Genomic DNA, 115,343 nt, shown 5'->3' with positions numbered 1-115,343 from the left:
GCCCCCCTGATTGATGACGTTCGCACCTTTTTCCACCGCATCGGCCACCAAGCCATTGAGGTAGTCGATTTTGCCCGCTTCCGGCAGCGGCGTCAGGCTCACGCCTGGCTCCCACGGCATGCCTGGCCTGAGTGCGGCCAGCTTGTACTGGAACTTCTCGAGGAAGCTCTTCACTACGTTCTCGTGTACGAACAGAATTTTCAGCGCCGTGCAACGCTGGCCATTGAACGACAGCGCGCCGGTAACGGCTTCGTTCACCGCGTTGTCCAGGTCAACTTCAGGCAGCACAATGCCTGGGTTCTTGGCGTCCAGACCCAGGGCTGCCCGCAGACGGTGCGGGCGAGGGTGAAGCTTTTTCAGGTCACTGGCGGCCTTGTTGGTACCAATGAAGGCAAATATATCGATCTTGCCGCTGGCCATCAGGGCGCTGACGGTTTCACGGCCGCGGCCGTAGATGACGTTGATCACCCCAGCCGGGAAACTGTCGCGGAAGGCTTCGAGCAGCGGGCGAATCAACAGCACGCCAAACTTTGCCGGCTTGAACACCACGGTGTTGCCCATGATCAGAGCCGGAATCAGCGTGGTGAAGGTTTCATTCAGTGGATAGTTATAGGGACCCATGCACAGTGCCACGCCCAGTGGCGCACGACGGATCTGACCAAGGGTGTCCTGTTCCAGCTCAAAGCGGCTGGAGCGGCGATCCAGTTCCTTGAGTGCGTTGATGGTATCGACGATGTAGTCGCAGGTACGGTCGAACTCTTTCTCCGAGTCCTTGAGGTTCTTGCCGATTTCCCACATCAGCAGTTTGACCACCGCCTCGCGTTGCGCGCGCATCTTGCCCAGGAAGGTCTCGACGTGCTGGATTCGCTCGGCCACACGCAAGGTAGGCCAAGTTCCGCGGCCCTTATCGTAGGCGCGAACAGCGGCGTCCAGGGCGGTGAGGGCGGTGTCGGCATCCAGCAGCGGCGCGCTGCCGAGGATCACTTGCTGCTCTTGATCGTCTTGCTTGAGCCACACTGGGCTTCGTACCGTCGCCAAGGGACCGTCCCAGCGTTGCAACTGACCATCGACCAGGTACTCGCGTTGTACCAGCGGCTCACCCAGGCGATAAGCTTCGGGGATCTCATTGGCGGCGGGAAACAGCGAATCGAGCAGACGGTCCATGGGCGCAGCACCTCTTTTTCTGGGATGGGTGAAACGTTTCAGTTCGAGCATAACGCCAGCGCATGAAAAAAAGCCAGCCTTGCTCAATATTGAGCGCAAAGCGCCGATAAAGTATTAATCCGATATGAATAACGGACCTATGAGCACAAGAATCCTAGCCCTTGATGACACCGTGGTCCTGCCAGCCAGCCTGGGGAAAACCCTCAACCGCTTGCTGCCTATCGGCTTTGCGCTGATTGGTATCAGTCTGTCTATAGCGTTAGGTCATTTGGATGTGCAGCGCCAGGAAAGTGAACTGGTGGCCAATGCCGGTGCGCGTCTCTCCGGAGTTCGCGCCGCCCTGGAAGCCCAGCTGCGCTCGGCTTTTGGTGAGACCGAGGGCATTGCGCAACTGATCAGTGCCGATGGAGCGATCAGCCCCGAGCACTTTCGCGACATGGCTCGCCAGGCGATTGCCTCGGTACCGCACATTCGTCATATCTCCGTTGCCCCCAACGATGTAGTTGCCGATGTCTATCCGCTCAAGGGCAACATGAGCATTATTGGCGTCGACTATCGGCGTTTGCCGGATCAGTACCCGATGCTGCAACGTGCCCGTGATCACTACAGTCCAGTGCTGGCCGGCCCGGTGCAGCTGTATCAGGGAGGTCGAGGGCTGATCTACCGGCGCCCGGTGTTTATCAAGGGGCATAAGGGTGTAAAGATTTACTGGGGCAACGTTTCGATCGTGGCCGACATCGATCGCTTGCTCAGTGCTGCAGGGCTGGACCTTGATCCAGGTTTTGAACTGGCCCTGCGTGGAGCCGATGGTCAGGGTTCAGCGGGCGGCATGATCTGGGGCGACCCGTCGCTGTTCGACCAGCACGCGGTGACGGTCAATGTCGATGTGCCAGGTGGCCTCTGGCAATTGGCGGCGAGCCCTTTGGGTGGCTGGCCGTCGATGAGCCTGTTTTCTTCACCTTTATTTCTGTTCGCGTTGACCTGTACGGGACTGTTCAGCGTGTTCGTCGCCCAGCTCAACCGCAGCAACTATCTGATCAACCTGCGCAATCAAGAGCTCAAGCAATCCCAGGCACAACTGGAACGCCTGGCCCACTATGACGCTATTACCGGTTTGCCCAACCGGGTGCTGTTCAACAAGCGCCTGCACGAGACGATCGATCAGGGTGAACGTCTGGCCGTGCTGGTGCTGGATATAGATGGCTTCAAGCAGGTCAATGACAGCCTTGGGCACCCGATGGGGGACCTGTTGTTGCAACAGGCAACTGCACGCTTCGCCCAGATCGTCGATGGTCAGGGCTGTCTTTGTCGTCTGGGAGGAGATGAGTTCGCATTTTTCCTGCTAGACACCGAGCAAGCGTGCGTCGAACGGGTGCAAGCATTGTTGCAAACCCTGCAGCAGCCTTTTGATCTGAACGGTAACGCTGCGCTGGTCACCGGGAGTATCGGCCTGGCCTGGTGTCCGGAGCATGGACAGAGCAGCAACCGTCTGCTACGCCATGCTGACACCGCCATGTACGCAGCCAAGGAGGCCGGTCGTAATGCCTGGCGACTGTATCACCAGGGTATGACCGAACGCCTGCAGGAACGCCTGTGCCTGGAGCGCAACCTGCGCAGAGCCATGAAGAACAATGAGTTCGAGCTTTGGTATCAACCCAAGATCGACCTGTTCAGCGGCCGTATCAAAGGTGCCGAAGCGCTGTTGCGCTGGCGCGATCCAGAGCATGGCCTGGTGTCGCCTGCGCAATTCATTCCGTTGGCCGAGCGCACGGGTCTGATCATTCCGCTGGGTGAGAAGGTGCTGGAGCTTGCCTGCGCGCAGATCGCCGCCTGGCGTGCGGCCGATTGCCTGCCAGGGCCGCTGGCGATCAACGTTGCTGCGCTGCAGATCGAACGCAGCGACTATGTGGCCAGCCTATCGCGCATTCTCAAACGCTACGACTTGCCGCCGACGCTTCTGGAGGTGGAAATCACTGAAAGCCTGTTGATGGAAAGCCAGCAGCAGGCTTGCGATGTTCTGGCCGAACTCCAGGCCATGGGCGTGGCGACAGCGGTTGATGACTTTGGCACCGGCTATTCGTCCCTGGCGTACCTCAAGTCCCTGCCGATCGATCATCTTAAAATCGACCGCGCTTTCATCAAGGACTTGCCCATGGATGATGATGCGGTGGCGATCACCCGAGCGATCATCGACCTGGGCCATGCCCTGGGTTTTCGCATCACCGCAGAGGGCATCGAAACACAAGCCCAATACCAGTTTCTGCGCAATGCCGGCTGTGACCAGGGCCAGGGTTTCCTGATGGCCCGGCCAATGCCGGCAGCGGCACTGCAGACATGGCTTGCAGATCACCCCACCTGGCAACACCAGCCTTGTAGCTGAGTGCTGGCAGGTGGTGTTGGCTACAGAGGCAGTTGCAGCAGGTGTTCAGCGCCAAGCTCAATGGCCAGGCGGCTGTATTGAGGGTCCTGATCCATGCGCTCCAGGCGTGCCCATATCCCCAGGTGAGTGCCCTGCGGATCGGCCATGTGAGCATCCTCCTGCAATATCAGGCGCAGGTCGCGTCGAAAGTCCAGGGGCACGCGCGCCCATAGCGCGCGTTCATCGGCGCTGATGTTGTCCAGCAGATCGTCGTAGTCACCGTCGGTCAGCAACAGGTCGATGCCATGTTGCTGGTAATACGTTCTTATCTGGTCCTCCAACGTGTCACTTAACGCATCGCTTTCCAGGCGCATGGCTGCCGCATGGGCAGGGGGCAGATTGAAACCCTCGGGGAGCGACTCGAACTGATTGTCCTCCAGATCGATAATCATCGGTTGCTCCATCGCCTGCAGGCCTTCCGGCAGTTGGGTAAGGCTGCAGTTGGCGAGGTGAACGGCACGTAGATTCCTCATTTCGTGGAAGCTGGGTGCGTCGAGCAGCGGATTCTCCGAAAGGTCGAGCATGTCCATTGCTTGCAATCTGTCCAGGGCGGCCTGGGCCTGCACGTCCCAGGTGATGCGATTGGCTTCGAGGTCCAGCCAGTTGAGCATCAATGGATTGGCGATGCGTGGAATGGTTGAAAAACGACAGCCGCGCAAGGACAGCGAGCGCAGTCTGGGGAAGCGCTCGAGGAACTCGGCTGGCAGCTCGCTGAGCATGCGATTGCCGCCCAGGTCGATGACTTGTACATGGGTGAATGTATCCGGCAGGGCGAGTTCGGCGATGTCCAGGTTTTCCAGGTCAAGGCAACCCAGTTCGAGCACCGGCATTGACTCGCCATTGAACACCGCGCGGTTGGAGAGACGCCGCCACGCGTTGATGATCGGCCTGATTGCCCGTTGTCGATTAGGTAGGTCGTTGGCCCAACTACGCAGATCGCTGTGCAGTTGGGCCAGGCGGTCCTCGAGTGCCTGCAACTCCACTGAAGCAAAGCGCATTTGGCGTTGCCAGCGAGTCAGTGTCTGTTCGATTTCATGGTCGCTGGCCCCTGGAAACAGCCGCCGGTAGCGCGCTGCAAGGGTACTGCGCAGCCGTGGCGATGGTACGTAGAGCTCTGTCGGGTCCAGTGGCGTGCCACCACGCAAGGCGATATTCCTGGGCCAGCCCTCGGTTGCTTTCCATAATCTGCGGGTCCAACGTGTACGCTGCTGATTGACGGTATTGAGCAGGCGAGCCCGCAGCGCATCGCCGGTGACGTGTTCGAGTGCCATGGCTTGGCGAAGTGATGCGGGCAGGGATCGAACGATTGCAGTGCAAAGGTCGGTAGGTGTTCCGGGGCGAGGCGTGTCGTGGACGAAGGCTTCATAGCCATCGGCGCTTTTGATTAGCACGCGGCGCAGCGGCGCGTCTTCAGCGCCGGCCGTGGCCAGCAGCATGCCGTCGGCACTGCCAGCACGCAGCTCCAGGCGTAGGTCGCTTGTCCAGCCAGGCAAGCGCTGCAAAGCGAGGAGAGCGAGTCGCTCGCTGTCAGCGCTACTCAGGCGTGCACTGTACAAGCCCTCGAGTGCACGCGTCATGGGCAGGTCGGCGGAGGTCTGTTCGGCGGCCCGTTGCAACCATGCCGGAAGTGTTGCTCCGCTTTGCAGAGCCTGCGCTTCGCTGGGCTGCAAAGGTGCAAGCAGCCGTCTAGCTAGCGGCGGACTGATGCGTGGGTACTGTTCGATCAGTCGCGCTTGCGTCGGACTGGCTGTTGAGCCGTGGTACAGCTGCTCGAACAGCGCTTGTGGAGTGCGTTCAGGGTCGACATGTTGTTGCTGCGCCAACTGATCGTCGATGGACAGGCGCGCGAGGGTGTCCGTCAGGAGCACGGGTGGGCGCTCACCTGCCAGGTGTACTTTGCGCAGTTGGCCTGCGTCGACACCCGCGATGCGTGCTGCTTGTTCCAGGCGCTCGTCACTGAGTGCCTGCAATCGCGCATCCAGGCGCCGCACCAGGATTGCCAGTGACCAATGCCGGGGTTGTTCGTGTTCAGCGCGCCACGCGCCCTCGCCGTTATGCTCCAGGCGTGGTTGGTACGCTTTTGCGTCGCTGGGATGAGCGATTCGCCAGCATTGCTGATCGGGATCCAGCACGTGTTCGTAGAGTTGGCCATCCATGCGGATGTAGTGCCTGCCTCGATAGGCATATTGGCCCATAGCGTTCGGCTGGAGAGTTTCCGGCAACTGCTCGGTGCTGCGGTAGGTGGTCAAGTCCGGCTGCCACAAGCGCGGAGTTCCGTCTGCCAGGGTGACCGCATCGAGGCTCTCCATAAGCGGGCTGTTGAACAGTTTCGGCACCCATTTTCCGGCTACATGCAACCCGCCGATCAAGGCCAGGTTCAAGCTCACTGCCTGTAGATGACGCACGGCCAGGTCGCGATCACCCACACACCACGACTGGTAGCCCTCATACACTTCGTCGAGAAGTTGATAGACCATGACCGCCGTCATCAGGCTACCGACTCCGGGCACTACAAAGCCTGCCAGCATCAAGGTATTCATGCCGAGCGCTTCCCATTGCGCAAGGCGTCGCTGGCGTGCCTGTTCGTCGGCATCGGCGGTCGGCACCGCGATCTGACGCGCCTCGGATTTGAGACGGGTGACATGTGCCTGGTAGAGAAAGCCGAACAGTTCTGCGTCGACAGCAATGCGCTCGACATGCAGATCGGCATCTTCCCGCAATGGCCAGGTCTGGTCGTTCCTCGAACGACCGGTTGCGTCGAGGTTCTGTCGCAAGCGACTGAGGAAAAGCGATTGTTGATCGCGTTCGACATAATCGAGAAAACGTTGCCGAAAGTCCGCTTGCAGCAAAGCGTCACGCAAATGGTCATGTAACGCTGCCATGGTCTGGAATTGCTGCAAGGTGTCGTTATGACCGGGCAGGTACAGCAGCAGGCCTAGGTTATCCAGGTCGTAAATCAGTACTTCGTGAACGGTGATGCCAAACATCCGCAGTTGGCTGCAGGCCAGCGTTGCATCCTGATCGAGGAATGCCCGCACGCTATCCAGTGCTGTACCGTTCATGCGGTGACGTAAAAAAGCCAGGTCAGCAGCCAGGCGCAGGCGGTCCCGATAGACCCTGATGGCCTGGGTGACGACGCGATCAGGCGCGTACAGGCTTGTCAGGTGTTCCTGGTACAGACGGCCAAGATCCAGGGAGCGGCAGGTGTCGGCGAATGCTGCTGGCGTCACAGCGAGTGATTCGATGCGGTAGCTTTCGGAGGCTAGTTCGATATCGACCAGTGTTTCGCTATCGCCCAACGTGGTCTTGCCAATGACCAGGATGTTCTCGATGTGGGTATTACCTGCCAGGGCCAAGGCACTTTCGCGGCTGAATGCGACCCCGTCCTCGAAATTGTGCAAGGCCGCTTCAAGCAAGCTTCGGCGTTCGTGTTGGCTGACGTAGGCCTCCCAGGTGAAGAGGTGGCGGATGTGGACCAACTCGGTGGTATCCACAGGCACCTGCAGTTGAAACTGGGTCAGCAGTTGTTGCGCCAGCAGGGGTGTGGCGAACTCGCTGATATTCTTCAACCCTTTGAGCTCGCCGGCCATGGCTTGTTGCGATCGTGCCAGCCGGGCCTGGCTGGCCTGTACAGCTTCGCGCAGATCTGGGGGCGCATTGGCGAACCAGTCTGCCGGGTTGTCTGGCAGGCCTTGTGCTGGCAGAAGTGATTGCTGCAGGGCGTGCCATTGATCGGCAGTGGAGGCCCGACTCCAGCTGGGCAGTTGATTCTGAATAAGAAGGTAGTGAGGGTTTTCCTGCGGTACCGAGGCCATGATTGCTGCTCCTGTTTGTGAGGGACACAGCAGGCCGCAGGGGATGGAGAGAATGGTGGTAAATATTGTTATGCGTCGAACGCGGGGCAAACCCGCTCCCAGGGCATGCAGGGGAATCTGCGGCGGGTGGGAGGGGCTTGCCGACTAATGGGTTATTGAATGGACATGATGTTGACGGTCCTGTTGGGCCCTGCGATCGCTACCACGCGTGCAGTGACTGTCAGGCCCGTGGTGATGTCGTGGGTATTGTGGTTGGTGTTGAGCGCCCAACCGTTTGCGGCACCGGTCACCCAGTTGTTGGTGTGATTGATTACAAAGGTCTGACCGGCTTGGGTCAAATGCAACGCGTGCAGTTGCGTCAGCGCGTGCGGGGTCCAGGCGACATGGGGGAACATGAGGTTCTCGGCCGTCTGGTAATGATTGACTGCTGCAGCGGCTCCAAACGCCAGTACCAAGACGTGTACGTAGGAAGCCGTGACACCTTTTTCGCGGCATCGGGTAATCAACGAGGTTAGCGCCTGGTCAATTTCGGCATCGCCCGAGAAGGCCAGGAAGCCGGCATTGTGCAGACCGTTCTGGCCCGTACTGATACCGTCCAGGAGCAAGTCGAGGTTGCGTGGATTGTTGTTGACCAACAGATCGACCAAGCGAAACTCAATGCTGTCCAGCTCGCCGAAAGCCCATTCCACTTCCTCGGCGCTAAAGCCGCTGCTGTGTAGAGACTGCTTCAACTGATCGCGCAAAGCACCCGGTTTACTGGCTTGAGCCAGGAAATCGTCAAGAGGCGTGCCCAGCGTCTGCAGTAAATCGTGCATGATCGATCGTAAGCTGGAAACGAGGTTCTTGGCCTTCGCCGCAACGTTGGCGCTGGCCTGCGCATCGACGCTGGTCTGGCCCGCTTGCAGCGGCTGACGCAAGGCCATGATGCTTGCTACGCCTTTGCCGATATTGTCGAGCCTGGCGCTGAGGTTACCGGCATCGAGTGTGGTGGCCTGGCTGCCGAACGGCATGAGAATGGCGTGAGCCAGGTGCTCCTGGCTACTGACTGTTGCGTTCATGTCGACTTCCTTGAGTGTGAGTGAAGTATCAACGTGATGCATAAACGCGTGGGCTGGGCTTAATAATCTGTCCAGACGGTCACGGGGTTGAAACCGGTATTGGACACAGTCATAAGTGCCCCGGCGCCCTCAGAAACGTCAATGGTCGTGGGCTGGCCCGCTTCAAGGGATACATCATGGTTGCTCTGGCAACACAGCTCGATGTGCCAACTTATTTTCGAATCGCCCACATCACTGCATTTGGCTGATAGTTGTGTGCGCAAGCCAACCGGACGAGTGGAGTAAACAACAGAGCCGCCGGGATTGAGTGTGGTTTGCTGGGTCATGGCTAATGCTCCTTGCGTGGCAGTTAGAGTGAGGGTGGCGGGGCAGGCTTCATCAGTACGCGGTCGTTGTAAGTGGTAGCGGTATTGGCTGGGACTGAACTCACTAGTTGCTTTTTGATGTCACCGCTTACAGGCACGCGATATAGTTCAATTGCTTCGCAGATCTGCCAGTTCAAATATTGGTAATCCGCCAGGAAGTCAGTTGTAGTCATCACGTCGTGGCGGAACTCGTAGGAACTGGTGTCCTCCTGGCGATACTCCAGGGTGCGGGACAGTTCGGCACTCAGATTGAAGGTCGAAGCACCCAATGGCACAGTGGCCAAGGGGCCTTGCGTGGCCATCACCGGCGGTATCGGTGGCACGTCCCCTCCTGCGAACAGGTCGCCGCCAGACAGATCCAGGCCAAGGTCCATGCTGATTCGCTGGGTGATCGAGCTGGTGTGGCCGACCGAGTGCGAATAGGTGGCACCGACGGTGTTGGTGACCTGCTCCGTGACGTTATTGGCGTAGGTCTTGCGGCTGACGCGGTGCCAGTAGCGGGTCCTCGACACCAGGTAATGGTCGACGTTGGCTTGTTTGTCGGCTTTGGTTTGTTTCCACTTTTCCCAATCGGACGGAGAATTATGATTCATCGTTTGCCAAGGGTAGAGCGGGTCTGTAACCAGGTCGAAATGATCCTTGGTTATCGAATAACTGCCGACAACAAAAGCACCGGAGTTGTCCGGTGGCAGAATATCAGGATCGGTCATCAAAGGAGGGTGCGCCGGGTTGAAGGCGCTGTCATTATCATTCATTGATAGTGATTCCTTTAACGTGCAGTAGAGGACTGAGCGGCTGTAAAAGTCGTTCGTTAGTGTATTTATCAGCGCGCGGCATAACGGCCTGTCTGTGACACGCACTAATAAGCGGAGTAGGGTGGCGCAGGAGAGAGTTAGTCTGCTTCTTAATGGCCTCCTTGGTTTAAATCTGAATGTTTGCCGTTGCCGATAATATGTCAGCAGAATCCTCGGGGTTATAATTTTTTGAAGTTAAAGAACTAGGCGTTACCGCGGATGAAATGCAGGGGTTGTAAATTTGCCAGCGATCAGCGCCAGTGCCACAGCCGTGCCCAGCGTTTTCGCAGCTCAAAGGGATGCTGGCGCGGTGCCAAACCTGCGCTGCGAAATATCTCTGGCAGGCGCCGATGTGGCCTTGCGAAATGCTGACCTTGGATCTTTAATTGTTTCTGAATGTGAGATAACTGTTTCGTTAGTTATTGATTCAATTACGTTTAAGAATAGTTATACGTTTGCAGCAGTATTTTTCGATCTGCCATTGGACAACAACGCACAGGAAGTCGGAAAGGATATGAAAGAGAGAATGGTGGCAGTCGCTCGAAAATTCGTATCTCCTTCAATGCGCTACGCGTTGCGATCGTCGTTGAGCCGGTTCAAAGACATTCTTGGGCGTGCCTGTTTGTGGCGTTGGGAGGTGGCCCGGTTCAAGCTGCAGCAGCAAAGCCCGTACGAAATCCTCTACATCGGCAGGAAGCAGCGCCGAGAGATGGCCAAGCTGTTGATCGGGGGCAAGAATCCAGGCGCTTCTGCGCTGCGGGATGTAGCCCCAGGGGCCGGCGTGTCGAACCATGTGGTAGTGGTCAGCGAGATGCCGACTGCAGGGGCGCTCAATGTTCCCCACTACCTCAGCGCGGTGGTGCCGCTGGGGCGTTCACTTGAAGAAATCACCACGCGTTACGACAGTGAGTTGCGCCGAAGCATCCGCAAGAATCGTCCTCTGTATCGGATCAAGCAGGCTGTGACGGATGCCGAGATCGCCATGGCTGACCAAGAAATGCTTAGACCCTACGCCACGGCAAGACAGGGTATTCATGCTGCGCAGTTTCCTACCGAGGAAGTTTTTCGCATTGCCAAGACAGTTGGCCGGCTGGACCTGATCATGCTCGACGACGAGGTGGTGGCGTGTCACCTTGGCTGCGAGATTACCCGAAATACGAAGCGTTACTGGAGTACCCTGCGGTTCGGCTATCGCGAAGCGATTTTTTCCGATGCGAAAAAACTCAGGGACGTTAATTCGATTACCACTTACATGGCACTTGAGTGGGCCATTGAGCAAGGATTTGATTATTACGACATCGGGCTCTGTCTGGCGCGCCCAGATGATGGGCTGTTGAAATGGAAGAGAAGACGTGGCGGGGATATCGATGCTCTAGGTAACCACGCGTACATGTTTATTCGCTTGCCCAAAACCGGGACCGCCCAGTTTCTCTGGGATACTCCGCTGTTTGCTGTCGAAGGAAACAAGTTGACCCTCCACCTTGGACTGCCAGAGGGAGCAAGTGCTGACGAAGTTGCCAGCCGTTATCACGAGATGGTTTTCGGCGGGCTACACAAGATTTATCTCTATGGTGCGAAAAGTTCTGCCGACGCGTTCCTTGAGACTTTGCGAAGTCGCTACGCCACTCTGCATGCGCCGCCCTTGATGGAAACAGTGCCGGCCAACTGAATCAGTAACCCGCTTAAACAAATTCAGCGTCTGCGTCTGGGAATTGATGCCAGGTTTCCGCTGGTTACCTAGGTCCCGGCGTGTTCATTCTTCGCGGTGGTGATGGAGACTTGGGTTTGTTGCGCGACGAGCTCGAGCTCGCCGAGCAATAGATCAAGTAGAGCGAACACAGGATCTGTTTCCGGGCTAAACACACAATAAATCGATTCTTAAGCTAAAAGATTCGTATTTAACTTCTCACCGATGAAACACTGCAGTCGCTTGGAAGGGCCGGTGAGGCGACCATTCGTCGACGTTAGGGCCGAAGAAGTGAAGTAATTTACGCCGCGATCGAGCTTCGACAGTTAGCCGTCGCCGTTTGCGGGCACTTCGTTCTATCCAGGCGGCTAAGGCAAACCCGCGAGTTTGAGCGTTTGTCTGTAATTGATCGGGTCAGTTTTAATTTGCTGACGGCAATTTGACGCGGCCGGCCGGCTCCCATTGAGATTTATTATGGTGTCGGATCGTTGACGTGATGTCATTGTGCTCATAAGCTCAATTTACAAACAGAGAGTCTTCCTGCCCGCACGCTGTATATCTTTTCTCTGCCGGTTTTTTTGCTGGAGGGGTTATGCGTTCGACATTGTTGATAAAGTCCATTTTTTTGTTGGTGCTCATGAGCGGTGCGGCAGGGGCGGCAGATTCTTATATGAATGATACAAGTGTGGTGCCGGTGGCGACGGCGGGGTGGATTTTTTGTTTCGCAGTGATTGGTTTTATTGCCGTCGCCAATCGACAAAAAATTTAAAACGTGGTGGCTGGCAGATGCTGCAGTTGTTGCGATAAAGCAAGTCGAACGTCTGGAACTGATACGCGGTATTCAATATAGCGGGGACCTCGAATAGCACCTTGTGTATTCCCGGACCATTGCTATATTCCATTGGTCAACCGCCTTCGGGCAGCCTGTGAAGCGCGGTTGTGCAGCGTCGCAGTACCGGACCTCGGAGTAGGTCGACGCTTTCGCGGCAGTTGTGTCGCTGCGAAGAGAGCGAGAGATTCTATGTTGTTCTCATTCAGTGCTCATTGCATGGCCATACGGCCGGAGGGATCCTCATGGTGCGTTTGATGTCTTCCGTACTCTGCGTGCTGGTGGTGTGGTCTGGCCCTGGCATGGCTGTCGAAAGAAGCGCCACTTACTTGCTCAACCCAGGTGATGTGGTGGAGGTTTCCGTCTGGCAGGAAGATAACCTGCGCAGGGAAGTCAGTGTTCTACCCGATGGCAGCATTACGTTCCCCTTGGTCGGTCAAATCCAGGTCGCAGGATTGGACACGGCTGAAGTCGAGAAAAAAGTCGCGAACAAGCTCGAACAATTCCTCCCCGATCCGAATGTCAGCGTGGTTGTCAAAAGCACGACCGGCAACCTTCTCTATGTCCAAGGCAAGGTGATCAAACCTGGCCCGGTGCAGATGGCAGGCCCGACGGCAGTGCTACAGGCCCTGAGTATGTCTGGGGGGCTGGACAAGTTCGCAGATGAAAGCGCCATTAAGGTGATCCGTCTCAAGGGCGATTCGCAACAGGTATTGCCCGTGCACTACAAGGATTTGATTTCCGGCCGTGACATGTCTACCAATATCCAACTCCAGGCCGGCGATACGCTGGTCGTGCCTTAACTTGCCAGGCCTGAAAAGACCTCTAGTGCCTCTACTGCGAACAACCGGCGTTGCTACGGCAATTCTTGTCTTGCCGGTTCCGGGCATGGTCCAAGCCGCAATATGGCAGTCCTCTGCAGTACTGCCGACAACTGTCGAGTACGACAGCAACCCATTACTCTTGACGTCTGAGGAGAAGGGTGTGACGCGTACCTACATCGCACCCACTTACAGTCTTGTCGGTACGTTCGACCAGGATCAGTTGCGCATGGATCTTGGCGTGAACGTATTACGTTCCTCCGACACATCGATAGTCGACAACCGTGAAGACCCCAATGTCAGCCTGGGCTGGCAGCGAGAAACCGAACGTGGTGGGTATGGCCTGGTTGCGCAATACAGTGAGAGCTCGACATTGTCGGGCGCTGTCCAGGACACCGGGGTGGTCACCACCGATGGTACGCAGAAGCTGTATTCGCTGGCGGCGAACTGGAACAGGGCCATTACCGAGCGCAACACGCTGTCCAATGAAACCCGCTACAGCAACGCGCGTTACGATATCAATTCGCTGACCGGTTACGACGAGATTGCCAACGTCGTGACCTGGACTTACGCCTGGAGTGAACGTACCCAACTGTTCACTGACTTCGGTGCCAGGCGCTACGAGCCCGAAGACGACACCAGTGCGTCGGCCTCGAACAGTTATACCCCAAGCGTCGGGGTGAAGTACCAGCTAACCGAACGCCTTGAAAGCACGGTGCACGTGGGTGTCAACAAGGTCTCTGGATCCGATGGCGGTCGCCGAGGGGAAGGGGGGCTTTTACTTCGCTACACGGGGGAGCGATCTGATGCGAGCCTTAACGCTGAACGGACTACGTTCGCCAGTGCAGAAGGGGGGTTCACCGAACAGGATTCGGTGCGCGGGGTGTGGAGCTACGCCATTGATGACCTCAGCCGCGTGGGCCTCGATGCTGCCTGGCAAGACAGCAAGGGACAGACCCCCAATACCCTGCAGACCTATGGCGCCTGGGCCAGTCGCGAGCTTTCACCATTTTGCGATCTGCGCCTATCGTTGATGTACAAGGAACGCCAGCAAGACGACTTGCCAGATGCTACAGGTACGATCATTGGATTGACTCTGACCTATAGATTTCCCGACCTCTGAACTTCGGCAGCGTGGCCACTATGAAATCTGAATACGAGATGTCTCTTAACGATTACATAGCCATTATCAAAGACCGGGCCTTGCTGCTGGGGGTGAGCATTGTGGTCATTCTGGCAGTGACGGTGGCGGTCGCCCTCACGGTTCCTCCCATCTATCAATCGACGGGTACCATCCTGGTGGAATCGCAGCAGATTTCACCGGAACTGGTCTCTGCGAACAACAACAGTTTTGCTGACGAGCGTATCGAAGTCATTCGCCAACGGGTGATGACCCGCGACAACCTGCTGCGGATCATCAACAAGTACGATCTGTATGCCGACAAGGGCCGCCAGTTCAGCGACAACGACAAGATCGACCTGATGCGCAGCTCGATTGTCGTCGCCAGTTTGAGTACCTACATAAAAGGGCGGGGCGAGGCGACTGTCGCCTTCAACGTTTCGTTTGAGCACAAGCGTCCGGAAGTTGCCAAGGAAGTGGCCAGCGAATTGGTCACGCTGTTTCTTGACGAGAACATGAAGCAGCGTACCGAACGTGCCAATGAAACAACCGTGTTCCTGACGCAGGAAGCGAACAAGCTCGGTGCCGAGCTCGCCAGCCTGGAAAACCAGTTGGCCGACTTCAAACAGGCGCATGCCAATGCCTTGCCTGAGCACCAGGCATTGCGCATGAGCATGTTGTCGCGCGCCGAACTGGAGTTCAGGGAAGTGGATCGCGATTACAAGACGGCCCAGGAAGAATTGCGTTACCTGGAGCTGGAATTGTCAGCCGCCAATGCCGGGCTGACCACCAAGGCCGAGAGCGCCCGAGGTGCAGTGGAGCAGCCACAGGATTTGCCTAGTCTCAAGGCCGAGTACGCCAGGCTGCAGAGCAAATATAAGGATGCGCATCCGGATGTGATCGCTGTGAAACGTAAGATCGAAGCGCTACAGGCATCCGGTGGCCGGGGTGCCGCCAATGCCTCGGTAAGCCTGGATGTCGCTCGGGTGCGTACCCGCATCGGTGCTGCCCAGGAGCGTATTGCTTCGCTGGCCGAGCAAAAACGCCAGTTGGTGAAGAAAATGGAAGGCTACGAGGCGGAGATTCTTGAGACGCCACAAGTCGAGCGCGGCCTGGTCACCCTCATGCGCGACCATGACAACGCGCGCAAGAAGTACGAAGAAATTCGTGCCAAGGAAATGGGCGCGAAAATTACTGAAAGTCTCGAGCAGGAGAACAAGGCCGAACGCTTCGTGCTTCTCGAGCCTCCGCTGATGCCGGAGAAACCCATCAAACCGAACCGAAAGAAAATTGCCGCCTTGGGCCTTGTGTTGGCACCGGCGGGTGGCGCTGCATTGGTCATGCTCCTGGAGTTGTTGAACCAGCGTGTTCGCGGTATGGGGGCATTGGAGAGTGTGGTGGGCAGGCGCGTGTTGGTCGCGATTCCCTACATTCCTACTCAGGCGGACACGGCGCGGCGCAAGCAGTTGCTGAAGTGGTTGGTCATCGCCGCGGCTGCGTTGATGGCTATCATGTTATTGATCGTGCATGTGTTCTATATGCCTCTGGATGCACTGCTATTTAAAGCTATGGCTCGGTTTGAATAGGGAAAAGCAGCGATGGATAGGATTACGCCAGCTTTTGGAAAAAATATTCTTCAGGTCGCCCCCGGCTCTGGCGAGGCGCCGCAGGCAGCGCCAGTGGCCGAACAGCCTGAAGCCCTCGGTCAGTTCGATTATGTGCAAACCAAGGTGGTGCCGCTGCGCGCAGATCACCTTGAGCGCAATCGTATTGTGGCGTTCAACAAGAACTCGAACATGAGTTCATCGTTTGACTTGCTGCGAACGCAAGTACTGCAGGCCATGGAGGAGAATGGCTGGCGCACCCTTGCCATTACCTCGCCAACGCCGGAGGCGGGTAAGACGGTATTGGCAATCAACCTGGCGATGAGCATTGCCCACCACACCACCAAGACCGCCTTGCTGGTGGACTTCGACCTACGCCGTCCCCGGGTAGGGGCGAGCCTGGGGCTGCCGATGGAGAAGTCGCTCAATGAGCTGCTTGCTCATGAAGCGTGGCTGGAAGAGGTGATGGTCAATCCGACATTGCCACGCTTTGTGGTGCTGCCGACGCGTGAGCCCATTGCGCATTCCACCGAGATGTTGTCATCGCCCAAGGTGAGCAATCTGATCAGCGAACTGCGTGACCGCTACGAGTCACGTATTTGCATTTTCGATCTGCCCCCGCTGTTGAGCTCCGATGATGCGATCACCATTTTGCCCAAGTTCGACTGTGTGCTGCTGGTGGTTGCCAACGGTGACAACAACAAGAAAGAGATCGAGGACTGCATGTACCATCTGGCGACGGCCAATCTGATTGGTGCGGTCCTGAACAAGGCTGACACTCAGGTTCGTTCCTATTACTGAGGCCTGAGCCGCCTTGGCACTGACACTGTCAGTGCCAAGGGTACTTCTGTTCCCAGGTCCAGGCGTGGCTGACGATTTGCTCAAGCGCCGCGTATTGTGGCTGCCAGCCGAGGATCTCCTTGGCTTTGCTGGCGTCGGCCACCAACCGCGGCGGGTCGCCCGCCCGACGTGGTGCATCGCTGACTGTGATCGTGCGGCCGGTTACGGCACGTGCAGTGTCGATGACTTCCTGCACCGAGAAGCCCAGGCCATTGCCAAGGTTGAACGCCGTGCTGGCACCGCCGGCCAACAGGTAATCCACCGCCAGCGAATGTGCTGATACCAAGTCGGCAACGTGAACATAGTCACGAATGCACGTGCCGTCTGGCGTGCTGTAATCCCGACCAAAGACGGTTATCGCCGCTCGCCGCCCGGCAGCTGCCTGGAGGATGAGAGGGATCAGGTGGGTTTCTGGTTCATGGCATTCGCCAATTTGCGCTTCGGGGTCTGCACCCGCGGCGTTGAAGTAGCGTAGGCAGACCGACTTCAATCCATAGGCATGGTCGAAGTCCTCGAGTATCTGCTCCACCATCCATTTGCTGCGACCATAGGGGTTGATGGATGCCTTGGGGTGCGCCTCGTCGATTGGCACGTATTGTGGGTCGCCATAGACGGCGGCAGTCGAGGAAAACACCAGCTTGCTGATGCCGGCTCGGACCATGGCCTGGAGCAGTGTCAGCGTTGCCGCTACGTTGTTCTGGTAATACTTGCCAGGGTCGGTAACCGATTCACCCACCTGGATGAACGAGGCGAAGTGGAAGACCGCCTCAAATTGATACTCGGCAAACAGTGCATCCAGGGCTCGCACATCGGCGATGTCCAGTTCCACCCATTTGATTCCGGGGCCCGCGTGGGCGACGTCAGCTACCACGACTTCATGGCCTGCCAACAGCAGGTGCTTGACCATGTGCGAACCGATATACCCTGCGCCGCCGACAACTAAAAACTTCATCCAAGCCTCCTGGAATCTGTTGTTGCACAGACGCAGAGAGTGGTATCTGCGTATTCACCGCCGGAAACAAACGCGAGGCATGTCCGCTCGCCAACCTGCTTGAAGAGGCGCCCGTGGTGAAAGTCTCCTCAGACTGTAGAAGGCCAAATGGGCTATTTCAAGAACAGCCAGTTAGACATTTCCTTACCGTCGAATTTGATGCTGTAGCGCCCGTTCTCGTAGGTCGCTGGCAGTTCTTTCAGGGGCGCCTGGGCCTGATAGCTGAACAGCTTCAGGCCGGCAGGAGCCTTGATCGATAACGTGCCCTCCAGGGGTTCGACGTAGAACGGTGTGCGCTCGTTGTCCTTGGGCACCGCACGTGTTCCCAGGGATATCATCAGCTGCCGTGACTGGTTGAACGGCCTGGCATCAAGGCTTTGCACCACGACACTGGCGTACAGCGTTTTTACCCTGACCTGAATATCGGCAAGGTCGACGTGGGTGCCACCGAGCCAACCGGTCGCGGCTTGGGTCAGGGGCGTGTCGATGGTGTAGATGCCCTGCTGCCAATTGCGCTTGAGCTCACCGGTGTCGGTAGTCGCCTCAGTGGCGTTGGCGTCGAGCAGCGACTGCTCAGGATCGCTCAGTACCTTGGCGCCGTCGGCAATTATGCTGGGCTTAAGCCATGGCAACGCCGGGGTTTGCGGCATCGCGATCTGTAGTTTGCCTTTCTCCATGGCGGTGCGCAGGGCAACCGCGTTGCTCGGTGTGATCGACTGATTGAACAGGGTGGCTGGGGTCGGGGCGAAGACATACGTCGTTGTTGCCTCGCGGACATCGGCGCGACGATAGAGCAGGGCCGCGGCAGGCAGAGTGGCGAGCATCGCTGGGTCGTTATAAGCGTGCCAGTTGCCGGCCGACACCCACTCGCGCAACAGCCCTTCTTGGCTGTAGGCATATTGCATCATTGCATCCCAGCCCTGATGACTGGCGGTGCCTGCAACATAGAGTGGCAACGAATGACGGTCAGGGGTGGGAAAGGGCTCGGCGTTCCACTCGGTGACGGTCAAGGGCATGCCCGCCACTTGCCCTGCTGCGAGCCAGTTCACCATGTTGTCGCTGGTCAGCGGGCTTTTCTCCAACTGGCCGATGTCGCCGTAGCTGTGCACATCGATTACATCGCCGGCGGTAAGGGCCGGCAAGGAACTCAGGCCATTGCCTCCCCAGGTGCTGGTGGTGGCGATGGGTACTTGTACCCCTAGCGCGCGCAGGTGGTTGATCATATCGACGTTGAATCGGCGCTCCAGGTCATTGAGAAACAGCTTCGACGGACCATGCTCCCAGGCGCGCCAGGTTCGATCGGCTGGCAAGTTGTGGCGCAGGGCAAATGCCTTGGCTTCATCCATGTACAGGCGGCTGTGCTTGGGTACATTTTTGTCCGGTAGCAAGGCATTGCCGTAGTGGTGGGTGATGTCGTTTTCATTGGTGATCAGTACCGCAGCAATTGCCGGGTCGTCTTTATAGGCTAGCCCGGTATAGGGGTTCACATGGTTCATGTAACTTTCGGTAAAGCGCTTCATTGCCTGGGCAATGGTGACGTTGACATAGGCGTAGCCCTTGAGGTCGGCTCTGCCTCGATCTTCGGGCAGCTCGTCGAAGGCATAGATATTGTCGTTGGCGGTAAGGATGCGCTGCACATGCATGTCCAGCCATACATAGATGCCTTCGTCCTTCAGGCACTTGATCCACCAGTCGATCTTGCGCAAGGATTCGGCGCTTAGCTGCTGGGTGTCGCGCACCACGGTGCCATCGCCAAAAATATTCGGGAATACCCACGGCGAATCATGATGGTGAATCCGCACCAGATTGAAACCCAGCTTCGACAGGCGCTTGGCTTGTCGCTTGATCTCATCGTCTGGCGTCTTGAATATCGCGTACGCCGACATATTGGTACCCCAGAAGCGCGCCGGGGTGTTGTCGGCAAACAGCAACTGTTCGCCAGAAGCCTTGACGAAGCCGCGCTTGCCTGCTGGCTTTTCCGCGGCGTTGAGAAACGACAGATCGACCGGTGAGGTTTGCCAGTCGACCTGGTCCTTGGGCCAGGTGCTGGGGGCGGCGAGGCCGAAACGCTCACTGGCGGTTTGCCCCAGCGAAACATCACCAGACACCTTCAGCACTGCTTTTACCTGCAGGCTGCCGGGGGCGATCGTGTCCTTGTAGAAAAACGCCCGTACTTCGGAAGTATCGCCGCGCTCGAAGTACACCTTGGCCAGCGCTGGTTCGAAACGCATCTCGATATAGGGGCCTTGTCCGTCCTTGCCCCAGGACCAGCCGCGATTATCTCCAAGCAGCACCGGGTCGCCCATTTCCCCGGCGATCAGGGTCGGGTCAAAGAGAAACATCATGCCGCCGCCCTCGACGTTCCTCTGCTTGCTGTGTGCTTGCAGATCGAAGGTCCAGGTCAAGGTCTGCGCGGATGGTTTCTGGATTGCGGCCGTCAGGTCGAAGTCCAGGGCTTTGTTGTTGGCGGTGAGGCTGTAGCGATAGGGCCCGTCTACCTTGAACGAGCCGCTAAGCCCGGTCCACGACCAGTCTGGCCCCCAGAAATTGAATTTGGACTTCATTGCCGGGCCGCCGCCCCGGGTGAGGGTTGGCAAGCCATTCTGTTCGTCTACGGTGACGGTCCAGGCCGCAGCGTGGCTGGCCAGCGGCAGTATTGCCAGGCCAATGAGTACCGCAGCCCGAATGACGGGGCGCAAGGAAAATGAGGTCATCGACATTACCTGGGTTGAAGGCGAACACTGGCACCGGCAATGCCTGCGGTCTGGGTATGTTGGAGCCTGCGCACCATCTGCACGTATGCCACGCCCAGGCCTGCGACGGTCCAGTAGACCACGGGTATCAAGGTGATACTGCTGACGGTAAAAATGATCACCAGGATCCCTGTCAGCGTCGCAAACAGCGCTCGCCCGAGCCGTCGTTGCTCACTGTCGCGGTCGGGAAACAGGCGCATGGCCTTGCGTAGACTCAACAGCACCGCGGCGAAAAACGCCACGAAAAGTCCCAGGCCAACCAGGCCGGTCCGCAGCGCTAGTCCCAGGTAGGTGTTGACGACGTCGATGATGCCGTCGCCCTGGATCATTTCCTGCATTTCAGGCGTGTTGCGAAAGTCGTAGGTGCCGAACAGCGGATTGCGCTGGATGACGATCCACGAGTTGTCGATCAAGCGCTCCCTGTAGGTGATGTTCTCTTTCTCCAGGTTGCCAATGAAGGGCAGCATGTCGACGATCTTTTCCCCTCCCGGCATCACGCTCAGCAGTGGCAGGGCCAGTACACCTGCCAGCGCTAGCAACGTCAGGCGCCTGACTGCGCCCCGGCCGGTGGCGATGAATACGCCGATGATAATTGCCGCGCCGATCCAAGGGCCGCGTGATAGTGGCGCAAACAACCCGGCAGCCAGGAGCAGGGCGCCGAGGCACCGCTGCAGCTTACTCGCGACATAGCGCTGCACGAAGAGGAACAAGCCGATCCCGACGCTGATGACGTAACCCAGCACGATTGCTTGTCCCGTGGTGGCGCTGGCGCGCAACGAACCACCTCGGCTCAAGTAGCTGGACATTTCCCATTGCGTGCCCAGGGCATCGAGCAACGCGTTGTACAGCAGCCAATGACGGGCCGTTTCAGCGACGCCGATCAGTGCCAGCAAGAAAGCTGCGAGCACGAAGGCCAGCATGGCGTCCTTGAAGTCGCTCAGGTCTTTGAGCGCGCGGCTGGCGACGTAATAGGGCAGGAACATATCGATGTACAGGTAAAACGCCTGGCGCAAGGCGTCGGTAAACGTGGTTTCGCGCAGGTTCAGTGCAGTGATCAGCACGAGGCTGGCGGCCAGGAATCGATCGGGCCAGGTGCGACCGAAGGAAAGCGTATCGCTCTGTTTGCTCAAGGCCAGGGCGACCGGCAGCAGTAGGCACAGTGACAGCAGGCGCGCGTGGTTCAAGTCGAACAGGTAGTTGACCGCGCCAAATGCGGGAACTCTAACCGCCGCCTGGGGCATTAAAAACAGCAGCAGGAAGAACAATGCCATGGGATTGCGTTCGCGACGTCGGGCCAGTGTCAGGACAATCGCCGCCACGCCGGCATACACCCAAAAACTATGGGAAAAAAACGCCAACAGGGTCAGGGCGAACCATAAATTACGGCGCCGCTTGAAGTCGGCAACAGGAATCAGGTCTGACGCTGGCCGGCGCGCGAGGGTAAAGACAACGACTGCCAGAAACAGAATGACGATCAGCGCGCGAAAATGTTCAGGCATTGGCTATGGCACCTATCCCTTGGTGGACGACGGCTAGCATCATGGCTAAATGAAACTATAGTGACTTCTAGCGATTCAGTCAGAGATTGATGTCATGCCGTCGATTGATTTGTCTGCACCCCTGAGCTTTATTTATTGCACGGCGTGGGTCCAGATCTGGAACGGGCTGGAAATGACCGCCGCGTCGGCAATCATCTGCGCATACCAATCGACAAAGATAGATGCCGCGGCACCGACTTTCCAATGATGAGCCGGTGTCAGCCGTCGGCAGTTGTATTGAGCTCGAATAAAAAAATGCTGAAAACTTCAATGGCATAGGTCTTTGAATCATGGGGAAGCTTCAGTTTTGTACGCCGTTGTGGGGTCGCCGGGGCTTTCTGGGCAATTGTGTGCTGCTGGGGGTTGGTGCAGCGGTGTTCGGCGTGCCAACCCAGGCGGCGCGCAAACCTGTTGAAAAAGGCGGGTTCGTGCTGGTCAATGGCTGGGTGTTGCCTTCGCAACTCTTCAGGGACGAGCAAGCATGATCAAGGACTATGAGACGCAAAAGACCCTGCGCGAGGCCTATGATTTTTGCATCGTTGGCGCTGGCCCTGCCGGTATCACCCTGGCGTTGCAACTGGCGGGCGCCGGTTGGAGCGTGGTGCTTATCGAGGGTGGCGGACACGAGTTTTCAACGCGCTCGCAGGACTTCTACCAGTGCACTTCGACCGGGCTTGAGCTGTACCCCGACGGAACGCGATTGCGCTATTTAGGTGGCACCTCCAACCACTGGGCAGGGCGATGCCGTCCTTTCGAACCTTCCGATTTTGTTGTCCCACCGGCGGGTGGGTTGCCGGGCTGGCCGATCCCCTTTGCGCAGATCGACCGCTACCTGCCCGCGGCCATGAGCATCGTCGACCTTCCCCCAGGGGCACAGTTTCGGGCCGAAAATATGGGCTTGAAAGGCGGCGAGTTCGACGCTGATCGCTTCCTGCTCAGCCCACCGACGCGCTTTGCGCAAAAATATGCGCAGGCGCTCAATGAAACCGAAGGGCTGGATGTCTTCATCAACTGCAACTGCGTAGACCTGGAGTTCGACCAGGACTCGGGGCGCCTGGCAGCGGTGCTGGTGTCTGATTACGAACTCAAGCGTGAACGCCTGGCGGCGAGCAACTTTGTCCTGGCAATGGGCGCCATCGAAAACGCCCGACAGTTGCTCAACAGCGAGTCACTGTCGGCTGCGAGTGTGGTGAAGAAAGGAGGGCTGGTGGGCCGGTGCTTCATGGAACACCTGAACATCGACATGGGCACCTTCATCCTGAAAGAGGGACAAGGCACCGAGCCTCGTGAGTACTACACCACCGATGCTTTCATTGCTGAATATCATTCTGGCAAGGGCAATGTCTCCACGACGGTTCTGTCGGAAGTCAGAACCTACGGTCGAACCGCCGAAGTGAAAAGCTTTCTCGAAACGCTCGCCTGTGAAATGGGGGTTGCCAGCAAAATTGAATTCATTGCCAAGTTCAGTTGCCCTGGGGACGGCGTGATCACCACGATGATCGAACAGTTTCCCAATGCCCAGAGCCGTATCTCGCTGCTCGACGAAAGAGACCGATTGGGCGTGGCCAAGGTCAATGTCAATTGGGTGCTGAGCGACGATGACCGACGCACCATCAAGTGTATTGGCGGTGAAATGGCCAAGAAGTTTGCCGAGGTAGGGCTCGGTTTCGTCAAGCTCAACAGCTATGTATACGACACCGCCGAGGCTCTGAAATTGTCACCGCATGCCCACCATATGGGCACCACGCGAATGGCAGCGACGCCGGAATTTGGTGTGGTCGATGAAAACTGCAAGGTCTTTGGCACCGACAATCTGTACGTCGCAGGAAGCAGCATTTTTGCAACCGGTGGCGCTTCCAACCCGACCATGCCGCTGCTGCAATTTGCGCTCAGGCTGGCGGATCACCTGAATGACAAAATGAGGTTGGCGGGCAGTGGGGTTTCTTGAACGAGGGCAAATCAGCTAGGGCTGAAGGCAACAAAGCAGTAGCAAGTAGGTGAGCGCAGTTCGGTCAGTACCAACAAGAACGAGACCGAATTCGTCTCAGGGACGGTCCAAAATCGCTTCATTTGCGAGGGTCGCAGAATGTTCAGATGGGTAAGGAAGGCTTTGACGCATTATGTCATTTCAACCGGGCGAGGAGGCTCAACGTACAAAAAGTTCTGCAAACCGAATGGGCGAGAATGGGGAGAGTTCCTGACGCGATGGGGGAAATTTCACTCAGTCGGCACCAACGTACATATCAATTGTGGCTGCAACGTGACCGACCCGACGCTTGTGCGAATTGGCAGTAACGTCGGCCTCTCGGACTGCACCCTGATCGGCCACGACGGTGTCGTTGCACTGATTGAGGTCTGCTACGGCAAGCAACTCGATTCGGTCGGCTATATTGATATTCATGACAACTGCTTTATCGGGCACGGTGCGATTGTCATGCCACGGGTGACCATCGGGCCTGATTCAATCGTTGCAGCAGGCGCCGTGGTTACCAAGGATGTGCCACCGGGCACGGTCGTTGGCGGCAACCCGGCAAAGGTCATCTGCTCGACCGAGGAACTGATCAGGCGGGTCGAAGAACGCTGCGCTGCCTATCCGTGGATCGATCTGGTGAAGCAACGCCAAGGTGCCTACGACCCAGCGCTTGAACCGACACTGGCGGCTCAGCGCAGGCAGTACTTTTTCGGGGAAGGTAGTAATGGATAAAAAGCCCGTCGATGTGCTGGTGGTCAACTTCAATACCGCGGGGTTGCTGCAGCCCATGTTTGACGCGCTGCGCCAGGCTGATAGCGAACAACTGGCGAGTTATCTGGTAGTGGACAACGCCTCGGTCGACAACTCGCTTGAGTGCCTGGCCAGGGTATGCCCAGAGGCATTGGTGCTCAGCAATGAGAAAAATGTCGGTTTCGGGCGTGCCAACAACCAACTGCTCGAGCATCTGCAGGGCAAATATGCCTTGCTGCTCAACACCGATGCTTTCGTTGCATCCGACACACTGCGCAAAACCGTCGAGTACATGGACGCCCACCCAGAGTGTGGCGTTCTTGGCGTGCGCCTGGAGGGGCGCGAGGGCGACCTGCAGCCCAGTTGTCGCTACTTTCCGACGCCGTTGAACATCTTCGTCTCGCGGACCGGCCTCGGTCGCTTTTTCCCGGGACTGAAGATGGTCGATGAGATGAGCTGGGAGCATGATGCGGTCCGTGAATGCGACTGGCTGCCTGGCTGCTTTTACCTGGTTCGTCGAGAAGTGCTTGAGCAGGTGGGCTTGTTCGATCCTCGCTACTTTCTGTACTTCGAGGAAGTCGACCACTGCAAGCGAGTCAAGGAAGCGGGTTGGAAGGTGGTGTTCTACCCGCATACCACAGTCGTGCACATTGGCGGTGAAAGCTCAAAATCGGTTGCGGAACTTGAGGCTGCCAGTCGCCAGTTGTCGACCTATCAGATCGAAAGCGAGCTTCTGTATTTTCGCAAGCATCACGGCGTGCTCGGACTGGTCTTGCACATGTTCCTGGTAATCCTGGGCGATCTGCTCCTGGCGCTCAAGGCGTTGTTGAAAGGACGTGGTTGGGCGGCCATCAAGTCGTGCTGGCGGCATACTCGTGCCACCTGGTCGCTGCTGTTCGATACCCGGTTCGCGAGCCAACCCACACGGTAGGTGAAGTCATGTTTGAAAATATACGTGCGGACTTGCGTGCACATGGAGGTGACTGGGGGGCTCAGGGATTCTGGGTGCTGTTGGTGTACCGATTTGGACGCTGGCGCTACAGCCTGCGGCCGGCGTTGCTGAGAAAGCTCTGTTCCTTTGTTTACAAGGTGCTGTTCAAACTGGTGCAGATCCTCACCGGGGTAGAGTTGCCGTGCGAAGCGGTCATCGGGCGCAATTTTGTCATCGACCATTTTGGCGGAATCATCATCAGCGGCTATGCCCAATTTGGCGATGACTGCCGGATTCGAAACGGTGTGGTGGTCGGTTTGAAAAATGTAAACGAGCCGACGGCGCCGGTATTTGGAAACAACGTGGATATCGGTGCGGGTGCCAAGGTGCTGGGCAATATACGTATTGGCAACAATGTGGTGATCGGCTCGAACGCGGTAGTGTTGATCGATGTGCCGGATAACTCCCTGGCTGTCGGAGTGCCGGCCACTATAAAAAGTAAAAAGTTCGCAGAAAACATGGAGTACACATGATTCAACCGATGTGTGGCACGCTAAATCGGTTGTTTTGTTGAAGTCCTTAGGTGGGGCGCATGGTGACAGGTATCGGTGTTGTGGTTATCGGTCGCAACGAAGGCCAGCGGCTTGAGCATTGTCTGGCGTCGTTGCGGGGAGGGGCGGACAAAATTGTTTATGTTGACTCCGGTTCGACTGATGGCTCAGTGCAAATGGCGTTGGCGCGTGGGGTGCAGGTGCTGGCGCTGGACCTGAGCGTTCCTTTCACTGCCGCACGCGCTCGCAACGAAGGATTTTCCTGTTTGCAACGGCTGTTGCCAGCGATGCGCCATGTGCAATTTGTCGATGGCGATTGCGAGGTCGATGCCGGCTGGCTGGCCAAGGCCCAGGCATTTCTCGATGCTCACCCCGAGGTAGCGGTGGTGTGTGGACGTCGTCGCGAGCGCTTTCCGCAACGCTCGGTGTATAACTTGCTGTGCGATCTGGAATGGGACACGCCCACCGGCCAGGCCAAGGCTTGCGGCGGTGACGCGCTGATGCGCGCCGATGCCTTCACCGCGGTAGGTGGGTATCGCGGGGACCTGATCGCCGGGGAAGAACCGGAGTTGTGCGTACGCCTGCGCGCAAACGACTGGAAAATCTGGCGGCTGGCCGATGAGATGACGCTGCACGATGCCGCTATGACCCGCTTCAGCCAATGGTGGCGGCGTAGCATGCGCACCGGCTATGCCTTTGCCGAGGGCACGTTCCTGCATGGGGCGGCGCCAGAACTGCATTGGCAGCGCGAATCACGTCGCGCCTGGATCTGGGGCCTTGGTGTACCGCTGGGCATTGTCTTGGCGAGTGTCCTGCTCGGCGGCTGGGGGCTCCTTCTAGGGTTGATCTACCCACTGCAGGCGGTGCGGTTGGCACGCCGTGGTAGTCGATCTGCACGGGAAAACTGGCTGCAGGCGGTGTTCCTGGTGCTTGGAAAGTTTCCCGAGATGCTCGGCCAGCTCAAGTTTCTGTTGAACCGATACGGTAGCGGCAAGGCGGCATTGATTGAGTACAAGTGAGTTCTGTCCCTAACGCGAGCATTTATTCGGGTACCTAATGCGCATTGCATATTTCATCAATCAGTATCCCAAGGTCAGTCACAGCTTCATTCGACGCGAAATCCTGGCGTTGGAACGCCTGGGGGTCGAGGTTCAACGCATTGCCTTGCGTGGTTGGGACGCTGACCTGCAGGATGCAGAAGATATCAATGAGCGAGATAGAACCCGTTACGTCCTCCAAGAAGGGGTCAAAGGGCTGCTAAAGCCGGTAATGCAGGTGCTGCGCAGTCGACCGCAACGATTTTTTTCGACCTTGTGGCTGGCCCTGCGCATGGGCCTGCGAGCCGATCGCGCCTGGCCTTATCATCTGGTCTACCTGGCCGAGGCGTGTCGCCTGCTGCAATGGTTGCAGGCTGATGGCGCGAAACACGTGCATGCGCATTTCGGCACCAACTCCACCGAGGTGGTCATGTTGGCAAACGCACTAGGCGGGCCTGCCTACAGTTTTACCGTGCATGGGCCGGAGGAATTCGACAAACCACAGTTCCTCCATCTGGGCGAAAAGGTTCGACGCGCAGCATTTGTAGCCGCCGTCAGCTCATTTGGGCGTAGCCAGCTGTTTCGCTGGGTAGCGCACGGGCACTGGGGGAAAGTGAAGGTGGTGCACTGCGGTCTTGAGCCCGCGTTTCACCAGATTGCTGCGGTGGCAGCGCCTTCGGTACCGCGTCTGGTGTGCGTAGGCCGCTTGTGCGAGCAGAAGGGCCAGCTTTTTCTACTTGAGGCTGCGCGGGTACTGGCCGCGCAGTCGTTGACATTCGAGATCGTTCTGGCTGGCGATGGGGAAATGCGCGAACAGATCGAAGCGCTGATCGCTGAACATGGTTTGCAGGCGCAGGTGCGCATAACGGGCTGGATCAGTAGCGCTCAGGTCCGCGAAGAAATCCTTGCCGCCCGTGCCTTGGTGTTGCCCAGCTTCGCCGAGGGCTTGCCGGTGGTGATCATGGAGGCCATGGCGTTACGCCGGCCAGTGCTCACGACCTTTGTCGCCGGGATTCCCGAACTGGTTCGCCAGGGCGAGAATGGCTGGCTGTTTCCTGCGGGCGCTGTAGACGAATTGGCTGCTGCGATGGCGGACTGCATTGCGCAACCTGTCGAGGTTTTGCAACGAATGGGTGACGCGGCTTATCAGCGCGTGCTGCAGCGGCATGATATCGATACCGAAGCGGCAAAGTTGCTCAGTTACTTCAAGGCTTATGCATGATTACGTTATTGACTGGGTTAGTCGGCTGGTTCCTGGGGGCATTGGCGGTTCTTGCCTTGTTACCGGTGCTGGTGCTGTTCGCGCAGGTTCTGCTCGCCTGTCTGCCTGGGCGGCCTGCGGTGCAATTGAGCAGTTCACGGCCGCGTGTAGCGGTGCTGGTGCCTGCGCACAACGAGTCGCCAATCATACTCAAGGCACTTGAAAGTATTCACGGTCAGTTGCAGGAAGGCGATCAGTTGCTGGTGGTTGCCGACAATTGCACGGATGACACCGCCGCGCTGGCCCGTTCGGCGGGAGCGCAGGTGGTGGAGCGTCAGGACGCACTGCGTCGGGGCAAGGGGTATGCCTTGGATTTTGGCGTGCGCCATCTGGCCGATACGCCGCCGCAGGTGGTGATCATTGTCGATGCCGATTGTCAGGTCGGCGAAGGGGCCATCGATCTTCTGGCCCGCAGCTGCGCCGGCACCGGCCGGCCCGCTCAGGCGTTGTATCTGACCCGTGCTCCGGCAGGCGCCGGACTTAAGGTGCAGGTTGCCGAGTTCGCCTGGCGGGTAAAGAACCTGGTACGGCCGCGAGGCTCTGCGCGTGTCGGCTTGCCCTGCCAACTGATGGGCGCGGGAATGGCGATTGCCTGGGAGGATCTGGCATTGATCGACTTGGCCAACGGTCACCTGGTAGAGGACATAAAAATGGGCGTGGATTTTTGCCAAAATGGCAAGCCGCCGGTGTTCTGTCCTGCCGCGCAGGTAACCAGTTACTTTCCAAGCAGTGATGAAGGCCTGACCTCCCAACGTACCCGATGGGAACATGGCCATCTGGGTATGCTCCTGGGCGATGCGCCAAGATTGGTCCTGCAGTCCATTGCCCGACGCAATTGGAACCTGCTGGCCATGACCATCGACCTGATGGTGCCGCCACTGGCGTTGTTGGTGCTGACGTTGGTGGCGATCTTCAGCGTCTCGTGGGTGGCATTCGCGCTTTTCGATGTACTGGCTCCGGCGCTGATCGCGTCGGGCGCGATGGTCATGTTGGGTGCTGCGGTTCTATTGGCCTGGAGCCAGTTTTCTCGCGAAGTCATCGCCTTTTCAGTGCTGTTGTATGCGCCGTTCTATGCGGCAAGGAAAATACCGTTGTACCTGGGCTTTCTGATCAAGCGCCAAGTTGAATGGGTGCGCTCAAAGCGAGATGACAGCTAATGACCGAGACCGCGCAGACAAGCTGGAAGAGGATTATCGGTAAACTTCGAGTGGTCAGTGACCCTGGGGACAAGCAAGGTTTGCTTCAGGCCTTGGCCGATCCCGAGGTGCCGACAGTGCTTGGCTTCGTCAATGCCCATGCCATGAACCTGGTAGCAGATCATACCGATTACACCAACGTTCTTTCGGCCGCGGATGTGTTATTACGCGATGGTATCGGTATGGCGATTCTGTTCAGGCGCCTAGGCCTGGACCCTGGCCTGAACATGAACGGCACCGACTTCATTCCAGAATTACTCACCGCGTTCAAAGGCCGACGTGTCGCGTTCTGGGGCACGGAAGAACCATTTTTGAACCAGGCAGTGCAGCGCAGCGAAAGTCAATTCGGCGTGGAGGTTGTATCGGTTCATCATGGCTTTGCCGAGGTGGACACCTACATCTATCTGGCGCGGCACCTGCAGCCGGAATTGATTGTGTTGGGCATGGGCATGCCCCGGCAGGAAGTCGTTGCGGCGCGGTTGACGGCGGTAGGTGTGCCTTGCCTGATCGTGTGTGGAGGCGCGATTCTGGATTTTCTTGGCGGCAAGGTCACCCGGGCACCGCTTTGGCTACGTAAAGTGGGTGGCGAGTGGATATTCCGCTTGTTACGCGAGCCCAAGCGCTTGTTCATGCGCTATGTGGTCGGCAACCCTCTGTTCCTGCTGCGTATGCTTTTTTGCACCAAAGCGGCGATGAAGGATGATCGACGAACGCCCAGGCTTTTCTAGAGCGGCTGGTTATCGACGATGGTGGCAATGGTTGAAAACCCGTGGCAAGGCAGAATCAGCCCACCAGATCAGCAATGTGCTGCTACAGTGATATCAAGCGCTCCCTTATGGCCGAGAAAGATTTGGCGGCGAAATAGCAGCTTCATATTTATTAATTTCCCTTATAAAACCGTACTTGGTTTTTAGTATTTCTTTGGTTGTTGAAAAGCGTTAGGCATCTCACGTCAATGAGGTTTGATAATGGTTTTCGAGCCCAGAAGTAGCCGCTCATTGCTCCAGCGAAGAAGCAGTGTCAGTAACGCCATTCAAGCAGGCCTCGACGGCGTGGCTGTGACCGGAGTGGCCTGGTACCTGATCTACGACCAGATCGGATATATAACCTCTGATTACGTCATCATGCTGCTGTTGTTGATTGGCGCATTGGCCGTCATCTATGACCATTACGCCATTTACCGCAGCAATGTCGGGCTTTCCATCAAAGCGTTCAGGCTGTTCAAGGCGTGGTCGGCAACCTTTTGCTTTCTTGTGGTCATGGCCTTCCTCACCAAGCAAAGTGAGAAGTATTCACGCATGCTGGTGGGTGAGTTATTTGTCATTGGTTATTTCGTACAATTGTTTTTACACTTTGTTGTACGTGAGGTGCAAAAGAAATTTCTCGAACACTCCTACCGGTTGGAAAATGCGCTAATTATTGGCGCTGGTGATTTGGCGAACTTTCTGTACTTGAAAATAAGTAATAATCCCTGGTTCGGTGAGCGCGTTGTCGGCTGTGTACTGGTGGGGGAGGGCGACGACAATGCAAAGATGAGTGCGGAGGGAAAGCAGCGATTATCGGTATTGGGACATATCGATGATCTTGATGACATTGTCGTCCAGCATGCAATTAGAACGGTGTACCTGGTAACGCCTTTAAGTGGCTCGGAGGTTATCAATGACGTCTATCTGAAACTGCTCGACAAATGCATCGCAGTCAATTGGGTGCCCGATATCTTTTCACTGCGCTTGATCAATCATAGCGTGCGTGAAATTTCCGGAATACCGGTGCTGACGTTGTCCGAGACACCGCTGACGGGCACCAGCCTGTTTTTGAAAAACCTCGAAGACAAAGTACTGGCGGCACTCATCCTTCTGATGGCATCGCCTGTACTGTTGGCCATTGCCGCGTGTATCAAACTCGATAGCCCGGGGCCGGTGTTCTTTCGTCAGGAACGCATGGGCTGGACAGGGGAATCCTTCCGTATCTGGAAGTTCAGAAGCATGTTTGTTCATCAGGAAAATGGAGAGGTCAAACAGGCGCAGAAGAATGATTCTCGACTGACCAGGGTTGGGGCGTTTATTCGCCGCACAAGCCTTGACGAGTTGCCCCAGCTGTTCAACGTATTGATGGGTGAAATGTCATTGGTAGGGCCGCGCCCCCACGCGCTGCAGCACGACACCCAGTACTCCCAGGACATCGTTGACTACTTTGCCCGGCACAACATCAAGCCGGGCATGACCGGGCTCGCCCAGGTACGTGGGTTCAGAGGCGAAACCAAGGAAATCGAGCAGATGATCCAGCGGGTCGACTCGGATATCGAGTACATCAACAACTGGTCGTTGTGGTTGGATTTCGTGATTCTGGTACGGACCCTGAACGCCTTTACCGGCAAGCAGGCTTACTAGTGCGTCGATGATTCCTACCGGCCCTCTGCGCGTCCAGGCGTAGGGCCTGGATAAGATCCACAATGGGGTGGACCTTATCGTCACAGTGCAGGGCCATGTCATTCAGGTTGCTCAGGCGCCTTTTCAAACATGGATTTCTGGTACAGGTTGAACGATAGCAAGCGGTTTTTGATTGCGGTGAACTCGTCGCCTATCACCGGATGTGGGACCTTTTCGTGCGGATCGACTTCGATGTTGTATTTGGTGATGGTGTCTGAGCTGTACTCGTAGATGTATTTGTACGGATGCTCGACCAGCGCGGATGACAGCTGGTCGAAGAACGTGGACATGAAGTACGCGCGCTTCTCTTGCGCCCTCAGCAAGCTGACGCCCTGGACATTGATAGCAGCATCGGTCAGGCCAAAAAAGTCGGCAATGGTCGGGGCGATATCCACCTGGTGACTGGTGCTCGAGGTGTTTTTAGGCAGGACATTGCCTTTGGCCCAGAAGATCAACGGTACGGTAACTTCTTCTTCATGCATCGAAGAGTTGTGAATGAATACCCCGTGTTCGCCAAACGACTCGCCGTGGTCACCGACCAGTACGAACAGGGTCGAGTCGAGAATGCCAGCCTGATCGAAGGTCTCCAGCATGTCACCCAGCAGGGTGTCTGTTTTCGCTATGCAGGCTTCGTATTGGCCAATCGCTGCCTCAGGCGCTGGGTCGTTGCTGCAGTTGTACGGGTAGTGCGCTGCCATCGGGAAATAGAGTGCGACAAAACCTTTGCCTTGTTTGTTGATGCCCGCCAGGTGCGAAGCACTGGGAGAGAACAAGTGCTCGTCACTTTCGCCGAAGCTGTTGTTGTTTTGTGCATTGGTTGTGTTCGGAATCATATCAGCGACCGCATGAGCGTTCGGTACACCGATCGATGACAGAAAACCATCCATGTTCTCAAATTGAAGAAACAGTGAGCTGAACGCAACGGACTCCATGTTTTTTCGCTTTTTCAGCTCGTGGATGATGCTCGGTTGATAGAGGTGCATCGCCTCTTTGATCTCAATGTCCGGGTATGCGTGAAGCCCGGTGAAAATCGAGTAGTAGCCCTTGGAGGAGTGAGGCACTGATACGTACGACTTGAACAGCATTCCTTCCTGAGCGAGCTTTTCAAAGGTCGGGTATTGCTCAGCAGTTTTCACGCCCGGACCAAAAATACTGTTCCAGCGAACTGACTCCAGAACGATATATACCAGGTTCTTGAATTCTGGCAGGGGCTGGGTATGCAGTTTTTGCACCGTATTGATTGCGGATAACGGGTACGCGGGCTGTTCGAACCCGGGCAGGGCTTTATGCGGGTTGGCGGTCAGGGATATGCTGCTTCTGAGTGTCGCAACCAACGGGTTGACGAGAATATTCTTGTTCAGATCGTAGCGCACGTCACCGGCATAGATTGACCACAAGAACAGGCTGACCAGAAGCGCTGCAAAAGCAGTCGCGTAGTTACCTTTCTTCGCGGGGGCGACGCTCGAATTCCGCGGCAGCTTATACGTCGCAAGGCCGACGAGACTCCAGGTGCCGAGGTAGGCAAGAAAAACAACGAACAGGATGAATCGGAAGGTATAGCCAAAGCCTGAAGATTGTTTGAAGAATATTTCAGCGCCCGAGAGTAGGTTGCTCGAGTTTTCCAGACTGTATTGTATGAGCTGCAGGTCCAGAGGTTTAAGCCAAAGCTGGCGCACGCGCATGTCCACTAACAGGCCCAGGAGTACGACACCTGTGAAGAAACTGACTGCAAAGAAATAGTATTTGTTTCTTTTTATCAAGGCGACGGCGGCAAGGTAAATGACTGCTGCCAGCAGCACATCTTGCAATAGGAATAAAAAAACACTGGCCGCCCCGGTATCTATCCAGCGATAAGAGAAAAATTCTATCAGGATGATTTTTGGTACAAGTAAAAGCGAAACAGCAAGAAGGAGAGTGATATTTAATAAGTATGGTCTCTTCCACATCGTGTTCAGCCCCTGGATTCTTAGAGTAAGTGCGGCAGTCGAGACGCGAGACGAGCACGCGCCCTCGATCGACAGCGCCTCGACTTAGTCAACTTAAGCATCCACTCTTTGTTTGGGCAAGCACACTCAGGGCTTGAGTGAGCAGGGTAGAGCTCACGACTGGCTACAGCACCTGAGCATGCAGGGCACGGAAGTTTGCGGACTCCTCAACCAGCCAGTCATGTACCGCCCGGGCGCTTGGATGCGCCAGGCCACCGGGCGGATACAGCAGTACGTAGCGCTTGTGATTGGCTACCGGCAGGCCGAACGGTACGATCAATGTGCCGCGCTCCAGTTCGTCATTGAGCAGCGTACGCCGGGCGATGGCCACGCCGATTCCGGCAATGGCGGCTTCAATGGTCAGGTGATTACGGTTGAATGTATGTCCACGGCGCACGTCCAGGCCACTTGCGCCAATGCCCTCCAGGTAAAATTCCCACTCGGCGTACTCCGAACTGCCACGCCAGGCGGTGATGTCGTGAAGCAATGGGTAATGCACCAGATCGTTCGGGCCATGCAGGGGCGGGCGTCCCCGCAGCAGTGCCGGCGAGCACACCGGGAAGATCTGTTCATCGAGCAGCGGCGTTGAATGCATACCGGGGTAGCTGCCGTCATTGAGGTCGATGGCCAGGTCAAAGTCGCCTTCATGCAAGGCCTGGCTACTGTCCTCGGCAACCAGGCGCAATTGAATATCCGGATAGCGTTGTTGCAGGCGCGGCAGGCGTGGGGTCAGCCACTTGGCCAGAAACGATGGGATCGAACGCAGGCGCAAAGTGCCACGGATTTCGCCAGCGTCCAGGCGCACCAGTTCGGCGTCGATGCTGCCATAGGCTTCGCGGACCGTCAGTGCCAGGCGCTGGCCTTCGGCACTTAGCTCAACACCGCGGGCACGACGCAGAAACAAACGAAAGCCCAGGCGCTCTTCCAGTTGACGAATCTGCTGGCTGACCGCCCCTGGGGTGATGTGCAGCTCTTCGGCACAGCGGGTGAATGACAGGTGGCGGGCCGCACAGGAAAACACGTGCAGCCAGACATACACCTGGCCATTCATTTGTCGTCTCATCGTTTAGTTCTGCTAAAGGCTTGCTTAGGAATTTTCGTTGGTCAATGCCATCGAGGCCGGGCAGTATCGCGCAACTTCGCGACACCCTTCAATTTTTTCACACCACCTCAGCATGGCATTCGTCGCTTGAGTGTGCAGGCATTAGTATGGCTATCAGTGTTTTCGATCTTTTCAAAGTGGGTATCGGGCCATCGAGCTCTCATACCGTGGGCCCGATGCGGGCGGCTGCGACCTTTGCACAAACGTTGCGCGAGCAGGGGTTATTGGAGCAAGTCAGTCGTGTAGAGGTGCGTCTGTATGGCTCGCTTTCGGCAACCGGGGTGGGCCATGCCACCGACCGCGCTACTTTGCTTGGCTTGATGGGTGAGTGGCCCGACCAGATCGAACCGCAGCGCATTGAGCCGCTGATCAAGCAGTTGCTCGACACTCAGGTACTGCAACTCGATGGCCGTCACCCGGTTGCCTTCGCGTGTGATCGCGACTTGTTGCTGCTCGATGAGAGCCTGCCGTACCACCCCAACGCCATGACTCTTGAGGCCAGCAACGCTAGTACGTTGTTGCTGCAGCAAACCTATTACTCGGTGGGCGGTGGATTTATTGTCGAAGCGGAGCAGTTGGCTCGCGTTGATGGCAACGTAGATCAGCCGGTGCAACTGCCCTATGACTTCAGCAGCGCCGCACAACTGCTCGCGTTGTGCAAACAGCACAACCTGCGCGTCAGTGAATTGATGATGGCTAACGAACGGGCTTGGCGTGCGGAGGCTGAAGTTCGCAGCGGCCTGCTTCAACTCTGGCGAGTCATGCGCGAGTGCGTCGACAATGGCCTGCGCAACGAGGGCATTCTACCGGGCGGGCTCAAGGTCAAGCGTCGCGCCGCCAAGCTTCACCGTAGCTTGCAGGAGTTGGACCAGCCGAATGTCATCGGTTCGACATTGGGCGCGCTGGAGTGGGTCAACCTGTTTGCCCTGGCGGTCAACGAAGAAAATGCTGCTGGCGGGCGGATGGTGACTGCACCTACCAATGGTGCGGCCGGGATCATTCCGGCGGTGCTGCACTATTACATGAAGTTCAACCCCGATGCGGCTGACAGCGACGTGGTCGACTTCCTGCTCAGTGCTGCTGCCGTGGGGATTCTGTGCAAGAAAAATGCATCGATATCCGGCGCTGAAGTGGGTTGTCAGGGGGAGGTGGGGTCTGCGTGTTCCATGGCGGCGGCAGGGCTTGCCGAGGTGCTGGGGGCCACGCCGATGCAGCTGGAAAACGCGGCTGAAATCGCCCTGGAGCATAATTTGGGGCTGACCTGTGACCCGGTGGGCGGGCTGGTTCAGGTACCGTGTATCGAGCGTAATGCGATTGCTGCGGTCAAGGCGATCAACGCAGTGCAGATGGCGTTGCGCGGTGATGGTGAGCACTTTATTTCCCTCGACCGGGTTATTCGAACCATGCGTGACACAGGGGCGGATATGCATGCCAACTACAAGGAAACCTCGCGTGGTGGCTTGGCTGTGGCTTTTGTCGAGTGCTGAAGTCAGTCAGCGCCGCGATTGGTCAGGGCCTGTTCCAGGTCATGTGTTGACTGACGCGGGCCTTCCCATGCGTACGCTGCGGCGCTAGTGTTAACACTCTCGCGCCAGGCCGTTTTGGCTTGGGCATCGCAAAGGAAACTGCTGCAGATGAGCGATTCGACCGTCCACGCCGAGCTGGGTGAGATTCCCTACACCGTCAACCTGTCCGCTGGTGTCCATCAGTGGTTGGCGGATGAAAATCAGGCGCTTGGTGGCCACGATACTGGCCCCAACCCTCATCAGTTGCTCCTCTCGGCGCTGGGTGCATGCACTGCGATTACACTGTCGATGTATGCCAAGCGCAAGGAGTGGCCGCTGCAGCATGTGCATGTGCAACTGGATATTGTCAAAGAAGAGAAAACCACGCCCATGCGCACCGAAATCAAACGTGTCATTGAATTACACGGTGATCTCGATGCGGCGCAGCGTGAGCGTTTGCTGGGTATTGCCAATGCCTGTCCGGTGCACAAGTTGCTCAGTGGCAGCATTGTCATTGACAGTCAATTGAGTGACTAACGCGCTTCATTCTTGAACTTGACGAAGCTGTGGCGCATGTCGGTGGCCCAGCTATCGAGTACCGGCTTGACGTCTTCCATGGTCAGTTTGGTAGTGTCGTTTTCCAGCTCCCTGCCAGCGCCTTTGCGTACCACTTGGGCGACCACGGTGTTGCTACCACCGTCGAGAAACGCTGCTTCGGTGGCGATTTCCACATCTTGGTCGCGGCCCCCAGCTGCGGTATTGACTGCCGCCGCTACCAGGGCAATCGGGATCACCTCATAAGGCTTGAGCCCTTCGGTATGAGTGGCCACGGCGGTGATCGCCGGACGTACCACCAGGACATTCGGGCCCGCTTTGCTCGCCAGTGGTACCACCGCCCCCAATTCACGCTTGAGTGCCGTGTCGTAGTAGCGGGTGATGTCTTGCAGTGTTTGCGTCGAGATTACCGCCGTAGGCTGTGGTTTGGGATAGAACTGGCTCGGTTCTATGTACACCTGGCTGAAGTGTGCAGTTTTCAGGTTGGGGTCTATCCAGCGCATGACCGGCGCACCGGAGAGGCTTTCGGCCTTTTGCAAGCGACTGTAGTCCTTGAGAAATCCGGAATATTGGCTGGGGTCGACCCTGGAGCTGCTACAACCGGCCAGGGCAATCAGCGCAGCACATAAAAAAGTGGAACGCAGGGTTTGCTTCATCGCTGTGAAACCTCGACAGTTGGTTTGCTGTCAACGCTAGCAGTTAGATATCGATTAGCCACTTAGCTACGACAATTCAGTACTTGAATCCCTCGCTTCAACCCGAAAACACGCATCAGTGAACACTGCCCCAGAAAAGTGCGCCGAAGTGTCTAGCCTGCAGCTTATACGGCTTGTTGCAATCAGCTGGCGGTGACGCGCTTGAGTCGGTAACGTGGTCTCAGGATGACATCACCGCTCATGGAAGAGATTCGCCATTGACCTGAAAGTAAGTGAGTATGGACACCAAGAGACCGTCAACCTTTACCTATCAAGCGGTGTATCGCTACCTCGTCGAGCTGATAGAGGCCAGCGATCCGCAAATCGAGCAGCGATTACCCTCGTTGCGGCAGCTTGCATTGCGACTGAATGTTTCTGTTTCTTCCACTAAATACGCCTATTCCCTGCTCGAGGACGAGGGGAGGATCTACGCCCGGCCCAAGTACGGCTACTTCACTCGGACCATGCCCGGCACCCTCGTTGGGGAAGAGTCGCCTAACCTGCTGGACAATGTCTTCACCAATGCCCGTCAGCCGGGAATGCTTGCCTTGAGCAGTGACGCCCCGGCCATGCTGTTATCGCTGGAAAAGCCGCTGCTGATGATAGAGCGGGAGTTGGCGCGCCAGTACCCGCGCTCCCATGCACCGCTCTATCAACCGTTCGGAGAGCCGGAGCTGCGCAGTGTCCTGGCCGATCGGTACACCTGTTCGACCCAGAGTTACTGGCAGGCTGAACACGTCTATATCGGTTCGGACCTGCGTAGTGTGTTGGACACCGCCCTCTGTGCATTGCAGCTCGAAGGAAGCGTGGCGCTGGTCGAGTCGCCCTGTTCGTGGGCAGTGTTACGTCAATTGCAGGCGGCCAGAATTCGCGTGATCGAAGTAGCGCTGGGGGAAGATGGCCGTTTCGATCTGGCAGCCCTTGAGCAAACCCTGCGCAAGGAGCCAGTGCGCCTTGCCGTCTTTTCTTCGACCATGAGTATCCCACATGGCGGTTTGATGCCAGCGCAGGACAAGCAACAGATCTGCCGTTGGCTGGCGGAGCGAGACATCTGGCTGTTTGAAAATGACAGCTATGGCGAGTTTTGTTTCACCCCCGGCGCAAGCCGCTTTCGCGACTTCGCCGACCCGCAGAGGCTCTTGGTATTTTCCACGATCGACAAGATCGTCGGCTCCGAGGCGCCATTCGGTTACTTGCTCTGCCGAAGGTACGTTCCGCAATTGCATCGCTTGTTTCTGGATCGCGCATTTCGCTTGTCACCGATTCGCCAGAAGGCCATTGCCAAGTTGTACAGTTCGCGACGTATCGACCAACATCTGATCGCTTTGCGGGCGCTGCTGCATGAGCGTATGCGCTGCATGAAGGCGCTGTTGCACGAGCATGTCCAAGAGCAATTTCGCATTGTCGAACCGCATGGGGGTGCGACCTTCTGGCTCGAGGCCGCACGCCCGGTGGACATGCGGCACGTGTTCGATAGCTTGCTGGCGCAGCGCGTGGTCATTGCGCCTGGGGAAATCTTCAGCCTGCAGGGCGCCTGGCGGCATCATCTGCGGTTGAGCTACACCTTGGACTGGTCCAAGGATATTCCCCAGGCACTGCAGCGCCTGGCCCAAGCGACCGATCAGGTGTGTCAGACACCATAGCAATGACGAATTTCCGGGAAGCGGCTGTCGCGTACTTCTTCGGCATACTGATTACACGCATCACGAATGATGGCGCCGACATCGGCGTAGCGTTTGACGAATCGCGGTACAGGATCCGCACTCAGGCCCAACAGGTCTTCGGTTACCAGTACCTGACCATCACAAGCCGGTGACGCTCCGATACCGATAGTGGGCACCTTGCTGTCCAGGGTGATCTGGCGCGCGATGCCTTCGGCGACCCCCTCCAGCAGCAGGCTGAAAGCACCAGCCTCGACGTTGGCGCGGGCATCCTCGGCGATGATCGCCGCGGCTTCGGGCGTCATTCCCTGGGCTTTGAATCCACCCATGGTATTGACGAACTGTGGCATCAACCCGACGTGGGCCATTACCGGAATGCCGCGCTGGACGAGGAATTCGATGGTTCCCGCCAGGGCCTTGTTGGCTTCTAGCTTGACTGCGTCACATCCAGTACGCGAAAGCACTTGGGCACAGTTGCGAAAGGCTTGCTCGCTGGATTCCTGATAACTGCCGAACGGCATATCAGCTATCACACAGGCAAGCTTGGTGCAGTCGACTACCGCCCGGGTATGGGCGATGGTCTCCTCCAACTGCATGCTCAGCGTCGAGGTGCGGCCATAGGCGACCATCGCCGTGGAGTCACCGACCAGGATGAAATCGACGATAGGGTCGATCAGCCTGGCAATCGAGCTGGTATATGCCGTCAACGACACGATTTTTTCCTGGCCTTTCATTGCGACCAGCTGTGGAACCGTCATGCGTTTGCTACGGGTAAGTGTGCTCATCAGTGGTTTCCTGTGATGTGGTTGAGCCCCTCAGGACGGGGACATCCGGGCGTTACAGCCAGTCTTGCTCCCATGTACGCCAGGCGTGATGGTCCTGGTGAATGCAGTCGGCGCTCGGGTGCAGCAGGAACACCGCGCCCGGCGAACTGTTAAGGTCGATGGTCGGGGTTGTCTGACGGCCATCGGCGAAACGAAAACGTGCGCTGTGGAAACTGGCCAGGGTGCTCAGTTGCTCCTGTACGCAGGCCAGGTCGAACGGCGCGGAGCGCCGAGTGATCAGGTTCAACGTGCAGCAATGGTTGAGCAGGCGATATCGGCGGGGCACGGCCGCAAGTGCATGGGGTGTCAAGTACTTGCGGCATGTCAGGCTGACTTGATCATTACCGGTGGCCGCTTGCAGGGCGTCGGGGTTGGCCAGGCCGGAAACACGTGCGCCGGTTTCCAGCAGGCGCGGCCCATTGGCGGTGAGGATGACCTCGGTATGGGCGGGTCCATGAGCAATGGCCAGGGCGTCGAGCACGCCTTCGACGTAATCGATCAACCCATCCAGTTGTTCGGCATCAGCGGGCAGCAAGTGTTCGCGGTCGTAGATCTTGCGCCCGTCGGCACTCAGGGTCTTGGTGCTTTTCCAGGCATCTGTAATCCAGTGCCTACCCTCATGGCTGACAGTGTTGATGATGTACTCGTCACCTTCCAGGTACTCCTGCAGCAACAACGCCTGGTTGGCGCACATCATCAGGTTGGTGGTGCCAAGAATGCAGGCGACTGCGTGTTGCAGCTGCGTCATGTCGTGGCAGATGAACACGTTGTCGGAGCCCGCGCTGTCCAGTGGCTTGACCACCACCGGCTTGCTTGCTCGCGCCAGGAACCACGCGGCGGCTTGTGCGGGGCTATCGGTGCGTAGCTGCTCTGCTACCGGCAGGCCGACACGGGCAACCTGTTCGGCCATCAGTGATTTGTCTCGACGGGCTGCAGAGTGTTCGGGGTCGTTGCCGGGCAACCCCAGTCTTGCCGCCAGATAGTCTGCCAGTTCGACGCCAAACTCACTGCCGGTGAGCACTGCCGCCGGTTGCTGGGCAGCCAATTGCTCGACCAGTGCTTCAATACCGAGCGCCTGGATACTGTAGTGGGCCTGGAAGCATTCCTGCGGGCAGCTTGCCGCGAAGGCGTCGGGCATATCGCTGCGCGAGGTGACGTGCAACAGCGGGCGCTGCGCGGCCAGGATGCGCGCCAACATGGCACCGGTCGAGTACGCGTCGACCAACACCAAAGGCGCCAGGTCGGAGTCAATGCAAGGGTTGGTCATAACGATTTACCGTGTAGTGCAGCATTGCAAACAATTCGTCGGAACGGATGCCTGGCCCGGTCACGGACAAGCCGCTGCTGCGCGGCAGCGGCAAATTGCCGACATTGGCCCAGCGCAGTGCGCCGGCGGCATCGATGCGCGTGGTGGCGCGTCCGAGGTTGTCGGGGTGCAGGCAGTAGGGAATGTCCAGCAGGCCCCTGGTGAAAGCCAGGACCAGGGCAACACCGAGGTCGTTGTGCAAGTTGCGTACTTGCTCCACCAGTTGCCGGGCTTCAAACAAGACTTCCTGGTAATAACCTGCACTGGCCGGGTCGTGCGCCAGAGGTGGTTCTGCAGCCACGCCGGACGCCATGCTCAAGGCGTCGAGGTTGTCCTGCACCGACGGGATTTGCCTGGATTCGGCGACGGTCTTGACGATCAAGCGTTCGCAGCCAGCCATGCTGGCCAGGCGCGCGCTGTCACAGATCAGGCGTCGGGCACCATGGTCGGAAGTCGGGAACACGCCCATGTACGAATACACCACCACGTGCCAGTGAATGCCGTCCAGGTAGTCATCCGCCAGTTCACGCAGTGCCTGCAGGGCGCCCAGGTCTTGCGCCATGCTCGTGCCCTGAGCGTAACTGAGTGACACGCTGCGAATGCCGTGTTGGCGGAAGAACAAGGCCTCAAGCAAGCTCATGGCGATGAGCAGGGAAGGCGGGCACAGTTGCCCGAGCAAACAGCCACCGAAGCTCTCGATATGTCCATGCGCGCTGGCATCGGCCAGCAGTTGGCAGCTCTCGGCCCAGGCCGCCACCGCTTGAACCAGCGGCAGGCGGCTGTAGGGCATGCAATAGGACACCGGCCCGCCTTCGGTTGCGTCAAGCCCCAGTGCTGCCATGCGCTTGAAGATAGTTTGTGGTTGCGCCGTACCGTGGCGAACCTGGATCGGGAAGCGTGGGCCATACAGCCCGCGCAGAAGCGCCTGCACGGCAGGCAACGAATGGCTGACAATCGGAAAACCATTCAAGGCGCTGCCGCTGTTCAAACACTGCGCAGCGCTGTGGTAATCACCGACGCGGGTGTAGCTGTCCAGGGTGATCGTGCCCAGGGTCGGGCATGAGAGCTCGGCTACCGCGCTGAGGCCGGCACGCATCTGCTCAATCTCAGCGAAGCCCATGCGCGGCTGTACGACAAGTTGGCCTTCAGCGCTGGCCTGTTCGATGAAGGTCTGGAAGTAACCGCCAGTTGGCTGGTGCATGAATCAGCGCCCCGAAACCAATTCGACCACTTCTACACCGGTAACCGGATCGATACGGGCGATTCGTCCCTTGTGCGGGTCACCGGCGCGCACCCGAGCGATCAGGCTACAGTCGCTGTCAAAATCGATCAGTCCATGGTTATAGAGACTGTGCAGAGCGCTCAAAGGCAGGCCACTGACTTCGCTCAGCCACACAGCCAAGTCATTTTGTTGGCGGCTTGCAGCGAGTACTTCATGCAGCGCCTGCAGGTCACCCAGACGGTGCGGGTGGCACAAGGTGAGGAACTGCGAGAGGGTACGACCACGGTCGACGAAGGGCGCGAACTGCATACACACCAGCTGGCTTTCATTCAGGCCAAAGGCGTCACTGGCGAATCGGTTAGCCAATGCCCGGCGGGCGTCCTTGCCCTGAGGTGTGGCATAGGGGGCGAGCGCCAGTTGCAGCAGGCGTTCGGGCATTTCCTTCTTGCGCATCAACGCCTGGGCCAGATCCAGGTATTCGTCGATGCCCTGGTGGTACTCTCGGCCGTGGACATACTGCGCCTTGAGCCCACGCAGGTGCGCCATGAGCATGGGGTTGGCACAGTCCGATTCGGTGAAGCTGAAGGCCAGTTCCTCAAAGCGGAAGTCGAGAAACTCGGTGATAAGTTCCCAATGATCATCAACCCGATAGCTGACCAGATCATAGATGCTGATGAACGCCGGATCGGCGCTGGCGCTACCACTGGCGACGCGACGTTCGGCACGCTGCTGGTCGAAGCCCTCGCCGAACAGTTCGTCGAAATAGTGCTGGGCGACGCCGTCGAGCGCCTGTAGCAACCCGCGAAAGCCTTCGCGCCGACAGGCAGCCACGTCCAACCCCAAACGCTCGGCCAGGCGCATGATCCAGGTGAAGTAATGTTTCTGTTCTTTGCGCGAGTCGCCGGTGACCACGGCGTTGACCCCACCTTGCCACCAGGCGGCACGGCCATAGAAGTCAGCCACCGCCAGGTTGCAGCTGTTGCAAAAGGTCGGGCGTCCATCCCCCGCCGTGCGGTGGCCGTTCATCAACACATCGAAGCGGTTGATGTCGCGTACCGCATCGGGAAATGGCAGGTGACGCGCAAACGGACGGATCTGCTGATGGTCGACAACCAGCATTTCCACTCTGGCGTCGTTATACAGGCCCAAGGCCTGGTAGACCCGGTCGATGTTGGCCATGACCGCGTCGGGTACCCCGGCGTGACGCATGTTGGCGATGCGCAGGTGGAAGGTCTGGCCGTGCAATACATTCAGGTGCAGTTGCACCGCGCGAATCAGAGACACTGTATAAGAGCTGTCTTTGCCGCCGCCGTAGGCAACCATCAGCTTGTAGGCGGGCAGGGCAGCAACGCTGCCGGCAGCGGCGATCAGGCGCTCGCCGAGGGTGACTACTGCGGCCCGATCGACCGGACTCAGGTAGCCGTTGAGTGTTTCCAGCATTGGCACATCGAGTGTGCTCGGGCTCAGAGCGATGTTCATAACGGTTCAGCCTGGAATTGAAAGTGTGTGATGACGTGCTGGATGTCGCGCTCGATATCCGTTTCGTTGGCGCCGGTGAAGATAAAACGCCCGCTGTGCAGTGCGTCGTAGCCACCGCCGGCCTCCAGTACCTCGCCAGGCGCGGGTAGCAGTGAGCGCCACAGGCTGGGCACTTCAGGTCCTTGCGCGTTGATCACCCGGCATGGCAACTGCGCAGGTTTTGGAATGATCAACCAGCCGCCGCTGGGGTCCTGTGCATTCGCGACCACCTGGGGTGGCAGGCCGATCAGGCGTTTGAGCCAGTGTTCATAAAGGTTCACACCGAAAATCTCGTTGATCAGGTGCGGCACCTCACTGCCGCCCACCCGGCCGCCGACTTCAAGGAACACCAGTTCGCCATCGTCATTGACGAAGATCTCCAGATGAAAGGCGCTGCTGTGCAGGTCCAGGGCCTGAAGGCAGCGTTGGCTGAACGATTCGATCCGTGTGCGCAAAGGCGAGTCCTGGACGATCACCGAGCCCAGTGGCTGGTTGCTGGCAAAGTCCAGGCAACTGTTGATGTAGCGCGACACCACCTGGAACGGCACACAACCCTGTTCGTCGGTGAAGCCGTCGATGTGATAGACCTGGCCCTGGATGAAGGCTTCGACTTCATAGCGTTGCAGCTCGACACCACTGAGCAGCGCTATGAGCGATGGCTCGTCGGTTGCCTTGCCGACACCAATGCTTGCGGCGCCGTCCACGGGTTTGACGATCACCGGGTAGCCAATTTCTGCCGCGAACGCCAGGGTTTGTTCCAGTGACTGGCAGCGGGTGAACGTCGGCACCGCCAGGCCATGGTCTTGAAGGATTTCCTTCATGCGCGCCTTGTCGCGGTAGACCGCAACCTGCGCAGGGCCGTGGCCAGGAATATTCAAGGTCTGACGAACCCGGGCAGCGATCTCCAGAGTGAACTCGGAAAGGGCAATCAGCAGATCCACTGGGCCGACCTTGGCCACAATCTCGCTCACCGCTGCCAGCAGTTGTTCGTACTGATTGACGTCCTGGACTTGCACCAGGTGCGCAATGTCCTCTCGAGGCGTGAGCACCCCTTCGGCGCCAGGGCCGTCGACCACGTAGCTGATGCGGTGCAGGTGATGATCGAAGAAATGTTCGTATTGGGTCAGCTCGTTGTCCCAGCGTTCACTGTCGACGAAGCGAGGCCAGCGGTTGACGATGACGATATGCATGAAGGTAATCCTTTGAAAGGGAGTGTGGCTGGCCTCAGGTCCAACTTAGCGCAGTGTCTGTCCCGAGCACGAAGGGCGGCCTCGCGCGCTTTTTGAAGGTGTCCAGGTAGCATTCGAAGGCTGCAATCGCATCGGCCTCGATGAACACCTGGTCGAAGCCGGCCGTGAGCAGTTGCTGGCGAACCGCTCGTGTCTGGTCCTGTGAAGTCGTGAGTTTGCCGCCGATAACGCAGGGCAGGTTGGGGTAGCGCCGACGGATCTCTTCGATCAGCGCCAAACCCTGGTAATGGCCATGGCCGTTGACGCTACTGATCACCAGCAACTGCGTGCGCCCTTGAGCCAGTACCTGCAGAATGTCTTCCACCGGCGTGCAGCTCCCCAGGTTCTTCACCGACACGCCGTGCTCGCTCAGCCATAACTGCAGGTAGACCAGGTTCCACATATGGGCGTCGGATTCGACGGTAGCCAGTAGACAGGTGTGTTCTCCGTTCATGCATATGCCTCCATGGCGCAAGGGGAAATATCCAGTGCCGCGCGAACGCGGCGGATCGTCGATTGCAACAACGTGCCGGGCACGTTCAACGGTCAATACACCGAAGCCAACTGCGGTCATGCATGCTGTTGTTCCAGTTGCGCCTCCAGGGCTCGCAGGCGCGGCAATACATGACGGCAAAAACCTCGCATTTCGTCGCGGGTCGGCCAGCCGGAGAAAATGAACTCGCTGACCCCGACTTTCTTGTACTCGATCAGGTATTGGGCAACCTCCTCGTAGCTGCCTACCACACACAGTGCCGGCCCCCCACGGTAGGCCACGGCGCCTGACCAGAGCATCGGCGAAAGCCAGTCATGTTCAGCGCCTTCGGCAAGGCGGAAAGAGGTTTTGACCGCCTCTGAGTCGCAGCGGGCGACAAACTGGCGAACCCATTCGCGGTGTTGGTCGTCGGGGTTCTGCATCATCTGTTCGACGGCAGCCAGCGCCTCTTCGCGGGTTTCCCGGGCGAGGATGTGCATACGAATACCCACCGCGCAACCCGCCTCAAGCACGTTGCCGCTGGCGGCGGCGATGCCTTCCGGGGTGTCGCCATAGCGCAGCCAGCAATCACTGTGCGAGACGGCAATCTGCTGAGCGATGTCTGAAGCACCACTGATGTAGATGCGCGGGCGTTCGTTGTCTTTGAAGGGCAACCCCAGTTGCGCCTGCTCGATGCGGTAGTGGGCACCCTGGTGGCTGAGTGGGCTTTCGCCTTTCCAGAACCGATGAAGAATGTCGAGAAACTCGCGGGTACGCTCGTAGCGACCGTCGTGGGCGACAAAATCGCCATAGAAGGCTTGCTCATCAGGGGAAATTCCGGCCACCAGGTTCAGCGCGATGCGCTTGTCCGACATCCACGATACGGTGTTGACGATCTGGGTGAACAGCGTCGGCGGCAGCAGACCGGGACGGTAGGCAAGGATGAAATTGACGCGGCTGGTCTCGCGCACCAGCGCGCCGATCATCGGTAGTGGGTCAGGCATGTGGTAGCTGATACCCATCAACAATGAGTCGATCCCCAGTTCGTCAGCTTCCTGGGCAAAATCAACGATGCCAGCGAAGTCCAGTGCGCCGGTGTTGTATTTGTCGCTGGCCTTCTGCTGGCCGCTGTCGAGGGGGGAGCACCAGTGAATTTTCAGATCGGGCATGGGCTTTCTCCAGGCGATACCCATCATCTGCCATGCAAGGCCGATGAGGTAAGAGAGAGGGAAGAGAGAATTAGAACAGGAAGTTGCTGGCGACCGTGCGATCGAACAGGGCGACATCGCGTATATGGCGTTTGCCACAGATGAACTTCAGCAGACGCTCGATACCCAGGCCACCACCGGCACTTGGGTAAAGCAGCCCGCGCTTTGCGAACTCCAGGTAATTGGCGAAGGGTGCGAGATCCATCGACAGTTCTTTCATGCGATAGAGGATCTGCTCGTACTCGAATTCGCGCTCGGCACCCGACAAGGCTTCGCCGTAGCTGTCCGGATAGATCAGGTCGTAGTTGTTGTAATGACCACGTTTGCCCGGGGTTTCCCGGTCGTAGAATTCGCGCTTGTAGTTAGTGACGAAGAAAGGCGTGTTGGCCTTGGCCGACATAATTTTCTCGAAGTCATCACCGTGTTCGGCGCGCAACTCATCGGAGCTGTACACCGCAAAGGCCGTTTCAAAGTGCGGCAGTTGGCGCCCTAACTGTGTCAATTGTTCCCCACAGTGCTCGCGAATCTCGGCCAGTGTGTGCTTGACCAGCCCTTCGATCAGGGCCATCGCCTGCTGCATGTTGCCATTGCGTATTTCGAAGTCGAACTGCGAAAACTCCAACAGATGGTTGACCGAGTCCTTTATCTCCGGCTTCTCCAGGCGAATGTTAGGCGCGACGATAAAAATTCGCTCATGGCCCTTGGCGGTCAATGCCAGCTGTTTGTGAAATATCATGCTGGCCGTCAGTTTCAGGCGACGATCCTGATACTGGATTTCGGCTGGATAGACCGCATGGTTCAGCGGATCTGTGATCGGAGACATCAGAATCGGCAGCAACTGTTTAAAGTCGCGATCGAGCAGATACTGCTGCAGCGCCTGCAGCATACGACCTCGAATCACCGCGATCGCCTCTACGTCAGGGTGCGAAAAATCGTCGAATTTACGCTGAACTTCTTCCATGTTGCGCTCAATAGTCGGCAGGTGGGAGCACCCGATTATTGGTGAAAGCAACAAAAACTCAATGTACAGATTTTCCCTAAAAAGCAACCCAGCGGACGCTCTGTATTGCCCCCCGAAGTGATTGCGCAGAGCATTACCTGCTTCCAAGGCTTGTACCGAGAACCGCCATGACTGCCGCTGATGACTTGCGCCGATTTTCCCGCTCCGACTACAAGACGCTGGGTCTGGCTGCGTTGGGTGGCGCCTTGGAAATCTACGATTTCATCATCTTCGTGTTCTTTGCACTGACATTGAGTGAGCTGTTCTTTCCACCGCAGATGCCAGAGTGGCTGCGGTTGTTGCAGAGCTTCGGAATCTTCGTTACTGGGTATTTGGCGCGCCCCTTGGGCGGCATCCTCATGGCGCATTTCGCCGACCGCCTGGGACGCAAGCGAGTGTTCACCTTGAGCATCCTGATGATGGCGTTGCCATGCCTGCTGATCGGGATAATGCCGACTTACGCCCAGATTGGTTACCTGGCGCCGTTGCTGCTGCTTTTGCTCCGGGTTCTGCAGGGGGCTGCCGTGGGCGGCGAGGTGCCCAGCGCCTGGGTATTTGTCGCCGAACATGCGCCACCGGCGCATCGGGGCTATGCCCTTGGGGTGCTGCAGGCCGGGTTGACCTTTGGCTACCTGCTAGGGGCCTTGATGGCCACCTGGTTGGCCCGCGCCTACAGCACCGCAGAAATTCTCGAATTTGCCTGGCGGATTCCTTTCCTGGTGGGTGGCGTGTTCGGCGTTATCGGTGTCTGGCTGCGACGCTGGTTGAGTGAAACACCGGTTTTCGTTGCCCTGCAGCAGCGTCGAGGTGTAGATGATCAATTGCCACTGGGCAGGGTATGGCGTGAGCATCGCGACGCGATTGTGCCGGCCATGTTGCTCACCTGTGTGCTGACCTCGGCTGTGGTCGTGCTGGTGGTGGTAACGCCAACGGTAATGCAGAAGAGCTTCGCTATCAGCGCCAGTCAAACCTTCGCGCTCAGTAGCCTGGGCATTGTGTTTCTCAACATTGGCTGCGTACTGGCGGGGCTGCTTGCCGATCGCATTGGCGCCTGGCGCGCCCTGATGCTTTACAGCGTGTCGCTGCCCATTGGCGTGATTGTGTTGTACAGCGCCCTGATCAACGACAGCCAGCTGATCGCGCTGGCTTATGCCTTGGCCGGCTTGAGCTGCGGCGTGGTCGGTGTGGTGCCATCGCTGATGGTTGGTTTGTTTCCCCCGCGGGTGCGGGTATCGGGCATATCGCTGACCTACAACATTGCCTACGCGCTCTGGGCAAGCACTACGCCGTTGATGCTGATCGCACTCATGCCTATCAGTGCCTGGGCCAGTGTTGGCTACAGCCTGGCCATGGGCGGTGTTGGCATCTGCACCGCCTTTTTCTACGGCTTTGGTCATCGGGCGCAACGACGCGCCGCACTCGCTGCCCGGGGTTGACCCACTGGCTGCCCAAAGGATCTGGAGACGCCATGAACACCCTTCATGAGAATGCTGTCAGCGACCTGCACGATGTGCCTGCTGTAAGACTGCTTGCCCTGTTCGCCAACAAAGCGTTGTCCCCCCTGGAATACCATGAGCATTTGATTGCCCATATCCAGCGCTGGGAGCCTTCCCTACATGCGTTGTACACCTTCGATGCGCAGCAGGTTCATGAGCAGGCAGCAGCCTCCACTCGGCGCTGGAGCCAAGGGCGCCCTCTGGGTATGCTCGATGGTTTGCCGGTTACCATCAAGGAACTGATCAACACGAAGGGCGATTGCAATAACCTTGGTTGCGCGGCCATCGAACCAGTGCCCGAACGTGTTGACGCACCTCCGGCGGCACGCATGCGCGAGGCGGGCGCGATCATTCTCGGCAAGACCACCGTGCCTGACTTCGGTATGTTGTCATCTGGGCTGTCGAGTCTGCATGGGTTGACGCGCAACCCGTGGGACCTGAGCTGCAATCCCGGAGGTTCAAGTGCTGGCGCTGCGGCCGCTGCAGCCGCCGGTTACGGCCCGTTGCACATCGGTACCGACATCGGCGGTTCAATACGACTGCCCGCCGCCTGGTGCGGGTTGGTGGGTTTCAAACCCACCTTGGGGCGCGTTCCTATCGACCCTTACTATACTGGCCGCTGCGCCGGTCCGATGACCCGTACCCTGGACGACTGCGCATTGATGATGCGCTATCTGAGCCGCCCCGATGCACGAGACGCCACCAGCCTGCCGTTCCAGGCCTGCGACTGGTCGTTGGCGACGCAATCGGTGCAAGGCTTGAAAGTCGGCCTGATGCTTGATCCCGGTGTCGGTCTTGAACCCTGTGATCAAGTGCTAGGCGCAGTTCGTGAGGCCGCGCGGTTTTTTGAACGCCATGGCGCGCAGGTGCGAGAGGTGGCACCGGTGATGAACCGGGCGTTGCTGCAAGGGGTCGACAATTTCTGGCGGGCGCGGCAATGGAGCCAGTTGCAGTCACTGGTGCCGCAACGAATGGAGCGGATGTTGCCGTACATTCGCGAATGGGCCGAAAGCGCGCAGACCCTGAATGCGCAGCAGGCTGTCGAAGGTTTTAACCAGACCTTTGAAATTCGCCGTCGCGCCGCTGCATTGTTTGCCGAGTTCGACCTGCTGTTGTCGCCCACCAATCAGGTCAGCGCTTTCCCGGCTTATTGGGCATCGCCAACCAATGATCCGGCGCAGCCGTTCGAGCACATCGCCTTTACCCTGCCATGGAACATGGGCGAGCAACCGGCGCTGTCGATCAATTGCGGATTCACCGCCCTGGGTATGCCTATCGGCCTGCAACTGGTTGGACCACGCTTTGCTGATCATTGGTTGCTGCAAATAGCCAAGACCTATGAAAACTGGCGGGGGCCGATCATCAATTGGCCAGCACCGCCAATGTCGTAAGCCGCAACGCAGGAAGCGATGCCCTCTCTACAGGTTTGTTTGAAATGGATGTTCGTTTATTGCTGCTGGGACTGGCCAGCGGTTGGGCATGGCAAAGTAGCCTGGCACATGGCGTGGAGGCCGGTGGTTTGCTTGCCGACAGTCAACTGGATCTTGATCTGCGCCACTATTACGCCTATCAGCACACCCAGCGCTCGACTTACCTGGGGATTCAGAAACCCGGCCGGTTGCAGCCCACCCGGGTACGTGAAACCTGGGTGCAGAGCGCCATGCTGGGCTGGCGCTCGGGCTATACCGCGGGTGTCGTCGGCTTTGGATTGGACGCCAGCGTGTTTGGCGCGGCGAATCTTGAGCGTGGGCACGGCAAGGTCGCCAACGGCGCTGATCGGGTGCTGGTTGATAGCGCCGGTGATGCGCTATCCACCTGGAGTCGATTGGCTGTGGCCGATGTGAAGGTGCGCCTGCGTGATACAGAGCTCAAGGTGGGCCGGGTGATGACCGAAAACCCGATCCTGCGTTACAAGGACAACCGCGCCCTGCCTTCGAGCTTTCAAGGCGTGGCGCTGTACAGTCAGGAGGTGGAAGGTGTGTCACTGCAGGCGGGCAGCTTCCAGCGCGCAATACCGCGCACCGGTACGGGCAGTGAGCGCCTGACGACCACCTTCGGTAACCGCCAGTACTCGGGCGAGCGCATCAGTTATCTCGGCGGCCAACTGAAACTGGCCCAAGGTGCGCAGATGAGTTTGTACGCTTCGCGCTTCGAAGATATGTGGCAGCAGACCTACCTCGGAGTCGGCCAGCAGGTCGGTGATCGCGCAACCCTGGCTCTGAAAACCGCGTTCAATTACTACCACACCGAGGATCAGGGGGCGCAGCACCTGGGCTATATCGACAACGACGCTTACAGCCTGGCCCTTGGCGTGGCCCACCAGGCGCATAGCTTGACCCTGGCTTGGCAACAGATCTTCGGTGACGAGTACTTCGACTACGTCTGGGAGTCGACGGGCAACTACATGGCCAATTCGCTGTACTCGGATTACAACGGACCGAACGAAAAGTCCTGGCAGGTGCGCTATGACCTGGACTTCGCACCACTCGGGGTACCGGGGCTGAGCATGAGCCTCTGGCATGCCAAGGGCTGGAGCATTGATGGCAGTCACTACCGCGGCGATCGCAAGGGCCGTAATACCGGCTATAACGTGCGCGGGTTGGATAACGCCAGCCATGCCGAGAATGGTTTGATGCTGGCGTATGTAGCGCAATCAGGGTGGCTTGAACGCTCGGTGTTTCGCACCATCGTCTATAACCACCGTGCCGAGGGGGGGCAGGTTGATGGCAGTTATGACGAGGTACGGTTGGTGATCAATGTACCGGTGAAAATATTCTGAGCGCGGGGCAAGCCCGCTTTCACAGTTAATCCGGCAGGTTCAGTCCTTGACCAGCGCGCGCAGTGCAGCCTGGGCTTGCGGGGTGTGCAAACGCTCGATGAACAGCAGGCCTTCGCGGCGCACGCAAGCGTCCAGCTCTTGGCGGTGTGTGTCTTTGAGCAGGCGCTTGCTGATCCGCAATGCCTCTTGCGGCAGGCTTTGCAGGCGTTGGGCCAATTGCACAGCAGCGTTCAGGCACTGCTCGCCATCGTCATGCAGTTCGTTGGCCAACCCCCATTGCAGCGCCTGTTCACCATTGAGTAACTCGTTACACAACAACAACCGCGCAGCACGTGCATGGCCAAGCAGCCGTGGCAGCAACAGGCTGGAACCGAATTCCGGGCATAACCCCAGGGGAACGAATGGCATGCGCAATTTGGCTGTACGGCTGACCAGCACCTGGTCGCAATGCAGTAGCAGGGTAGTGCCGATACCAATGGCAGCGCCCGAAACCGCAGCAATCAACGGCTTTTCCAGCGCCATGACAATGCGCATCAGGCGAAACACCGGGCTGTCCATGTCGCAGGGTGGATTGTCGAGAAAGTCCTTGAGGTCATTGCCGGCGCTGAAGCACTGGGCACCGCCGGTGATGATGATGACGTCTACCCGTGCGTCCCCATCGGCCGCCAATAGCAGGTCGGCCAGTTGGGTATACATGGCACTGTTCATGGCATTAAGCTTGTCTGGCCGATTGAAGGTCAGGGTCAGCAAGCCGTTGTTCAGGTCGTGAATTATCAGGTTGTTCATGGCAAGCCTTTGTTGTTCTTGTCGTTGGATTCAGAAAGTGGGTGGTGTGATCACCCAGATCACTACGGCATCGACTTCACCTGGGTTGCCGTAACGGTGCGGCTCCTGGCTGGAGTAGCTGAAACTGTCGCCTTCGTTGAGCTGGAAGTAACGTTCGCCCACCCAAAGCTCGAAGCTGCCGGACAACAGATAGCCGGCTTCTTCGCCATCGTGGCTGTAGCTTTGTTGGCTGTAGGTGCCAGGCGGGAAGCGTGAGTGGAGCATCTCCAGCTCGCGGTTGGGCTGCGGGGTCAGCAACTGATCAACGATGCCATCTTCGTAATGCACACTCAGGCGGCTGTTCTTGCGCACGACATAGCCGTTGTCCTGCGGGTCGGTGCTGGTCTCGCTGGCAAAAAACCACTGAATGGTCACGCCCAGGCTGCGGGCGATGTTGAACAGCGCCGGAATCGAAGGGTAGGACAAATTGCGTTCTAGCTGGCTGATGTAGCCAGCGGTCAGCTCGCTCTGCCGGGCCAACTCCGCCAGGGTCATGCCCCGGCGTTTACGCAGGCCGCGAATGCGGGTGCCGAGAAACTGCGGGGCACCAGTGCCATCCTGATGGGGGACGGCGCTGGCGTGCGGCATCTTGCTGCTGTTGCTCATGGGGTGCTCCGAACCGCACGCTGCAAAGCCCCGGAGTATAAACAGGCTCAGAGCGTCCAGGCGACCTTCAATCCTTCGTAGATGGCCTCTTCGGCGGTGCGCGGGGCCAGGCAGTCACCGATGCGCTTCACTTCTACCAGGCCTGCAAGCTCATCGACCAAGGTATCGACCGGCTGATGGCCCTGGCACAGCACCAGGGTATCGATGTCCTCGACGATCATCGGCTCGCCGCTGGCGGTGTGTTGCAGGTACACGGTGTTGTCATCGCACCCGTAAAGGCGGGCGTAAGGGGTAATGTTGATGCCAAGTTTATGTAGCTCTCCGGCCATCTGGTCGCGCACGTACAGCGGCAGGCTTTCGCCGCAATGCGTACCGTTGACGGCCAACTGCACCCGATGCCCGGCACGTACCAGGCGTTCGGCAATGCCAGGGCCGATCCAATCGCAGCGCCAGTCCACCACCAACACCGAGCGGCCAAGGCTGACTTCTTCACGCAGCACCTGCCAGGCGTCGACCACCTGCAGCTCCCCACCGCGTTCGAAGGCTGGCCAGTAGGGTTCGGCACCGGTAGCTACGATTACCACATCCGGTTTTTCACGTTCGACCAGGGCACGATCCACGCGAGCGTTGCGTACCACTTCGACGCCGGCCAGTTGCATCTCCCGTTGCAGATTGGTGCTGGCGCCGCCGAATTCGGCGCGTCGCGGCAGCAATTGCGCCAGTTGCACCTGGCCGCCCAATTGCGCACGGGCTTCGTACAGGGTGACTTCATGCCCGCGCGCGGCGGCCACCGCGGCGGCCTTCATACCCGCCGGGCCGCCCCCGGCAACCATTACGCGTTTGCGCACCGGCGCTGCTTGCAGCTCGCCGAATTGCTGTTCCCGCCCGGTTTCCGGGTGCTGAATGCAGGAGATCGGCAGGCCGCGGTGAAAGTGGCCGATACACGCCTGGTTGCAGGCAATGCAGGCGCGAACATCCTCGGCATGACCACTGTCGGTCTTGTTCGGCATCTGCGGATCGCAGATGAGTGCACGGGTCATGCCGCAGACATCGGCCTGGCCACGGGAAAGAATCAGTTCAGCCTCCTGGGGCTGGTTGATACGCCCGGTGACGAACAGCGGAATTGCCAGGCTGGCCTTGAAAGTGCCAGCTTCCCGGGCCAGGTATGCCGCTTCGATGGCCATCGGCGGGACGATATGCACGGCGCCGCCGAGCGAGGCCGAAGTGCCCGCGACGATATGCACATAGTCCAACGCTGCTTGCAGCGCCTGCACCGCGGACAAGGATTCGTCTTCACTAAGGCCTTCGGCATCGCGCTCGTCGGCGCTGATACGCAGGCCGATGATAAAGTCAGGCGCGGTCGCGGCGCGCACTGCAGCAATCACTTCACGGACAAAGCGCAAGCGCTGCTCAAGCCCGCCGTTGTAGCCATCGGTGCGCCGGTTGACCCGCGGGTTGATGAACTGCGCGGGCAGATAGCCGTGGCTGGCGACCACTTCTACGCCATCGAGCCCGGCCTGGTGCAGGCGGCGGGCGGCATCGGCGTAGCCTTGGACGATTTCGTCGATCATCGCCTGGTCCAGGGCGCGCGGCATGACCCGGAAGCGTTCATTGGGCACCGCCGAGGCTGAGTACGCCACCGCCAGCAGGCCATCGCTGGATTCCATGATTTCCCGCCCGGGGTGAAAAATCTGCGATAGCACCACGGTGCCATGGGCATGGCAGGTGTCGGCCAGGCGCCGGTAACCCTCGATGCAGGCGTCGTCGGTGGCCATCAGCACGTGGGAGGTGTAGCGCGCACTGTCGTGCACCCCGGCCACTTGCAGCACGATAAGGCCGACACCGCCTTCAGCGCGGGCCTTGTGGTAGGCAATCAGACGTTCATTGACCAGGTTGTCGGTGGGGATCGAGGTGTCGTGCCCGCTGGACATGATGCGGTTCTTCAGGCGTTTGCCACGGATGTGCAGCGGTTCGAACAGGTGCTTGAAGGTCGACATGGGGTACAGGCTCCAGCGGTTTGTAGTTTTTATTTTTCTATAAAAGTGTACCGTAAGTAAAAAATCAACTTGTTTTTTTACTAGCCATTGACTAGTTTTCGATTCACCCCGAGTCCTGGGGCGTACCTCACCAACAACAAGAAAAAGGACCGCCTCCCACGCGGTACCAGCATGAGGAATCACCGATGACATCGAATCTGCTCAAACTCTCACCCTGGCTGCTTGCCCTTGGTCTTGGCAACGTCCAGGCGGCGCCGGACATGGTCGTGGTCGCTTACGGCGGTGCCGGCCAGAAAGCTCAGGATGCGGCGATCTTCCAGCCATTCAGTGCCCAGGACGGCAGTAAACTGATTCAGAGTGAGTACAACGGTGAAATGGCCCGGATCAAAGTGATGGTCGATACTGGCAACGTCGACTGGGACCTGGTGCAGATCGAGGGTCCGGACCTGATGCGCGGCTGCGAGGAAGGCATGTACGAACATCTCGACTGGGCAAAGATGGGGCATGCCGAACAACTGATTCCAGATGCCGCCCAGGAGTGTGGCTCGGCGGTGCTGGTGTGGAGCGTGGCGATTGCCTACGACCGCAATAAGCTGGCTCAGGCGCCCACCTCATGGGCCGACTTCTGGGATGTCCAGAAAACCCCCGGCAAGCGCGGTCTGCGCAAGCGTGCGGTGTACAACCTGGAATTTGCCCTGATGGCCGACGGGGTCAAGGTCGAGGATGTCTACAAAGTGCTGGCGACCAAGCAAGGTGTCGATCGGGCCTTTGCCAAACTCACTGAGCTCAAGCCCTATATCCAGTGGTGGGAAGCCGGTGCGCAGCCGGCGCAGTGGCTCAGCGCCGGTGACGTGGTAATGACCTCGACCTACAGCGGTCGGGTTGCGGTCGCGGCGCAGCAGGGCAGCCCTATGGCGCTGGTCTGGCCAGGTAGCCTGTATGGCATGGACTACTGGGCGATCATCAAGGGGTCCAAGCATGTCGATCAAGCCAAGCGCTTGATTGCCTTCGCCAACCAGCCTGATACCCAGGTGCGTTATGTGAATGAAATTCCCTATGGGCCGACCAATACGGTAGCAGCCGCGAAGCTGGATTCGATCCTGGCCAATTGGGTACCTACCTCCAAGCAAAACCTTGAGGGGGCCTTGGCGATGAACGTCGAGTTCTGGGTCGACCACGGTGACGAACTGGAAGAACGCTTCAACGCCTGGGCCAGCAAGTAAATGCCGATGGCTGGACACCAGCCGGTGTCCAGCCCTATTGTCTGGCCAGCCCTTTGCCTGAGAACAACAACAATGAATCCGACTGAAACTGAATTGCGCTTGCGCGAAGAACTGGCGGCCTGTTACCGGCTGATCGCGCACTTTCGCATGACCGATTTGATCTTCACCCATATCTCGGTGCGTATTCCCGGCCCCGAGCATCACTTCCTGATCAACCCCTATGGCTTGATGTTCGATGAAATCAGTGCCTCCAACCTGGTCAAGATCGACCTGCAAGGCAATGCCGTAGAGCCCTCGGCTTATCCGGTAAATCCTGCAGGCTTCGTCATCCACAGCGCCATTCATGGTGCCCGGGAAGATGCCCAGTGCGTGTTGCATACGCACACCAAGGCCGGTTGCGCGGTAGCGGCGCTCCAATGCGGGCTGTTGCCGGTCAACCAGATTTCCATGGAGTTCTACGGCAGGGTCGCGTATCACGACTATGAGGGTGTAGCCCTGGACATGGACGAGCAGCAGCGTCTGGTACACGACCTTGGCGACAAATCGGTACTGATGCTGCGCAACCACGGCCTACTGACCGTGGGGGAGAGCGTCAGCCAGGCGTTCCTGCGTATGTACTATCTGGAAAAAGCCTGCGAGATCCAGCTCGCGGCGCAAGCTGCGGGAGAGATCGTGTTGCCGTCGGACGCGGTCTGCGCCCATACCGAGCGCCAGTTCAACGAGCCAGCCCGGGTGCTGAAGCAAGGGGAGTTGAGCGATCCGGATGGCATGCAACTGGCGTGGGCGGCGTTGCTCAGGCTGCTCGATAGAGTGGCACCGGGCTATCGCGACTGAGTGAGAGTTGTTGTACAGTTGTTCAACAGTGTCGAGGGGCTTGCGCCGGAGCGGGCCTGCCTCGCGATCACCCCCATTCCCCACGAGACCCGCCGATGTCCCAGGAAGCCCGTTACAGCCGTATGGTGCCGGAGTTGCGCAAGGCCAACCTGGTCGAAGCAACCTTGGTATGTTTGAAACGCCATGGTTTTCAGGGCGCCTCCATTCGCAAGATCTCGGCCGAGGCGGGCGTGTCGGTGGGGCTGATCAGCCACCACTATTCGGGTAAGGATGAATTGGTAGCGGAAGCCTATATGGCCGTTACCGCCCGGGTCATGGGGCTGATCCGCGAAGCAATGGCCCAAGCCGCACCCAACGCACGCGAGCGCCTGTCGGCGTTCTTTCGCGCATCGTTCTGTGCCGAATTGCTCGACCCGCAACTGCTCGATGCATGGTTGGCATTCTGGGGCGCGGTGAAGACCGCCGAGGCCATCAATCAGGTGCACGATCACTCCTACGGTGAGTACCGCAACGAGCTCGGTCGCTTGCTGGCAGACCTTGCCAGACAGGAAAACTGGCAGGCTTTCAATGCCGATCTGGCTGCTATCAGCCTGAGCGCCTTGCTCGACGGTCTATGGCTGGAGTCCGGGCTCAATCCCGGCACCTTCACGCCCGAACAAGGTGTGCAGATTTGCGAGGCATGGGTCGACGGTCTGCAAGCGGGGGGGCGTAAGCGTTTTACCCTGACCGAGGGCTGTTGATCGATTGTTCAGTAATGGGTACGCTGCTGTCGCGAGTTAAATAACAACGACTATAAAAGAGACAACACGCAATGACGCCTCGGGTACTGATCGTCGACGACGATCCGCTTATTCGCGACTTGCTGCACGCCTACCTGTCTCAGGAAGGCTACGACGTTCACTGCGCCGACACCGCCGAGCAAGCCGACAGTTTTCTCGCCAGCCACAGTGTTGACCTGGTTATGCTCGATATCCGCCTGCCGGGTAAAGATGGCCTGACCTTGACCCGCGAGCTGCGGGTGCGTTCGGAAGTCGGCATCATCCTCATCACCGGACGCAACGACGACATCGACCGCATTGTCGGCCTGGAATGTGGTGCCGATGACTATGTGATCAAGCCGCTGAACCCCCGTGAACTGGTATCACGGGCCAAGAACCTGGTGCGCCGCGTTCGCCATGCCCAGGCTTCGAAACCGCTGGCTGCCAGCAGCCATGCGCTGAAACAGTTCGCCGATTGGGCACTGGACACCGACCGCCGCCGGTTGATCGACCCCCAGGGTGGCGAAACGCTGCTGACCCATGGCGAATTCCAATTGCTCAGCGTGTTCCTGCGCAACAGCGGCCACACCCTGAGCCGCGACCAATTGATGGACCAGATCCGCAACCGTGAATGGGTGCCCAACGACCGCTCCATCGACGTGCTGGTCGGTCGCCTGCGGCGCAAGCTGCATGATGATCCGGCTGAGCCACACCTGATCATTACCATTCACGGCGCCGGCTACCTGTTCACCGCCAGCGTCGCGGCCTGACCAGCATGCTGCGCTGGTGGGGCCTGGTAGTCCTGTTGCTGGCACCGTTGCTGCAGGCTGGCGAACGTATTCGCTATTGCGACTACCCAGTGTATCCACCGATTTCCTGGAGTGACGGCAAGCATGTGCGTGGGCTGGCGCCAACGGTGGTGCGCGAGTTGTTCGGGCGCCTGGGCTACGAGGTCGAGATGGTCGTGCTGGGCAATTGGAAGCGCTGTCTACTCGACGCCGCCGAGGGCCGCGTGGACGTGGTGCTGGCCTACAACAGTGACCAGCGTGATCAGAACATGCGCTTTTCCAGGGTGCCGGTGCTGCGCGAAGAAGTCGCGGTGTTCGTCAACCGTCAGCGGCCGGTGAAATTCGAACGGCTGCAGGACCTGGCGGGCTACCGCGGGGGCTTGTTGTTCGGTGAAAGCTACGGCGCACAGTTCGACCAGTTCGTTGCCAGGCAGCAGAACATCGAATGGGTGTCGTCGAGCCAACAGAATTTCGGCAAATTGATTCGCGGGCGGATCGACTTTGTCATTCAGGAACGTCGCACCGGGCAGTTGTTCATCGAACACCTGCCGGGTGCCGAAAATATTCAGCCGCTGCCAGCCGCCCTGAGCGTGGATTACCTGCGCGTTGCAGTTTCGCGTCACTCACCCTTGAGTCAGCATATGGCACAGATCGATGAGCAATTGCAGCGCATGACCGACGCGGGCGAGATCGAACGCTGGCTGCATCAGAGCGAAGTAACCTACCGTGACATGACCAACTTGCCGGCAGATGCGCGATGATCCGCCTGCAGCCTGATGGCCTGTTGCGTCGGCTCCTGCTGTTTATCCTCTTGTTCAGTTTATGCTTTACCGTCGTGGCCAGTACGGTTCAATTGTATTTTGAGTACCGCCGTGAGATGCGTGACATTGATGCCCGCATGGCGTTGATCCGCGTCGGCTACCTGGCCAGCCTGGAACGTAGCTTGTGGGACCTCAATCAGGAGCAGATCAGTGTGCAATTGCGTGGCCTGGTGGACTTCTCCGACGTGGCCCGGGTGCGTCTGATAAGCAGCGATTTTAACCTGCTCCAAGGCGAGGCCAACCCGCCGGGACCGCTGCGTATTGAGCGATTCCCGCTCGACTTCCAGCCGCCCTCGGGGCCTGTGCGTCACCTGGGTGAGCTTGAAGTCAGCATCGACCTGGGCGCTGTGCATCGACGCTTGTTCGCCACCGGACTCACCAGCCTGTTATGGATGAGTGTGTTTCTGTGCGGCCTGGCGGTGGCCTTGTCGGGGCTGTTCTATCGGTTGGTCACCCGTCACCTGCAGGTCATGGCCGAGTTTGCCCGCCGCGTCGGGGCCGGTGGCTGGCAGGAGCCGTTGCGCCTGGACAAGCGGCGCTCGGCGCGTTTCGATGAAATCGACACCGTAGCGCATGCTCTGGACGACATGCGTCGGGCCATTCTCAGTGATATCGAACGGCGCGAAGTCGATCGTCTGGCGTTGCAGGACAAGCGCGATGAACTGCAGAAAATGGTCGAGCGGCGTACTGCCAGTCTCATGCGCGCCAAAAACGAGGCAGAAGCCGCGAACCTCGCCAAGTCACGCTTTCTGGCGACCATGAGCCACGAACTGCGCACCCCTCTCAATGGCATTCTGGGCATGGCCGAGCTGTTGCGTGGTGCCGAGCTGGAGGGGCAGGACAGCAAACGTCTGGATGCTTTGTACAAGGCCGGCGAAGGGTTGCTCACCATTCTCAACGAAGTGCTGTACTTCGCGCGTCTGGAGGAAGGCGAAAGCCATCCTGAATCTGTCGATTTCTCTCTGCGTCAGCTGTGCGACGAGGTCATGACCTTGCTCGAACCCAGGGCGCTTGCCAACACCAGTACGCTTGGATGTGACATCGATACGAGGCTGGCGGCACGCCAACATGGCGCCGAGCAATTCCTGCGTCAGGTATTGAGTAACCTGCTGGCCAATGCGATCAAGTTCACCGAGCAAGGCCAGGTCAACCTTGAGGTGAGGGTGCTCGGCGAGCAAGACGGCGAGCAACAGCTGCGGGTGAGTGTCACCGACAACGGTATCGGGATTGCCGAGGCCATGCAGGCGAAGATCTTCGACCGCTTTACCCAAGCCAGCGAAGCCGTGGCGCGGCGCTACGGCGGTACCGGCCTGGGTCTGGCGATCAGCAAGCACCTGGTGGAGCAACTGGGCGGTAAGATCGGCTTGCACAGCGTAGAGGGGCAGGGCAGTTGCTTTTGGTTCGAACTTAGCCTTGCCCCCGGACAGCAACAGGCGCTGGCACTGCCAGTGGCGCCTGTAGTTGCTGCCCTGGATGTGCTGGTCGTCGAAGATGTGGCGTTGAACCGAGATGTGGTTCAGGGATTGCTCAAGCGCGATGGCCATCGGGTCTGGCTGGCAGCGGATGCGGAGCAGGGCATGGCATTGTGCCGTCAGCAGCGATTCGATCTGATCCTGCTCGATGTGCATTTACCCGGTATCAGCGGTGTCGAACTGTGTCGCCGGCTACGTGCAACGCCGGGGCTGAACCGTCATTCACGTATACTGGCGCTGACTGCCAGTGTACAACCGGCGTTGGTGCAGGGGTTCCTTGAGGCGGGTATGCAAGGGGTGCTGAGCAAACCACTGAAACTGGAAAATCTGCGCCAGGCACTGGCCGCCGAGGGGCCTCTGCCTGAAGCGGATGTCGAGGACCAGGACCTCGACCAGTCGCTGTTACAGACCCACCGAGAACTGCTCGGGGAACAAAAACTGCAAGGGTTGCTGGCGGTGTTGCAGGGCTTGATAACCCAGCACCAAGGCGTGCTGGCCGAGGCGCTGGCAGCGCAGGACTGCACCGAGGTTGCGCACTTGGCCCATCGCCTGGCGGGCAGTAGCGACTCGCTGGGGTTCTGTGGCCTGGCGCGGATGTTGCGCGCCCTGGAAGAGGCGGCAATGGCACGTGACATAATAGCGCTCGAGCGTTTGCATGAACCGCTACTCGCGCAGATTCAGCGAGCCCTGCAGTTGTTGGAGCAGTTGCTTCGACGCTGATGTACAAAAAACTTACGACTTTTTACATCTTCGATCTTTACGTACAACCGCACCTTACATTGCTTTCCAATAATCGACGCTAACCGCTGCACGCGGTCTTCGAAGCTTATTGGAGATAATAATAATGAACTGCCGTATAGCTGATCCGTCCCCGCGCCACCGTATTTCCCTTTCGCTTTTGCGCCACTGCTGAGGTGCCGACATGAGCGAATCAACCGATCGTAAAGGCATACACCTGACGCGGGCTCTTAAGAGCCGACACATTTTCATGCTGTCGCTGGGCGGTGTGATTGGCACCGGCCTGTTCATGGGCTCGGGGGTGACCATTAACCAGGGCGGGCCTGTGGGGGCGATCCTGGCCTACCTGGTGGCAGGTTTCCTCATGTATCTGGTGATGGTCTGCCTCGGCGAATTATCGGTGCAGATGCCGGTATCTGGCTCATTCCAGGCCCACGCCACCAAATACATCGGTCCGGCCACCGGCTTCATGATCGGCTGGGTCTACTGGATGAGCTGGGCGACCACGGTCGGCCTGGAGTTCACCGCCGCTGGCATGTTGATGGTGCGCTGGTTCCCCGAGGTCCCGATCTGGTACTGGTCGGCATTGTTCGTGGTGGTGCTGTTCGGCCTCAACGCCCTGGCCACGCGCGCCTTTGGTGAGGCGGAGTACTGGTTCTCGGGCATCAAGGTCGCGGCGATCCTGGGCTTCATCATCGTCGGTGTACTGGTGATTTTCGGTGCTATCCCGCTGACCAGTGGTGAGCCGGCACCGATGATGAACAATCTGATTGGTGATTCACTGTTCCCCAACGGCTTATCGGCAGTATTCGCCGTGATGATGACCGTGGTCTATGCCTTCCAGGGGTGCGAGATCATGGGCGTGGCGGCCGGTGAAACCGACCAACCGGAAAAAAGCATTCCACGTGCGGTACGCAACGTGGTGTTTCGCGTGTTGATCTTCTATGTGTTGGCCATTGTGGTGCTCTCGGCCATCGTTCCGTGGCAGCAGGCCGGTCTGATGGAAAGCCCGTTCGTGCAGGTGTTCGACATGGTCGGCATCCCTTACGCGGCTGACTTGATGAACTTCGTGATCCTCACGGCGATTCTCTCGGTGGGCAACTCCGGGTTGTATGCCTCGACGCGTATTCTCTGGGCGATGTCCAAGACGGGCATGGCGCCCAAGAGCTTGTCGCCGCTGAGTAAGCGAGGTGTGCCGTTGCGGGCGTTGAGCATTACCCTGTGCTTTGCCCTGGTGTCGCTGATGACCAGCTTCATCGCGGCCGACACGCTGTTCATGGTGTTGATGGCGGTAAGCGGAATGTCGGGTACCGTGACCTGGATTGTCATTGCCCTGGCGCAATACCGGTTCCGCCGTGCCTTTTTGGCTGAGGGTGGCAAACTGAGCGACCTCAAGTACCGAGCGCCGCTGTACCCGCTGGTACCATTGCTGTGCATCACGTTGTGCAGTTCGCTGTTCGTGTTCCTGGCACTGGATGAGACACAGCGGCCGTCGCTGTACTGGGGTTTTGGCTTCATCGCCGTGTGCTACGCGGCGTATTTCGTCATTAACCGCAAACGGCAGGTGGTGTTGGCGCCTTCGGTATAACGCCGGTATGACGGCGGTGTTCGATCAAACGGGCTCCGCCGTCGCCGTTGTCTTGGGTAACTGTCATCCTTGTTTCTGGTCTTCTGTCAGCCCGTTGAACCAGTCCACATAGGGTGTGTTCTCGATCTTGTAGCGGTTGTAGTCGGGGGCGCCGTCAGTCCACCACACGGGGCCTCGCTCTCCCAGGGCAACCTTGGCGGCCTGCACTTGTTTGCGCGCGTTGGTGAGCAAGGGAGCGTCATGGGTTGCCTTGGCTTGTCTGATCTGGCGGCGGGCGCTCATCAGGCTGTCGACGAGTCGTTGGCGCTGCTCCTGGGACAAGCCGGGGTTGCTGCATCGCCACAACTGTCCCTGGATGACGAGGTAGCGACGGTCGGGAGTGATTGGAAACATCGCAGGATACTCGCAATGGGCTATCTATCATCAGAACGGATTAGCCGATGATTAATTCCATTTCTGATAGCGAACCACCCGTTCGAGCATTGGCGTAACGACCGTGGCAAGGTGATGTTCGAGTAAGGGCAAGTGCTGAACAAGCAGGCCGGTCCACCACGACCGGCCTCTTTAGTCACCTTCAGTTAGCCTGTTCGCCCACTGTGCCGAGCGTGCGCACGCGTGATACGCGCAATGCCACCAGGCTGCCCACCACGATCAAGGCGGCCAGCGAATACAGCGCTGCATCGGTTGAACCGGTTTGGTCCTTGATGAAACCAACCAGGTACGGGCTGAGGAAGCCTGCCATCTGCCCGACCGAGTTGATGATTGCCAGCCCTGCCACCGCAGTGCCGGCACTGAGCAAGGCGGTCGGCATCGGCCAGAACATGGGCAGGCCGGTGAGGGCGCCCATGGTGGCAATGCTCAGGCCGATAATGGCAATCACCGGGTTATGCGCGAAGTTCACCGCAATCAGCAGCCCCAGCGCGCCCATCAACATGGGCACGACCAAGTGCCAGCGTCGCTCGTTGCGCAGGTCTGCCGAACGGCCCACCAGCAGCATGAAGACCCCCGCCAGCAAGTAAGGAATCGCGCTCAGCCAGCCAATCAGCAAGGCGTCGCTGAAACCCAGGCTCTTGATGATCGATGGCAGCCAGAAGTTGATCGCATACACGCCGCTCTGGATGCAGAAGTAGACAAAGCCGAAAGTCCAGATGATCGGGTTGCTGAACACCGACAACAGGCTGTCGCTGGTGGTCACTGGTTTGCTTGCCGCATCGGCGTCAAGGTCGCTTTTGATGAGCTGACGCTCAGCCGGGTTCAGCCACTTGGCGGTGGCGTAACCGTCGCTGAGCAGGAAGATCGCAAGGAAACCAAGCAGTACGGTGGGCAGCCCCTGGATCAGGAACATCCATTGCCAGCCGGCCATGCCATGTTGGCCGGCGGCGAAGTGGTTGAGGATCCAGCCGGAAAACGGACCGCCCAGCAAGCCGGAAACCGGGATCGCCGACATGAACAGAGCCATGATCCGACCACGGCGCGTGGCCGGGAACCAGCGCGAGAGATACAACACGATGCCGGGGAAGAAGCCTGCTTCAGCCGCACCGGTAAACAGGCGCAGGGCATAGAATTCCATCGGTGTAGTTACAAACAGCAGGCAGGTCGATAACGTGCCCCAGACAATCATCATCAACGCAATCCAGCGTCGTGGACCAAAGCGGTTGAGCGCCAGGTTGCTGGGCAGGCCGCATGCCACATAGCCGATGAAGAAGATCCCGGCGCCGAGGCCGTAGATGGTTTCGCTGAACTTCAGAGCATCAAGCATCTGCAACTTGGCAAAACCGACGTTCACCCGGTCCAGGTAGTTGAACAGATAGCAGATGAAGATGAAGGGAATCAGTCGCCAGGTAATGCGCCGGTAAAGGGCATTGCGGGCGACGTCTTGGCCTTGGTCAGGGGCAGAGCTGTATGACATGATTCTCTCTCTGTTTTTATGTTTATCGCCGCAGTCAGCGTCAATGTGGCTGCTGCGACGAGTCTCAGTGAGCGGGCCGTGGCTGTCTTTGTGCTTTTGCACAGCAAATCGACTGACCTGCTGTGCCCCGGACCAACTGTTGCGATAACAAGGATCCTCTCATGTTCGAACTGGACCATGATCTGGCGCAGGATATCGTCGATCGGGCGATGGCCATACTGCCGTGTAACGTCAACGTCATGGACAGTCAGGGCCTGATCCTCGGCAGCGGCGAGCCGGAGCGCATCAACACCCGCCACGAGGGCGCGCAGCTGGTGTTGGCCAATGGTCGCATCGTCGAACTTGATGTCGAGGCCGCCAAATGCCTGAAAGGGGTGCAGCCGGGAATCAATGTCCCCTTGTTGCTCGACGGACGCTTGATGGGGGTGCTGGGGCTTACCGGTGACCCGCAGCACCTGCGAACCTACGCGCAACTGGTGTGCATGACCGCGGAAATGCTCCTGGCTCAGCGCCACCTGCAGGTGGAGCAGCAATGGCGACGACAACGCTGTGACGATCTGCTCGCGTTGTTACTGGGCGGTTCGGGCGATTCGCCGCGTCTGCTCGACGAGGCCCGCCAGTTGGGGCTCAAGCCGCAACTGGCGCGCGTTCCATGCCTGTTCGAACTGGACAACGGGCCTGCAGCCGAAGAGTTGGCCAGCTGGTTGATGAGCCGTTACCCCGACAGTTGGTGTGTGAGCCCGGCGCGTCACTCATTGCTATGGTGCCGCCCGGCCAATGTTGCCATGGACGAGTCGCGGCTGCTGGAACGGTTGCAGCGTCATGGCTGGCAGGTGCAGCGCCTGGCAACAGGTCTGCCCGCCCAAAGCATCGAACAATTGCGCCGCGGCTATCGACGCGTGCGAGACCTGCTGGCCTATGGTCGCGAAGTGGTGCCGGGCGAGCAAACGCTCACGCTGCAGCGTTACCGGCTGCCGGCATTGCTGTGGCGCCATCGCAACGATGATGCCCTGGATGAGCTGCTCGAACCCCTGCAACGCATCCGCGCCAAGGACAACAGTGGTCAGCTACTGGCGACACTGCGCGCCTGGTGCGCCCATGACGGGCAAAGCCAGGCCTGTGCCGACGCCCTGGGAATTCACCGCAACAGTTTGCGTTATCGCCTGGAGCGTATTGCCGAACTCAGCGAGGTCGATCCGCTGCGCCTGGACGGCATGCTGAGTTTGTACTTGGGCTTGCAACTGCTGCCGGTAAACGCCTGATTGGCAAACTGCCCAATGCACATATGCAGCTTTTGTGCATCCGCCAGAAGCCCGCGCACGCGCTAGCTGTCAGCATGCAACGAACTGGAGCAGGAGAACCCCCATGAAAATCGTCATCGCCCCCGACTCGTTCAAGGACAGTCTCAGCGCTGAAGGTGTGGCAGATGCCATCGCCTTGGGTCTGGCCCAGGTCTGGCCTGACGCGCAGTTGCTCAAGCGGCCGATGGCCGATGGTGGTGAAGGCACCATGGAGGCAATTATTGCGGCCTGTAGTGGTGAACTGCGTCGTCAGCACGTACAAGGCCCGCTGGGCGAGACAGTGCAAGCCGGCTGGGGCTGGTTGGCCGACAGCCACACGGCGATTATCGAAATGGCCCAGGCCAGCGGCCTGCAGTTACTCGGCCTTGGACAGCGTGACGCGTGCCGCAGCAGCACCTTTGGCACCGGCCAGTTGATCAGCGCTGCCCTCGATGCCGGTGCGCAGCGGATCATTCTGGCGATCGGCGGCAGCGCCACCAACGACGGTGGCAGCGGCATGCTCAGGGCCTTGGGCGTGCGCCTGTTCGACGCGCAGGATCAGGCGCTGGCCGAGGGTGGCCTGGCGTTGAGCCAACTGGCGCGCCTTGATGCCAGCGCGCTGGACCCGCGCTTGGCCCGGGTGCAGTTGGAGGTTGCTGCCGATGTCGACAACCCGCTGTGCGGCAGCAATGGCGCGTCGGCTATCTTCGGCCCACAGAAAGGTGCCAGTGCCGAACAGGTGCTGTCGCTGGACAAGGCCTTGGGTCACTTTGCCGACCACTGCGCAGCATGGCTCAACGAAGACGTGCGTGACTTTCCAGGCTGCGGCGCCGCCGGCGGCATGGGCTTTGCGGCAAAGGCGTTCCTGCAGGCGACCTTCCGGCCGGGTATCGACGTGGTCGCAGAGTTGGCCGGCCTGGAATCGGCCGTGCAAGGCGCTGATCTGGTGATTACCGGGGAAGGGCGCTTCGATGCGCAAACATTGCGGGGCAAAACACCCTTCGGTGTCGCTCGGGTTGCCAAGCGCCACGGTGTACCGGTGCTGGTCATCGCCGGAACCCTGGGAGAAGGTTACCAGCAATTGTACGGCCACGGCATTGATGCAGCATTCGCTGTAACCAGTGGGCCGATGAGCCTCGAACAGGCGTGTGGTAATGCCGCAGAGTTATTGCGGGATCGTGCTGGCGATGTTGCGCGCTTGTGGTCGTGTGCCCATCAATCAGCGTCTAACCGATGATTGCAGGCTGCTCGAGTGGCTTGTCGAGCACAGCCAGTTCGCCGAAAGAGGCCGAGGCATCGATGTAGCGCAACGCCGACTTGGCGTCTTTCCAGCCGACGTAGCTCATCAATGCCTTGATCTCCCAGCCGTTGCTGGTAGCCCAGGTGGCAAAGCCGCGGCGCAACGAGTGGCTGGTATATGAAGAAGCCGAGATCCCGCTGCGTTCCAGGATGCGCCGCAACAAGGCGATCAGGCTGTTGCTGTTGAGCGCAGCCTCATTCAGGTTGCCCCAGCGATCGAGTTTGCGGAACACCGGGCCGTGCGCGATGCCTGCCACTTCGATCCATTGCAGGTAGGCCTGCACTGGACACAGCACTTTCAGTGCTGGCGCCTGATGGCGAGTGCCGAGTGCCTGGCGGTCAGCTTTGCTTCGTGGCAAGTAAATGTGCATGCCTTTGCCGGCCTGAGCTTGAATATGTTCGACGTGCAGACGAGCCAGTTCATCGCCGCGAAAACCACGCCAGAAGCCGATGAGCAATAACGCCACATCGCGTCGAGCCCGCAACAGCTCGGGCAGGTGGTGACGCTCGCGGGCCTGGCGGGCTTCTTGCTCCAGGAACGCAATGGCTTGCTGCAAGTGCTGGATTTGCAACGGCGCCGCTTGCCGGGGTTCGGCCGGGTGCAGGGTTCGAATACCCTTTAGCACCTGGCGTACCACCGGTGCCTTGGTCGGATCGGGAAAACCCTGGCTGACATGCCACTGCCCAAGCGCCGCCAGGCGCTGTTTGAGGGTACTGATTGCATGGGTGTCAGCGTGGTCGGCCAGGTAGCGGGCAATACTGTCGGCGGTGGCGGGAAGAAAGCCACCCCAGCTTACTTCGAAGTGCTGGACCGCCGCTTGGTAACTGCGTCGGGTGTTGTCGCGGGTGGCCGCCTGAAGATAGCGCTCGATGGTGTTCATTACCCGCCTCGGTGCTCGAGGCTGAAAATGAGAGGCCTCGAGCGCCATGCATTGTAAAACAGTTGCGGGCCAAGCGGTGAGTGCGCGTCAGCGCGGCGCCCACAAGTCGGGCAGACCTGGGTCGCTGACCACGATCAGACGCTTGAGCAACACCTTCAACGCCTGAGCGTCAGCCGGGCCCAATTTAACTGACAAATCCTCCTCGACCAGCTTGGCCAGGGCCAATTGTTGCAGCGATGCTTCGCGGCCGTTGGCGGTAAGCACAAAGCGCTGTTGGCCTGGACCCCCTTCAATGGCTACCAGATTCTGTCGCTCAAGGAAGCGCATGCTTGGCAGTGTCACTTCGTGACCGGTGTAGTTCACGAAGGTGTTGATCTCTTCCAGACTGAGGTTGTCGCGGATGCACAGTACCGAAAGAATGAAAAACGCCTGTTCATCCAATTGTTGGTTGTTCAACAACAGGCGCAAAGCGTTGAGCAACTGATAGTGCGCGCGCCCCAGCAAATAGCCAAGCAGGTCTTCGGTGTAGCTGCACTCGGGCGGCGGTGGGGTAGTAGCCAGGCGCAGTTCGCTGCGCGGTTTGCGCATGGCCAGGGCGTACTGGCCGCTCTGGAACGCCAGCGGCGCACGCTCACTGTGATCGAATGCCAGCACCTCGCCGACAAAAATCACGTGATCGCCGCCTTCGTACTGGAACGCGGTGCGGCACTGAAAGCGCGCGGTGCAGTCCTGTAGCAAGGGGGCTTCGCTGATGCCGCTGTCGAACTGGATTTCGGCGAACTTGTCCTCGCCCTGAGTGGCAAAACGGCCAGACAGCGACTCTTGTTCGGTAGACAGCACGTGCACGTTCCAGTGTTTGCCGGTGCTGAATACCGGCAAACTGCGGGCTTTTTTCGACAAACTCCAGAGCACTAGCGGCGGATTGAGCGATACCGAGTTGAAACTGTTGGCGGTGATTCCCACTGGCGAGCCGTCTTCGGCCTGGGTGGTGATGATAGTGACCCCGGTGGTGAACGTGCCCAGCGCATTGCGGAAGGCTTGAGGGTCGAAACCGATGTTTGGCGTAGCCATGACATGTCCTCATGGGGTGGGATTTCGTGGTGCCAGTATTGGGCGCGGGTCTTGTCTACACATCGTCTTAATGGACTAACGCTTTTTACCGTTGAGGCCAGCCCTGCGCGGCGTTGCATCTAGTCCGCTTTGACGATGAGCACGGTCTGCGCCGGGTCGATGATCCACACTGAATTTCAGCCAATGGCATAACAACAATGACTGCTCAAGTTCAGGCTCCAACTGTCTATGACGTGATTGTGGTCGGCTCAGGCGCTGGGTCGATGGCCTCGGCGGTGTTTCTCGCCGACCAGGGGTTGCGCGTGCTGATCGTGGAAAAGAGCGACAAGTACGGCGGCACTTCGGCGATTTCTGGCGGCGGGATCTGGATTCCCAACAATCATTACTTCGCCCGCAAGGGTGGCAAAGACAGTGCCGAACTGGCCTTGACCTATTTGCAGGCGGCCGCAGGTGATCAGGTGGACGAGGGGCGCTTGCGCGCCTACCTCGACAACGCACCGAAGATGATTGAAACCCTCACCCGTACCAGCCGAGTGCGCTATGCGGTGGCCGACAAATACCCGGATTACTACCCGCACCTTCCAGGTGCCTTGCCAGGTGGCCGCACCCTGGACCCTGAGTTGTTCGACACCAGTGAACTGGGCGAGGAACTGGACCACCTGCGCAAGCCTTCACCCACCACCTTGCTCATGGGGCGCATTGCCTGGACCGCACGCGACGCCCACAAGGCCATGGCCCGTGGTTTTGGTTGGCAATTGCTGATTCTCGGTTTGATGCTGCGCTACAAACTGGACTTCAAATGGCGGCGCAAAAGCAAGTACGACCGTCGCGCGGCGCTGGGCAGTTCGCTGGTCGCTGCGCTGCGGCGCTCGTTGATGGACCGCAATGTGCCGCTGTGGTTGAACACCGATTTCACCGGTTTGCTTAGCGATTGCGAGCGCATTGCTGGCGTCAACGTGATGCGAGACGGGCAGCCGCTTACGCTTCGGGCACGTCTTGGGGTCATCCTCGGCTCCGGTGGCTTCGAACAGAACCAGGCATTGCGCGAACAGTACCTGCCGCAGCCTACGCGCATGGCCTGGAGTGCAACCCCGCCGGGCAACAATACCGGCGCAGCGCTGCAGGCCGGGATCGCCCAGGGCGCGGCAACAGCGCTGATGGACTGGGCGTGGTGGGCGCCAACCATTGCCGTACCGGGTGAGGACAAACCACGTGGCATCTTTGCCGAACGGGCATTCCCCGGTGCCATTGTGGTCAATGGCCACGGCCAGCGTTTCGTCAACGAGGCCGCGCCGTACCTTGAGTTCGTCGACGCTATGTACCGCGACAACCAGGTAACCGGTGGCCACAGTGTGCCAGCCTGGGTGATTTTTGACGGCCACTTTCGCCAGCACTATGCCATGGGCCCGCTGATGCCGGCACAGGTGATGCCCGACAGCCGCTTGCCCAAGGAGTGGCGCAACACCCTGTACTTCAAGGCCGAGACCTTGGCCGAGCTTGCTCGGTCGATCGGTGTAGACGCTGATGGCCTGGAGAATACCGTGGCCAAGGTCAACGACTATGCGCGCAACGGTACAGACCCGGACTTTGGCCGCGGCGGCAATGTCTTCGACCGCTATTACGGCGACAGCAATATCAAACCCAACCCGTGCTTGGCGCCGCTGCGCAAAGGGCCTTTCTACGCCATGCGCATGGATGCGGGTGACATTGGCACCAAGGGTGGCCTGTTGACCAACGCCGACGCCCAGGTGGTACGCGAAGACGGCCAGCCGATCGACGGCTTGTATGCCATTGGCAACTGCTCGGCCTCGGTGATGGGCACCAGCTATCCCGGTGCCGGCGGCACCCTGGGGCCGGCGCTGACCTTCGCCTTTATCGCCGCCAACCACCTCGCCAGCCAACGTTAGGAGCCACCATGCAGCCAATAAACAAGGATTCAACCTGCAGCACCATCCTGGCACCCTTGCGAGTGAGCGACAGCAAGCTGTTGAAGTGGGACGATCTGTGCGATGTGCTGGTGATTGGCTGGGGCGCTTCGGGAGCCTGCGCGGCCCTTGAGGCGCGGGCCAATGGCGCCGACGTGTTGATCGCCGACCGTTTCACCGGTGGTGGCGCCAGCGCTAAAAGCGGTGGCGTTGTCTACGCCGGGGGAGGCACCCGCCAGCAGCAGGCCGCCGGCATCAGCGACAGTCCACAAGCGATGTTCGATTACCTCAAGCACGAAACCTGCGGGGTGGTCAGCGACAGCACGCTGCGCCGATTCTGCGAACAGAGTGTGGCCAACCTGGAATGGCTGCAAAGCCACGGTGCGCCGTTCGGTCACCAGATGCCGCCCGGCGGGAAGACCTCCTATCCTGCAGATGGCTATTTTCTCTATTACTCCGGCAATGAGTTGGTGCCGTCGCATACCGGTACGCTGGCCCCGGCAGCCCGCGGTCATCGTACAGTGGGCAAAGGGCAGTGCGGCGCTGTGCTGTACAGCCATCTGCAGTCAGCCTGCCTGAAAGCGGGTGTCCGTCCGCTGTTGCAATCGGCGGCGCGGCGCCTGGTGCAGGACGGCGAAGGCCGGGTGATCGGTGCCGAGTTGTGGCGCTTGCTGCCGGGTAGCGAGGCGGCCAAGGCCCATACGCGGCTGATGGCACGCGCCGAACGCTGGCAAAACCTCGCACCCGGCTACTGTGACAAGTTACGCCAGCGCGCCACTCGCCTGGAGCGAGAGCACGCCCAGGCATACCGGGTGCGCGCACGGCAGGGCGTGGTGCTCAGTACTGGGGGCTTTATCTTCAACCGAGAGTTGATGCGCGAGCATGCACCCGCCTATCGCCGCAACTTCAAGGTCGGCGCCACCGGTTGCGATGGCAGCGGCCTGCGCCTGGGGCAAAGCGCTGGCGCCGCCAGTGCCGGGCTTGAGCGTGTTTCGGCATGGCGCTTTATCAACCCACCGCATTGTTGGCCCGAAGGCATCGTGGTCAATCGCGATGGTAAGCGCTTCTGCAACGAGGAAGTCTATGGGGCCACGCTTGGCCAGCCGCTGATGGAAGAGCAGGGTGGGCGCGCCTGGTTGGTGCTCGATGCGCGACTGCGGACCAAGGCGATCAGGCAGGCGCTGTTCGGTGGCTATTGGTGGTTCCAGGCTTTACCGGCACTGGCCTTGATGTTGTTCAAGCCGCGCAAGGGCAAGACCCCGGCGCAACTGGCCAAGGCTGCCGGTATGCAGGTCGATGCCTTGAACCAGGCGCTGGCGCGCAACAACAGCGCCGCCCGAGGCGAGTGTGAGGACGAGTTCGGCAAGTCCACCGGCTGTCGCGAGGTGCTCGATCAGGGGCCGTTCTATGCCTGTGATATTTCCGTTGGCAATCCGATTTTCCCCCTCGGGGCGTTGACCCTCGGCGGCTTGAAAGTGGACGAAGACACCGGCGCGGCGCTGGACAGCAACGGTCAGCCGATTGCCGGTCTGTACGCCGCCGGACGCACGGCGCTGGGCATTCCGTCGCACCTGTACATCAGTGGCCTGTCCTTGGCGGACTGCGTGTTTTCCGGGCGCCGGGCCGGTTGCGCCGCCGCTTCAGTGAGGGTTTCAGAGGCGGGCCTGCCCCGCGATACGGCGCAAGCAATTCCAACGAGGACCGGTATATGAGTGGACGAGTACAGGGCAAAGTTGCCTTGGTCACAGGCGGCGCAAACGGTATTGGCCGCGCTTGCGCACGGTTGCTGGCGGCAGAAGGCGCGCAGGTGGTGATCAGCGACATTGATGAACAAGCAGGCCAGGCCCTTGCCGCCGAGATAGGCCCGGCCGCCGCCTTTGTTCGTCACGATGCCAGCAGTGAAAGCGACTGGCAGCAGGTGATGGCCTATTTGCGTGATCGGCATGGGCGCCTGGATATTCTGTTCAATAACGCGGGCATCCTGCGCAGCGGCTCGATTGAAGATACGTTGCTGGATGACTGGCATCGGGTACTGCAGGTGAACAGCGACAGCGTGTTTCTCGGCTGCCGTGAGGGCATTGCGCTGATGAAGGCAACGGGTGGCTCGATCATCAATATGTCATCTATTGCAGCGTTGGGTGGGCGCGGTGATTACCTGGCCTATAGCGCTTCCAAAGGCGCAGTGGCGGCTTTGTCGCGTTCGGTGGCGGTGCATTGTCGCCAGCGCAAGTACCGTATTCGTTGCAATACCTTGCACCCGGACAGTGTACTCACCGCTATGACGCGCGGTAGTTGGCCGGCAGGTTTGGCCCCTGAGCGGATGACTATTGACAGCGATCCGATGCAGCGCATGTGTCTACCAGAGGATGTCGCTGCCAGTGTGTTGTTCCTGGCCAGTGATGAGTCGCGGGCGATCAATGGGGTTGAGTTGCGGGTCGACAGCGGGCAGTTGCTGATGAGTATTTAGGGCCGTGCCTGGTCTCTGTTGTGGCTTGGCGACGCCTTGCTTTGGCAGTCGCCCCATAAGCGAAGGGCGTGGCCCACCAGGACCCTTCGCTGCGCTGTGGGGCTCCTGTGGGGCCTTGTGCTTGACGGGGCGGGTAGCGATCAAGCGCAGATCAAGGTTTTTCCTCGATGGGGGCAGGCTCGCTCAGCGGTTGGGCAACCCAGCTCATGAACAGTTCATACCCCACTGCCAGTAATACTGGACCTATGAATAGGCCGATGATGCCGTTGGTGAGCATACCGCCTAAGGCGCCGATGAGGACTACTGGCATGGGAACCGCTACGCCTCGGCCCAACAGCAGGGGTTTGAGGACGTTGTCGGAGAGGCCGGCGAGGATGGTCCAGATGGCGAAAAGGACGGTACTGACACCGACGCCGTCGTGGGCGAATACGTAGATGACCACCGGCAGGGTGATCAGCAGGGTTGGCAGTTGGGTAATGCCCAGCAGCAGTACCAGCAAGGCCAGTACGCCGGCTGCCGGTACGCCCATGACCACCAGGCCGATGCCCACCAGCAGCATCTGGATAAAGGCAATGCCGACCACGCCTTGGGCGACGGCGCGGATGGTGGCGGTGCACAGGGCTGCCAGTTGTGGGCCACGCTGCGGGCCGGAAATACGCGTGGCGATGGCAACGCCGGTGCGGTGACCGGTTTCGCCCTTGGCCATTATTATTCCGCCAACGATCAGGGCCAGTACGAACACCAGGATGCCCGAGCCGACACCCGCCAGTTGAGTCAGCACCGTCTTGCTCACGCCCTTGAGGTGCGGGGCTACCTGTGACAACGCCCAACTCAGGTCGCCGCTGGCATGCTCCCAGATGCGGTAGAGCGGCGCGCCGATCAGCGGCCAGTCGCGGACGTTCAAGGGCGGTGGCGGTATTTCGATGACCTGGTCTTCGAAGCCCTGGATGCCCAGCCTGACCGACTCGGCCACTGAGGTGCCGAGCAGGCTCAAGGGGCCGATCAGGCACGCCAGGCCGATAATCACCAGAACAGTCGCCGACCAGCCGGGGCGGTTGCCAAGGATGCTGGCCAGACGCTGGTTCAAGGGGTAGAGGGTGATCGCCAGGATTACCGCCCAGAGCATCAGGCTCAGGAATGGCTTGAAGATCTCGAAGCAGAACATCACCAGTACCGCAATCAATCCTGCTCTGATCAGAACATCCAGCAGTTCTCTGCCGTTTCCAAACTGTATCGGGCGTTGCTCAGTCATGGCAGCTTCCTTGTGTAGGCGATGTTAGCGTACGGACGGACAGCGGTTGGCGCCGCCGCTGGCAGCCTGGCTTACCAGTTCGGTGAAGCGTTTGATGTTCTGTTGGTGGGCAACTACCAGGTCTTCGATGCTGGCGCCGGCCGGGGTCTGGATGACGCTGCGACAGTTGAGCGCGCTGGCTTCGCTGCCCCCTGCTGCGCGTAGGCGCCAGCGCGCATCGAACAGCGCGTACTGGCCCGGTACCGAGTCAAAACGCTGCACATCCACGCGCAACCCCAGGCGTGGCTGGTTGCTGCCGGTGAACTGGTTGGTCAGGGCGTTTTGCAACTCGTCGGCAAGGCTTGCGCCCCACCATTCGGTCTCAAGGATTGCCAGGCTGCTGTTGCTTTGGCGCACCACCACTTGTGGTCGGTCGACCTGCGGCGGCACGCTGATGCGCTCTAACTGGATGTCGGCGTTGCTGGCCGATGCTGGTTGTTGCGGGGTCAGGGTGTGGTAGTGAATGGGGTCGCTGCGACAGGCAGACAGCAGCACAATCAGACCCAGCACTGCGAATTTTGTGGCGTTCGCCATGATCGGTGCTCCTGCGTCAGTTGCTGGATGAGGGTTTCAGGTGGTCAGCCGGGGCATCCTTGGGTCTGCCGCGCAGCAAGGACTCGGGGTTGCGCCCCAGGTAATCAGCCAGCTCGCGCATCGAGCGCGACATACGGCCCAGTTCATCGAGGGTCTGGGTCAGTTGTTCGCGCTGCGGCGAGTCGTCGGCCAAGGTCGAGTTGGCCGACTGCAGGGTTTTGCTGACCTCCTGCAAGGTGCCCTGGACCCCTGGCAAGGTGCGCGAGTTGAACTGTGCAAGGCCCTTGCGCAGTTCCACCAGGTTGGCATCGAGGTTGTTGGCGATACGCTCGATGGGCAGGCGGTTGATGCGTTCGACCATGGCCTGGAACTGCTCCTGAAGCTGCTCAAGACTGCCCGGCACCGTAGGGATGGTGATTGGCCGCGCCGTCGGGTCGAACGCCACTTTCGCAGCCTTGGGGTCGAAATCCAGAGCGATATACAACTGCCCAGTGAGCAGGTTGCCGCTGCGCGCCTGGGCGCGCAGGCCGTTCTCGATAAAGGTGCCCAGTACTTGCGCGGCGGCCTTTTCATCGTCAGGGTCATGATGCAGTGCCTTGAGCAGTTTGGTATGCGCTCTGCCCAGGCGCTGCGGATAGATCACGATACCGACGTTGACCGGAAAAGAGCGCTGTTCGACATCAAAGTCCAGGTTCACCGAGACCACGCGGCCAATCTCTACACCGAGGAATTCCACCGGCGCACCCACTCTCAAGCCGCGCAGGGCCTGGTCGAAACGCAGGGCCAAGTATTGCGGTTTACCGTTGGGTGGGGCGAGCGCGGTCTTTTCGTCTTCGAACAGTTCGAACACCTTGTCTTCGGCGGCTACCTGGTCTTCGGGGTTGTACTGCGGGGCACGGAAGGCGATCCCGCCCACCAGCAGCGACGACAGCGACTCGGTACGTACAGCAAAGCCATTGGCGCCGGCTTCGACGTCGATGCCACTGGCATTCCAGAAGCGGGTGTTGTCGGTAATGAATGTGTCGTTGGGGGAGTGGACGAAAACTTCGATATCGACGCCTTTGCCGTCCTTGGACAGTTCATAGGCCACCACCTGGCCTACGGGTATCTTGCGGTAGTACACCGGTGAACCCACCCCCAGCGAGCCCAGGTCGTCGGTATGCAGGGTAAAACGCTTGCCAGGTTCGCCATAGGTAATCGGCGGTGGCATTTCCAGGCCCTTGAATGCCTTGGCGCGGGTGTTGGACTGGCCGAAATCGGCACCAATGAAATCGCCGGAAAACAGCGTATCGATCCCGGAAACCCCGCCGGCACCAATGCGTGGGCGCACCACCCAGAACTTGGAGTCTTCGCGGGTGAAATTGTCAGCCTGCTTGACCAGGCTGACAGTGGCGGTGACGCTTTTCTGATCCTGGCTCAGCTCCACCGTGGTCACATGGCCGATGACCACGTTGCGGTATTTGACCTCGGTCTTGTTGGCGGTCAGCCCTTCGCCGGTCTTAAAGGTAATGTGGATAGTTGGCCCCTGTTGCAGCCAGTTATGCACGACCAGTGAAACGCCGATCAACACGGCAATGATCGGCACGATCCATACCAGCGACACACTGAAGCGTCGGGTCTTTACCGTCGATGGGCCTGGCACTGGCGGCTCCTCAGTGACTGCTGACTTCATCCGTGTGCTCCTCGGGTTGGCGGCTTTCCCAGATCATTCGGGGATCGAAACTCATGGCGGCGAGCATGGTGAATACCACCACCAGGCCGAAAAACAGAATGCCCGGGCGCGGTTCTATGTCGCCCAACGCCTGGAATTTCACCAGCGCTGCAACCAGCGCCACGACGATAACGTCGAGCATTGACCAGTAGCCGATCAACTCGACGAAGCGATAAAGCTTGGAGCGCTCTTTCTGCGCCCAATTGCTGCCGCGTTGCACGGTTATCAGCAGTAAACCGAGGGCGACGAACTTGGTCGCCGGCACGGCGATACTGGCGATAAAGATAATCAGAGCGATGTCCCAGGCACCATGGGACCAGAATTCGATGACCCCACTCATGATGGTGCTGTCATCACCACTGCCGAGCATTTTGGTGTTCATCACCGGTAGCAGGTTGGCGGGTATATAGAATACCAGCGCCGCGATCAGGTACGCCCAGGTACGGGTCAGCGAATTAGGCTTGCGCGCATGCACCGGTGCGCCGCAGCGCTCGCAATTATGCACGGAGCGACCCGTATCACAGGCTTTGCCGCAAGCGTGGCACAGCACCAGCTTCAGCTCGCAGGCGAGCGGCGGGCGGCTCATGGCAGGGTATCCCACAGTTCGCGGATATCACGCCCAGCAATGCGGATCATCAACAGGCTCAGCGCCGCCAGCGCAATCAGGCCGATACCGGGTAGCACATCGAGCAACCCGGCCAGCTTGAACACCGCGACCAAGGCACCCAATAGGCAGACTTCGAGCATGCTCCATGGGCGCAGGGTTTCCAGCCAGCGCATGCACAGGTGGAAGGCCGGCGAGCGTTGCCCGGCCATGGCGAAGCACAGCACCCAGATCAGCAGCAGCAATTGGAACATCGGCGCAATGATGATCGAGATGGCCGCCACCAGGGCAATGAAAGTGATGGGGCCGGTCGCCAGGGCGCGTACCGAATCCCACAACGTCGCACTGTTGGAAAAGCCCTGCAGGCTGATACTCATCACCGGATAGAAGTTGGCCAGCACCCACAGCACCCCGGCGGTGACGCTCAAGGCCAGACGCTGTTGCAAGGTCAGGCCGTTATAGCGCTGCAATACTGCGCCACAACGCAGGCACAAGGCCTTCTGGTGCTTGCTGAGGGGGACCTTGTGATAAACGCAATCGCAATGTTCGCAGATGATCAGGTGATCGGTATCGAGCATGGTGCGCGCTCAGGCTACGGGCGGGGACAAGCTCAATATAGTCGGCGTATGCGCAAGGTCGCGGATTTTTGCGCAATCAGCCACTTTGAGAGTGGGCATTGAGGAAAACGCTGGTGTGGGCGCCATGCCTGTCAATGCGCAAGAGTACAAATGTACTCCAATCGAAAACAACACATACGGTAACGATTGAGGGGGCGGGGTAAATTTCACAAGGCTAAGCTTTTCCTTTGGCCCAGCCATTAGCCAGGAAGCCCGCCATGCCCAGCCGTCGTGATTTTCTAGCCGCCAGCGCCACGCTTGCCGTGGGCCTTAGTTGCCTGGGGCTGTCGGGCCCAGGTTTTGCCAGCAGCCATCTGATGCTTACGCGCAAGGTCCCCGCCAGTGGCGAGGCGCTGGCGGTGATTGGAGCGGGTACCTCCGGCAGTTTCGAAGTCGAGGCGGATTCGGCGCAGTACCAGCAGCTCAAGCAGGTTCTGAAGGTGTTTTTCGACGGCGGTGGCCAGGTTATCGATACCTCGCCCAACTACGGTGGCGCCGATGCAGTGCTGGGCCAGTTGCTTGAGGAAGGTGGCTGGCGCGGCCAAACCTTTCTGGCCACCAAGATCGCCGCAGACAGTCGCGCTGCGGCCGAGGCGCAGTGGGCCGCCACCTTGCGAAACCTGCGCACCGACAAGGTCGATCTGCTGCAGATCCATAACCTGCGCGACTGGCAGCGCCAGTTGCCGTACGCACGCGAACTAAAGGCGCAGGGCCTCACCCGCTATGTGGGAGTAACCCATTACACAGACAGTGGCCTGGAAACACTTGAAGGCATCCTGCGCAATGAACAGCTGGATTTCATTCAGATCCACTATTCGGTCAACTCTCCAGCGGCTGCCCATACTGTCCTGCCGCTGGCACAGGATAAAGGTGTAGCGGTCCTTATCAATCGCGCCTTCGATGACGGCCGGCTGTTTGCCAAGGTCAAGGGCCAGGCGTTGCCGGCCTGGGCGCAGGAGGCGGGCATCGGCAGTTGGGCGCAGCTGTTTCTCAAGTTTGCCATCAGCCACCCGGCGGTGACGGCGGTGATTCCGGCCACCAGTCGTCCAGACCGGCAGTTCGATCAACTCAAGGCCGGCAGTGGCCCCTTACTGAGTGACGTACAGCGCAAGCAACTTATTGAACAGTTCGCCTGACTGCCATGGTCTCGTCGAAAACGGGCCTGTTCAATGTGCGCAAAGGCGAAGGCCCCCTCGTAGTTGCCGGGCTGAGCTTGTTTTTCCTGTTGTTCGTCGGCTATTTCATGCTGCGCCCGGTGCGCGAAACCATGGGTGTGGCGGGGGGCGTGGAGAATCTGCAGTGGTTGTTCACCGGCACCTTTGTACTGACCCTGATCGCATTGCCGCTATTCGGCTGGCTGGCCACGAAAGTACAGCGACGGCGCATCCTGCCCTGGACCTACAGCTTTCTGGCCAGCAACCTGCTGGTATTTGCGGCGCTGTTCGCCCAGCAGCCAGACAACCTGTGGAGTGCGCGGGCGTTCTACATCTGGTTGTCGATGTTCAATCTGTTGAGTATTTCCCTGGCCTGGAGTGTGCTGGCCGATGTCTTGTCCAGTGAGCAGGCCAAGCGCTTGTTCGGCCTGCTGGCCGGCGGCGCCAGCGTTGGCGGGTTGGTCGGGCCGTTACTGGGTACACTGCTGGTCGGGGTCATCGGCCACAGTGGGCTGGTAGTGCTGGCCACTGCCTGCCTGCTGGGGTGCATAGTCGCCGCAGCCTATCTACACCAGTACCGAGATCGCCATCCGCTGCCCGCTGACGCCGAATTGCCGCGCTCCCGGCCGCTTGGCGGCAATCCCTTCGCCGGTGCCAGCGAGGTGTTGCGTTCGCCGTATTTGTTGGCGATCGCGTTGTTTGTGGTGTTGCTGGCGAGCGTCAGCACCTTCCTTTACTTCGAACAGGCACGCCTGGTGGCTGAGCATTTCACCAGCCGAACCGAACAGACACAGGTATTTGGCCTGATCGACAGCGCCGTGCAGTTCTTGTCTATCCTTACCCAGGTGTTTGTTACCGGGCACCTGGCGCGCAAGCTGGGGGTGGGTATTTTGCTGGTCGCAGTACCGCTGGTAATGGTCGTCGGTTTTCTCTGGTTGGCGATGGCGCCGTTGTTTGCGGTGTTTGTGGTGGTGATGGTGGTGCGGCGTGGAGGGGAGTATGCGCTGGTCAGGCCCGGGCGGGAGATGCTCTATACCGTGGTGGCGCCGGAGCACAAGTACAAGGCCAAGAACTTCACCGATACCGTGGTCTATCGGGGTGGTGATGCACTGAGCGGCTGGGTCAAGCGAGGGCTGGACCTGCTCGGCGAGCATCCCGGGTTGGCGATGCTTATCGGCGCAGCAATAGCGTTGATCTGGGCGCTTACCGGTGGGTGGCTTGGGCGTGAGCAGCGTCGGCGCGAAACTGAGCAATAGAAGGGCGTCAATGGCTCGAAAAGGCCTCTTTAAAGTGCGCGACGAAGGCAGCCACCAGTGGCGATGCGTGCTCCCGGTATGCAAGCACCACTTCGCTTTCACAACCCTCGTCGGTGATTTCAATTGCATGCAGGGAAGAGGCGCGAGCGGTTGAGGCGGGGAGTAGTGCAATGCCAAAACCTGCCTGAACCAGCAATGACTGTGTGCGCTTAACCGAATAGACCTGCGCAGGCTTGGGTGAAAATCCGGCTTTGGCGCAAAGCTCGAACGACAGATAGCTGAGCCCACCACGTTGCGGGTGGGGCACTGACACGAAAGACTCGTCACGAAGCTGCGCAAGCGCAATCCTGGATTCGCTCGCCAGGTGATGAGTGGGGCCCACGGCAACCACCACTTGCTCCCTGAACAACGGAAGCAAGGTCAGGTCATCGGGCTGGTGCAGTACCGGCAGACGCAGCAAGCCGATATCCATACGATGGTGCAGCAGATCCTGCAGTTGGATTGCCGACGACTCTACACAAACCTCTACGCTCACCGCCGGAGCCAGGCTCAGGTAGTGGCTGAGCACCTCTTGCAACTTGCCAACCAGTGGCACCGTACTGGCATGACACAAGCGCAGGGTGCCGCTTTGACCCTGGCCAACCGAGCTGGCCAAACGTCCCGCGCTGTCCACATCAATCAGAATAGCTTTGGCTCTGGGTAGAAAAGCCAAACCGGCCTGGGTCAGGTTTGGTTGACGCGCCGTGCGCTCGAACAGCGTTGTACCCAGATGGCTTTCCAGCTCTTTGATCTGTCGGCTCAAGGCCGATTGCGCAACGAACAGTCTTTGCGCCGCGCCACTGAAACTCCCGCTTTCAGCAATTTCGACAAAGTAACGCAGTTGTTTCATTGAAATCATTTGTGTCATGCCGAAATGTGATCGCTTAAGTGTATTTTTCATATTAGTCGGATTTCACCGGCCTCGGCTAGGATGTGCCGCACATGCCACGGAGGCGATGAAATGCTTGAGGTTCTACTCCAACCACCGGTTGCCGGCGCAAGCCTTTTGGTGATGCTACTGACTATTAGCGCGGCCTATGTCATTTTCGGCATCGCCGGGTTTGGTACTGCGCTGGTGGCCGGGCCAGTGCTGTTGCGCTACATGCCTTTATCCCAGGTCATCCCGTTATTGGTGGTGCTCGATCTGCTTGCGTCGTCTGCAAAGTTGCTGCGCGGCCACCGACACGTAGTGGGTGTTGAACTGCTTCGACTGCTGCCGTTCATGGCTATCGGCAGCGTGCTGGGCATTACGGTGTTGCTCAAGACCAATGCCGACGCGTTATTGCTGATGATGGGCTGTTTCGTCAGCGCTTATGCGCTGTACATGTTGATCAGGCCGTTGCGCATGCTCGACTTGTCGGCTGGCTGGGCCATGCCGCTGGGGATTTTTGGTGGATTGTTTGGCTCATTGTTCGGCAGTGGTGGATTCCTCTATGCGATTTACTTGAACGGGCGAATTGTCGCCAAGGAACAGGTCAGCGCCACGCAAAGCACGCTGATCGGTATCAGCACGGTACTGCGCCTGAGTTTGCTGGTAATTGCCGGAGCCTATGCAGATGCTTCGTTGCTGGTGATGGCAATCTACTTGTTCCCTGCCATGGTGGTCGGGCTCTGGGCGGGCGGTCATATCAATCTGAGGATGTCTCGTGAGGCCTTCGTCAGGTTGATCAACATCATCATTCTGGTAAGCGGCGTAACCCTGGTCAGTCGCGCTTTGTTGAGTTGAGTCACCCGACGCCACCAAGGCAATCCGTTGATTCGGCCATTGCCGCTGAATAATTGGAACGTTTGCGCCCTGCAGCTTTTCTACTGAGAACAGGTATTGCAGGGGAGCTGCGCATGATGAAGCAGAGCAAGCAGTCAGCCTTGGCCCAATGGCGGCAGGATCTGCAGTTGGCCTATCAGCAGCTGGAACCCGAGGAGCGCTATGACAAGGCGCTCAAGGCTGCCGATACTTTGCTCGACGCGCAGATGATCGACAGCCGTGAATGGCGGGATCTGGTCAAGGCCGCCAACGCCTATCTGTTCCACTGAAGCGAACCGCGAGGCGTTCGACCATGTCCATAGAACGTTCGATTCCGGAACTTGAAGCCTGGTATGCCCAGTACGACGATGAAAGCTATCGGCGTGAATCCCCTGATTTGTATCACAAGGCCTTGATTCGCACAGCCGAGGCGTTGCGCGATGACGGGGCCATCGACTGGGATGACTGGCTGGCATTGCAGGCATTGGCTGATGGCGCTCAGGTCAACGCCTTGGAAAGGGCAGTAGAGGAAAAACTGGCCGACCCCGATACCTGAAAGCTGTGGGCGATTTAGCGTGCGCCTTCATAGCGAGCGAGTAAGGGTTGGGTGCTACACCCGTGCACGACGATGCTCAGGGCCACCACCGAAAGCGTGAGGTCGATGCAGGCGCTAGAGAGCTCAGGCCCGATGCCCTTGTTTAGACTGTAGAACAGGTAGTAAAGGCTGCCGATTCCACGAATGCCGAACCAGCCCACCAGCAGCCGTTGCTGGCGATCGAGCAAAGTGCCCCAGGGGATTGCCAGCGCACCGGCCGGGCGCAGGAGTACAAACAGCATAAGACCCACCCCCAGTGCGTGCCAGTCCCAATGGGCGGCCAGCACGACCCCGAGCAGGGTCACCACGAAAACCTCCATCGCCCGCTCGACCAGACCGCCAAACGCCAGCATATCGCCCATCATCACCCCGGCCGCCACCTGTTGGTCTTGCAGTTGCGAGGTGTCGCCATGCACCAGCCGTCCGGCCTGGGCCTGCTGAATATCGAGCCCTGGCTGTACCAGGTGCTCAGCCGGTACCGATGTTTGCGCTGCCGAGGTCATTTCGGCACGGCGCAGTCCAAGCCCGGCGGAAAATACGGCGAGAAAACCATAGGCGCTGATGAGCTCGGCCCCGACATACGCCAAGGCGATCAGCGCCAATGCCAGGTAATCATTAGGTGACATCAGCGAGTCTGTATTGCCACTGCGCAAGGCGAGGATCAAACGCCCGACGCCGTGGCCCATGACGTAGCCCAGGGCCAGCCCAGCCAGCACTGCCCAGACCAGCTCCTGCAGGCTCCACAACAGTAACCCGTGGCCGGAGAGTGTGGGGTTGCGGATCAACAGCAAACCGAGCAATACAAATGGGAAGGCCACGCCATCGTTCAGCCCAGCTTCACCTGAAAGCCCGAAGCGCACCGCATCCTGGTCCTGGGCATCGTTGACCTGTACCAGGGAGGCCAACACCGGGTCGGTGGGCGCCAGTATTGCCGCAATCAACAGCGACAGTCCCCATGACCACTGCAACCACAGGTGCAACACCAGGCACAGGCCGGCGATGCTGATCAGCATCAGCGGCCCGGCCAGCCCCAGAACCACCCGCCACATGCGGCGGCTGAAGGCCAGACGCAGTTTGAGACCGCAGACAAACAGCGAAAACAACAGGGCAATTTGCGTCAGGTGTTCCAGCCATGGCGCTGCCTGGACGACGTTCAGTTGCAACACACCCATCCCCGCAGGGCCGATGGCGACACCCAGGATCAGGCACACCGCAGATGTGGTGACCGGCATCCAGCGCAAGTAGGAGGAGGTCAGTGCCAGCACCAGCAGTACCGCACCCAGTACCGCCATCCAGAGTAAAAAACTCATCACGCCACCCCACATGGCCGGGTACAGGTATCTGTCTATTCGAGCCGGTGGGGTGAAAGGGGTTCAACGTATTGGGCAGGTCGGTGTGAAAAAAGCTGAACCTATGCCGATCGACGTGGCTCAGAACTGATAGCGGTAACCGAAGTGTTTCAGGAATCCCTTCAATGAGGAACGTTTCATGATGAATACTTGCTTGCGTACCGGGGCCTTTGCATTGGCCCTCACCTTGGCTGGCGCCGTGCATGCGGCCCAGGATGCCGACGACTTTGTCGAGGATGCCTCGGCCAAAGGCGTTGCCGAAGTCGAAGCTGGCAAACTGGCCCAGGAAAAGGGCACCACCAGTGACGTCAAAGCGTTCGCGAATATGATGGTCAAGGACCACAGCGCCGCCAACGAGAAACTCAGGAAGCTGGCCACCAGCAAGGATATCGAGGTCTCTACCGAGGCTGACCTGATTGACAAGGCCAAGGCCATGATCCTTGAGCTGCGCGGTGCCAAGTCGTTCGATCAGGCGTACGCCAATAACCAGGTCAAGGCGCACGAATCGGCCGTCGAATTGTTCCAGGAATACGCCAAGGACGGTAAGGATGCAGAACTGAAGGCCTTCGCAACCGAGGCCTTGCCAACCTTGCAGGCCCACCTGCAAAAAGCCAAGGCCCTGGCAGCCGCGCATGGCGGTGATGCAGCCAAGCCATAACGTGCTCTGAGAGTGGGTCGTCCGCTGGGCGGCCCGTTTCAGCGCACCCTGCTTGCAGGTACACCGTGATGAATAGCCAAGCTATCTTTTTGAGTGCCCTGATGTTGGTCAGTGGTGCAAGTTTTGGTTCAGCCTGCGAGGTACGCACCCGCTCGCAAAGCGAGGCGATCCCCAGCATTGAATCGCATACCTGTTACCGGTTCACCAAGGTTGCCGATGATGCCATTGATTGGTCGTGCAGCAACGAAAGCAAGGAGATGCTCACCAGTGACAAGCGTCGGGTAGAGCAATGCGCGAACCATTCCGTTGCCACCTGCACCGCGACCCTAACCCAGGAAAGCCTGGCCAATCCCCATGCCACCAGCAAGGCGCCGGGGCACGATAGCCCAGCGATACCGCAGGGGGCGCAGGTGGTGACCTACTACTACGACTCGACCCAGTTAAAGCAGCTGCGCAAGGACTGCGAGAGTGCGGGTGGGCGCTGGCAAGCGCCATGAGCGGCACTTTTCAGAATCTGCGGGCTCTATTCATCCCAAGGCGGTGCTGATTCCCGACGCTGCCAGAGAGTCCGGGCCCGGTGCCGATGGTTGAGAGTTACCCCGATCGATCCACGCCATTATGGCGTCAAGCGCTACTGTTTGCGCTGCTGGCAGGTTGTGCCAGTGGTTGCAGTCAGCAGCAGGGGCGCGATATTGCCGCCCAGTTCAGTCAAGGCTCGCCCCAGGAGTTGTTTCAGACGAGCGTAGACCGCATGGCCACCCTGAGCATGCGTGACAACCTGCAAAGTCTCTATCTGTTGATGAACAAGCTCTATCGGCGTAACCCCAGCCAGTGGCGTCTGTCCGGCTATGTCGATGCCTCCACGGCCGAGCGCCAGATTCGCCAGGCCATCGAGCAGCGTCAGGCGCTGCCGCAATTGGGTGAGCGCCGCGACCTTGCCGCCCTGAGCTATGCCTTGGGTCCTGAGTTCAAGGGCGACCGGGTAGGTGCATTCATTTATGCCATCGGCAGCATGCTGGTGACCGCGCACGGTGGCCGCACCGAATTCTTCATCACTGACACCATCGACCCGCTGTTTGTGAACAACGCCGCGCGCAACATCGAGAAAGCCACCTGGATGCTCAGCCAGCGCCAGGACGCCAACGGCGTGTTATTGCTGTTTTCCAATGAGATATCCGAGGAGGGCAGCAACCTGAGTTTCGCCGTGGAGTTTGGCAAGGTCGTCGCGCGCCTGGACCTTTTAGCGCAAATGTTGGATGAACGGTATCGGAGAATTGGCCTCAACTACGCGCAAAGCTTGCTGTTGATGAACTTTCTGCCAGTGCAGTGACAGGGAACTCCAAGGTCGTAGCGAGCATCCTACTTGTTGTAGGAACCCATAACCGGAGGCACCATCATGCGCCGTTTACTGATCGCTTCTTCGCTCATTCTTTGCTTGCCGCTGGGCAGTGCCCTGGCCGGTGTCGACGCCGGTGATGTAGCCACCTCGGCGGGCGTTTCTGCATCGTTGTATTCGACCTTCAAGGATGACAAACGCATCATCCCGGCGCGTGACGATGCTTCCTCGTTCATTGCCAGTGGCGGCACCATTCGGGGCGTGTACCTGGAGTCGATGATGCAGCGCGTTCGTCAGGAAAACCCCGATTTACGCGCCAGTGACGAGGAAATTGCCCGGGCAATCCTGCTTCAGGATGAACCTGGCGGCGAGCGCTGAACTATTCTTGTATGAGCCGCCGTTCACCCAGGAATCGGAGCTCATCATGTACAGAATATCGCCGCTCGGCCTTTGCTTGGTCGCCTCCCTTGTCAGCCTCCAGGCATCGGCCGAAACCGTTGTTCCCCTCAACGGCCAAAGCTCACAGCAGATCCAGATGGACACCAGTGAATGCCAGAACAGCGCCAATAGTGCCTCGACCTCGGCCCCTGTTACCGGGGGGCGGGTGAAAGGCGCAGCAGTGGGGGCTGCTGCCGGAGCGGTGGGGGCTCAGGTGCGGGGCAACCAGCATGACGAGGTCTACGACCGCGTCGACGATGACGTTAAGCAGGACTACCGGCAAAACCGCGCCAAAGAAACCGCCGCAGCCGGCATGGTGGTCGGTGGCTCGCGGCAACGCCAGGAGCGCCGCGCCCAGCGCAACAGCAGTGAGTCAACCCATGCCTCGGCATACACCAGCTGCCTGCAGGGTAAAGGCTACCAAGTCACACCCTGATTGATACTGGCGCGTTGCGTTACCAGCCTTTTACCCCGTGCATATCGGGCAATTTGTGGGCGATGCCTTTGTGGCAGTCGATACACGTGGCTTCGCCCTTGGCCAGAGAAGTAGAGTGCATGGCGGCGGCACGCTTGCTCTGGCGCGTGAAGTCCATGAACTCGAAGTTGTGGCAGTTGCGGCATTCGCGCGAGTCGTTGGCCTTGAGCCTGGCCCATTCGTGCTCGGCCAGCTCACGGCGCATGGCAACGAATTTGTCACGGGTATCGATGGTGCCGAAGATTTTCCCCCACACTTCCTTGGACGCCTGCATCTTGCGCGCGATTTTATGTGTCCACTCATGGGGCACATGGCAGTCCGGGCAACTGGCGCGAACGCCGGAGCGGTTGCTGTAGTGAATGGTGTCCTTGAGCTCGACAAACACGTTGTCGCGCATTTCATGACATGACACGCAGAATTTTTCGGTGTTGGTCAATTCCAGCGCAGTGTTGAAACCTCCCCAGAAAATGATCCCGGCAATAAAGCCACCCAAGGTCAGGAAACCCAGGCTGAAATACACGCTGGGTCGACAAAGGATACCCCAGTACTCCTTAAGCAGGGCGAACAGTGCTTTCATGGCGCCTCCTTAAGGTTTTTTAGCGGCGTTGGCGTCGTCTTGCAGAATTTTATCTATGTTTTCGAAGCTATTGCCAACCAGCGGCTGTATCTCTTTCTGCGGTACATGGCACTGGTTACAGAAGTAGCGCCGAGGCGACACGGCTGCCAGCGGCTGGCCATCGCGGTCCATGTAATGGGTGATGCTGATCATCGTCGCCTGACTCTTGGCACTGTTGGCGCGGCTGTGGCACGACAGGCACTTGTTGCTGTTCTTATCGATCTGATAGCCGCGAATGCTGTGCGGAATGGTCGGCGGTTGATCCGGGTAGTTGCGCTCGCGCTTGAGGTCCTTGTTTTCATCATTGGCAATCGCTGCTGCCGGCATGCTTTGGGTCAGCGTGCCGCCTGGGCGACGGCCGTCCGGCCCGGGTGCATCGAGCGGGTAGTCGATATCACCAGCGATGGCCACGCCAATCACGGCAAGCAGGCACAACGGCAAGATTCGAAAGGTCATGACGATGCTCCTCAGGCCACGCTGATCAACTCGATTCGTATGGCGCATTTCTTGTAGTCGGTCTGCTTGGAGATCGGATCGGTGGCATCGAGCGTGACCTTGTTGATCAGCTTGTTGGCATCGAAGAACGGCACGAACACCAGCCCTTGTGGCGGCTTGTTGCGCCCGCGGGTTTCGATCCGCGCGCGGATTTCGCCGCGCCGACTGATCAGCTTCACTTCACTGCCGCGTCGTGCATTCAAGGCCTTGGCGTCATCCGGGTGCATGTACACCAAAGCCGCTGGAACGGCCCTGTACAGCTCTTCTACCCGTTGGGTCATGCTGCCGGTATGCCAATGCTCGAGCACACGGCCGGTACTGAGCCAGAACGGGTATTCGGCGTCCGGGACTTCGGCGGGTGGCTCGTAGGGCAGGGCAAATATGATCGCTTTTTTGTCCGGGTAGCCGTAGAACTGCACGCCGCTGCCCGCTTCGACGTAAGGGTCGGTGCCCTCGCGGTAGCGCCAGCGCGTTTCCTTGCCATCCACCACCGGCCAGCGCAGGCCGCGCTCGCGGTGATAAAGGTCGAACGGTGCCAGGTCATGACCATGGCCACGGCCAAACTGTGCGTATTCTTCAAACAGACCCTTTTGCAGGTAAAAGCCGAAGGCCTTGGCTTCATCGTTCTTGTACCCGGCTTCAAGTTGCTCGACGGGGAACTGGTCTACCTGCCCGTTCTTGTACAGCACCTCATACAGGGTCTTGCCTTTGTACGCCGGTGCCTTGGCCAGCAGCTCGGCAGGCCAGACTTCATCGGTGGTGAAGCGTTTGGAGAACTCGACCAGTTGCCACAAGTCGGATTTGGCCTCACCGGGTGCGCTGACCAATTGGTGCCAGAACTGGGTACGGCGCTCGGCATTGCCAAAAGCACCTTCCTTTTCCACCCACATGGCGCTGGGCAGAATGAGGTCGGCGGCCTGGGCCGATACCGTGGGGTATACATCGGAGACGATGACGAAGTTCTCCGGCTTGCGCCAACCGGGCAGTACCTCCTGCATGATGTTCGGGCCGGCGTGCATATTGTTGCTGCACTGGGTCCAGTACACGTTGAGCACCCCATCCTTGAGCATGCGGCTCTGCTGCACGGCATGAAAGCCAATTTTTTCCTCAATGGTGCCGGCAGGCAGCTTCCAGATTTTCTCCGCGCTTGCCCGGTGCTTGGGGTTGGTGACAACAAGGTCGGCAGGCAAACGGTGGGAGAACGTGCCGACTTCGCGCGCAGTTCCGCAGGCAGAGGGTTGGCCGGTCAGCGAGAAGGGACTGTTGCCCGGCTCGCTGATCTTGCCGGTGAGCAGGTGGATGTTATAGATCAGGTTGTTGGCCCAGACCCCACGGGTATGCTGGTTGAAGCCCATGGTCCAGAACGACACTACTTTGCGCTTGGGGTCGGCGTACAACTCGGCCAGGGCCTTGAGCCGTTCAGCGGGTACGCCGGACTCCTGGGCAGTGCGCTCAAGGGTATAGGGGCGAACGAAGGCGGCGAACTGTTCGAAGTCGATATCACTCCAGGTATTGGCCTTGTCGGCGTTCTTGGCTTTGGTCTCCAGAGGGTTGTCGGGGCGCAGGCCGTAGCCGATGTCATCGGCGCCCTTGGCGAAGCGCGTATGCTTGCTGACGAAGTCCTTGTTGACCGCGCCGCTTTCAATGATGTGGTTGGCGATGTAGTTGAGAATCAGCAGGTCGGTCTGCGGCTTGAACACCATGGGAATGTCGGCCAGTTCGAAACTGCGGTGCTCGAAGGTAGACAGCACCGCGACTTTTACCTGCGGCTGGCTCAAGCGCCGGTCGGTTACCCGACTCCACAGAATCGGGTGCATCTCGGCCATGTTCGAGCCCCACAGTACAAACGCATCAGTGGCCTCGATATCGTCGTAACAGCCCATCGGCTCATCCATGCCGAAGGTGCGCATGAAGCCCATGACGGCCGAGGCCATGCAGTGACGTGCATTGGGGTCGATGTTGTTGCTGCGAAAGCCCGCTTTCATCAGCTTGTTGGCCGCGTAGCCTTCCCACACCGTCCATTGCCCCGAGCCGAACATGCCGACCGAGCTTGGGCCTTTGTTTTTCAGGGCTTCCTTGAACTTTGCCGCCATGATGTCGAAGGCTTTTTCCCAACTGATCGGCTGAAATTCGCCCTGTTTGTCGTACTGCCCGTCCTTCATGCGCAGCAGCGGTTGGGTCAGGCGATCATTGCCATACATGATCTTCGACAGGAAGTAGCCTTTGACGCAGTTCAACCCACGGTTGACCTCGGCTTTGACATCACCGTGGGTAGCGACCACGCGGTTGTCACGGGTGGCGACCATTACGCTGCAGCCGGTGCCGCAGAAGCGGCAGGGCGCCTTGTTCCACTCCAGGGTGACCATATCGGCTTCGGTGATCAGGTTGCTGGCGGTGCTGTAGATGGGCAGGCCAGCCGCTGCTGCAGCAATGGCTGCGGCCTGGGCCTTGGCGAACTCACGGCGGGTCATGCTCATTCGGCTTCTCCTGCAGGGTCGAGGAGTTCGTGATAGATCAACGCCGCATTCAGCACGCCGGGCAAATTGTTGATCTGGTCAATGCGTTGCAGAATCTGATGTTCATTCGCTGTTTCAAGTACCACCACCAATTTTCCGGCGGCACTTTCCTGATGCAATTCCAGGCCGTCAAGCAGGCGCAAGTTAGCTTTTACCACTTCCAGCAATTGCGGACGGGCAAGTACCACAAGGCTGGCAATATGTAGCGTTTCGTCCATGCACTGGCTCCAACAGACACTAAAAAATGCCAATCAATTAGGCGGCCCGGGTGGTCCGTAGAGCATTTGTAAAAACCAGATGATGAAGCCGTAGCCACCGACGATAGCCACCGATAGCAAGGGGAACAGGCAGGCGACGAGGAAGATGAACAGCAACGCCTCTTTGCGACGCACAGGTTTTTGTTCTTCAGCCGATGGCATGGAACGCTCTCCAGGCAGACCTGGATTTAGAGTAGACCTACTCACCTGACGCGGCTAACTGCAGCCCTTTAAATAGACAAAAGGCTTTAAGCACCGAGCCAGGAAGTTTGGATAACAGGCGGCGCCTTAATAATGTAAATACTAGTTATTTGTATCAGCGTTGGCTTTCAAGAAAATACATCAGGCGTGAGAAATGCACAGGGCCCGAACAAGTCGGGCCCTGGCATGAGGATAAACAGGACATGAGTCAGAACTTGACCTTGATGCCAAGGATGCCTTCATAGCCATGGCTGTCGCTGTCCAAACCTTTCTCGTAACCGCCAGATACATGGATGGTGGTTGTTTCGCTGACCTGATAGTCCACGCCCAGGTTCAGCTCGGTCCAGGTTCCGCCCATGTCGGTAGTGAAGGGGATAAAACCATCGTTTGATGAGAACTCGGTTTTCGGCTGGCTCTTGAACTCGTGCCAGACGCTGGGGCGTATCCACAGATTGGTACGGTGCAATTTACCCTTGCCGTCTTCACGGAACAGGTCCTTGTCGATGCGCACCCCGAGGCGTCCGGTCAGGGAATCGACGTCTTCAAAGCGCACATCGGCGGCGGCGTCGTGGCTGTCGTTGATTTTGATCTTGCTGACAATCACCTGGGCTTGTGGCTCGATCTTCAGCGATTCGTCCTTGTTCAGCTTGAACGGGTAACCGGCCTCCAGCGAGGCGGTAATGCCCTTGCCCTTGGTTTTCAACCGCGGCAGGTCATCAGGGTGGGCCTGGATATCGAAGTGGTTGAATTGCAACACGCCATCCAGGTACCAACCTGCAGCACCGTAGTGGGTCCAGTAACCACCGAGGCCAGTGGCGCGCACCTTGGCATCGCCTGCGGCACTGCCGTCGGTGTGTTCGACATCTCCGGCGATCTTGCCAGCAGACAGCGACAGGCCGGCCTGATTGGAGCTGCCGTCGGTGTCTTCACTGTGGTACAGGTCGATACCCACCTGAAAAGCTTGCTGGCTGTAGTCGACGCTACTGCCATTGCCCAGGCTCTGATCGCCCTGGCCATAGATCAATCGGCCCCAGCCCAGCGATGGGCCGTAGTCGCTTTGCGCCTCGTTTGGCAACGGATCGACGGCGTTGCGCACCTCTTCGCCCATACGCTCATGCAGGGTATCGACCAGCATGCGGCTGTAGCGCAGGGTCATGCCGGGAATGGCGCTGTACAACGAGGTTTCCGGGCGGTAGTTGGGCACCTGGCGTGCGGGTTGTGGGGCAGGGGGGACTACCACGGGCGGCACCACGACGGGAGGCACTATCACTGGAGGAACTACCACGGGGGGCTTATCCACGGGCTTGTCGATGGGGTCCACAGGTTTCGGATCGTCATCGTCATCATCGTCGGGGTCAGGTTGCGGTTTTGGATCGACAGGCACCGCGTCCTGGGTCGAGCGCAGATACCATGCCTGAGCGTTGCTGTCATCGAGGCTGGCGCGATGCAAGGTGTATTCATAGGGGCCTGCCTTGACCCGACTGAGCAATCTGAACGCTTGCGCCTGAGTGGTGCCGCCATTGATTGCATCGACGACCTGAATACCATTGCCGCGGGTCAAAGCACCGGGGCCGCCGGTGTTCTTGATCTGCAGATTGCTGCTGCCGCTGGCCTGGCCGCCATCGATCACCAGTTTGTCCGACGGCGACTGGTCGTCGTAGAGATAAGTATTGAGGGCAATGGTGCCGTTATTGCCTTGGTAGCGGTTAACAGTGAGGGTTTTGTAACCGCTGCCGACCGGGGCGCTGAAGTCGATCAGGCTGTTGTCGTTGCCAAGGCTGCTGAGGTTCGAGTTGCCGGTGAGCTTCCACAAGCTGGTATCGCTCATGCTCAGGGTCGAGGTGCTGTCCTGGGCGGTGGTAGCGGCACCGTTGACCTGGGAACTGCTCAGGTTGATGGTGGCAAGGCCCGGCGCTGTTGCACCGGCGTCGACATGCAGCCAATGGCCGCTGCCGCCAGCGATTACATCCTCCAGATCAGCCTCGGCAACGCCGTCAATCGCCAGGGTTGCGCCTTGCTGGTTGTGCAGTACGCTGCTGCGCACATCGGCCTTGCTCACGGCACCGTCGCTGCCTTGCAGGTACAGCGCCGATGCATCGCTACCGGCGGCGCTGACGGTGGTTTGCTCGGCGCTCAACTGGCCACCCTCTTTGACCAGCATCCCGTGCGCATCCGCACCCTGGGTAATGATGCTGGCCTGCGACAGGATCGCTGCGCTGGGTGAGCTGTTCACCAGAACACCGTGAGCGCCCGAACCGCTGGTGCTGGCGACTGTGTTCGCGGCATGTAACTGGCCACCGCGCTCAGCGTGCAGGGCTGCCGAATTGTCACCCAAGGTACGGATGCTGGAATCCCTCAGGTCCAGGGTTGCGGTCTGGCTGTCCTTGAAGTTGCGGCTCACTCGAGCACCGCTGGCATTGGCACCCAGGGTCTGGACGGTGACGCTGTTGGCTTCGAGTACAACGTTGCCGGGTTTGATCCCGCCGACACCCGCGTACAGGCCAATGGAGCGGTCGCCTTCGGTTTTTACCGACACGCCATTGAGCTGCATACTGCCGCCGTCATCCACGGCGGCCCCATAGGCTTGCGAGCCTTGGGTGAGCAAGTGAGTGCCGTTGGCAATCAGCATGGCCCCTTCATTGCGCGAAACCAGGGCATGGGGAAAGGTCAGGTTCGATTGCACTGGCGAGCCATTGCCGCGGGTGGTCACCGTGCCGCCGTTCAGCGTCACCTTGGCGTTCTGGTTAGCGACCACACCGATGGCATTGTCGTCGCCGGAGGTATAAACGTTGACGTTATCAGCGTTGACCGTGGCGTTGCCTGCGCTGATCCCGGCGGCATAGTTGCCCTGGGTGCTGACGCTGGCGTTGCTGATCTGGATGTCCGCGCCGTCGCCTGCGCTAATGCCAAAACTGGATTTCGGCGTGGTGCGTATCTGGCTGCCGCTGAGCACCAGGCGCGATCCCGCGCCCTCGACCAGGACACCGGGAGCCCAGGGACCGTTGGCATTGAGCGCATCCACGGCAATTTTGCTGTTGTCTACCTGTGCCTGGGCGCCAGCAACAATGTTCAGGCCGATGGAACGCGCACCGAACACCGATAGGTCGCTGTTGGAGATCTGTGCCTGGCTGCCGGAGCCTTCGACTGACACCCCATGACCAAAGGTGCCCTGCGTGTGCAGTACGCTGTCATCGATAGTCATATCGCCACCGGCCATCGCCCTGGCTGCTGCGCTGGGGTTACCGGTGTTGCCGCCACCGGTGACAATGATGTGGCTGTCTTTGAGCGAAATGCTGCTGGCCTCGGCACGGGCGCCGGCGACGTTGGCACCGCTGGAACTGATCTCAAGACCGCTGCCGTTGATCCGTGAGCCGCCCAGAGCGTGCAATACAGCCGTTGTAGTCGTGGTGGTTGCGGCGTTGGTGGCGTTGAAGGTGCTGTCGCTGAGTACAATTTCGCTGTTGCCCTCGGCCCGGGCACCACTGGCTGCCGTAGCGCTGGTGTTGACGGTGATATCGCTGGCGCTGATACGGCTGCCGGATTCGGCCTTCAGGCCATGACTGATGTTGGTACCGAGCACGGCACCGCTGCTTGTTATCGTGGTGCCTTTGCTCAGCGTGATGCTGCTGCCATCCTGGGCCAGGACTGCGGTGGAGCCTTTGGCTATCGTGCTGATCGAGCCGCCGCTGAAGTCAATGGCGCTGCTCACACCGTTGGCCAGCAGTGCCACGTTATTGCTGCCGGTGGTGCTGCCCATGCTCACCTGACTGTTGTCGAGGCTGATCACGCCGCCGTTCTGCACCGTGACGCCGGTCATGTTGCTGGCGGTAAACGGCACGCCCAAGGCGGTTTGCGGGAGCATTTCGATACGTACACCAGTGCCGCTGATCTTGCCGCCATCCACGGCCACCAGGGCTTTCTGGCCATTGGCAGTGGCGCCGGTTACCGCACTGTTGATGACGCTGCCTTGCTCGAAGCTGATCTGTATCGCGGCGCCAGCCTTCACGCCGGTAGCATTGGCTGCGCGCAGGTAGACACTGGAACTGTCGACGGCGCCGCTGACGATGCCCACACCGTTGGCCACGGTTACCGTTATCGGGACTGGTACGCCCAGCAGCCCAAGCACGGGTCCGAGTTGCAGTGCAGCAACCGAAGGCGGGTGGTCGTCCAGACGTTCGATGCTGACCACGGCATCTTCGGCCTCAACGTCTTTTATCGACAGGTAACACATGCTCCCCAGGATGAGGCTGATCGCCATGGCCAGGCGGTTGTGCGCCAGGTGGTCCAGTGGCAGTGCAATTTCGCTGACGTGTTTCATGACGATCTCCCAAAATTCATGGATGCAAGTCTCTGCCTAGGCAGGAAGCTGCTCTGTAGGAGTCGCCTTAGTTGCACGTAGGATTTTCGCTGAAGGTAGTGCTGGACTAGGCTTGTTCTTCTGGCCTTGGGTGGCCGGGAAGGAGTCGTCTGATGAGTCGGGTGATGATTGTCGAGCCTTTACCGCTGCTGCGCCTGGCGTTGGGCCAAGTGCTTGAGCGGCTGGGGCATCAGGTCGTCGCCCAGACGGACAACGGTCAGGATGCGCTGCTGCAGGCGCGTAGCGAATCACCGCAGTTGGTGGTGTTGGAACTGGCGATTACCGGGCTCGGCGGTCTGGATCTGACTCGCCGCTTGAAGTTGCGTGATCCGAGTTTGCAGGTGTTGGTGTACACCACACAAAGCACCAGTCAGTTTGCCCGTTTGTGTGGGCAGGCCGGAGCCGATGGTTTTGTCAGCAAGCACGATGAGCTGCTCGAGCTTGAACGCGCCTTGGGCGCCGTGTCCCACGGGCGGCGTTATTTTCCTCGAGACGCTCGGGGCGCAGCGGTTGTGGTGGGAGGCAACGAGCTGGACGCCCTGTCAGCACGGGAATTGACCGTGCTGGAGCTGATCGGCGAAGGCTGCTCGAACCAGGCGATCGCCGAGCAATTGGCGATCAGCTACAAGACGGTCAGTACTTACAAAACCCGCTTGCAGGAGAAACTTCAGGTCGACTCGCGCCTGGCCCTGGCCAACATAGCGCAACGCAACGGTATCGGTACACCCAACATGCCGGCGCTGAATGTTGCCGACGAGCCGGTCAACCACGACCCTGACGCAAGCCAGCAAGCCTTGTTACGGGCCATGCTCGAAGCATCGGCAAAGCCAATGTTCGTGCGTGACCGAGAAGGTCGCTTGCTGATGTGCAACCAACCATTTCTGGCCTTGCACCACACTTCGTTGGAACGAGTGCTGGGACAGCGGTTGGGCGATGCGTTCTGGTTTACACCGGAGCAAGGGCGTTGGTACCAGTCGCGTTATGAAGCTTGCATCGAAAAGGGCGAGTCGTTCAGCGCGCAGAATGTCTTCGAATTCCTGGGCGAACCGCACTATTTACAGTATTGGGCCGAGCCCTGGGTCGATGGCACTGGCGTGGTTCAAGGCATGGTTGGCAGTTTCGAGGACTTGACCGACCGGCATGTTCTGCTGGGTCAACTGCGTGATGCCCATGAACAGGCCGAGTCGCGCTACCGCGAGGTCACCCGTTTTGCCCGTGTGGTCTATGAGGACCTGAATGAACCGCTGCAGCGTTTGCAAACGGGCCTTGGCAAAGCGAGTCTGCCGGCAGCAGGTCTGGCTGCTCTGCATAAACTCAATCGCCGTCTCCATCAACTGGAGCAACTGCTTCGCCTGGAACAACTGCATCCGCCGCTGGTGCCGACTCAGCTGGATATCGTCGAGTGGCTGCAGGGGCAGTTGGCCACTCTCGCTGTGGCGCCATCACTGGACTGCAAAAGCGTGAGCGCACGGCAGCTGTGGATCGATGGCGATCGCTTTGGCGAACTGCTCGGCACATTGTTGCAGTACCTGAATGAAGCGGCGCCACAAACACCGCTCACTATCAGCCTGGCCACTCGCATGCAACTCAGCGGTGTGGTCACGCTGAACCTGGCCGTTTCGCTGTGCCAGCCGCTGGTGCATCGCCAGGGGCTGGCCTTGCAGTTGTGTCGACACCTGAGCCAGTCGATGGAGGGCAGCTTTCGTGATGTGCGTGAAAACGGCGAAACCACATTTCTCATCGAACTCGAGTCGCCTGCGGCATTGGCTGGTTCCCTGCACGGCTATTGATTTGAGACAGAGGCCCGTGGCGCAAGCGCATTAGACTCCTCGCGGGTGCTTGATAATTTTGAGCATAAATGACCCGTACCTCTCACCACTGGCGCTACGCTAGGTTGGTCACGGTGCGATCCGCGAGCTGATGGCGTCCTTGGCAGGTTTGGTCTATCAGTAGTCAGTTACTTACTTGTGTGAGGTCTTGACATGGCAAAAGAGAAAAAGCACGCCCCCAAGGGCAATCCCGAGGCGCGCGGGAAGTTGAAAAACAAGGACTACCTCGAACAGTTGCGCCAATTGCATGTCGAGCTGGTCAAGATGCAGGAGTGGGTGAAAGAGAAGGGCATCAAGGTCTGCGTCATTTTCGAAGGCCGTGACGGGGCAGGTAAAGGCGGCACGATCAAAGCACTTACCGAACGGGTCAGCCCGCGGGTGTTCCGAGTCGTGGCATTGCCGGCGCCTAACGACCGAGAAAAGAGCCAGATGTACCTGCAGCGTTATCTGCCGCACCTGCCTGCTGCGGGTGAAGTGGTGATTTTCGACCGCAGTTGGTACAACCGCGCAGGTGTCGAGCGGGTGATGGGGTTCTGCAGTCAGGAACAGGTTGAAGGGTTCCTTGACGCCGTGCCTGCCGTGGAGCGGGCGATCATCGATTCCGGGGTCATTCTGCTAAAGTACTGGCTGGAAGTCAGCGAAGAGGAACAGACCCGTCGCCTTGAGGCGCGCATAGAAGACGGGCGTAAAATCTGGAAACTGTCACCGATGGACCTCAAGTCGTACAGCCGCTGGTATGACTATTCCCGGGCACGCGACGACATGTTCAAGGCTACCGACACCGGCCACGCGCCTTGGTTTGTGGCTGATTCGAACGACAAGCGCCGTGCGCGGCTGAACATCATTTCCGACCTGCTCAGTCGCATCCCCTACAAGGAAGTGCCGCGCGAGAAGGTCAAGCTGCCTAAACGCCAGAAGAAAGGCGACTATCGGGAGCCGAACTATCAGTTCAAGCGCGTTACCGAACGCTTCTAATCTCCTCGGAACACTGCCTTCTGTGGGCGCCGGCCTTAGCGACGATGGGACTGCTGAACGGTTCCATCGCGGCTTGTTTTATCCTCGCGCAAAAATCGATACCACCCTTCACGGGAGGGGTGCGGTCGACCTTCATTGCATAAGCTGGTCTGACCCAGCGCTTGCCAGGACATTTGGCAATGCGTGCATGCAGAGAGGTTACCGAGGTGTATCGAAAGCTGTTTTCAGTGGCCGGCAGGCCCCGCAGGCTCGATGGTGGGGCGTTGTTTGGCACGACACCGCGCAGCATCTGGAGTGAGTGGCTGAGCGCTGACGTTGAGAATCTGGTCGAGACCGCATCGCGGGCATTATTAGTCCAGCAGGACGGTCGGAACATCCTGGTCATGGCTGGTTCTGATGCTTTGCTGGCGCCGCTGCCGCCCACCTGCCGCTGCCAACGTCCAGCCCCAGGCCTACTCGATAGCTTGGCGAGGTTGGGCGTGACAGAAGAGCAAATTCACGCGGTGGTGCTTACACATCTTCACGCGATGCTCGCGCCGGAGGTACGTCGGGCCGTTAGCGACGGCGACACCCCGCGTTTGCTATTTCCGTCTGCCCGCTACTTGGTCAGCCGCCAGCACTGGAAGCGGGCCAGTCACCCACACCCCCGTGATCGTGTGCTGTTTGTCGGGCAGATCGTCAGCCAGTTGCAAAGTAGTGGCCGTCTAGTCCTGCTGGACGATCAGGCCAATGAACTGTTGGGTGTAGGCTGGCGCTTCCACGTCAGCGATGGCTACACCCCGGGACAGCTACTGCCGGAAATAGATATGCCAGGCGGCCCGGTGATCTTTGGCGGTGACCTGGTGCCCGCCGCGCACTGGCTTGCGCTCGATCTGACTACCGCATTCGACCGCAATCCAGAAGGCCTGATCGATGAAAGGGAAAGTCTGCTGGATCACCTGATTGCCAGCGGCGCAAGGTTGTTTCTGCCCCGTGATCCACAGACTGCGATGATCAAGGTCAACCGCGACCGGCAATCGCGCTATCAACCTTACGACCACCATGACCAAGTCCATCGGCTGGACCTATAAAAATCGCTCAACAGGAGTGCTTTATGAAAGTAATGGCTGCGGTAAAGCGCGTGGTCGACTACAACGTCAAGGTCCGCGTCAAGGCGGATGGCTCAGGCGTCGACCTCGCCAACGTGAAAATGGCGCTCAACCCTTTCTGCGAAATTGCTGTGGAAGAAGCGGTGCGGCTCAAGGAGCAGGGTATTGCTACAGAAGTTGTGGTGGTGACTGTGGGCCCGACCTCGGCGCAGGAGCAATTGCGCACGGCCCTGGCACTGGGTGCCGATCGCGCTGTTCTGATCGAATCCAGCGAAGAACTCAGTTCCCTGGCCGTGGCCAAGTTGCTCAAAGCGGTGGTCGATAGAGAGCAGCCGCAGTTGGTCATCCTTGGCAAACAAGCCATCGACAGCGACAACAACCAGACTGGGCAGATGCTGGCCGCATTGAGCGGTTATGCCCAAGGCACCTTCGCATCCAAGGTTGAAGTGTTGAATGACAAGCTCAACGTCACCCGCGAAATCGACGGTGGGTTGCAGACCGTTGCCTTGAGTCTGCCGGCAATCGTTACCACTGACCTGCGCTTGAACGAGCCACGCTATGCGTCGTTGCCGAACATCATGAAGGCCAAGAAAAAACCGTTGGAAACCCTCACCCCAGAGGCACTCGGCGTGTCTACTGCCTCCACCAACAAACTTTTGAAGGTCGAAGCGCCGGCTGCTCGTAGCGCTGGCATCAAGGTCAAGTCGGTGGCTGAGCTGGTCGAAAAACTCAAGAACGAGGCGAAGGTGATCTAAATGACAATTCTGGTTATCGCAGAGCACAACAACCAGCAGCTCGGTGCTGCAACCCTGAACACAGTCGCGGCAGCGCAACAGTTGGGCGGCGACGTTCACCTCCTGGTAGCCGGTGCCGAGACCGACGCTGTTGTTGCGGCAGCGCGAATCGTCACGGGCATCAGCAAGGTCCTGGTCGCCAATCACGCCGCCTATGCCCACCAGTTGCCAGAGAACGTCGCAGCGCTCGTTACGGGGCTGGTGATCGACCAAAGCGTGATCTACAGCCATGTCCTGGCTGCGGCCACCGTCAATGGCAAGAACATCCTGCCCCGGGTGGCGGCAACCCTGGACGTCGACCAGATCTCCGAGATTATCGCGGTGGAGTCGGCCGATACCTTCAAACGCCCGATCTACGCGGGAAATGCAATCGCCACTGTGCAATCGAATGCTGCCGTCAAGGTGATCACCGTTCGCACCACTGGTTTCGACGCGGTTGCTGGCGAAGGTGGTTCGGCTGTTGTCGAAACCTTGGCGTCGGTTTTTGACACGGGTACTTCGGCGTTCGTCAGCGAGGCGCTGGCCAAGTCGGATCGTCCTGAACTAACAGCGGCGAAGATTATTGTGTCCGGCGGACGTGGCCTGCAAAACGGTGACAACTTCAAGCATTTGTACAGCTTGGCCAACAAGTTGGGTGCGGGCGTCGGCGCTTCGCGTGCAGCGGTTGACGCCGGTTTCGTCGCCAATGATATGCAGGTCGGCCAGACTGGCAAGATCGTCGCACCGCAACTGTACATCGCTGTTGGCATTTCCGGTGCGATCCAGCATCTGGCGGGGATGAAGGACTCCAAAGTCATCGTTGCGATCAACAAGGATGAGGAGGCACCGATTTTCCAGGTCGCCGATTATGGCCTGGTAGCAGATCTGTTCGAAGCCGTGCCCGAGCTGGAACAACGGGTGTCCTGAACCTGCCAATCTGCCTGCGCGGTCTTGCCTCGCGACGCGCTTGACCCTCACCCCCCCACACAAAACGCGGCAGGCAACTGCCGTGTTTTTTGTCTGTCCGCAGTTGTGCAAAGTTGTAACAGGCCCGCTTGGAGCCTGTCTTTAACTTTGATTTAAATATTAATAATCAACTAGATAGATAACTTATGTGATCTGTTACATCACGCACAGTGCCCGATTGTCTCCTTGCTGAACACTCGTTTAGTATGGCCTCAAGTCCTTCCCCCTCACGCCAACCACAATAATTCGAGGCCTCCCATGACTATACCTTCGTCGCTGCTGAGCAAAGTCGAAGCCGGCGTTGCCTGGATCACCCTGAATCGCCCCGAGCAACGCAACGCCCTGGATATCCCCAGCCTGAAAAAGCTGCATGCCTTGCTTGATGAGCACAATGCCGACCCTGCCGTGCGCGTGGTCGTGCTGACCGGCAGTGGCCGCAGCTTCTGTGCCGGCGCGGACCTGGCCGAATGGGCCGAGGCCGAAGCCCGCGGTGCGCTGGAAAGCTATGGCTGGACCGAAACCGCCCATGCCTTGATGCAACGCCTGCACAGCCTCGACAAACCCACCATCGCCGCAATCAACGGTACCGCCGTGGGTGCCGGGATGGACCTGACCCTGTGCTGCGACATGCGCGTGGCAGCAGCATCGGCCCGTTTCAAGGCCGGCTATACCAGCATGGCCTATAGCCCTGACGCGGGCGCCAGCTGGCATTTGCCCAGGTTGATCGGCACCGAACAGGCCAAGCGCCTGTTGTTTCTAGACGAGCTTTGGGGCGCTGAGCGGGCGTTGGCGGCCGGCTTGGTCGGTGAGGTCTGCGCAGATGCCCAGTTGCTGGCCGTCAGCGCCGAACTGGCCGGGCGCCTGGCGGTCGGTCCGACATTCGCTTTTGCCCAGACCAAGCGCCTGATCCGTGAGGGCGCCCAGCGCACCCTCGCAGAACAGCTGCAGGCCGAACTTGGCGCAGGCCTGCTGTGTGGACGCAGCGAGGATGGCGCCGAAGCGTTACGTGCAAGTGTCGAGAGGCGCGCAGCAAAATTCGTTGGCAAATAATCACTTACAACACCTTCTTCAGGAACATTCCATGAATTTCCAACTGACCCAAGAACAAGAAATGTTGGTGGAAGCCGTACGCAGTTTTGTTGCCAAAGAGTTGTTGCCGCACGAGGAAGCAGTCGATCGCGCCGATGAGGTCTCGCCGGAGTTGGCCGCGCAAATTCGTGGCAAAGCGATTGCTGCCGGCTTCTATGCCTTCAACATGCCCGAGGAAGTGGGTGGCGGCGGTCTGGATTACGTCTCCCAGGCCCTGATCGAACGCGAATTGTCCAAAGTGTCGTGGGCGGTGCATGTGTTTGTCGCGCGCCCGTCGAAAATCCTCATGGCCTGCAAGGACGAGCAGATCAACGACTACCTGTTGCCTTGCATTCAAGGTGAGAAGGTCGACTGCTTTGCCTTGACCGAGCCGGGCGCAGGCTCCGACGCCAACGCCATCAAGACCCGTGCGGTGCGTGAGGGCGACGATTTCGTCCTCAACGGTAGCAAGCATTTCATCAGCCATGCCGGGCATGCCGATTTCGCCATTGTCTTCGCCGTGACCGACACCTACGAACACAATGGCCGCAAACGCAACGCGGTCACCGCCTTCCTGGTCGACCGTGGCACCCCCGGCATGACCATTCGCCGCGGTCCCAAGTGCGTAAGCAACCGCGGATATCACACCTACGAGATGTTCTTTGACGATTGTCGCGTACCCGCCAACAAGGTGCTGGGCGAAGTAGGCAAAGGCTGGGAAGTGGCCAATGCCTGGCTGACCGCCGGGCGGGTGATGGTCGCCGCCAACTGCGTCGGCCAAGCTCAGCGGGCCCTGGATGTGTCGTTGCAATGGGCCGCGGATCGCAAGCAGTTCGGCCAGCCAATCGGTACTTATCAGGGGGTGTCGTTCAAGCTTGCCGACATGGCCACGCAAATCCGCGCCGCTGAGCTGCTGACCTTGCACACGGCCTGGAAGATGGATCAGGGCAGCATGACCGATGGTGAGGCCGGCATGGCCAAGCTGTTTGCCAGTGAGGTACTGGGCAAGGTCGCTGACGAAGCCGTGCAAATCTTCGGCGGCATGGGACTGATGGACGAAGGACCGGTAGAGCGGATCTGGCGCAACGCGCGGATCGAGCGGATCTGGGAGGGCACTTCGGAGATCCAGCGGCACATCATTTCCCGTGAACTGTTGCGCCCCCTGTTGCGTTGATCGGGCCGGAGAACTCCTATGTCGCAGTCGATTCGTGACAACCTCAAGCGTTTGCTCGCACCGCGTCACCTGGCATTCGTGGGTGGCCGCAGCATGGCTCGGGCGCTCAAGCGCTGTGCTGAAGGCGGTTATCAGGGCCAGATGTGGCTGGTCAATCCGCAACACGAACACCTTGAGGGCGTCCCCTGTGTTCGCAGCGTGTCCGAGCTGCCGTGCGGCCCGGACGCCGTATTCATCGCCACCAATCGCGAACTGACGCTCAGTTGCGTGGCCGAACTGGCGGCTATCGATGCCGGCGGGGCTATCTGTTACGCCTCGGGTTTCGCCGAGGCGGGGGCCGAAGGCCAGGCGTTGCAACAGCAACTGCTCAAGGCCGCGGGAACCATGGCGTTGCTCGGCCCCAACTGTTATGGCCTGCTTGATTACCTGCACAGCAGTGCGCTGTGGCCGGTCGCGCACGGCGGCAAGACGGTAGAGAAAGGCGTAGCGATCCTGACCCAGAGTGGCAACTTCGCTTACAACCTGTCCATGAGTGACCGTTCCTTGCCGGTGGCCTATATGGCCTCGGTGGGCAATCAGGCGCAACTGGGCATTGCCGAACTGATGGACGTTTTACTCGATGAGCCTCGGGTGACTGCTATTGGTCTGCACCTGGAGGGGCTGAAAAACGTTCCTGGTTTCGCTCGTGCAGCTCACAAGGCGCTGGAAAAAGGTATTCCGATCATCGCCTTGAAAACCGGTGTGTCACAAATCGGCGCCGAGCTGGCCCTGAGTCATACCAGCTCGCTGTCTGGCTCTGACGCTCTGTATGACAGCTTGTTCCAGCGATTGGGGGTTATTCGTGTCAGTGGCCCGGTGAGCTTCGCCGAAACGCTGAAGGCCGCTGCCTGTGGGACGCTGCCTGAAGGTCGCAGCCTGATCGCCCTGGCCTGCTCCGGTGGCGACGCCGGCTTGATCGCCGACTATGCCGAACGCAACGAGCTGACCTTACCCAAGCTCGCCAACAGCCAGGTCGACGAGTTGGCCGGGGTACTGCCGGCCTATGCCAACCTGGTCAACCCGCTGGACTTCACCACCGCGATCTGGGGCGATGGCGCCGCGCTTGAGCGCATGCTCGATAGCGCCCTTTGCAGCGAGGCCGACGCGGCCATGCTGGTGCTCGATTATCCGGCGCAATTTACCGGCGAGCGCAAGGAGTGCGACCTGTTGCTGGAACTCTACAGCGCCGCGCTCAAGCGCCACGGCAAAATCGGCTTCGTCACCTCGGCCTTCCCTGAGTTGCTGCCGGCCAGTGCCCGCGAGCGTTTGCACGGCCACGGTATTGCCGCGCTGCAAGGCGTCGAAGACGGTTTGGCAGCCTGGGGACGAATTGCCGCCTATCGATGCCGCCGCCAGGCCTTGCTCGAGCTGGGCGAGTCAGCGCTGGTGCCGTTGTGCCCGCAAGCGTTGAGCGCAGACGGCCAACTGCTCAATGAATGGGATTCCAAGCAGGCCCTGCACGCGTTCGGCCTGCCGATTCCAGCCGGCGTGTTGAGTGGCGTGGATCAAGCGCTCAAGGCTGGCGCAACGGTTGGCTACCCATTGGTGCTCAAGGCCGTTAGCGCGCAATTGCCGCACAAGACCGAAGCGGGCGCCGTAGCACTCAACCTGACGGATGATCAAGCCCTGGCTGCCGCGCTGCAGAAGATGCGCGAAAGCATTGCCGCCTATGCCCCCACCGTGCCATTCGATAAGGTCCTGCTTGAGCCGATGGCACGCGCACCCTTGGCCGAGTTGATCGTCGGCATCAAGCGCGAAGACGACTTCGGTCTGGCCTTGGTGATCGGCGCCGGCGGCATTCTGGTGGAGCTGCTCAAAGACAGTAGAACCTTGTTGCTGCCAACCACCGACGGCGCCATTCGCGCTGCCGTGCTCGGGCTTCGCAGCGCCAGCCTGCTGCAGGGCTTTCGCGGTCGCCAAAGCGCAGATCTGGATGCGCTGGTTGCGGCGATCCGCGCCGTGGCGGATTACGCCTGCGAGAACGCCGGCCAATTGCTGGAGCTGGATGTGAACCCATTAATGGTCGGTGCTCAGGGCACTACCGCGGTCGATGCGTTGATTCGCCTCGGCCAGGCGTAAGGAGAACAACATGCACAATAGCCCATTGACCGGTGGCCAGGCCCTGGTCCGCTTGTTGGCCAACTATGGCGTCGACACCGTGTTCGGCATTCCCGGCGTGCATACGCTGGAGTTGTATCGCGGCCTGCCTGGAAGCGGTATCCGCCATGTGCTTACCCGCCATGAGCAGGGGGCAGGGTTCATGGCCGACGGCTATGCCCGGGTCAGCGGCAAGCCGGGGGTGTGTTTTGTCATTACCGGCCCCGGTGTCACCAACGCTGCCACCGCCATCGGCCAAGCGTATGCCGATTCCATCGCGATGCTGGTGATATCCAGCGTCAACCACAGCGCAAGTCTGGGCAAGGGCTGGGGCTGCCTGCACGAAACCCAGGATCAGCGTGCGATGACTGCGCCGATTACGGCGTTTTCCGCCGTAGCGCTGAGTGCCGAGGACTTGCCTGAGCTGATTGCCCGAGCCTATGCAGTGTTTGACAGTGAACGGCCGCGCCCGGTGCACATTTCGGTGCCATTGGATGTGTTGTCGGCACCGGTCAAGCGTGACTGGAGCGCTGAGGTGGTCCGCCGCCCTGGCCGTGGCCTGCCTGCTGGCAGTGTGCTGGAGCAGGCCGCAGCCACGCTTGCCGCGGCCAAACGGCCGATGATTATTGCCGGCGGCGGCGCGCTGCAGGCCGCCGAAGTGCTGCAGCAGTTAAGCTCCAGGCTGGCAGCCCCGCTGTTCACCAGCGTCGCCGGCAAAGGCCTGCTGGCCCCGGACGCACCGCTCAATGCCGGTGCAAGCCTATGTGTAGAGCCGGGTTGGACGCTGATCGGCGAAGCCGATGTGGTGCTGGCGGTGGGCACCGAGATGGCCGACACCGATTTCTGGCGCGAGCGCCTGCCGCTCAATGGCCAGTTGCTACGGGTCGACATCGATGCACGCAAGTTCAACGATTTCTATCCTTGTGCCCTGGCCCTGCAGGGGGATGCGCAACAAACCGTTGCCGCCTTGCTGGAGCACCTGCCAGGCCTCGATCGCAATCCCGAGGCCGCCATTGCTTCGGTCGCGGCGCTGCGCCAGGCGGTGAAGGCCGGGCATGGCCCGCTGCAGGCGATTCATCAGGCGATTCTTGATCGGATAGCTGCCGAGCTACCCGACAATGCCTTTATCAGTACCGACATGACGCAACTGGCGTACACCGGCAATTACGCGTTCAGCAGCCGCGCGCCGCGTAGTTGGTTGCATCCAACCGGCTATGGCACCTTGGGCTACGGCCTGCCCGCAGGCATCGGCGGCATGTTTGCCAGCAATGATCGCCCTGGCCTGGTGCTGGTGGGGGATGGCGGTTTCCTCTACACCGCCCAGGAATTGGCCACGGCCGTCGAAGAACTGGACCGCCCGCTGGTGGTGCTGCTGTGGAACAACGATGCCCTGGGGCAGATCCGCGACGACATGCTCACCCTTGATATCGAGCCCATTGGCGTACTGCCGCGCAACCCGGACTTTGCCGGGCTGGGCCGTGCGTTCGGCTGCACCGTGGCCCAGCCACGCAGCCTCGACGAACTGCAGCAGGAACTGCGCGCAGGCTTCGCCCGCAGTGCGGTGACCCTGATTGAACTCAAACACGCCTGCGCTCGCTGACGTCCAACCCTACTCAGGAAGATTGCCATGCGCTTTTCCGATCTGACTCAACGTATTGCCGGTGACGGTGCCGCCGCCTGGGACATTCACTACCGCGCCTTGGACCTGCAGGCCCAGGGTCAGGACATTCTCTTGCTGTCGGTGGGCGACCCGGATTTCGACACCCCGACGCCGATCGTGCAGGCTGCCATCGACAGTTTGCGCAGCGGCCACACCCATTATGCCGACGTACGCGGCAAACTTGCCCTGCGCCAGGCCATCGCCAATCGACATCAACAGCGCAGCGGCCAAACCGTGCACGCCGACCAGGTGACCGTGCTGGCCGGTGCGCAGTGCGCCTTGTTCTGTGTCGCCCAGTGTGTGCTCAATCCCGGTGACGAGGTGATTGTAGCCGAACCGATGTATGTCACCTATGAGGCGGTATTCGGCGCTTGCGGCGCGACGGTGATACCGGTGCCGGTGCGACCGGAAAACGGCTTTCGGGTGTGCCCCGAGGATGTTGCCGCGCGCATCACTCCACGCACCCGTGCGCTGGCGCTGAACAGCCCGCACAATCCGTCAGGTGCGAGCCTGCCACGCTCGACCTGGCAGGCCCTGGCCGAGCTGTGCATTGGCCATGACCTGTGGCTGATCTCCGATGAGGTCTACAGCGAGCTGCTGTATGAAGGCGAGCACATCAGTCCGAGTAGCCTGCCTGGCATGGCTGAGCGTACGGCAACCTTGAACAGCTTGTCCAAGTCCCATGCCATGACCGGGTGGCGGGTGGGATGGGTGGTCGGTTCGCAGGCCCTGGCCACGCACCTGGAAAACCTCGCCTTGTGCATGCTCTACGGCTCCCCGGAATTCATCCAGGACGCTGCCGTGGTGGCCCTGGAGCAACCACTGCCACAGCTTGAGGCGATGCGTGAAGCCTACCGCCAGCGACGCGACCTGGTGTGCCAGACCCTTGCCGGTTGCCCGGGCCTGAAGGCGCTCAAGCCTGACGGTGGCATGTTCGTGATGGTCGACATTCGCGAAACAGGCCTCAGCGCCCAGGCGTTTTCCAACCGCCTGCTGGATCGCCATGGTGTCTCGGTGCTTGCGGGGGAAGCCTTTGGGCCGAGCGCTGCCGGCCATATCCGCCTGGGCCTGGTGCTCGCGGACGCAACGCTGCTGGACGCTTGCCAGCGTATCGCCTGCTGCGCCGCGCAATTGATGGAGAGCAAGGATAATGCGTGAATATTCCCGCTTGTTTATCGATGGCAGCTGGCAGGTGCCATCCGGGCGTGGCCTGGCCGAGGTGATCGATCCGGCCAGCGAAACCGTTGCCGGCCGTGTGCCATTGGGGGACGAGCACGACGTCAATCGCGCCGTGGCTGCAGCGCGGCAGGCTTTCGCCGACTGGTCACGTTCGCCGTCGAGTGTGCGCGCTACCTTCATTCAGGCCTTGGTTGCACAACTGAAAATGCGCGCCGAGGAAATGGCCAGCGTCATTACCACCGAGCTGGGAATGCCGGTTCAATGGTGCCGTAGCGTACAGGTAGACGGGCCGATTGCCGGCCTTGAACAGTACATCGAACTGGCCGGCTTGATGGACGAGGTACGCGAGGTCGGCAATTCCCTGGTATATCGCGAGGCCGTCGGTGTCTGTGCGTTCATCAACCCCTGGAACTACCCGCTGCACCAATTGATCGGCAAATTGGCCCCGGCGCTGGCCGCAGGCTGTACGGTGGTGGTCAAGCCAAGCCAGGAAACCCCGCTGCATGCCTTCCTCCTGGCAGAAATGATTGAAGCGATCGGCTTGCCGCCAGGGGTGTTCAACCTGGTCAGCGGGCCCGGCGCCAAGGTTGGCGAAGCGCTGGCCCGGCATCCACAGGTCGACATGGTGTCATTCACCGGCTCGACCGGTGCCGGTGTACGCGTAGCCCAGGCCGCGGCGCCGACGGTAAAGCGTGTATGCCTGGAACTGGGTGGCAAGTCGCCGCTGCTGATTAGCGCTGACGCTGATCTGCAAGCCGCTGTGCGCTACGGCGTGCAGGACGTGATGATCAACTCGGGACAAACCTGCACCGCGTTGACGCGTATGCTGCTGCCCACCAGTCGCTATGCCGAAGCAGTGGAGATCGCCCTGGCCGAAACCCGTAGCCTGACCATGGGCGACCCGCTGGACCCGGCGAGTTTTCTGGGCCCGATGTGTTCGGCGAGTCAACGGCGCACCGTGCTGGACTATGTACGTGTTGGCCAGGAGGAGGGCGCACGCTTGCTCTGTGGTGGCCAGGCGCCGACCGACCTTGAACGCGGCTTTTACGTGCAGCCGACGCTGTTCGCAGACGTCGACAATCGCATGCGTATCGCCCAGGAAGAAATCTTCGGCCCGGTGCTGTGCCTGATTCCCTACCAGGACGAAGCCCAGGCGATTGCCTTGGCCAACGATTCGCCGTTTGGCTTGTCCAGCGCCGTGTGGGCGGCAGATCGCCAACACGCCATGGCACTGGCCCGGCAACTGCGCGCCGGGCAGTGTTTCCTCAACGGTGCGGCGTTCAACTACCAGGCACCGTTTGGTGGTTACAAACAGTCAGGCAATGGCCGCGAATGGGGCGAGGAAGGCTTGGCCGAGTTTGTCGAGATCAAGGCGGTCCAGCTTTAAGGAGGTATGCGCTAGGTGTCATGTGCGAGGCGCCAGTGGCAATAACAGGTGCAAGGTGGTTGTCACGCTGTTCTCGGCACCGCGGGTAATGTGAAGTTCAGCGCCCAGTTGCAGGGCCAAGTGGCGGGCGATGTTCAAGTCCAGGCTGTTACGCTTGGCCCCTGCAGCGTCGGATTCGTGGGTCAGCTCCGACAGCGAATAGGAGCGCCGGGATTGCACATTGTTCAGGGGGATCCCTTCAATGCTGAGCCTGGCACCCAGGTTCATGTCTTTGACCGTGGCCACGACTTTCCAACGGACTTCGCCATCGCAGGTCAAATCAATGACATAGCGGCCCAGATGAAGCAGCAGATCGAACAAGCGTTTCCTGTGTACCGTGACACGCAAGCGCGATGGCTCGTTGACTTCAATGTACTGCTTCAGGCGCTTTGTATCGGCAGAGGTGCGCAGTTGGCCGGTTACCACGGGCAGCACCTCGGCGATATCTATCGGGCCTATCTGCGCATCATCATCGCTTGGCTGGGTCAACGCATCGTGCAAGCAGTTCAAGTGCTGTTGCAATTGCTGCACCTGGCGTCGCGCGGCCACCTGTGCAGCATCTTCAGCCATTAGGGTATCTGCCAGGGAGGTCAGCCCGGCACCCAGTTGCTGGCTGATACTGGCCAGCAGTTCGGTCAGTTGTTGCTGGGCCAACTCGGCTTTTTCGGCACGCACACGCAGGCTATCGAGTTGTTCATAGCGCTGGGTAATATCCGTGCTGCAGCAGATCATGCCAAGCAGATTGCCTTCCTGGTCACGGTAGGGCGTTCCCCAGTGATGGAGGACGCGACGATTGCCGTGGATGTTCAGCTCGATATCCTTGTCGAATGAACGTTGTTCCGCAATTTCCCGTTGCAGGAACACCAACATGTTGGTTGCGTCTTTGGGCGTGTACCAGTCCACTTCGGTGGTGCGGGTGCCCAAAACGCTTTCCAGGTTGGCGTTATACATCTGCAGATGCGCGGGGTTGGCGTACAACAACCGGGCTTGGGTGTCGCGCACATAGAAGGCCCCAGGCAGGCTTTCGACCATTGAACGCCACATGGAGCTTTGCGCGTCGGTTTCGTTGGTTGGCGCCGCGAGCAATTTGGTCGACGATACAAGACGGTTGCGTCGGGCAAAATCGATCAACTCGATCATGCTGTGCAGATTGAGCTTTACCCGCATTCGCGCGCGGTATGTGCTTACCGATTTCTCACTGATGGTCAGCTCGCTGGCAATCTCCTGGTTACTATGACCACTGGCGAGCAAGCCAAGCACGCTCAGTTCACGGTTGGAAAGCGCGGCGATTCGCTCGGCATCGTTTTCCTTCAAAGTGCCTTTGTTAACGCTACCCAACATCGTGCTTGGGAAGTAGGTTTGTCCGCGTAGCAGCACGGCGACGGCCTCTTTGAGTACCTCGCTTTCCTGGTGCTTGCTGACGAAGCCAGAGGCGCCTGCCTGCAGGAAGCGGCTAACCAGGTGCTCTGAGTCCTGGGTGCTGAAGCCAAGAATCGGCTGGGTGACGCCCCTTGCCCGCAGGCGCCTGATGACGTCCAGGCCGGTAACCCGGGAAAGATCGACATCAATGATCAGCAGGTCGGGCCTGAGGCTGGTGACCATGCCCAGTGCTTCCAGGCCATCCACTGCCTCGCCAATAATGCTATGGCGTTCTTCCTCTAGCAGCAGTCGAACCGCATGCCGGGTTATCGGATGCTCATCGGCGATGAGAACGCGTGACATGCTGAAATTCCTCGGTGCTTTGACCTACTGTAGGGCACGGTTGAGTCGAGCGTGTAGTCATTTTCCTACAGAGTGTGACTGACTTTCTTATCCTCGTCATGACGGCCTTTGAGAAGAATGCTGCCAATAGCAACTACTTCTCCAGGATGAAAGCCATGAACACCCACGTTGGCGCTTCGATCAGCAACAAAGATCGCTGTCCGGCATTCCATCCTTTGCCCATCGCCACCGTAGTCGCTGCATTGTTTACTGGACCTGCGCTCGCTGCCGACTACAACTTCCCGCTGTTGTTCGCTAATTCCAACCCGCTGGTCGCGAGCCTCGTTCAGAAACAGGTGGACGTTTCCAGCCCGACTTCCGCGGTAACCCTGCAGCACGTGGATTTCTCCTTGCGCGACGTGGTTTTGCGCAATTCCGTGGGCGGCGGCGTCGATGTGCTGTCAGGCGCCAGGCTACTCGCCCAGGGGGTGGACGCGGTGACCTCGGGTACGGCGCTGCAGGTCAATTCCCAATCGCTGGCCGACCTGAGTGGCCCCAGTGTCTTGTACACGACCGGTGCGAAAAGCCCGGCTGCCTCAGTGACCAACGCAGAACTGCGCCTTCACGACGTCAGCTTGCAGACCACCGGTATCCTCAGTCCTGGAATCGACGTCGGCGCCAATGCACTGCTGCAAGTTGAACGCAGCCAGATCGTAACCTTTGACATGAGCAGTGCTGGCATTCGAGAGCAAGGAAATCTGTTGGCCAATGTGGTACGTGATAGCCAAATTCACACCCACCAGGCCGAAAGTGCAGGGGTGCAGGTCTCGGCTTCTGATGGGCAACTCTCCTTGATCAATACCCAAATCATCACCGACGCCGCCGCCAGTGATGGCGTTTCTGCACGTCAAGGCAGTAACGTCATCCTCAGCCGCGCCAGCAGCGTGCACACCCTGGGCGCCTCAGCCTCGGCGGTACGTGCTGACCTGGGGGCTAACATCGATGTTGTCGACAGCGCGCTGCTGACCGAGGGCACAGGTGCTTTTGGCGCCACAGCCAGCAGGTTGAGCAACATCAACCTTGTGCGTAGCCAGGTACTGACAACGGGGGGCCAGGCTGCGGCACTGGCTATTCATGGCGAAGCGCACATCAGCGCGAGCGACAGCGCTGTTTCCACCGTCGACGCAAGCACTGTGGTATTCAGCGCTTTCTCGCCGCTTGGCAGTACGGGGACGCTGACACTGTTGCGCACCCGGCTTAGCGGCCCAAGTGCGTTGATCGAGGCGCAATCGGACAGTCATGGAGTTACCACCATCACTGACAGTCAATGGGTGGCGCCGACGGCGACTGCCTTTTTGGCGGCAGCAGGCAGCTCGCTGAAAGTTGACCTGGAATCGAGTCAGGTAAGCGCCGCAGACTTTGCCCAGACCAACGGCGATGGCCAGCTCGCAATCACCACCGTTGGCAGTCAAGTAACAGGTGATACCAGATTATTGGCTCCCAGCAGCGGCCGCCTGGACCTTGATCTGCACAACAGCAGTTGGGTGTTCAGCGGCAATTCGTCAGCGAGCAACCTTAACCTGAGCGATTCGAAGGTCATGTTCGGTGGGCACGGCTTCCAGGTACTGACCTTGAATGGCGACTTGAGTGGCACTGGGCGCTTTCAAATGAAATCCGACCTTGCTTCTTCGCAGGGTGACCTTCTCTCGGTTACAGGACAGGTGAGCGGTCAGCACGAACTTCTTGTCGCTGACAGTGGCCATGCCGCAACGGGCCAACCGCTGAAACTGGTTGGCAGTGGAGGGGGGGCAGGACAATTCACGCTGTACGGCGGACACGTCGACGCCGGCGCCTTTCGCTATGCCCTGACACGCCAGGGTAATGACTGGTACCTGGCACAAACAGGTCAAGTAGTGCCAATGCAGACGCTGGTGCCGTCGCTTCAAAAGCCCGCGATTCCAACACTTCTCGCCAGCAACGTTGCAATGACTCCGCTCAATCCTGCGATGAAGCCGCAAGCGATACCGCAGCCCATTACCAGCAATGTTGCGATGACCCCGCTTAACCCTGCGATGAAACCGCAGGCGATACCGCAGCCCATTACCAGCAATGTTGCGATGACCCCGCTTAACCCTGCGATGAAACCGCAGGCGATACCGCA

96 protein-coding genes and 1 pseudogene (1 of these 97 running past the window's edge) are annotated in these 115,343 nt (G+C 59.2%); 57 read left to right on the top strand and 40 right to left on the bottom strand.

Features of this window, described 5'->3' with window-relative positions; translation table 11 throughout:
• Positions 1 to 1,164, bottom strand: partial view of an NADP-dependent glyceraldehyde-3-phosphate dehydrogenase gene (locus V0R60_RS05335; protein WP_330079066.1) — the 5' portion only. It extends 456 nt beyond the left edge of the window; the window shows 1,164 of its 1,620 coding nt (coding positions 1-1,164); the start codon lies at positions 1,162 to 1,164; the stop codon falls past the left edge of the window.
• 139 nt (positions 1,165 to 1,303) lie between these two features.
• Between V0R60_RS05335 and V0R60_RS05330 the strand changes: the two genes are divergently transcribed.
• Entirely contained in the window at positions 1,304 to 3,544 is a 2,241-nt protein-coding gene (locus tag V0R60_RS05330) for a putative bifunctional diguanylate cyclase/phosphodiesterase (protein WP_136475910.1), read from the top strand.
• A 20-nt stretch (positions 3,545 to 3,564) separates the two neighbouring features.
• Here V0R60_RS05330 and V0R60_RS05325 read toward each other — a convergent pair whose 3' ends face one another.
• The 4 genes from V0R60_RS05325 to V0R60_RS05310 form a co-directional block, all read right to left on the bottom strand.
• On the bottom strand, positions 3,565 to 7,398 hold the full coding sequence (locus V0R60_RS05325; RefSeq protein ID WP_330079067.1) for a dermonecrotic toxin domain-containing protein: 3,834 nt from the start codon (positions 7,396 to 7,398) through the stop codon (positions 3,565 to 3,567).
• Between the two features lie 152 nt (positions 7,399 to 7,550).
• Entirely contained in the window at positions 7,551 to 8,456 is a 906-nt protein-coding gene (locus V0R60_RS05320; protein WP_330079068.1) for a hypothetical protein, read from the bottom strand.
• A 59-nt stretch (positions 8,457 to 8,515) separates the two neighbouring features.
• Entirely contained in the window at positions 8,516 to 8,782 is a 267-nt protein-coding gene (locus V0R60_RS05315) for a hypothetical protein (RefSeq protein WP_136475913.1), read from the bottom strand.
• Positions 8,783 to 8,805: 23 nt separating this feature from the next.
• Positions 8,806 to 9,576, bottom strand: a complete 771-nt coding sequence (locus tag V0R60_RS05310; RefSeq protein WP_136475914.1) for a hypothetical protein — start codon at positions 9,574 to 9,576, stop codon at positions 8,806 to 8,808.
• A 553-nt stretch (positions 9,577 to 10,129) separates the two neighbouring features.
• Here V0R60_RS05310 and V0R60_RS05305 point away from each other — a divergent pair.
• From V0R60_RS05305 to V0R60_RS05280, 6 genes are all read left to right on the top strand, one after another.
• Positions 10,130 to 11,284, top strand: a complete 1,155-nt coding sequence (locus tag V0R60_RS05305) for a hypothetical protein (protein ID WP_330079119.1) — start codon at positions 10,130 to 10,132, stop codon at positions 11,282 to 11,284.
• Positions 11,285 to 11,894: 610 nt separating this feature from the next.
• Positions 11,895 to 12,071 carry an EPS-associated small membrane protein EppA gene (eppA, locus tag V0R60_RS05300; RefSeq protein WP_168198461.1) on the top strand — a complete coding sequence of 59 codons (177 nt, stop codon included), beginning with the start codon at positions 11,895 to 11,897 and terminating at the stop codon, positions 12,069 to 12,071.
• Positions 12,072 to 12,376: 305 nt separating this feature from the next.
• Positions 12,377 to 12,934 carry a polysaccharide biosynthesis/export family protein gene (locus V0R60_RS05295; protein ID WP_136475915.1) on the top strand — a complete coding sequence of 186 codons (558 nt, stop codon included), beginning with the start codon at positions 12,377 to 12,379 and terminating at the stop codon, positions 12,932 to 12,934.
• A gap of 25 nt (positions 12,935 to 12,959) precedes the next feature.
• The gene (locus V0R60_RS05290) at positions 12,960 to 14,075 is read left to right on the top strand and encodes a hypothetical protein (protein ID WP_136475916.1); all 1,116 of its coding nucleotides are present in this window, start codon (positions 12,960 to 12,962) and stop codon (positions 14,073 to 14,075) included.
• A gap of 20 nt (positions 14,076 to 14,095) precedes the next feature.
• The gene (locus V0R60_RS05285; protein WP_330079069.1) at positions 14,096 to 15,658 is read left to right on the top strand and encodes a GumC family protein; all 1,563 of its coding nucleotides are present in this window, start codon (positions 14,096 to 14,098) and stop codon (positions 15,656 to 15,658) included.
• Between the two features lie 12 nt (positions 15,659 to 15,670).
• The gene (locus tag V0R60_RS05280) at positions 15,671 to 16,477 is read left to right on the top strand and encodes a CpsD/CapB family tyrosine-protein kinase (protein ID WP_136475918.1); all 807 of its coding nucleotides are present in this window, start codon (positions 15,671 to 15,673) and stop codon (positions 16,475 to 16,477) included.
• A gap of 28 nt (positions 16,478 to 16,505) precedes the next feature.
• Here the strand turns inward: V0R60_RS05280 and galE are convergent, their stop codons facing one another.
• The 3 genes from galE to V0R60_RS05265 form a co-directional block, all read right to left on the bottom strand.
• On the bottom strand, positions 16,506 to 17,468 hold the full coding sequence (gene galE, locus V0R60_RS05275) for a UDP-glucose 4-epimerase GalE (protein ID WP_330079070.1): 963 nt from the start codon (positions 17,466 to 17,468) through the stop codon (positions 16,506 to 16,508).
• 152 nt (positions 17,469 to 17,620) lie between these two features.
• The gene (locus V0R60_RS05270) at positions 17,621 to 20,221 is read right to left on the bottom strand and encodes a glycoside hydrolase 5 family protein (RefSeq protein WP_330079071.1); all 2,601 of its coding nucleotides are present in this window, start codon (positions 20,219 to 20,221) and stop codon (positions 17,621 to 17,623) included.
• Positions 20,222 to 20,226: 5 nt separating this feature from the next.
• Positions 20,227 to 21,759 (bottom strand): O-antigen ligase family protein, encoded by a 1,533-nt coding sequence (locus V0R60_RS05265; RefSeq protein ID WP_136475921.1) that lies wholly within the window; start codon positions 21,757 to 21,759, stop codon positions 20,227 to 20,229.
• Positions 21,760 to 22,088: 329 nt separating this feature from the next.
• Here V0R60_RS05265 and V0R60_RS05260 point away from each other — a divergent pair, with 329 nt between their 5' ends.
• The 10 genes from V0R60_RS05260 (at position 22,089) to V0R60_RS05215 (ending at position 31,886) form a co-directional block, all read left to right on the top strand.
• Entirely contained in the window at positions 22,089 to 22,283 is a 195-nt protein-coding gene (locus tag V0R60_RS05260) for a hypothetical protein (protein ID WP_136475922.1), read from the top strand.
• A complete protein-coding gene (locus V0R60_RS05255) occupies positions 22,280 to 23,746 on the top strand; it encodes a GMC family oxidoreductase (protein WP_330079072.1) in 1,467 nt (488 codons plus the stop codon). Before V0R60_RS05260 ends, V0R60_RS05255 begins: the two co-directional genes overlap by 4 nt.
• A 138-nt stretch (positions 23,747 to 23,884) precedes the next feature.
• Positions 23,885 to 24,502 carry an acyltransferase gene (locus tag V0R60_RS05250; RefSeq protein ID WP_136475924.1) on the top strand — a complete coding sequence of 206 codons (618 nt, stop codon included), beginning with the start codon at positions 23,885 to 23,887 and terminating at the stop codon, positions 24,500 to 24,502.
• On the top strand, positions 24,495 to 25,451 hold the full coding sequence (locus tag V0R60_RS05245) for a glycosyltransferase family 2 protein (RefSeq protein WP_330079073.1): 957 nt from the start codon (positions 24,495 to 24,497) through the stop codon (positions 25,449 to 25,451). The genes V0R60_RS05250 and V0R60_RS05245 overlap by 8 nt, the downstream gene beginning before the upstream one ends.
• An 8-nt stretch (positions 25,452 to 25,459) precedes the next feature.
• On the top strand, positions 25,460 to 25,984 hold the full coding sequence (locus V0R60_RS05240; RefSeq protein ID WP_330079074.1) for a serine O-acetyltransferase: 525 nt from the start codon (positions 25,460 to 25,462) through the stop codon (positions 25,982 to 25,984).
• Positions 25,985 to 26,043: 59 nt separating this feature from the next.
• Entirely contained in the window at positions 26,044 to 27,021 is a 978-nt protein-coding gene (locus tag V0R60_RS05235) for a glycosyltransferase (protein ID WP_330079075.1), read from the top strand.
• Positions 27,022 to 27,058: 37 nt separating this feature from the next.
• Entirely contained in the window at positions 27,059 to 28,261 is a 1,203-nt protein-coding gene (locus V0R60_RS05230) for a glycosyltransferase (RefSeq protein WP_330079076.1), read from the top strand.
• A complete protein-coding gene (locus V0R60_RS05225; RefSeq protein ID WP_375547261.1) occupies positions 28,258 to 29,457 on the top strand; it encodes a glycosyltransferase family 2 protein in 1,200 nt (399 codons plus the stop codon). The genes V0R60_RS05230 and V0R60_RS05225 overlap by 4 nt, the downstream gene beginning before the upstream one ends.
• Complete coding sequence (locus V0R60_RS05220) at positions 29,457 to 30,224, top strand: WecB/TagA/CpsF family glycosyltransferase (RefSeq protein WP_330079077.1); 768 nt, start codon at positions 29,457 to 29,459, stop codon at positions 30,222 to 30,224. Before V0R60_RS05225 ends, V0R60_RS05220 begins: the two co-directional genes overlap by 1 nt.
• A 240-nt stretch (positions 30,225 to 30,464) precedes the next feature.
• Positions 30,465 to 31,886, top strand: coding sequence for an undecaprenyl-phosphate glucose phosphotransferase (locus V0R60_RS05215; RefSeq protein WP_136475930.1), 1,422 nt, complete (start codon positions 30,465 to 30,467; stop codon positions 31,884 to 31,886).
• Between the two features lie 98 nt (positions 31,887 to 31,984).
• Here V0R60_RS05215 and V0R60_RS05210 read toward each other — a convergent pair whose 3' ends face one another.
• Both V0R60_RS05210 and V0R60_RS05205 read right to left on the bottom strand, forming a co-directional pair.
• The gene (locus tag V0R60_RS05210; protein ID WP_330079078.1) at positions 31,985 to 33,871 is read right to left on the bottom strand and encodes an LTA synthase family protein; all 1,887 of its coding nucleotides are present in this window, start codon (positions 33,869 to 33,871) and stop codon (positions 31,985 to 31,987) included.
• 163 nt (positions 33,872 to 34,034) lie between these two features.
• Positions 34,035 to 34,973 carry a LysR substrate-binding domain-containing protein gene (locus V0R60_RS05205; RefSeq protein ID WP_136475932.1) on the bottom strand — a complete coding sequence of 313 codons (939 nt, stop codon included), beginning with the start codon at positions 34,971 to 34,973 and terminating at the stop codon, positions 34,035 to 34,037.
• A gap of 146 nt (positions 34,974 to 35,119) precedes the next feature.
• Between V0R60_RS05205 and V0R60_RS05200 the strand changes: the two genes are divergently transcribed.
• Together V0R60_RS05200 and V0R60_RS05195 are read left to right on the top strand one after the other, a co-directional pair.
• Positions 35,120 to 36,499 carry an L-serine ammonia-lyase gene (locus V0R60_RS05200; RefSeq protein WP_136475933.1) on the top strand — a complete coding sequence of 460 codons (1,380 nt, stop codon included), beginning with the start codon at positions 35,120 to 35,122 and terminating at the stop codon, positions 36,497 to 36,499.
• Positions 36,500 to 36,646: 147 nt separating this feature from the next.
• On the top strand, positions 36,647 to 37,054 hold the full coding sequence (locus V0R60_RS05195; protein ID WP_330079079.1) for an OsmC family protein: 408 nt from the start codon (positions 36,647 to 36,649) through the stop codon (positions 37,052 to 37,054).
• Here the strand turns inward: V0R60_RS05195 and V0R60_RS05190 are convergent.
• Positions 37,051 to 37,728, bottom strand: coding sequence for a DUF3313 domain-containing protein (locus V0R60_RS05190; RefSeq protein ID WP_330079080.1), 678 nt, complete (start codon positions 37,726 to 37,728; stop codon positions 37,051 to 37,053). The genes V0R60_RS05195 and V0R60_RS05190 overlap by 4 nt on opposite strands.
• 278 nt (positions 37,729 to 38,006) lie before the next feature.
• Between V0R60_RS05190 and V0R60_RS05185 the strand changes: the two genes are divergently transcribed.
• On the top strand, positions 38,007 to 39,410 hold the full coding sequence (locus V0R60_RS05185) for an aminotransferase-like domain-containing protein (RefSeq protein WP_136475936.1): 1,404 nt from the start codon (positions 38,007 to 38,009) through the stop codon (positions 39,408 to 39,410).
• Here the strand turns inward: V0R60_RS05185 and panB are convergent.
• The 8 genes from panB to V0R60_RS05145 all read right to left on the bottom strand — a co-directional run bounded on the left by panB (position 39,398) and on the right by V0R60_RS05145 (position 48,168).
• The gene (gene panB / locus V0R60_RS05180) at positions 39,398 to 40,213 is read right to left on the bottom strand and encodes a 3-methyl-2-oxobutanoate hydroxymethyltransferase (RefSeq protein WP_136475937.1); all 816 of its coding nucleotides are present in this window, start codon (positions 40,211 to 40,213) and stop codon (positions 39,398 to 39,400) included. The genes V0R60_RS05185 and panB overlap by 13 nt on opposite strands.
• A gap of 52 nt (positions 40,214 to 40,265) precedes the next feature.
• On the bottom strand, positions 40,266 to 41,519 hold the full coding sequence (locus tag V0R60_RS05175) for an ATP-grasp domain-containing protein (RefSeq protein WP_330079081.1): 1,254 nt from the start codon (positions 41,517 to 41,519) through the stop codon (positions 40,266 to 40,268).
• The gene (locus V0R60_RS05170; protein WP_136475939.1) at positions 41,500 to 42,759 is read right to left on the bottom strand and encodes a methylaspartate mutase; all 1,260 of its coding nucleotides are present in this window, start codon (positions 42,757 to 42,759) and stop codon (positions 41,500 to 41,502) included. Before V0R60_RS05170 ends, V0R60_RS05175 begins: the two co-directional genes overlap by 20 nt.
• A gap of 3 nt (positions 42,760 to 42,762) precedes the next feature.
• On the bottom strand, positions 42,763 to 44,259 hold the full coding sequence (locus V0R60_RS05165) for a hypothetical protein (RefSeq protein WP_136475940.1): 1,497 nt from the start codon (positions 44,257 to 44,259) through the stop codon (positions 42,763 to 42,765).
• Complete coding sequence (locus V0R60_RS05160; RefSeq protein WP_136475941.1) at positions 44,256 to 45,488, bottom strand: ATP-grasp domain-containing protein; 1,233 nt, start codon at positions 45,486 to 45,488, stop codon at positions 44,256 to 44,258. The genes V0R60_RS05165 and V0R60_RS05160 overlap by 4 nt, the downstream gene beginning before the upstream one ends.
• A 34-nt stretch (positions 45,489 to 45,522) precedes the next feature.
• Positions 45,523 to 45,981: a cobalamin B12-binding domain-containing protein gene (locus V0R60_RS05155; RefSeq protein WP_136475942.1), complete on the bottom strand. Its 459-nt coding sequence runs from the start codon at positions 45,979 to 45,981 to the stop codon at positions 45,523 to 45,525.
• A 116-nt stretch (positions 45,982 to 46,097) separates the two neighbouring features.
• On the bottom strand, positions 46,098 to 47,168 hold the full coding sequence (locus V0R60_RS05150; RefSeq protein ID WP_330079082.1) for an LLM class flavin-dependent oxidoreductase: 1,071 nt from the start codon (positions 47,166 to 47,168) through the stop codon (positions 46,098 to 46,100).
• A 70-nt stretch (positions 47,169 to 47,238) separates the two neighbouring features.
• Positions 47,239 to 48,168, bottom strand: a complete 930-nt coding sequence (locus tag V0R60_RS05145) for an asparagine synthetase A (protein WP_330079083.1) — start codon at positions 48,166 to 48,168, stop codon at positions 47,239 to 47,241.
• A gap of 167 nt (positions 48,169 to 48,335) precedes the next feature.
• Between V0R60_RS05145 and V0R60_RS05140 the strand changes: the two genes are divergently transcribed.
• From V0R60_RS05140 to V0R60_RS05130, 3 genes are read left to right on the top strand one after another with little or no spacing between them, the layout of a single operon-like run.
• A complete protein-coding gene (locus V0R60_RS05140; protein ID WP_330079084.1) occupies positions 48,336 to 49,643 on the top strand; it encodes an MFS transporter in 1,308 nt (435 codons plus the stop codon).
• Positions 49,644 to 49,675: 32 nt separating this feature from the next.
• Positions 49,676 to 51,094 (top strand): amidase, encoded by a 1,419-nt coding sequence (locus V0R60_RS05135; protein WP_330079085.1) that lies wholly within the window; start codon positions 49,676 to 49,678, stop codon positions 51,092 to 51,094.
• A gap of 44 nt (positions 51,095 to 51,138) precedes the next feature.
• Entirely contained in the window at positions 51,139 to 52,482 is a 1,344-nt protein-coding gene (locus V0R60_RS05130; protein ID WP_330079086.1) for an OprD family outer membrane porin, read from the top strand.
• A 39-nt stretch (positions 52,483 to 52,521) separates the two neighbouring features.
• Here V0R60_RS05130 and V0R60_RS05125 read toward each other — a convergent pair whose 3' ends face one another.
• From V0R60_RS05125 to V0R60_RS05115, 3 genes and pseudogenes are all read right to left on the bottom strand, one after another.
• Positions 52,522 to 53,268: an enoyl-CoA hydratase gene (locus V0R60_RS05125; protein WP_330079087.1), complete on the bottom strand. Its 747-nt coding sequence runs from the start codon at positions 53,266 to 53,268 to the stop codon at positions 52,522 to 52,524.
• Between the two features lie 30 nt (positions 53,269 to 53,298).
• A pseudogene (locus V0R60_RS05120) lies at positions 53,299 to 53,888 on the bottom strand (cupin domain-containing protein); the annotation flags it as partial.
• Between the two features lie 72 nt (positions 53,889 to 53,960).
• A complete protein-coding gene (locus tag V0R60_RS05115; protein ID WP_330079088.1) occupies positions 53,961 to 55,910 on the bottom strand; it encodes an oxidoreductase in 1,950 nt (649 codons plus the stop codon).
• A gap of 185 nt (positions 55,911 to 56,095) precedes the next feature.
• On the opposite strand from V0R60_RS05115, the gene V0R60_RS05110 reads away from it, so the two are divergent.
• The 7 genes from V0R60_RS05110 to V0R60_RS05080 all read left to right on the top strand — a co-directional run bounded on the left by V0R60_RS05110 (position 56,096) and on the right by V0R60_RS05080 (position 64,132).
• The gene (locus V0R60_RS05110; RefSeq protein ID WP_330079089.1) at positions 56,096 to 57,133 is read left to right on the top strand and encodes an ABC transporter substrate-binding protein; all 1,038 of its coding nucleotides are present in this window, start codon (positions 56,096 to 56,098) and stop codon (positions 57,131 to 57,133) included.
• A 72-nt stretch (positions 57,134 to 57,205) separates the two neighbouring features.
• Complete coding sequence (locus V0R60_RS05105) at positions 57,206 to 57,967, top strand: class II aldolase/adducin family protein (RefSeq protein ID WP_136475951.1); 762 nt, start codon at positions 57,206 to 57,208, stop codon at positions 57,965 to 57,967.
• Between the two features lie 95 nt (positions 57,968 to 58,062).
• Positions 58,063 to 58,707: a TetR family transcriptional regulator C-terminal domain-containing protein gene (locus V0R60_RS05100; protein WP_136475952.1), complete on the top strand. Its 645-nt coding sequence runs from the start codon at positions 58,063 to 58,065 to the stop codon at positions 58,705 to 58,707.
• 71 nt (positions 58,708 to 58,778) lie between these two features.
• A complete protein-coding gene (locus tag V0R60_RS05095; protein WP_136475953.1) occupies positions 58,779 to 59,495 on the top strand; it encodes a response regulator in 717 nt (238 codons plus the stop codon).
• A gap of 5 nt (positions 59,496 to 59,500) precedes the next feature.
• Positions 59,501 to 60,274, top strand: a complete 774-nt coding sequence (locus V0R60_RS05090) for a substrate-binding periplasmic protein (protein ID WP_330079090.1) — start codon at positions 59,501 to 59,503, stop codon at positions 60,272 to 60,274.
• Positions 60,271 to 62,526 carry an ATP-binding protein gene (locus tag V0R60_RS05085; protein WP_330079091.1) on the top strand — a complete coding sequence of 752 codons (2,256 nt, stop codon included), beginning with the start codon at positions 60,271 to 60,273 and terminating at the stop codon, positions 62,524 to 62,526. Before V0R60_RS05090 ends, V0R60_RS05085 begins: the two co-directional genes overlap by 4 nt.
• Before the next feature lie 202 nt (positions 62,527 to 62,728).
• Positions 62,729 to 64,132: an amino acid permease gene (locus tag V0R60_RS05080; RefSeq protein ID WP_136475956.1), complete on the top strand. Its 1,404-nt coding sequence runs from the start codon at positions 62,729 to 62,731 to the stop codon at positions 64,130 to 64,132.
• A 63-nt stretch (positions 64,133 to 64,195) separates the two neighbouring features.
• Here the strand turns inward: V0R60_RS05080 and V0R60_RS05075 are convergent, their stop codons facing one another.
• The gene (locus V0R60_RS05075; RefSeq protein WP_136475957.1) at positions 64,196 to 64,525 is read right to left on the bottom strand and encodes a hypothetical protein; all 330 of its coding nucleotides are present in this window, start codon (positions 64,523 to 64,525) and stop codon (positions 64,196 to 64,198) included.
• Between the two features lie 181 nt (positions 64,526 to 64,706).
• Positions 64,707 to 66,041, bottom strand: a complete 1,335-nt coding sequence (locus V0R60_RS05070; protein ID WP_136475958.1) for an MFS transporter — start codon at positions 66,039 to 66,041, stop codon at positions 64,707 to 64,709.
• A gap of 161 nt (positions 66,042 to 66,202) precedes the next feature.
• On the opposite strand from V0R60_RS05070, the gene V0R60_RS05065 reads away from it, so the two are divergent.
• The gene (locus tag V0R60_RS05065; protein ID WP_330079092.1) at positions 66,203 to 67,303 is read left to right on the top strand and encodes a sugar diacid recognition domain-containing protein; all 1,101 of its coding nucleotides are present in this window, start codon (positions 66,203 to 66,205) and stop codon (positions 67,301 to 67,303) included.
• 103 nt (positions 67,304 to 67,406) lie between these two features.
• Entirely contained in the window at positions 67,407 to 68,558 is a 1,152-nt protein-coding gene (locus V0R60_RS05060) for a glycerate kinase (protein WP_330079093.1), read from the top strand.
• Here V0R60_RS05060 and V0R60_RS05055 read toward each other — a convergent pair.
• Both V0R60_RS05055 and V0R60_RS05050 read right to left on the bottom strand, forming a co-directional pair.
• Positions 68,548 to 69,501, bottom strand: coding sequence for a site-specific integrase (locus tag V0R60_RS05055; RefSeq protein WP_168198462.1), 954 nt, complete (start codon positions 69,499 to 69,501; stop codon positions 68,548 to 68,550). The two genes, V0R60_RS05060 and V0R60_RS05055, sit on opposite strands and share 11 nt — an antisense overlap.
• Positions 69,502 to 69,588: 87 nt before the next feature.
• Positions 69,589 to 70,572 (bottom strand): flavin reductase family protein, encoded by a 984-nt coding sequence (locus tag V0R60_RS05050; protein WP_136475962.1) that lies wholly within the window; start codon positions 70,570 to 70,572, stop codon positions 69,589 to 69,591.
• Between the two features lie 197 nt (positions 70,573 to 70,769).
• On the opposite strand from V0R60_RS05050, the gene V0R60_RS05045 reads away from it, so the two are divergent.
• From V0R60_RS05045 to V0R60_RS05035, 3 genes are read left to right on the top strand one after another with little or no spacing between them, the layout of a single operon-like run.
• On the top strand, positions 70,770 to 72,479 hold the full coding sequence (locus V0R60_RS05045) for an FAD-binding protein (protein ID WP_330079094.1): 1,710 nt from the start codon (positions 70,770 to 70,772) through the stop codon (positions 72,477 to 72,479).
• Between the two features lie 8 nt (positions 72,480 to 72,487).
• Positions 72,488 to 74,209: an FAD-binding protein gene (locus V0R60_RS05040; protein ID WP_136475964.1), complete on the top strand. Its 1,722-nt coding sequence runs from the start codon at positions 72,488 to 72,490 to the stop codon at positions 74,207 to 74,209.
• A complete protein-coding gene (locus tag V0R60_RS05035) occupies positions 74,206 to 74,964 on the top strand; it encodes an SDR family oxidoreductase (protein WP_136475965.1) in 759 nt (252 codons plus the stop codon). Before V0R60_RS05040 ends, V0R60_RS05035 begins: the two co-directional genes overlap by 4 nt.
• 151 nt (positions 74,965 to 75,115) lie before the next feature.
• Here the strand turns inward: V0R60_RS05035 and V0R60_RS05030 are convergent, their stop codons facing one another.
• Genes V0R60_RS05030 through V0R60_RS05010 form a run of 5 tightly spaced genes read right to left on the bottom strand, consistent with a single transcriptional unit; the run spans position 75,116 to position 79,682 of the window.
• Complete coding sequence (locus V0R60_RS05030; protein WP_330079095.1) at positions 75,116 to 76,216, bottom strand: AI-2E family transporter; 1,101 nt, start codon at positions 76,214 to 76,216, stop codon at positions 75,116 to 75,118.
• Between the two features lie 24 nt (positions 76,217 to 76,240).
• Positions 76,241 to 76,789 carry a PqiC family protein gene (locus V0R60_RS05025; RefSeq protein WP_203584034.1) on the bottom strand — a complete coding sequence of 183 codons (549 nt, stop codon included), beginning with the start codon at positions 76,787 to 76,789 and terminating at the stop codon, positions 76,241 to 76,243.
• A 16-nt stretch (positions 76,790 to 76,805) separates the two neighbouring features.
• Positions 76,806 to 78,461 carry a PqiB family protein gene (locus tag V0R60_RS05020; RefSeq protein ID WP_330079096.1) on the bottom strand — a complete coding sequence of 552 codons (1,656 nt, stop codon included), beginning with the start codon at positions 78,459 to 78,461 and terminating at the stop codon, positions 76,806 to 76,808.
• Positions 78,442 to 79,086 (bottom strand): paraquat-inducible protein A, encoded by a 645-nt coding sequence (locus V0R60_RS05015; RefSeq protein ID WP_330079097.1) that lies wholly within the window; start codon positions 79,084 to 79,086, stop codon positions 78,442 to 78,444. Before V0R60_RS05015 ends, V0R60_RS05020 begins: the two co-directional genes overlap by 20 nt.
• Entirely contained in the window at positions 79,083 to 79,682 is a 600-nt protein-coding gene (locus tag V0R60_RS05010; RefSeq protein ID WP_330079098.1) for a paraquat-inducible protein A, read from the bottom strand. Before V0R60_RS05010 ends, V0R60_RS05015 begins: the two co-directional genes overlap by 4 nt.
• A 257-nt stretch (positions 79,683 to 79,939) precedes the next feature.
• Between V0R60_RS05010 and V0R60_RS05005 the strand changes: the two genes are divergently transcribed.
• Positions 79,940 to 80,857, top strand: a complete 918-nt coding sequence (locus V0R60_RS05005; RefSeq protein WP_330079099.1) for an aldo/keto reductase — start codon at positions 79,940 to 79,942, stop codon at positions 80,855 to 80,857.
• Positions 80,858 to 80,862: 5 nt separating this feature from the next.
• Positions 80,863 to 82,131, top strand: a complete 1,269-nt coding sequence (locus tag V0R60_RS05000; protein WP_330079100.1) for an NTP/NDP exchange transporter — start codon at positions 80,863 to 80,865, stop codon at positions 82,129 to 82,131.
• Between the two features lie 7 nt (positions 82,132 to 82,138).
• On the opposite strand, the gene V0R60_RS04995 is transcribed toward V0R60_RS05000, so the two are convergent.
• Positions 82,139 to 83,029 carry a LysR family transcriptional regulator gene (locus tag V0R60_RS04995; RefSeq protein WP_136475973.1) on the bottom strand — a complete coding sequence of 297 codons (891 nt, stop codon included), beginning with the start codon at positions 83,027 to 83,029 and terminating at the stop codon, positions 82,139 to 82,141.
• A gap of 102 nt (positions 83,030 to 83,131) precedes the next feature.
• Between V0R60_RS04995 and V0R60_RS04990 the strand changes: the two genes are divergently transcribed.
• From V0R60_RS04990 to V0R60_RS04980, 3 genes are all read left to right on the top strand, one after another.
• Positions 83,132 to 83,896 (top strand): sulfite exporter TauE/SafE family protein, encoded by a 765-nt coding sequence (locus tag V0R60_RS04990; protein ID WP_330079101.1) that lies wholly within the window; start codon positions 83,132 to 83,134, stop codon positions 83,894 to 83,896.
• Between the two features lie 113 nt (positions 83,897 to 84,009).
• The gene (locus V0R60_RS04985; RefSeq protein ID WP_136475975.1) at positions 84,010 to 84,204 is read left to right on the top strand and encodes a hypothetical protein; all 195 of its coding nucleotides are present in this window, start codon (positions 84,010 to 84,012) and stop codon (positions 84,202 to 84,204) included.
• 23 nt (positions 84,205 to 84,227) lie between these two features.
• A complete protein-coding gene (locus V0R60_RS04980) occupies positions 84,228 to 84,470 on the top strand; it encodes a hypothetical protein (protein WP_136475976.1) in 243 nt (80 codons plus the stop codon).
• A gap of 14 nt (positions 84,471 to 84,484) precedes the next feature.
• Here the strand turns inward: V0R60_RS04980 and V0R60_RS04975 are convergent, their stop codons facing one another.
• Positions 84,485 to 85,819, bottom strand: coding sequence for a cation:proton antiporter (locus V0R60_RS04975; protein WP_330079102.1), 1,335 nt, complete (start codon positions 85,817 to 85,819; stop codon positions 84,485 to 84,487).
• Between the two features lie 181 nt (positions 85,820 to 86,000).
• Between V0R60_RS04975 and V0R60_RS04970 the strand changes: the two genes are divergently transcribed.
• The 5 genes from V0R60_RS04970 (at position 86,001) to V0R60_RS04950 (ending at position 88,726) form a co-directional block, all read left to right on the top strand.
• Positions 86,001 to 86,516: a DUF4142 domain-containing protein gene (locus tag V0R60_RS04970; RefSeq protein WP_330079121.1), complete on the top strand. Its 516-nt coding sequence runs from the start codon at positions 86,001 to 86,003 to the stop codon at positions 86,514 to 86,516.
• A gap of 68 nt (positions 86,517 to 86,584) precedes the next feature.
• A complete protein-coding gene (locus V0R60_RS04965; protein ID WP_136475978.1) occupies positions 86,585 to 87,013 on the top strand; it encodes a hypothetical protein in 429 nt (142 codons plus the stop codon).
• Between the two features lie 86 nt (positions 87,014 to 87,099).
• Entirely contained in the window at positions 87,100 to 87,846 is a 747-nt protein-coding gene (locus V0R60_RS04960) for a hypothetical protein (protein WP_330079103.1), read from the top strand.
• Positions 87,847 to 87,912: 66 nt separating this feature from the next.
• Positions 87,913 to 88,230 carry a DUF2388 domain-containing protein gene (locus tag V0R60_RS04955; RefSeq protein WP_136475979.1) on the top strand — a complete coding sequence of 106 codons (318 nt, stop codon included), beginning with the start codon at positions 87,913 to 87,915 and terminating at the stop codon, positions 88,228 to 88,230.
• Positions 88,231 to 88,276: 46 nt separating this feature from the next.
• The gene (locus V0R60_RS04950) at positions 88,277 to 88,726 is read left to right on the top strand and encodes a YMGG-like glycine zipper-containing protein (RefSeq protein ID WP_136475980.1); all 450 of its coding nucleotides are present in this window, start codon (positions 88,277 to 88,279) and stop codon (positions 88,724 to 88,726) included.
• Between the two features lie 19 nt (positions 88,727 to 88,745).
• On the opposite strand, the gene V0R60_RS04945 is transcribed toward V0R60_RS04950, so the two are convergent.
• From V0R60_RS04945 to V0R60_RS04920, 6 genes are all read right to left on the bottom strand, one after another.
• The gene (locus V0R60_RS04945; RefSeq protein WP_136475981.1) at positions 88,746 to 89,342 is read right to left on the bottom strand and encodes a cytochrome c3 family protein; all 597 of its coding nucleotides are present in this window, start codon (positions 89,340 to 89,342) and stop codon (positions 88,746 to 88,748) included.
• Positions 89,343 to 89,351: 9 nt separating this feature from the next.
• Complete coding sequence (locus V0R60_RS04940) at positions 89,352 to 89,837, bottom strand: nitrate reductase cytochrome c-type subunit (RefSeq protein WP_330079104.1); 486 nt, start codon at positions 89,835 to 89,837, stop codon at positions 89,352 to 89,354.
• Between the two features lie 11 nt (positions 89,838 to 89,848).
• Positions 89,849 to 92,353: a nitrate reductase catalytic subunit NapA gene (gene napA, locus V0R60_RS04935; protein WP_136475983.1), complete on the bottom strand. Its 2,505-nt coding sequence runs from the start codon at positions 92,351 to 92,353 to the stop codon at positions 89,849 to 89,851.
• On the bottom strand, positions 92,350 to 92,610 hold the full coding sequence (locus V0R60_RS04930) for a chaperone NapD (RefSeq protein ID WP_330079105.1): 261 nt from the start codon (positions 92,608 to 92,610) through the stop codon (positions 92,350 to 92,352). The genes napA and V0R60_RS04930 overlap by 4 nt, the downstream gene beginning before the upstream one ends.
• Before the next feature lie 33 nt (positions 92,611 to 92,643).
• The gene (gene napE, locus V0R60_RS04925) at positions 92,644 to 92,811 is read right to left on the bottom strand and encodes a periplasmic nitrate reductase, NapE protein (RefSeq protein WP_038610650.1); all 168 of its coding nucleotides are present in this window, start codon (positions 92,809 to 92,811) and stop codon (positions 92,644 to 92,646) included.
• Positions 92,812 to 93,058: 247 nt separating this feature from the next.
• Entirely contained in the window at positions 93,059 to 97,168 is a 4,110-nt protein-coding gene (locus V0R60_RS04920; RefSeq protein ID WP_330079106.1) for an autotransporter outer membrane beta-barrel domain-containing protein, read from the bottom strand.
• 152 nt (positions 97,169 to 97,320) lie between these two features.
• On the opposite strand from V0R60_RS04920, the gene V0R60_RS04915 reads away from it, so the two are divergent.
• From V0R60_RS04915 to V0R60_RS04865, 11 genes are all read left to right on the top strand, one after another.
• A complete protein-coding gene (locus V0R60_RS04915; RefSeq protein ID WP_330079107.1) occupies positions 97,321 to 98,997 on the top strand; it encodes a response regulator in 1,677 nt (558 codons plus the stop codon).
• 192 nt (positions 98,998 to 99,189) lie between these two features.
• The gene (gene ppk2, locus V0R60_RS04910) at positions 99,190 to 100,011 is read left to right on the top strand and encodes a polyphosphate kinase 2 (RefSeq protein WP_136475987.1); all 822 of its coding nucleotides are present in this window, start codon (positions 99,190 to 99,192) and stop codon (positions 100,009 to 100,011) included.
• A 206-nt stretch (positions 100,012 to 100,217) separates the two neighbouring features.
• Positions 100,218 to 101,081 carry an MBL fold metallo-hydrolase gene (locus tag V0R60_RS04905; RefSeq protein ID WP_330079122.1) on the top strand — a complete coding sequence of 288 codons (864 nt, stop codon included), beginning with the start codon at positions 100,218 to 100,220 and terminating at the stop codon, positions 101,079 to 101,081.
• Between the two features lie 23 nt (positions 101,082 to 101,104).
• On the top strand, positions 101,105 to 101,854 hold the full coding sequence (locus V0R60_RS04900; RefSeq protein WP_330079108.1) for an electron transfer flavoprotein subunit beta/FixA family protein: 750 nt from the start codon (positions 101,105 to 101,107) through the stop codon (positions 101,852 to 101,854).
• The gene (locus V0R60_RS04895; RefSeq protein ID WP_136475989.1) at positions 101,855 to 102,799 is read left to right on the top strand and encodes an electron transfer flavoprotein subunit alpha/FixB family protein; all 945 of its coding nucleotides are present in this window, start codon (positions 101,855 to 101,857) and stop codon (positions 102,797 to 102,799) included.
• Between the two features lie 297 nt (positions 102,800 to 103,096).
• Entirely contained in the window at positions 103,097 to 103,888 is a 792-nt protein-coding gene (locus V0R60_RS04890) for an enoyl-CoA hydratase/isomerase family protein (protein WP_136475990.1), read from the top strand.
• A gap of 31 nt (positions 103,889 to 103,919) precedes the next feature.
• Positions 103,920 to 105,080, top strand: coding sequence for an acyl-CoA dehydrogenase family protein (locus tag V0R60_RS04885; protein WP_136475991.1), 1,161 nt, complete (start codon positions 103,920 to 103,922; stop codon positions 105,078 to 105,080).
• A gap of 18 nt (positions 105,081 to 105,098) precedes the next feature.
• A complete protein-coding gene (locus V0R60_RS04880; RefSeq protein WP_330079109.1) occupies positions 105,099 to 107,198 on the top strand; it encodes an acetate--CoA ligase family protein in 2,100 nt (699 codons plus the stop codon).
• A 10-nt stretch (positions 107,199 to 107,208) separates the two neighbouring features.
• A complete protein-coding gene (locus tag V0R60_RS04875; protein ID WP_330079110.1) occupies positions 107,209 to 108,816 on the top strand; it encodes a 5-guanidino-2-oxopentanoate decarboxylase in 1,608 nt (535 codons plus the stop codon).
• A 27-nt stretch (positions 108,817 to 108,843) separates the two neighbouring features.
• A complete protein-coding gene (locus tag V0R60_RS04870) occupies positions 108,844 to 110,034 on the top strand; it encodes a pyridoxal phosphate-dependent aminotransferase (protein WP_136475994.1) in 1,191 nt (396 codons plus the stop codon).
• Positions 110,027 to 111,442, top strand: coding sequence for an aldehyde dehydrogenase family protein (locus tag V0R60_RS04865; protein ID WP_330079111.1), 1,416 nt, complete (start codon positions 110,027 to 110,029; stop codon positions 111,440 to 111,442). The genes V0R60_RS04870 and V0R60_RS04865 overlap by 8 nt, the downstream gene beginning before the upstream one ends.
• An 18-nt stretch (positions 111,443 to 111,460) precedes the next feature.
• Here the strand turns inward: V0R60_RS04865 and V0R60_RS04860 are convergent, their stop codons facing one another.
• Positions 111,461 to 113,203, bottom strand: coding sequence for a response regulator (locus V0R60_RS04860; RefSeq protein ID WP_330079112.1), 1,743 nt, complete (start codon positions 113,201 to 113,203; stop codon positions 111,461 to 111,463).
• Between the two features lie 155 nt (positions 113,204 to 113,358).
• Here V0R60_RS04860 and V0R60_RS04855 point away from each other — a divergent pair.
• Positions 113,359 to 115,343 (top strand): pertactin-like passenger domain-containing protein (locus tag V0R60_RS04855; protein WP_330079113.1); only part of this gene is annotated, 1,985 nt, incomplete at its 3' end.

It is taken from the genome of Pseudomonas auratipiscis (assembly GCF_036324085.1).
In the GTDB taxonomy this organism is placed as follows: domain Bacteria; phylum Pseudomonadota; class Gammaproteobacteria; order Pseudomonadales; family Pseudomonadaceae; genus Aquipseudomonas; species Aquipseudomonas auratipiscis.
Note: the sequence above shows the minus strand (reverse complement) of the source record. Positions and strands in the feature narration are given on the sequence as shown.

Excerpts from the sequence above, each read along its gene's own strand:
- V0R60_RS05215 (WP_136475930.1), top strand. The coding sequence starts at position 30,465 with ATGGTTTTCGAGCCCAGAAGTAGCCGCTCATTGCTCCAGCGAAGAAGC.
- V0R60_RS04885 (WP_136475991.1), top strand. The coding sequence starts at position 103,920 with ATGAATTTCCAACTGACCCAAGAACAAGAAATGTTGGTGGAAGCCGTA.
- V0R60_RS05065 (WP_330079092.1), top strand. The coding sequence starts at position 66,203 with ATGTTCGAACTGGACCATGATCTGGCGCAGGATATCGTCGATCGGGCG.
- V0R60_RS04980 (WP_136475976.1), top strand. The coding sequence starts at position 84,228 with ATGTCCATAGAACGTTCGATTCCGGAACTTGAAGCCTGGTATGCCCAG.
- V0R60_RS05230 (WP_330079076.1), top strand. The coding sequence starts at position 27,059 with ATGCGCATTGCATATTTCATCAATCAGTATCCCAAGGTCAGTCACAGC.
- V0R60_RS05155 (WP_136475942.1), bottom strand. The coding sequence starts at position 45,981 with ATGAACGGAGAACACACCTGTCTACTGGCTACCGTCGAATCCGACGCC.
- napA (WP_136475983.1), bottom strand. The coding sequence starts at position 92,353 with ATGAGCATGACCCGCCGTGAGTTCGCCAAGGCCCAGGCCGCAGCCATT.
- V0R60_RS04955 (WP_136475979.1), top strand. The coding sequence starts at position 87,913 with ATGCGCCGTTTACTGATCGCTTCTTCGCTCATTCTTTGCTTGCCGCTG.
- V0R60_RS05330 (WP_136475910.1), top strand. The coding sequence starts at position 1,304 with ATGAGCACAAGAATCCTAGCCCTTGATGACACCGTGGTCCTGCCAGCC.
- V0R60_RS05150 (WP_330079082.1), bottom strand. The coding sequence starts at position 47,168 with ATGCCCGATCTGAAAATTCACTGGTGCTCCCCCCTCGACAGCGGCCAG.
- V0R60_RS05165 (WP_136475940.1), bottom strand. The coding sequence starts at position 44,259 with ATGAACATCGCTCTGAGCCCGAGCACACTCGATGTGCCAATGCTGGAA.
- V0R60_RS05240 (WP_330079074.1), top strand. The coding sequence starts at position 25,460 with ATGTTTGAAAATATACGTGCGGACTTGCGTGCACATGGAGGTGACTGG.
- V0R60_RS05105 (WP_136475951.1), top strand. The coding sequence starts at position 57,206 with ATGAATCCGACTGAAACTGAATTGCGCTTGCGCGAAGAACTGGCGGCC.
- V0R60_RS05175 (WP_330079081.1), bottom strand. The coding sequence starts at position 41,519 with ATGACCAACCCTTGCATTGACTCCGACCTGGCGCCTTTGGTGTTGGTC.
- V0R60_RS05205 (WP_136475932.1), bottom strand. The coding sequence starts at position 34,973 with ATGAGACGACAAATGAATGGCCAGGTGTATGTCTGGCTGCACGTGTTT.
- V0R60_RS05135 (WP_330079085.1), top strand. The coding sequence starts at position 49,676 with ATGAACACCCTTCATGAGAATGCTGTCAGCGACCTGCACGATGTGCCT.
- V0R60_RS05070 (WP_136475958.1), bottom strand. The coding sequence starts at position 66,041 with ATGTCATACAGCTCTGCCCCTGACCAAGGCCAAGACGTCGCCCGCAAT.
- V0R60_RS05140 (WP_330079084.1), top strand. The coding sequence starts at position 48,336 with ATGACTGCCGCTGATGACTTGCGCCGATTTTCCCGCTCCGACTACAAG.
- V0R60_RS05235 (WP_330079075.1), top strand. The coding sequence starts at position 26,044 with ATGGTGACAGGTATCGGTGTTGTGGTTATCGGTCGCAACGAAGGCCAG.
- V0R60_RS05125 (WP_330079087.1), bottom strand. The coding sequence starts at position 53,268 with ATGAACAACCTGATAATTCACGACCTGAACAACGGCTTGCTGACCCTG.
- V0R60_RS04990 (WP_330079101.1), top strand. The coding sequence starts at position 83,132 with ATGCTTGAGGTTCTACTCCAACCACCGGTTGCCGGCGCAAGCCTTTTG.
- V0R60_RS04915 (WP_330079107.1), top strand. The coding sequence starts at position 97,321 with ATGAGTCGGGTGATGATTGTCGAGCCTTTACCGCTGCTGCGCCTGGCG.
- V0R60_RS05060 (WP_330079093.1), top strand. The coding sequence starts at position 67,407 with ATGAAAATCGTCATCGCCCCCGACTCGTTCAAGGACAGTCTCAGCGCT.
- V0R60_RS05255 (WP_330079072.1), top strand. The coding sequence starts at position 22,280 with ATGATCAAGGACTATGAGACGCAAAAGACCCTGCGCGAGGCCTATGAT.
- V0R60_RS04875 (WP_330079110.1), top strand. The coding sequence starts at position 107,209 with ATGCACAATAGCCCATTGACCGGTGGCCAGGCCCTGGTCCGCTTGTTG.
- V0R60_RS05190 (WP_330079080.1), bottom strand. The coding sequence starts at position 37,728 with ATGAAGCAAACCCTGCGTTCCACTTTTTTATGTGCTGCGCTGATTGCC.
- V0R60_RS04860 (WP_330079112.1), bottom strand. The coding sequence starts at position 113,203 with ATGTCACGCGTTCTCATCGCCGATGAGCATCCGATAACCCGGCATGCG.
- V0R60_RS05270 (WP_330079071.1), bottom strand. The coding sequence starts at position 20,221 with ATGACCTCATTTTCCTTGCGCCCCGTCATTCGGGCTGCGGTACTCATT.
- V0R60_RS04960 (WP_330079103.1), top strand. The coding sequence starts at position 87,100 with ATGGTTGAGAGTTACCCCGATCGATCCACGCCATTATGGCGTCAAGCG.
- V0R60_RS05100 (WP_136475952.1), top strand. The coding sequence starts at position 58,063 with ATGTCCCAGGAAGCCCGTTACAGCCGTATGGTGCCGGAGTTGCGCAAG.
- V0R60_RS05170 (WP_136475939.1), bottom strand. The coding sequence starts at position 42,759 with ATGCACCAGCCAACTGGCGGTTACTTCCAGACCTTCATCGAACAGGCC.
- V0R60_RS05210 (WP_330079078.1), bottom strand. The coding sequence starts at position 33,871 with ATGTGGAAGAGACCATACTTATTAAATATCACTCTCCTTCTTGCTGTT.
- V0R60_RS04865 (WP_330079111.1), top strand. The coding sequence starts at position 110,027 with ATGCGTGAATATTCCCGCTTGTTTATCGATGGCAGCTGGCAGGTGCCA.
- V0R60_RS05145 (WP_330079083.1), bottom strand. The coding sequence starts at position 48,168 with ATGGAAGAAGTTCAGCGTAAATTCGACGATTTTTCGCACCCTGACGTA.
- V0R60_RS05160 (WP_136475941.1), bottom strand. The coding sequence starts at position 45,488 with ATGCATATCGTCATCGTCAACCGCTGGCCTCGCTTCGTCGACAGTGAA.
- V0R60_RS04920 (WP_330079106.1), bottom strand. The coding sequence starts at position 97,168 with ATGAAACACGTCAGCGAAATTGCACTGCCACTGGACCACCTGGCGCAC.
- V0R60_RS04895 (WP_136475989.1), top strand. The coding sequence starts at position 101,855 with ATGACAATTCTGGTTATCGCAGAGCACAACAACCAGCAGCTCGGTGCT.
- napE (WP_038610650.1), bottom strand. The coding sequence starts at position 92,811 with ATGCCATCGGCTGAAGAACAAAAACCTGTGCGTCGCAAAGAGGCGTTG.
- V0R60_RS05130 (WP_330079086.1), top strand. The coding sequence starts at position 51,139 with ATGGATGTTCGTTTATTGCTGCTGGGACTGGCCAGCGGTTGGGCATGG.
- V0R60_RS05220 (WP_330079077.1), top strand. The coding sequence starts at position 29,457 with ATGACCGAGACCGCGCAGACAAGCTGGAAGAGGATTATCGGTAAACTT.
- V0R60_RS05010 (WP_330079098.1), bottom strand. The coding sequence starts at position 79,682 with ATGCTCGATACCGATCACCTGATCATCTGCGAACATTGCGATTGCGTT.
- V0R60_RS05250 (WP_136475924.1), top strand. The coding sequence starts at position 23,885 with ATGTTCAGATGGGTAAGGAAGGCTTTGACGCATTATGTCATTTCAACC.
- V0R60_RS04995 (WP_136475973.1), bottom strand. The coding sequence starts at position 83,029 with ATGATTTCAATGAAACAACTGCGTTACTTTGTCGAAATTGCTGAAAGC.
- V0R60_RS05050 (WP_136475962.1), bottom strand. The coding sequence starts at position 70,572 with ATGGCTACGCCAAACATCGGTTTCGACCCTCAAGCCTTCCGCAATGCG.
- V0R60_RS05075 (WP_136475957.1), bottom strand. The coding sequence starts at position 64,525 with ATGTTTCCAATCACTCCCGACCGTCGCTACCTCGTCATCCAGGGACAG.
- V0R60_RS05245 (WP_330079073.1), top strand. The coding sequence starts at position 24,495 with ATGGATAAAAAGCCCGTCGATGTGCTGGTGGTCAACTTCAATACCGCG.
- panB (WP_136475937.1), bottom strand. The coding sequence starts at position 40,213 with ATGAGCACACTTACCCGTAGCAAACGCATGACGGTTCCACAGCTGGTC.
- V0R60_RS05110 (WP_330079089.1), top strand. The coding sequence starts at position 56,096 with ATGACATCGAATCTGCTCAAACTCTCACCCTGGCTGCTTGCCCTTGGT.
- V0R60_RS05040 (WP_136475964.1), top strand. The coding sequence starts at position 72,488 with ATGCAGCCAATAAACAAGGATTCAACCTGCAGCACCATCCTGGCACCC.
- V0R60_RS05280 (WP_136475918.1), top strand. The coding sequence starts at position 15,671 with ATGGATAGGATTACGCCAGCTTTTGGAAAAAATATTCTTCAGGTCGCC.
- V0R60_RS04945 (WP_136475981.1), bottom strand. The coding sequence starts at position 89,342 with ATGAAAGCACTGTTCGCCCTGCTTAAGGAGTACTGGGGTATCCTTTGT.
- V0R60_RS04970 (WP_330079121.1), top strand. The coding sequence starts at position 86,001 with ATGAATACTTGCTTGCGTACCGGGGCCTTTGCATTGGCCCTCACCTTG.
- V0R60_RS05090 (WP_330079090.1), top strand. The coding sequence starts at position 59,501 with ATGCTGCGCTGGTGGGGCCTGGTAGTCCTGTTGCTGGCACCGTTGCTG.
- V0R60_RS05310 (WP_136475914.1), bottom strand. The coding sequence starts at position 9,576 with ATGAATGATAATGACAGCGCCTTCAACCCGGCGCACCCTCCTTTGATG.
- V0R60_RS04975 (WP_330079102.1), bottom strand. The coding sequence starts at position 85,819 with ATGAGTTTTTTACTCTGGATGGCGGTACTGGGTGCGGTACTGCTGGTG.
- V0R60_RS05030 (WP_330079095.1), bottom strand. The coding sequence starts at position 76,216 with ATGACTGAGCAACGCCCGATACAGTTTGGAAACGGCAGAGAACTGCTG.
- V0R60_RS04965 (WP_136475978.1), top strand. The coding sequence starts at position 86,585 with ATGAATAGCCAAGCTATCTTTTTGAGTGCCCTGATGTTGGTCAGTGGT.
- V0R60_RS05095 (WP_136475953.1), top strand. The coding sequence starts at position 58,779 with ATGACGCCTCGGGTACTGATCGTCGACGACGATCCGCTTATTCGCGAC.
- V0R60_RS04950 (WP_136475980.1), top strand. The coding sequence starts at position 88,277 with ATGTACAGAATATCGCCGCTCGGCCTTTGCTTGGTCGCCTCCCTTGTC.
- V0R60_RS05055 (WP_168198462.1), bottom strand. The coding sequence starts at position 69,501 with ATGAACACCATCGAGCGCTATCTTCAGGCGGCCACCCGCGACAACACC.
- V0R60_RS05260 (WP_136475922.1), top strand. The coding sequence starts at position 22,089 with ATGGGGAAGCTTCAGTTTTGTACGCCGTTGTGGGGTCGCCGGGGCTTT.
- V0R60_RS05265 (WP_136475921.1), bottom strand. The coding sequence starts at position 21,759 with ATGCCTGAACATTTTCGCGCGCTGATCGTCATTCTGTTTCTGGCAGTC.
- V0R60_RS04880 (WP_330079109.1), top strand. The coding sequence starts at position 105,099 with ATGTCGCAGTCGATTCGTGACAACCTCAAGCGTTTGCTCGCACCGCGT.
- V0R60_RS04890 (WP_136475990.1), top strand. The coding sequence starts at position 103,097 with ATGACTATACCTTCGTCGCTGCTGAGCAAAGTCGAAGCCGGCGTTGCC.
- V0R60_RS04870 (WP_136475994.1), top strand. The coding sequence starts at position 108,844 with ATGCGCTTTTCCGATCTGACTCAACGTATTGCCGGTGACGGTGCCGCC.
- V0R60_RS05035 (WP_136475965.1), top strand. The coding sequence starts at position 74,206 with ATGAGTGGACGAGTACAGGGCAAAGTTGCCTTGGTCACAGGCGGCGCA.
- ppk2 (WP_136475987.1), top strand. The coding sequence starts at position 99,190 with ATGGCAAAAGAGAAAAAGCACGCCCCCAAGGGCAATCCCGAGGCGCGC.
- V0R60_RS05025 (WP_203584034.1), bottom strand. The coding sequence starts at position 76,789 with ATGGCGAACGCCACAAAATTCGCAGTGCTGGGTCTGATTGTGCTGCTG.
- V0R60_RS05015 (WP_330079097.1), bottom strand. The coding sequence starts at position 79,086 with ATGAGCCGCCCGCCGCTCGCCTGCGAGCTGAAGCTGGTGCTGTGCCAC.
- V0R60_RS05305 (WP_330079119.1), top strand. The coding sequence starts at position 10,130 with ATGAAAGAGAGAATGGTGGCAGTCGCTCGAAAATTCGTATCTCCTTCA.
- eppA (WP_168198461.1), top strand. The coding sequence starts at position 11,895 with ATGCGTTCGACATTGTTGATAAAGTCCATTTTTTTGTTGGTGCTCATG.
- V0R60_RS05225 (WP_375547261.1), top strand. The coding sequence starts at position 28,258 with ATGATTACGTTATTGACTGGGTTAGTCGGCTGGTTCCTGGGGGCATTG.
- V0R60_RS05005 (WP_330079099.1), top strand. The coding sequence starts at position 79,940 with ATGCCCAGCCGTCGTGATTTTCTAGCCGCCAGCGCCACGCTTGCCGTG.
- V0R60_RS05020 (WP_330079096.1), bottom strand. The coding sequence starts at position 78,461 with ATGAAGTCAGCAGTCACTGAGGAGCCGCCAGTGCCAGGCCCATCGACG.
- V0R60_RS05325 (WP_330079067.1), bottom strand. The coding sequence starts at position 7,398 with ATGGCCTCGGTACCGCAGGAAAACCCTCACTACCTTCTTATTCAGAAT.
- V0R60_RS05085 (WP_330079091.1), top strand. The coding sequence starts at position 60,271 with ATGATCCGCCTGCAGCCTGATGGCCTGTTGCGTCGGCTCCTGCTGTTT.
- V0R60_RS05200 (WP_136475933.1), top strand. The coding sequence starts at position 35,120 with ATGGCTATCAGTGTTTTCGATCTTTTCAAAGTGGGTATCGGGCCATCG.
- V0R60_RS05115 (WP_330079088.1), bottom strand. The coding sequence starts at position 55,910 with ATGTCGACCTTCAAGCACCTGTTCGAACCGCTGCACATCCGTGGCAAA.
- V0R60_RS05080 (WP_136475956.1), top strand. The coding sequence starts at position 62,729 with ATGAGCGAATCAACCGATCGTAAAGGCATACACCTGACGCGGGCTCTT.
- V0R60_RS04940 (WP_330079104.1), bottom strand. The coding sequence starts at position 89,837 with ATGACCTTTCGAATCTTGCCGTTGTGCCTGCTTGCCGTGATTGGCGTG.
- V0R60_RS05045 (WP_330079094.1), top strand. The coding sequence starts at position 70,770 with ATGACTGCTCAAGTTCAGGCTCCAACTGTCTATGACGTGATTGTGGTC.
- V0R60_RS05195 (WP_330079079.1), top strand. The coding sequence starts at position 36,647 with ATGAGCGATTCGACCGTCCACGCCGAGCTGGGTGAGATTCCCTACACC.
- V0R60_RS05320 (WP_330079068.1), bottom strand. The coding sequence starts at position 8,456 with ATGAACGCAACAGTCAGTAGCCAGGAGCACCTGGCTCACGCCATTCTC.
- V0R60_RS05315 (WP_136475913.1), bottom strand. The coding sequence starts at position 8,782 with ATGACCCAGCAAACCACACTCAATCCCGGCGGCTCTGTTGTTTACTCC.
- V0R60_RS04930 (WP_330079105.1), bottom strand. The coding sequence starts at position 92,610 with ATGGACGAAACGCTACATATTGCCAGCCTTGTGGTACTTGCCCGTCCG.
- V0R60_RS05185 (WP_136475936.1), top strand. The coding sequence starts at position 38,007 with ATGGACACCAAGAGACCGTCAACCTTTACCTATCAAGCGGTGTATCGC.
- V0R60_RS05295 (WP_136475915.1), top strand. The coding sequence starts at position 12,377 with ATGGTGCGTTTGATGTCTTCCGTACTCTGCGTGCTGGTGGTGTGGTCT.
- V0R60_RS04900 (WP_330079108.1), top strand. The coding sequence starts at position 101,105 with ATGAAAGTAATGGCTGCGGTAAAGCGCGTGGTCGACTACAACGTCAAG.
- V0R60_RS04985 (WP_136475975.1), top strand. The coding sequence starts at position 84,010 with ATGATGAAGCAGAGCAAGCAGTCAGCCTTGGCCCAATGGCGGCAGGAT.
- V0R60_RS05285 (WP_330079069.1), top strand. The coding sequence starts at position 14,096 with ATGAAATCTGAATACGAGATGTCTCTTAACGATTACATAGCCATTATC.
- galE (WP_330079070.1), bottom strand. The coding sequence starts at position 17,468 with ATGAAGTTTTTAGTTGTCGGCGGCGCAGGGTATATCGGTTCGCACATG.
- V0R60_RS05000 (WP_330079100.1), top strand. The coding sequence starts at position 80,863 with ATGGTCTCGTCGAAAACGGGCCTGTTCAATGTGCGCAAAGGCGAAGGC.